The 114,792-nt window shown below is 68.6% G+C and carries 107 protein-coding genes, 2 tRNA genes and 3 pseudogenes (1 of these 112 only partly in view); 72 read left to right on the top strand and 40 right to left on the bottom strand.

The features are described 5' to 3' along the window. The 4 genes from ON30_RS26475 to ON30_RS26460 form a co-directional block, all read left to right on the top strand. Window positions 1-128: the end of a glycoside hydrolase family 3 N-terminal domain-containing protein gene (locus ON30_RS26475; RefSeq protein ID WP_040711181.1), read on the top strand. The gene continues 1,042 nt to the left of window position 1, outside the view; 128 of the gene's 1,170 nt are visible here — the last part of the coding sequence; its start codon lies beyond the left edge, outside the window; its stop codon occupies window positions 126-128. 195 nt (window positions 129-323) lie between these two features. Beyond that, window positions 324-923, top strand: coding sequence for a TetR/AcrR family transcriptional regulator (locus tag ON30_RS26470; protein ID WP_040711179.1), 600 nt, complete (start codon window positions 324-326; stop codon window positions 921-923). Window positions 924-1,037: 114 nt separating this feature from the next. Beyond that, window positions 1,038-2,138 (top strand): DUF5685 family protein, encoded by a 1,101-nt coding sequence (locus ON30_RS26465; RefSeq protein WP_051030011.1) that lies wholly within the window; start codon window positions 1,038-1,040, stop codon window positions 2,136-2,138. Window positions 2,139-2,260: 122 nt separating this feature from the next. Next, a complete protein-coding gene (locus ON30_RS26460) occupies window positions 2,261-3,394 on the top strand; it encodes a DUF5685 family protein (protein ID WP_040711176.1) in 1,134 nt (377 codons plus the stop codon). Window positions 3,395-3,494: 100 nt separating this feature from the next. Here the strand turns inward: ON30_RS26460 and ON30_RS26455 are convergent. Together ON30_RS26455 and ON30_RS26450 are read right to left on the bottom strand one after the other, a co-directional pair. Continuing rightward, a pseudogene (locus ON30_RS26455) lies at window positions 3,495-4,356 on the bottom strand (MaoC family dehydratase). Continuing rightward, on the bottom strand, window positions 4,356-5,714 hold the full coding sequence (locus tag ON30_RS26450) for a 3-oxoacyl-ACP reductase (protein ID WP_040711173.1): 1,359 nt from the start codon (window positions 5,712-5,714) through the stop codon (window positions 4,356-4,358). The pseudogene ON30_RS26455 and the gene ON30_RS26450 overlap by 1 nt, the downstream one beginning before the upstream one ends. Before the next feature lie 178 nt (window positions 5,715-5,892). On the opposite strand from ON30_RS26450, the gene ON30_RS26445 reads away from it, so the two are divergent. Continuing rightward, window positions 5,893-7,194, top strand: a complete 1,302-nt coding sequence (locus ON30_RS26445) for an acetyl-CoA C-acetyltransferase (RefSeq protein ID WP_245554224.1) — start codon at window positions 5,893-5,895, stop codon at window positions 7,192-7,194. 98 nt (window positions 7,195-7,292) lie between these two features. Here the strand turns inward: ON30_RS26445 and ON30_RS26440 are convergent, their stop codons facing one another. Then, entirely contained in the window at window positions 7,293-7,493 is a 201-nt protein-coding gene (locus tag ON30_RS26440; protein WP_040711167.1) for a helix-turn-helix domain-containing protein, read from the bottom strand. A 558-nt stretch (window positions 7,494-8,051) separates the two neighbouring features. Then, window positions 8,052-9,074, bottom strand: coding sequence for a phosphogluconate dehydrogenase (NAD(+)-dependent, decarboxylating) (gnd, locus tag ON30_RS26435; protein WP_040711164.1), 1,023 nt, complete (start codon window positions 9,072-9,074; stop codon window positions 8,052-8,054). Between the two features lie 281 nt (window positions 9,075-9,355). Between gnd and ON30_RS26430 the strand changes: the two genes are divergently transcribed. The 3 genes from ON30_RS26430 (at window position 9,356) to ON30_RS39425 (ending at window position 12,701) form a co-directional block, all read left to right on the top strand. Further along, window positions 9,356-11,356 (top strand): VanW family protein, encoded by a 2,001-nt coding sequence (locus ON30_RS26430; RefSeq protein ID WP_051030020.1) that lies wholly within the window; start codon window positions 9,356-9,358, stop codon window positions 11,354-11,356. Between the two features lie 559 nt (window positions 11,357-11,915). After that, window positions 11,916-12,146: a hypothetical protein gene (locus tag ON30_RS26425; protein WP_157183846.1), complete on the top strand. Its 231-nt coding sequence runs from the start codon at window positions 11,916-11,918 to the stop codon at window positions 12,144-12,146. Window positions 12,147-12,458: 312 nt separating this feature from the next. Next, window positions 12,459-12,701, top strand: a complete 243-nt coding sequence (locus ON30_RS39425; protein ID WP_157183845.1) for a hypothetical protein — start codon at window positions 12,459-12,461, stop codon at window positions 12,699-12,701. A 93-nt stretch (window positions 12,702-12,794) separates the two neighbouring features. On the opposite strand, the gene ON30_RS39420 is transcribed toward ON30_RS39425, so the two are convergent. Further along, the gene (locus ON30_RS39420; RefSeq protein ID WP_040711160.1) at window positions 12,795-13,052 is read right to left on the bottom strand and encodes a helix-turn-helix domain-containing protein; all 258 of its coding nucleotides are present in this window, start codon (window positions 13,050-13,052) and stop codon (window positions 12,795-12,797) included. A gap of 141 nt (window positions 13,053-13,193) precedes the next feature. Here ON30_RS39420 and ON30_RS26415 point away from each other — a divergent pair, with 141 nt between their 5' ends. From ON30_RS26415 to ON30_RS26260, 27 genes are all read left to right on the top strand, one after another. Beyond that, entirely contained in the window at window positions 13,194-13,418 is a 225-nt protein-coding gene (locus ON30_RS26415) for a hypothetical protein (protein ID WP_040711158.1), read from the top strand. Between the two features lie 175 nt (window positions 13,419-13,593). Next, window positions 13,594-13,815 carry a hypothetical protein gene (locus ON30_RS26410; RefSeq protein WP_157183843.1) on the top strand — a complete coding sequence of 74 codons (222 nt, stop codon included), beginning with the start codon at window positions 13,594-13,596 and terminating at the stop codon, window positions 13,813-13,815. 42 nt (window positions 13,816-13,857) lie between these two features. Further along, the gene (locus tag ON30_RS36410; RefSeq protein WP_051030010.1) at window positions 13,858-14,652 is read left to right on the top strand and encodes an alpha/beta fold hydrolase; all 795 of its coding nucleotides are present in this window, start codon (window positions 13,858-13,860) and stop codon (window positions 14,650-14,652) included. Next, window positions 14,649-15,326 carry a hypothetical protein gene (locus tag ON30_RS26395; protein ID WP_051030009.1) on the top strand — a complete coding sequence of 226 codons (678 nt, stop codon included), beginning with the start codon at window positions 14,649-14,651 and terminating at the stop codon, window positions 15,324-15,326. The genes ON30_RS36410 and ON30_RS26395 overlap by 4 nt, the downstream gene beginning before the upstream one ends. A 389-nt stretch (window positions 15,327-15,715) precedes the next feature. Next, entirely contained in the window at window positions 15,716-16,141 is a 426-nt protein-coding gene (locus ON30_RS26390; RefSeq protein WP_040711154.1) for a hypothetical protein, read from the top strand. Between the two features lie 665 nt (window positions 16,142-16,806). After that, a complete protein-coding gene (locus ON30_RS26385) occupies window positions 16,807-17,004 on the top strand; it encodes a hypothetical protein (protein WP_040711151.1) in 198 nt (65 codons plus the stop codon). A 584-nt stretch (window positions 17,005-17,588) separates the two neighbouring features. Then, window positions 17,589-18,080, top strand: coding sequence for a hypothetical protein (locus ON30_RS26375; RefSeq protein ID WP_157183841.1), 492 nt, complete (start codon window positions 17,589-17,591; stop codon window positions 18,078-18,080). Window positions 18,081-18,160: 80 nt separating this feature from the next. Further along, window positions 18,161-20,149 carry a hypothetical protein gene (locus ON30_RS36405; RefSeq protein WP_157183840.1) on the top strand — a complete coding sequence of 663 codons (1,989 nt, stop codon included), beginning with the start codon at window positions 18,161-18,163 and terminating at the stop codon, window positions 20,147-20,149. Next, window positions 20,146-20,646 carry a hypothetical protein gene (locus ON30_RS26360; protein ID WP_051030007.1) on the top strand — a complete coding sequence of 167 codons (501 nt, stop codon included), beginning with the start codon at window positions 20,146-20,148 and terminating at the stop codon, window positions 20,644-20,646. The genes ON30_RS36405 and ON30_RS26360 overlap by 4 nt, the downstream gene beginning before the upstream one ends. 138 nt (window positions 20,647-20,784) lie before the next feature. Continuing rightward, complete coding sequence (locus tag ON30_RS26355) at window positions 20,785-21,369, top strand: hypothetical protein (protein WP_040711137.1); 585 nt, start codon at window positions 20,785-20,787, stop codon at window positions 21,367-21,369. Beyond that, window positions 21,362-21,799 carry a hypothetical protein gene (locus tag ON30_RS26350; RefSeq protein WP_040711135.1) on the top strand — a complete coding sequence of 146 codons (438 nt, stop codon included), beginning with the start codon at window positions 21,362-21,364 and terminating at the stop codon, window positions 21,797-21,799. Before ON30_RS26355 ends, ON30_RS26350 begins: the two co-directional genes overlap by 8 nt. Before the next feature lie 74 nt (window positions 21,800-21,873). Continuing rightward, on the top strand, window positions 21,874-22,461 hold the full coding sequence (locus ON30_RS26345; RefSeq protein WP_051030006.1) for a phage tail tube protein: 588 nt from the start codon (window positions 21,874-21,876) through the stop codon (window positions 22,459-22,461). 136 nt (window positions 22,462-22,597) lie between these two features. Then, window positions 22,598-22,861: a hypothetical protein gene (locus ON30_RS26340; protein ID WP_051030005.1), complete on the top strand. Its 264-nt coding sequence runs from the start codon at window positions 22,598-22,600 to the stop codon at window positions 22,859-22,861. A gap of 92 nt (window positions 22,862-22,953) precedes the next feature. Next, on the top strand, window positions 22,954-23,244 hold the full coding sequence (locus tag ON30_RS39415; protein WP_063719948.1) for a DUF5361 domain-containing protein: 291 nt from the start codon (window positions 22,954-22,956) through the stop codon (window positions 23,242-23,244). Between the two features lie 44 nt (window positions 23,245-23,288). Beyond that, window positions 23,289-24,548 (top strand): hypothetical protein, encoded by a 1,260-nt coding sequence (locus ON30_RS26325; protein ID WP_157183839.1) that lies wholly within the window; start codon window positions 23,289-23,291, stop codon window positions 24,546-24,548. Next, on the top strand, window positions 24,545-25,438 hold the full coding sequence (locus tag ON30_RS26320; RefSeq protein WP_040711129.1) for a hypothetical protein: 894 nt from the start codon (window positions 24,545-24,547) through the stop codon (window positions 25,436-25,438). Before ON30_RS26325 ends, ON30_RS26320 begins: the two co-directional genes overlap by 4 nt. Next, window positions 25,438-27,051 (top strand): Gp37-like protein, encoded by a 1,614-nt coding sequence (locus ON30_RS26315; RefSeq protein ID WP_040711126.1) that lies wholly within the window; start codon window positions 25,438-25,440, stop codon window positions 27,049-27,051. Before ON30_RS26320 ends, ON30_RS26315 begins: the two co-directional genes overlap by 1 nt. A gap of 22 nt (window positions 27,052-27,073) precedes the next feature. Further along, a complete protein-coding gene (locus tag ON30_RS26310; RefSeq protein WP_040711123.1) occupies window positions 27,074-28,117 on the top strand; it encodes a hypothetical protein in 1,044 nt (347 codons plus the stop codon). A 6-nt stretch (window positions 28,118-28,123) separates the two neighbouring features. Continuing rightward, on the top strand, window positions 28,124-29,203 hold the full coding sequence (locus tag ON30_RS26305) for a hypothetical protein (protein WP_040711120.1): 1,080 nt from the start codon (window positions 28,124-28,126) through the stop codon (window positions 29,201-29,203). Beyond that, window positions 29,200-30,246 (top strand): hypothetical protein, encoded by a 1,047-nt coding sequence (locus tag ON30_RS26300; RefSeq protein WP_040711118.1) that lies wholly within the window; start codon window positions 29,200-29,202, stop codon window positions 30,244-30,246. The genes ON30_RS26305 and ON30_RS26300 overlap by 4 nt, the downstream gene beginning before the upstream one ends. 69 nt (window positions 30,247-30,315) lie before the next feature. Beyond that, a complete protein-coding gene (locus ON30_RS36400) occupies window positions 30,316-31,602 on the top strand; it encodes a hypothetical protein (protein ID WP_051030003.1) in 1,287 nt (428 codons plus the stop codon). Beyond that, a complete protein-coding gene (locus ON30_RS26285; protein ID WP_040711116.1) occupies window positions 31,602-31,898 on the top strand; it encodes a hypothetical protein in 297 nt (98 codons plus the stop codon). Before ON30_RS36400 ends, ON30_RS26285 begins: the two co-directional genes overlap by 1 nt. Continuing rightward, on the top strand, window positions 31,898-32,323 hold the full coding sequence (locus ON30_RS26280) for a complement C1q domain-containing protein (RefSeq protein ID WP_040711115.1): 426 nt from the start codon (window positions 31,898-31,900) through the stop codon (window positions 32,321-32,323). The genes ON30_RS26285 and ON30_RS26280 overlap by 1 nt, the downstream gene beginning before the upstream one ends. A 38-nt stretch (window positions 32,324-32,361) precedes the next feature. Beyond that, window positions 32,362-33,135 carry an N-acetylmuramoyl-L-alanine amidase gene (locus ON30_RS26275; protein ID WP_051030002.1) on the top strand — a complete coding sequence of 258 codons (774 nt, stop codon included), beginning with the start codon at window positions 32,362-32,364 and terminating at the stop codon, window positions 33,133-33,135. Further along, the gene (locus tag ON30_RS26270) at window positions 33,135-33,344 is read left to right on the top strand and encodes a hypothetical protein (RefSeq protein ID WP_051030001.1); all 210 of its coding nucleotides are present in this window, start codon (window positions 33,135-33,137) and stop codon (window positions 33,342-33,344) included. The genes ON30_RS26275 and ON30_RS26270 overlap by 1 nt, the downstream gene beginning before the upstream one ends. A gap of 3 nt (window positions 33,345-33,347) precedes the next feature. Beyond that, window positions 33,348-33,644, top strand: coding sequence for a hypothetical protein (locus ON30_RS26265; protein ID WP_040711113.1), 297 nt, complete (start codon window positions 33,348-33,350; stop codon window positions 33,642-33,644). 266 nt (window positions 33,645-33,910) lie between these two features. Then, window positions 33,911-34,345: a hypothetical protein gene (locus ON30_RS26260; protein WP_040711112.1), complete on the top strand. Its 435-nt coding sequence runs from the start codon at window positions 33,911-33,913 to the stop codon at window positions 34,343-34,345. 66 nt (window positions 34,346-34,411) lie between these two features. On the opposite strand, the gene ON30_RS26255 is transcribed toward ON30_RS26260, so the two are convergent. Beyond that, window positions 34,412-35,497 (bottom strand): glycoside hydrolase family 183 protein, encoded by a 1,086-nt coding sequence (locus ON30_RS26255; RefSeq protein ID WP_040711108.1) that lies wholly within the window; start codon window positions 35,495-35,497, stop codon window positions 34,412-34,414. A 313-nt stretch (window positions 35,498-35,810) separates the two neighbouring features. On the opposite strand from ON30_RS26255, the gene ON30_RS26250 reads away from it, so the two are divergent. Beyond that, window positions 35,811-36,914, top strand: coding sequence for a GGDEF domain-containing protein (locus tag ON30_RS26250; protein ID WP_051030000.1), 1,104 nt, complete (start codon window positions 35,811-35,813; stop codon window positions 36,912-36,914). 47 nt (window positions 36,915-36,961) lie between these two features. On the opposite strand, the gene ON30_RS26245 is transcribed toward ON30_RS26250, so the two are convergent. Next, window positions 36,962-38,797 carry an acyl-CoA dehydrogenase gene (locus tag ON30_RS26245; RefSeq protein WP_040711106.1) on the bottom strand — a complete coding sequence of 612 codons (1,836 nt, stop codon included), beginning with the start codon at window positions 38,795-38,797 and terminating at the stop codon, window positions 36,962-36,964. Window positions 38,798-39,067: 270 nt separating this feature from the next. Here ON30_RS26245 and ON30_RS26240 point away from each other — a divergent pair, with 270 nt between their 5' ends. Then, complete coding sequence (locus ON30_RS26240; protein WP_040711103.1) at window positions 39,068-39,661, top strand: alpha/beta hydrolase family protein; 594 nt, start codon at window positions 39,068-39,070, stop codon at window positions 39,659-39,661. 286 nt (window positions 39,662-39,947) lie between these two features. Here the strand turns inward: ON30_RS26240 and ON30_RS26235 are convergent. The 3 genes and pseudogenes from ON30_RS26235 to ON30_RS26225 all read right to left on the bottom strand — a co-directional run. Further along, window positions 39,948-40,601, bottom strand: a pseudogene (locus ON30_RS26235) (class I SAM-dependent methyltransferase); the annotation flags it as partial. Window positions 40,602-40,691: 90 nt separating this feature from the next. Next, window positions 40,692-41,801, bottom strand: coding sequence for a glycoside hydrolase family 183 protein (locus ON30_RS26230; protein WP_040711100.1), 1,110 nt, complete (start codon window positions 41,799-41,801; stop codon window positions 40,692-40,694). A 159-nt stretch (window positions 41,802-41,960) separates the two neighbouring features. Then, window positions 41,961-42,722, bottom strand: coding sequence for a crotonase/enoyl-CoA hydratase family protein (locus ON30_RS26225; protein WP_040711098.1), 762 nt, complete (start codon window positions 42,720-42,722; stop codon window positions 41,961-41,963). A 178-nt stretch (window positions 42,723-42,900) separates the two neighbouring features. Between ON30_RS26225 and ON30_RS26220 the strand changes: the two genes are divergently transcribed. Genes ON30_RS26220 through ON30_RS26210 form a run of 3 tightly spaced genes read left to right on the top strand, consistent with a single transcriptional unit; the run spans window position 42,901 to window position 45,806 of the window. Continuing rightward, window positions 42,901-44,391 carry a TLP1 C-terminal extension domain-containing protein gene (locus ON30_RS26220; protein WP_245554223.1) on the top strand — a complete coding sequence of 497 codons (1,491 nt, stop codon included), beginning with the start codon at window positions 42,901-42,903 and terminating at the stop codon, window positions 44,389-44,391. Between the two features lie 13 nt (window positions 44,392-44,404). Then, window positions 44,405-45,169, top strand: a complete 765-nt coding sequence (locus ON30_RS26215) for a crotonase/enoyl-CoA hydratase family protein (protein WP_040711093.1) — start codon at window positions 44,405-44,407, stop codon at window positions 45,167-45,169. Between the two features lie 4 nt (window positions 45,170-45,173). Next, window positions 45,174-45,806, top strand: a complete 633-nt coding sequence (locus tag ON30_RS26210; RefSeq protein WP_040711092.1) for a TetR/AcrR family transcriptional regulator — start codon at window positions 45,174-45,176, stop codon at window positions 45,804-45,806. A gap of 3 nt (window positions 45,807-45,809) precedes the next feature. Here the strand turns inward: ON30_RS26210 and ON30_RS26205 are convergent, their stop codons facing one another. After that, entirely contained in the window at window positions 45,810-46,598 is a 789-nt protein-coding gene (locus ON30_RS26205) for an alpha/beta fold hydrolase (protein WP_040711091.1), read from the bottom strand. Between the two features lie 115 nt (window positions 46,599-46,713). Here ON30_RS26205 and ON30_RS26200 point away from each other — a divergent pair, with 115 nt between their 5' ends. From ON30_RS26200 to ON30_RS26185, 4 genes are all read left to right on the top strand, one after another. After that, the gene (locus ON30_RS26200; protein WP_051029999.1) at window positions 46,714-47,568 is read left to right on the top strand and encodes an oxygenase MpaB family protein; all 855 of its coding nucleotides are present in this window, start codon (window positions 46,714-46,716) and stop codon (window positions 47,566-47,568) included. Window positions 47,569-47,612: 44 nt separating this feature from the next. Further along, window positions 47,613-48,230 carry a TetR/AcrR family transcriptional regulator gene (locus ON30_RS26195; protein WP_040711089.1) on the top strand — a complete coding sequence of 206 codons (618 nt, stop codon included), beginning with the start codon at window positions 47,613-47,615 and terminating at the stop codon, window positions 48,228-48,230. Window positions 48,231-48,288: 58 nt separating this feature from the next. Beyond that, on the top strand, window positions 48,289-48,636 hold the full coding sequence (locus ON30_RS26190) for a hypothetical protein (protein WP_245554222.1): 348 nt from the start codon (window positions 48,289-48,291) through the stop codon (window positions 48,634-48,636). Between the two features lie 63 nt (window positions 48,637-48,699). Continuing rightward, a complete protein-coding gene (locus ON30_RS26185) occupies window positions 48,700-49,908 on the top strand; it encodes an acyl-CoA dehydrogenase family protein (RefSeq protein WP_040711088.1) in 1,209 nt (402 codons plus the stop codon). 16 nt (window positions 49,909-49,924) lie between these two features. Here ON30_RS26185 and msrC read toward each other — a convergent pair whose 3' ends face one another. Next, window positions 49,925-50,410, bottom strand: a complete 486-nt coding sequence (gene msrC / locus ON30_RS26180; protein WP_040711087.1) for a free L-methionine (R)-S-oxide reductase MsrC — start codon at window positions 50,408-50,410, stop codon at window positions 49,925-49,927. 95 nt (window positions 50,411-50,505) lie between these two features. Between msrC and ON30_RS26175 the strand changes: the two are divergent. The 9 genes and pseudogenes from ON30_RS26175 to ON30_RS26135 form a co-directional block, all read left to right on the top strand. Next, window positions 50,506-51,105, top strand: a pseudogene (locus ON30_RS26175) (styrene monooxygenase/indole monooxygenase family protein); the annotation flags it as partial. Between the two features lie 336 nt (window positions 51,106-51,441). Beyond that, window positions 51,442-52,557, top strand: coding sequence for a dimethylsulfone monooxygenase SfnG (sfnG, locus tag ON30_RS26170; RefSeq protein WP_040711086.1), 1,116 nt, complete (start codon window positions 51,442-51,444; stop codon window positions 52,555-52,557). Then, window positions 52,557-53,837 carry an acyl-CoA dehydrogenase family protein gene (locus tag ON30_RS26165; protein ID WP_040711084.1) on the top strand — a complete coding sequence of 427 codons (1,281 nt, stop codon included), beginning with the start codon at window positions 52,557-52,559 and terminating at the stop codon, window positions 53,835-53,837. Before sfnG ends, ON30_RS26165 begins: the two co-directional genes overlap by 1 nt. Window positions 53,838-53,863: 26 nt before the next feature. Next, window positions 53,864-54,379 (top strand): NADPH-dependent FMN reductase, encoded by a 516-nt coding sequence (locus tag ON30_RS26160; protein WP_040711081.1) that lies wholly within the window; start codon window positions 53,864-53,866, stop codon window positions 54,377-54,379. After that, window positions 54,372-54,869 (top strand): flavin reductase family protein, encoded by a 498-nt coding sequence (locus ON30_RS26155; RefSeq protein WP_051029998.1) that lies wholly within the window; start codon window positions 54,372-54,374, stop codon window positions 54,867-54,869. Before ON30_RS26160 ends, ON30_RS26155 begins: the two co-directional genes overlap by 8 nt. Before the next feature lie 191 nt (window positions 54,870-55,060). Then, window positions 55,061-55,876, top strand: coding sequence for a thioesterase family protein (locus tag ON30_RS26150; RefSeq protein ID WP_245554221.1), 816 nt, complete (start codon window positions 55,061-55,063; stop codon window positions 55,874-55,876). A gap of 322 nt (window positions 55,877-56,198) precedes the next feature. Then, entirely contained in the window at window positions 56,199-56,666 is a 468-nt protein-coding gene (locus tag ON30_RS26145) for a YfbM family protein (RefSeq protein WP_040711079.1), read from the top strand. A gap of 55 nt (window positions 56,667-56,721) precedes the next feature. Continuing rightward, the gene (locus ON30_RS26140) at window positions 56,722-57,732 is read left to right on the top strand and encodes a methyltransferase (RefSeq protein ID WP_040711078.1); all 1,011 of its coding nucleotides are present in this window, start codon (window positions 56,722-56,724) and stop codon (window positions 57,730-57,732) included. 11 nt (window positions 57,733-57,743) lie between these two features. Beyond that, window positions 57,744-57,953 (top strand): DUF6374 family protein, encoded by a 210-nt coding sequence (locus ON30_RS26135; protein ID WP_040711077.1) that lies wholly within the window; start codon window positions 57,744-57,746, stop codon window positions 57,951-57,953. 333 nt (window positions 57,954-58,286) lie between these two features. Here the strand turns inward: ON30_RS26135 and ON30_RS26130 are convergent. Then, window positions 58,287-58,357, bottom strand: a tRNA-Gly gene (locus ON30_RS26130). 486 nt (window positions 58,358-58,843) lie between these two features. On the opposite strand from ON30_RS26130, the gene ON30_RS26125 reads away from it, so the two are divergent. The 3 genes from ON30_RS26125 to ON30_RS42120 are packed head-to-tail and all read left to right on the top strand — an operon-like array spanning window position 58,844 to window position 61,874. Further along, entirely contained in the window at window positions 58,844-59,722 is an 879-nt protein-coding gene (locus ON30_RS26125; RefSeq protein ID WP_051029997.1) for a GIY-YIG nuclease family protein, read from the top strand. 47 nt (window positions 59,723-59,769) lie between these two features. Beyond that, the gene (locus ON30_RS26120; protein WP_306307396.1) at window positions 59,770-61,086 is read left to right on the top strand and encodes a DNA cytosine methyltransferase; all 1,317 of its coding nucleotides are present in this window, start codon (window positions 59,770-59,772) and stop codon (window positions 61,084-61,086) included. Between the two features lie 5 nt (window positions 61,087-61,091). Next, entirely contained in the window at window positions 61,092-61,874 is a 783-nt protein-coding gene (locus ON30_RS42120; protein ID WP_157183837.1) for a very short patch repair endonuclease, read from the top strand. A gap of 54 nt (window positions 61,875-61,928) precedes the next feature. On the opposite strand, the gene ON30_RS26115 is transcribed toward ON30_RS42120, so the two are convergent. Continuing rightward, window positions 61,929-62,005 (bottom strand) — tRNA-Gly (locus tag ON30_RS26115). Window positions 62,006-62,283: 278 nt separating this feature from the next. On the opposite strand from ON30_RS26115, the gene ON30_RS26110 reads away from it, so the two are divergent. From ON30_RS26110 to ON30_RS36395, 3 genes are all read left to right on the top strand, one after another. After that, on the top strand, window positions 62,284-63,627 hold the full coding sequence (locus ON30_RS26110; RefSeq protein WP_040711076.1) for a Mu transposase domain-containing protein: 1,344 nt from the start codon (window positions 62,284-62,286) through the stop codon (window positions 63,625-63,627). Beyond that, the gene (gene istB / locus ON30_RS26105; protein WP_040711075.1) at window positions 63,624-64,475 is read left to right on the top strand and encodes an IS21-like element helper ATPase IstB; all 852 of its coding nucleotides are present in this window, start codon (window positions 63,624-63,626) and stop codon (window positions 64,473-64,475) included. Before ON30_RS26110 ends, istB begins: the two co-directional genes overlap by 4 nt. A 206-nt stretch (window positions 64,476-64,681) precedes the next feature. Further along, window positions 64,682-65,638: an RNase H family protein gene (locus ON30_RS36395; protein ID WP_157183836.1), complete on the top strand. Its 957-nt coding sequence runs from the start codon at window positions 64,682-64,684 to the stop codon at window positions 65,636-65,638. Between the two features lie 158 nt (window positions 65,639-65,796). On the opposite strand, the gene ON30_RS26095 is transcribed toward ON30_RS36395, so the two are convergent. The 8 genes from ON30_RS26095 to ON30_RS36390 form a co-directional block, all read right to left on the bottom strand. Next, window positions 65,797-66,801 carry an RNA polymerase sigma factor gene (locus tag ON30_RS26095; protein WP_245554220.1) on the bottom strand — a complete coding sequence of 335 codons (1,005 nt, stop codon included), beginning with the start codon at window positions 66,799-66,801 and terminating at the stop codon, window positions 65,797-65,799. Window positions 66,802-66,842: 41 nt separating this feature from the next. Then, window positions 66,843-67,715, bottom strand: coding sequence for a haloalkane dehalogenase (locus tag ON30_RS26090; protein WP_051029995.1), 873 nt, complete (start codon window positions 67,713-67,715; stop codon window positions 66,843-66,845). A 253-nt stretch (window positions 67,716-67,968) separates the two neighbouring features. Next, entirely contained in the window at window positions 67,969-68,964 is a 996-nt protein-coding gene (locus ON30_RS26085) for a hypothetical protein (RefSeq protein WP_040711074.1), read from the bottom strand. A 4-nt stretch (window positions 68,965-68,968) separates the two neighbouring features. Further along, entirely contained in the window at window positions 68,969-70,087 is a 1,119-nt protein-coding gene (locus ON30_RS26080; RefSeq protein WP_040711072.1) for an RNA polymerase sigma factor, read from the bottom strand. Window positions 70,088-70,206: 119 nt separating this feature from the next. Next, window positions 70,207-70,989 (bottom strand): hypothetical protein, encoded by a 783-nt coding sequence (locus ON30_RS26075; RefSeq protein WP_040711070.1) that lies wholly within the window; start codon window positions 70,987-70,989, stop codon window positions 70,207-70,209. 28 nt (window positions 70,990-71,017) lie between these two features. Continuing rightward, entirely contained in the window at window positions 71,018-71,431 is a 414-nt protein-coding gene (locus tag ON30_RS26070; protein ID WP_040711068.1) for a hypothetical protein, read from the bottom strand. A 165-nt stretch (window positions 71,432-71,596) separates the two neighbouring features. Further along, window positions 71,597-72,355: a hypothetical protein gene (locus ON30_RS26065; RefSeq protein WP_040711066.1), complete on the bottom strand. Its 759-nt coding sequence runs from the start codon at window positions 72,353-72,355 to the stop codon at window positions 71,597-71,599. A gap of 90 nt (window positions 72,356-72,445) precedes the next feature. Continuing rightward, entirely contained in the window at window positions 72,446-73,645 is a 1,200-nt protein-coding gene (locus tag ON30_RS36390; RefSeq protein WP_051029994.1) for an OmpA family protein, read from the bottom strand. Between the two features lie 414 nt (window positions 73,646-74,059). Between ON30_RS36390 and ON30_RS26055 the strand changes: the two genes are divergently transcribed. Then, window positions 74,060-80,497 (top strand): PA14 domain-containing protein, encoded by a 6,438-nt coding sequence (locus ON30_RS26055; RefSeq protein WP_083911674.1) that lies wholly within the window; start codon window positions 74,060-74,062, stop codon window positions 80,495-80,497. Window positions 80,498-80,509: 12 nt separating this feature from the next. Here ON30_RS26055 and ON30_RS26050 read toward each other — a convergent pair whose 3' ends face one another. Next, on the bottom strand, window positions 80,510-80,893 hold the full coding sequence (locus ON30_RS26050; RefSeq protein ID WP_218006304.1) for a hypothetical protein: 384 nt from the start codon (window positions 80,891-80,893) through the stop codon (window positions 80,510-80,512). A gap of 59 nt (window positions 80,894-80,952) precedes the next feature. Then, complete coding sequence (locus ON30_RS26045; RefSeq protein ID WP_040711064.1) at window positions 80,953-81,234, bottom strand: hypothetical protein; 282 nt, start codon at window positions 81,232-81,234, stop codon at window positions 80,953-80,955. Between the two features lie 230 nt (window positions 81,235-81,464). Between ON30_RS26045 and ON30_RS26040 the strand changes: the two genes are divergently transcribed. Continuing rightward, complete coding sequence (locus ON30_RS26040; RefSeq protein ID WP_245554219.1) at window positions 81,465-81,692, top strand: hypothetical protein; 228 nt, start codon at window positions 81,465-81,467, stop codon at window positions 81,690-81,692. Between the two features lie 13 nt (window positions 81,693-81,705). On the opposite strand, the gene ON30_RS26035 is transcribed toward ON30_RS26040, so the two are convergent. Beyond that, the gene (locus ON30_RS26035) at window positions 81,706-82,269 is read right to left on the bottom strand and encodes a DUF305 domain-containing protein (RefSeq protein WP_051029992.1); all 564 of its coding nucleotides are present in this window, start codon (window positions 82,267-82,269) and stop codon (window positions 81,706-81,708) included. 217 nt (window positions 82,270-82,486) lie between these two features. On the opposite strand from ON30_RS26035, the gene ON30_RS39405 reads away from it, so the two are divergent. Then, window positions 82,487-82,627, top strand: a complete 141-nt coding sequence (locus ON30_RS39405) for a hypothetical protein (RefSeq protein WP_157183835.1) — start codon at window positions 82,487-82,489, stop codon at window positions 82,625-82,627. 251 nt (window positions 82,628-82,878) lie between these two features. Beyond that, window positions 82,879-83,037, top strand: coding sequence for a hypothetical protein (locus ON30_RS39400; protein WP_157183834.1), 159 nt, complete (start codon window positions 82,879-82,881; stop codon window positions 83,035-83,037). 39 nt (window positions 83,038-83,076) lie between these two features. On the opposite strand, the gene ON30_RS26030 is transcribed toward ON30_RS39400, so the two are convergent. Next, window positions 83,077-83,781 (bottom strand): phosphatase PAP2 family protein, encoded by a 705-nt coding sequence (locus tag ON30_RS26030; protein WP_051029991.1) that lies wholly within the window; start codon window positions 83,779-83,781, stop codon window positions 83,077-83,079. 71 nt (window positions 83,782-83,852) lie between these two features. After that, window positions 83,853-84,653 carry an SDR family NAD(P)-dependent oxidoreductase gene (locus tag ON30_RS26025; protein WP_051029990.1) on the bottom strand — a complete coding sequence of 267 codons (801 nt, stop codon included), beginning with the start codon at window positions 84,651-84,653 and terminating at the stop codon, window positions 83,853-83,855. Between the two features lie 108 nt (window positions 84,654-84,761). Between ON30_RS26025 and dcd the strand changes: the two genes are divergently transcribed. Beyond that, window positions 84,762-85,361 carry a dCTP deaminase gene (gene dcd / locus ON30_RS26020; RefSeq protein WP_040711062.1) on the top strand — a complete coding sequence of 200 codons (600 nt, stop codon included), beginning with the start codon at window positions 84,762-84,764 and terminating at the stop codon, window positions 85,359-85,361. A gap of 80 nt (window positions 85,362-85,441) precedes the next feature. Here the strand turns inward: dcd and ON30_RS26015 are convergent, their stop codons facing one another. After that, complete coding sequence (locus ON30_RS26015) at window positions 85,442-85,891, bottom strand: hypothetical protein (RefSeq protein ID WP_040711060.1); 450 nt, start codon at window positions 85,889-85,891, stop codon at window positions 85,442-85,444. 226 nt (window positions 85,892-86,117) lie between these two features. Between ON30_RS26015 and ON30_RS26010 the strand changes: the two genes are divergently transcribed. The 3 genes from ON30_RS26010 to ON30_RS26000 all read left to right on the top strand — a co-directional run bounded on the left by ON30_RS26010 (window position 86,118) and on the right by ON30_RS26000 (window position 90,589). After that, window positions 86,118-87,512 carry an NsdA family TPR-like regulatory protein gene (locus ON30_RS26010; RefSeq protein ID WP_040711058.1) on the top strand — a complete coding sequence of 465 codons (1,395 nt, stop codon included), beginning with the start codon at window positions 86,118-86,120 and terminating at the stop codon, window positions 87,510-87,512. Window positions 87,513-87,674: 162 nt separating this feature from the next. Continuing rightward, window positions 87,675-88,922 carry a pyridoxal phosphate-dependent aminotransferase gene (locus ON30_RS26005; protein ID WP_040711056.1) on the top strand — a complete coding sequence of 416 codons (1,248 nt, stop codon included), beginning with the start codon at window positions 87,675-87,677 and terminating at the stop codon, window positions 88,920-88,922. Between the two features lie 386 nt (window positions 88,923-89,308). After that, window positions 89,309-90,589, top strand: coding sequence for a YibE/F family protein (locus ON30_RS26000; protein WP_085999411.1), 1,281 nt, complete (start codon window positions 89,309-89,311; stop codon window positions 90,587-90,589). 22 nt (window positions 90,590-90,611) lie between these two features. Here ON30_RS26000 and ON30_RS25995 read toward each other — a convergent pair whose 3' ends face one another. Beyond that, complete coding sequence (locus ON30_RS25995) at window positions 90,612-92,069, bottom strand: DUF7159 family protein (protein ID WP_245554218.1); 1,458 nt, start codon at window positions 92,067-92,069, stop codon at window positions 90,612-90,614. Window positions 92,070-92,258: 189 nt separating this feature from the next. After that, window positions 92,259-93,581 (bottom strand): UDP-glucose dehydrogenase family protein, encoded by a 1,323-nt coding sequence (locus ON30_RS25990; RefSeq protein ID WP_040711048.1) that lies wholly within the window; start codon window positions 93,579-93,581, stop codon window positions 92,259-92,261. A 74-nt stretch (window positions 93,582-93,655) separates the two neighbouring features. On the opposite strand from ON30_RS25990, the gene ON30_RS25985 reads away from it, so the two are divergent. From ON30_RS25985 to ON30_RS25975, 3 genes are all read left to right on the top strand, one after another. After that, window positions 93,656-94,273: a YdcF family protein gene (locus tag ON30_RS25985; RefSeq protein ID WP_245554217.1), complete on the top strand. Its 618-nt coding sequence runs from the start codon at window positions 93,656-93,658 to the stop codon at window positions 94,271-94,273. Window positions 94,274-94,385: 112 nt separating this feature from the next. Next, window positions 94,386-95,615: an acyl-CoA dehydrogenase family protein gene (locus tag ON30_RS25980; protein ID WP_040711046.1), complete on the top strand. Its 1,230-nt coding sequence runs from the start codon at window positions 94,386-94,388 to the stop codon at window positions 95,613-95,615. Further along, on the top strand, window positions 95,615-96,763 hold the full coding sequence (locus ON30_RS25975) for an acyl-CoA dehydrogenase family protein (protein WP_040711043.1): 1,149 nt from the start codon (window positions 95,615-95,617) through the stop codon (window positions 96,761-96,763). The genes ON30_RS25980 and ON30_RS25975 overlap by 1 nt, the downstream gene beginning before the upstream one ends. Before the next feature lie 160 nt (window positions 96,764-96,923). Here ON30_RS25975 and ON30_RS25970 read toward each other — a convergent pair whose 3' ends face one another. The 4 genes from ON30_RS25970 to ON30_RS25955 form a co-directional block, all read right to left on the bottom strand. Then, the gene (locus tag ON30_RS25970) at window positions 96,924-97,214 is read right to left on the bottom strand and encodes a hypothetical protein (RefSeq protein ID WP_040711042.1); all 291 of its coding nucleotides are present in this window, start codon (window positions 97,212-97,214) and stop codon (window positions 96,924-96,926) included. A gap of 247 nt (window positions 97,215-97,461) precedes the next feature. Then, a complete protein-coding gene (locus tag ON30_RS25965; RefSeq protein ID WP_051029989.1) occupies window positions 97,462-97,767 on the bottom strand; it encodes a helix-turn-helix domain-containing protein in 306 nt (101 codons plus the stop codon). 304 nt (window positions 97,768-98,071) lie between these two features. Beyond that, window positions 98,072-98,431: a type II toxin-antitoxin system RelE/ParE family toxin gene (locus tag ON30_RS25960; protein ID WP_040711041.1), complete on the bottom strand. Its 360-nt coding sequence runs from the start codon at window positions 98,429-98,431 to the stop codon at window positions 98,072-98,074. Window positions 98,432-98,700: 269 nt separating this feature from the next. Then, the gene (locus ON30_RS25955) at window positions 98,701-102,057 is read right to left on the bottom strand and encodes a (Fe-S)-binding protein (protein ID WP_040711039.1); all 3,357 of its coding nucleotides are present in this window, start codon (window positions 102,055-102,057) and stop codon (window positions 98,701-98,703) included. A 465-nt stretch (window positions 102,058-102,522) separates the two neighbouring features. Here ON30_RS25955 and ON30_RS25950 point away from each other — a divergent pair, with 465 nt between their 5' ends. Beyond that, window positions 102,523-103,242, top strand: a complete 720-nt coding sequence (locus tag ON30_RS25950) for a DUF8020 domain-containing protein (protein ID WP_040711038.1) — start codon at window positions 102,523-102,525, stop codon at window positions 103,240-103,242. 63 nt (window positions 103,243-103,305) lie between these two features. Here ON30_RS25950 and ON30_RS25945 read toward each other — a convergent pair whose 3' ends face one another. From ON30_RS25945 to ON30_RS25920, 6 genes are all read right to left on the bottom strand, one after another. Beyond that, a complete protein-coding gene (locus ON30_RS25945; protein ID WP_040711037.1) occupies window positions 103,306-104,178 on the bottom strand; it encodes an NRDE family protein in 873 nt (290 codons plus the stop codon). Window positions 104,179-104,325: 147 nt separating this feature from the next. After that, window positions 104,326-105,654 (bottom strand): S1 family peptidase, encoded by a 1,329-nt coding sequence (locus ON30_RS25940; protein WP_051029988.1) that lies wholly within the window; start codon window positions 105,652-105,654, stop codon window positions 104,326-104,328. A 112-nt stretch (window positions 105,655-105,766) separates the two neighbouring features. Next, window positions 105,767-107,125 carry a S1 family peptidase gene (locus ON30_RS25935; RefSeq protein WP_040711036.1) on the bottom strand — a complete coding sequence of 453 codons (1,359 nt, stop codon included), beginning with the start codon at window positions 107,123-107,125 and terminating at the stop codon, window positions 105,767-105,769. A gap of 187 nt (window positions 107,126-107,312) precedes the next feature. Further along, window positions 107,313-108,476, bottom strand: coding sequence for a hypothetical protein (locus ON30_RS25930; RefSeq protein WP_174387575.1), 1,164 nt, complete (start codon window positions 108,474-108,476; stop codon window positions 107,313-107,315). A gap of 44 nt (window positions 108,477-108,520) precedes the next feature. Beyond that, the gene (locus ON30_RS25925) at window positions 108,521-111,052 is read right to left on the bottom strand and encodes a LuxR C-terminal-related transcriptional regulator (protein WP_040711035.1); all 2,532 of its coding nucleotides are present in this window, start codon (window positions 111,050-111,052) and stop codon (window positions 108,521-108,523) included. Beyond that, window positions 111,045-112,823, bottom strand: coding sequence for an Hsp70 family protein (locus ON30_RS25920; protein WP_040711034.1), 1,779 nt, complete (start codon window positions 112,821-112,823; stop codon window positions 111,045-111,047). Before ON30_RS25920 ends, ON30_RS25925 begins: the two co-directional genes overlap by 8 nt. A gap of 295 nt (window positions 112,824-113,118) precedes the next feature. Here ON30_RS25920 and ON30_RS40210 point away from each other — a divergent pair. Further along, the coding region (locus ON30_RS40210) for an IniB N-terminal domain-containing protein (protein ID WP_218006303.1) at window positions 113,119-114,792 on the top strand (1,674 nt) is incomplete at its 3' end.

Genomic DNA, 114,792 nt, shown 5'->3' with positions numbered 1-114,792 from the left:
GCACCTCGGCCGTGTCGAGCGTGCTCGACCGCCTCGAGCAGGCCGTGGCGAACGGCACGCTGCCGCCCGCGCGGGTGGACGCCTCGGTGCTGCGCAACGGCGAATACAAGGGCGCGTTGCGCTGCTGAGCGGGGTGCGCGGTCGTTGGCGGTGGCCACCCGACTGCCCGTAGTGTGTGCGAATTCGATCCACCCGCGTGCGGACGCCGTGCGCGGGTGGTTCGGTTCGTGGCCGGTGCGGGTCGCGGCGACGGGGCAGCAAATCCGACCCCGCCGAACTTACCTTGGAGTAATATAGGACTTCACTGTGCGGTAGGAGAGTGGATGGCGGGCGGTACGAAACGGCTTCCCCGAGCGGTTCGTGAGCAGCAGATGCTCGATGCCGCCGTGGAGGTCTTCTCGCGCAAGGGGTTCCACGATACCTCCATGGACGCGATCGCCGCCGAGGCGAAGATCTCCAAACCCATGCTGTATCTCTACTACGGCTCCAAGGACGAATTGTTCCGCGCCTGCATCCAGCGCGAGGGCCTGCGCTTCATCGAATCGGTCGCACCCGCGGGCAACCCCCTGCTCTCCCCGCACGAACAACTCCGCACCGCCCTCGAGGGCTTCCTCGGCTTCGTCGACCACAACCGCAACTCCTGGCAGGTGCTCTACCGGCAGGCCATCGGCCAGCAGGCGTTCGCCTCCGAGATCGAGAACGCGCGGGAACGGGTCATCGAACTGACCGCCAAACTGCTGGAATCCAGCGCGCGGCACCCCGAACCCGGCACCAATTTCGACATCGTCGCCGTCGCGGTGATCGGCGCGGGCGAGGCCATCGCCGACCGGGTCGCCAGCGGACGCATCGAGGTCTCCGAAGCGGTGGACCTGCTCGACGATCTGGCCTGGCGCGGCCTGGCGGGCCGCAAGAAGGCCGACTAGCGCGCGACTCGCCGTGGACGCGGCACGCTCGGCTTGCCGGAGCGCGCGCGGACTGTCAGAGTTCCCTATCCGCGGTATCCGGCCGCGACCTGGCATCGAAGGAAACGGGGCCGCATGTTCGGTCTGCTCACCCCGTGCGCCCACGGCGCGCGCAAGTACGGCATCGACGAATCCGAGTGGCACGCCCAACTGTGCGGGCTGTGCGTGGGCCTGCGCGACGGACACGGGCACCTCGCGCGCACCGCTACCAACACCGACGCCCTGGTGCTCAACGTCCTGGTCGACGCCCAGCGCGGCGGCGTCGCCACCCGCACGGCCGCGGGCCCGTGCGCGTTGCGCGGGATGCGGCGCGCCGAGATCGCCGCGGGCGACTCCGACGGCGTGGTCCTCGCCGCCACGGCCTCGCTGCTGCTGGGCGCGGCCAAGATCCGCGATCACGTCCAGGACGCCGACGCGCCCGGAGTGCTGCGTCATCCGATGGCGCGGGTGTCCGACAGTTGGGCGCGGCGGGCGGGCGCGCAGGCCGCGCTGATCGATCTCGACCTCGCGCCGCTCGTTTCGGTGCTGGAGGCCCAGTACGCCGTGGAAACCCGTGCCGCGGCGGCGGATTCGACCGTCACCCTGGACGATCTGACCGAGTCGACCGGGCGGTGCGCGTCCGAGTTCTTCGCGCACACGGCGGTATTGGCGGGCGCCACCGAGAATGTCGGGCCGCTGCGCGAAGCGGGGCGACAGTTCGGGCGGATCGCGCACCTCGCCGACGCCGTCGAGGACATCGAGGACGATCTCGCGCACGGCCGGTTCAACCCGCTCACGGCCACCGGCACCTCCCCGGAGGCCGCCTACGGACTGCTGCGCGAATCGGAAACCGCACTGCGCGAGGCGATCTCCCGCACCGGCTTGGACAGCGAGTCGACCGTGCGCTGGATGCTGCTCGACCCGCTGTCCAGCGTGCTGACCGGAATGGGGCGCGACCTCGGCCTGCACCCGGACGGCCACCACCCGCAGCAGTATCCGTACCAACCGCCGCACGATCCACGTCAGCGGCAGCGCAAACCGACGCTGCGCGAAGGTATCGGCCTGCTGTTCCAGTACCCCACCGGCTACGCCTGCTTCGCCGACCACACCCGCCCGTGCAGCGGCAAACGCAAACGCGCCTGGCGCAAGCGGATGGACTGCTGCTGCGACTGCGGCGACTGCTGCTGCGACTGCTGAGGACGCACGCTGACCGGGTGAAATGTCCGGCTCGCGCCGCGGCGCGCGGCCTGTCAGGATGCCCATGATCGACATGAGGAACCGGGCGGCGCGCGAGGGTCGCCCTACGAAACGGGGCGGATATGTTCGGAATGCTGCGTCCGTGCGCGCACGGCGCGGACCGGTACGGCATCGACACGACGCAGTGGCGCGCCCACCTGTGCGGGCTGTGCCTCGGTCTGCGTGACGGTCAGGGGCAGGCCGCGCGCGCCGCCACCAACACCGACGCGCTCGTGCTCAGCGTGCTCACCGAAGCGCAGTCGGGCGCCGAGTCCCGCCGCACCGCAGGACCGTGCCCGCTGCGCGGGATGCGTCGCGCGGAGGTCGCCGCCCCGGACTCGCCTGGAATCCGGTTGGCGGCCACCGCCTCCCTGCTGCTGGGCGCGGCGAAACTGCGCGACCACGTCGAGGACCGCGACGGCCGTGCCCTGACGCGCGCGCCGATGACCAAGGTCTCCGACCGCTGGGCCGACGGGGCGCGCGCCCAGGCCGCCTTGATCGGCCTCGACCTCGAACCGCTGGTCACCGCCATCGCCGCGCAGGGCGCGCTGGAACGCGGCGCGGGTCTGTCGCTGGAAGAACTGACCGCGCCCACCCAACTCTGCGCGGCCGAACTCTTCGCCCACACCGCCGTGCTCGCCGACCGCCCCGACAACGTCGGACCGCTGCGCGAGGCGGGCAGGCACTTCGGGCGCATCGCGCACCTGGCCGACGCGGTCGAGGACATCGAGGCCGACCGCGCCCGCGGTCGCTACAACCCGCTCGACGCGACCGGCACCGACCTGCCCGCCGCCTACGCCCTGCTGCGCGAATCGAGTGCGGCGCTGCGTCGTTCGGTCGCGGCGGCCGAACTGGCCGACGTGCCCACCGTGCGCTGGATGCTGCTCGACCCCCTGCACGCCGTGCTGGCCCGCCTGCGCCGCGGCATCGGCGAACCGCTCGCCCACGCCTGCGCCACCCACCGCGACGCCCCGACCGCGTCCCGCCGCACCGGCCACCGTCCGCCCACACAGCGTCCGGGGCTCGGCGCCGGTCTGGCCATCGTGCTCGGCGTCTACTGCACCGGCGCGGCCTGCTGCGTCGACCACACCAGTCCGTGCACCGGCGAACAGAAGGACGCCTGGATCAAGAACTGCGACTGCGGCAGTTGCTGCGACTGCGGTGACTGCTGCGAATGCGACGGATGCTGCTGCGACGGGTGCGGGTGCGACTGCTGATCCCGCCGGTCTGGCGGTGATCGGCGACCCGTGCGGCACGGCTGCCCCCGGAGACGCGAAAACCCCCGAACCGGTGCAGGTTCGGGGCTCGCGGAAGAACTCAGCGCAGGGTCGCCGTCAGGTGCGGATACCCCTTCTCGGGATGCCGCATGGCGAGATCCCAACCGCCGTCGACCTTGTCCGCGTACACGTTCACCGTGGACGGCAGCAGGATCGGCTTGCCGAATTTCACGTTGTAGGTGGTGCTTTCGGGAATCCGGCCCTCGACACTGCCGAGGATCGTCGCCGCCGACCACATCCCGTGCGCGATCGAACGCGGGAACCCGAACGCCTTCGCGCCCAACGCCGAGGTGTGGATCGGGTTGCGGTCGCCGGAGGCCGCGGCGTAGCGGGTGATCGTCTTCTGGTCCACGCGCAGCGATTTCAGCGGCGGGGGCGGCACCTCGTCGGGCTTGGGCTCCGGCTTGGGACCGCCCGAGAGCGAGGTCTTCTGCTGGTGCAGCAGCGTGGCGACCTGCCGCCACACCAGTTCCCGGCCCACCTTGGCCTCGGTGACCGCGTCGATGAGCAGGCCGCGCGGATGTTCGCGCAGATTCTCGGATCCGGGTGTGGAAATCGAGCGGTTCGGCCATCGAGATCTCGCGGGTGCGCTCGATGCGGTTCTCCGCGTGCACCGCGCCCACCGCGACGAACGGGAAGTCGCGGGCGACGATCAACTGCATCGTCAGCGGGAAGGTCAGCACGAACGGATAGGTCAGCGGGAGCGCGTCGCCGAAGCGCAGCCCGGTGGCCCGGCAGTAGGCGGCCAGGTGTTCCGGGTCGACGCGGAAACCGTCCAGGCGCAGGTCCCGGTCCGGCAGGACGGATTTGCGCCGCGACAGCAGCGGCACCGCGCCCAGCGCGGCCTTGACGTAGAGGCGACCGTTGTCGGGCGGCGTCGCCAGCGCGATGGTCTGCGTCATCACGCCCCGATCAGGCTCTGGCCGCAGACGCGGACGACGTTGCCGCTGACCGCGTTCGAGGCCGGACTGGCGAAGTAGGCGATGGTCTCGGCGACGTCGACGGTCTGACCGCCCTGCAACAGCGAGCTCATCAGCCTGCCCGCCTCGCGGGTGCCGACCGGGATCGCGGCCGTCATCGCCGTCTCGATGAAGCCCGGCGCGACGGCGTTGATGGTGATGTTCTTCTCGGCGAGCTTCGGCGCTTCGGCGGCGACCATGCCGATGACGCCCGCCTTGGACGCGCCGTAGTTGGTCTGGCCGCGGTTGCCCGCGATGCCCGCGATCGAGGACACGTCGATGACGCGGCCACCCTCGCGCAGCGCGCCACTGGCGACCAGGCCCTCGGTGATGCGATGCGGCGCCGCGAGATTGACGTTGATGACCGCGTTCCAGCGGCCTTCGTCCATGTTCGCGAGCAGCTTGTCGCGGGTGATGCCCGCGTTGTGCACGATGATGTCGATGCCGCCGAAGCGTTCGGTGGCGAAGTCGGCCAGCTTCTGCGCGGCGTCGGCGGCGGTGACGTCCAGGGCCAGCGCGGTGCCGCCGACCTTGTTCGCGGTCTGCGACAGCGCTTCTCCGGCGGCCGGGATGTCGGCGACGATGACCGTCGCGCCGTCACGGGCGAAGACCTCCGCGATGGTCGCGCCGATGCCGCGCGCCGCGCCGGTGACCACGGCGACCTTGCCCGCCAGCGGCTTGTCCCAGTCGGCGGGTGCGGTGGAATCGGCCGAGCCGACCCGGATGACCTGGCCGTCGACGAAGGCGGACTTGGCCGAGAGCAGGAAGCGCAGCGTGGATTCCAGGCCGGTGGCGGTGGGCGCGGCGTCCGGGGAGAGGTAGACCAACTGGGCGGTCGAGCCGCGCAGCAGTTCCTTGCCGACCGAGCGGGTGAAGCCCTCGAGGGCGCGCTGGGCGATCTGCTCGTCGACGCTCGCGGTCAGTTCGGGGGTGGTGCCGATGACCAGGACACGGCCGGAGGCCGTGAGGCCGCGCAGTGCGGGCTGGAAGAACTCGAACAGTTGCGAGAGGTCCTCGATCGAGCCGATGCCGGTGGCGTCGAAGACCAGCGCGCCGTACTTGGTTCCCTGGGCGACGGTGTCGTGGAAGGTGTAGTCCGACAGCAGCGCGCGCACCGGTTCGGCCACGCGGCCCTTGCCGCCGAGCAGGACCGGACCGGTCAGCGGCGGTTCGCCCGCGACATAGCGGCGCAGTTTCTCCGGCTTGGGCAGGCCGAGCTTGCCCGCGAGGAACTGGCCGGGGGCGGAGTTGACGAACGATCCGTAGAGGTTGGGAGCACCCTTGCTCTTGCTGGCTGCCACTGTTCCTACCTTTGCTGTGTCTGGGGTGGTCTCGTCCCTTGCATGCCCCGAGGCGAACGTGTGAACACGTGCCGGGTACGGTGTCGACAATTAACTTACTCCAGAGTAAGTTCAAAGTAAACCGACACCGCGCCCCCGCCGGTCGGTTCCCCAGCCCCCACGAGATCTGGAGACCCGAGTGACAAGCACAGCCAAGACCCCGCGGCAGCCGCGTCCGATCGCGATCGTGGGCGGCAACCGGATTCCGTTCGCCCGCTCCGACAAGGCCTACGCCCACGCCTCCAACCAGGACATGTTCACCGCGGCGCTGAACGGGCTGGTCAGCCGCTTCGGCCTGAAGGGTGAACGGCTCGGGATGGTCGTCGGCGGCGCGGTCCTCAAGCGGGTCGGCGAACACGGCCTGATCCGCGAATCGGTCCTCGGCTCCGAGCTCAGCCCCTACACCCCCGCCCACGACCTGCAACTCGCGTGCGGCACCGGCCTGCAGTCGGTCGTCACCGTCGGCGACGCCATCGCCGCGGGCCGCATCGACGCCGGCATCGGCGGCGGCTCCGACACCACCTCCGACGCCCCCATCGGCGTCAGCGAGAACATGCGCGAATGGATGCTCGACGCCAACCGCGCCAAGACCAACAAGGACCGCCTCAAGCTGGTCGGCCAGTTGCGTCCCGGCATGCTCGGCATCGAGATCCCGCGCAACGCCGAACCGCGCACCGGACTGTCCATGGGCGAGCACGCCGCGATCACCGCCAAGGAATTCGGCGTCAGCCGCGAGGCCCAGGACGAACTGGCCTACCTGTCGCACAAGAACATGGCCGCCGCCTACGACCGCGGCTTCTTCGACGACCTGATCACCCCGTTCCTCGGGCTCACCCGCGACGACAACCTCCGTCCCGGCTCCACCGTCGAGAAACTGTCCACCCTCAAGCCCGTCTTCGGCGTGGCCGCGGGCGAGGCCACCATGACGGCGGGCAACTCCACTCCGCTCACCGACGGCGCGTCCGCGGTGCTGCTGTCCAGCGAGCAGTGGGCCGCCGAACGCAACCTGCCCACCCTGGCCTACCTGGTCGACTCCGAGGTCGCCGCCGTCGATTACATCCACGGCCCCGACGGTCTGCTGATGGCCCCCACCTACGCGGTGCCGCGCATGCTCGCCCGCAACGGTCTCACCCTCCAGGACTTCGACTACTACGAGATCCACGAGGCGTTCGCCTCCGTCGTCCTGGCCACCCTCCAGGCGTGGGAGTCGGACAACTACTGCAAGGAACGCCTGGGCCTGGACGGCGCGCTCGGCGCCATCGACCGCACCAAACTCAACGTCAACGGCTCCTCCCTGGCCGCGGGCCACCCCTTCGCCGCCACCGGCGGCCGCATCGTCGCCTCCACCGCGAAGATGCTCGCCGAAAAAGGCTCCGGCCGCGCCCTCATCTCCATCTGCGCCGCAGGCGGCCAAGGCGTGGTAGCCATCCTCGAACGCTGACCCGACCGGGCGGCACCCCCGCGTGCCGCCCGACCCGGTTCACCCTTCGGCCGCGGGTTCCTGGACTCGCGAGCGGCGGAAGGGTGTTGTGGGGTCGGTCATCGGAGGATGCCCAGTTTCAGGCCGACCACGTCGGCGGTGGCGGCTACGGTGCCGATGCCGGTGGAGCCGGTGCCGTGTTCGATGTCGCGAATGGTGCGGGTGGAGGTGCCCGCCAGTTCGGCCAGTTGTTCCTGGGTGAGGCGGTGGCGGCGGCGTTCGGCGCGGATGGCCTGGCCGATGTCTGTCAGTGCTGCCAAGGGGTTCTCCCGTGAGCGGCAGGATTCTGCCGGATCAGTGTTGTCGGCAGCAGACTATCGGGTTTTCGGGGTGATTGCGGCAGGATATTGCCGATCTGTCGTGAATCGCGCCCAGGGGGCTCTGGACTCGGCGTGTTCGGCAGAATTCTGCCGAATCGGCGATGTGGATGCTTTGGCACGGCTCTTACAGGTCTATTCGGCAAAATGTTGCCGATCGGGCGGCCGTGATGGAGCGCCGCGAACGCTCCTGGCGTGGGCGTAGGCGGTGGAGATGATGTCGACCACCTGGCGATTCGAGTGGTGGCAAGCGACGGCGCGCCGAGGAGTCGCGAACCCGAGAGCGGCATCCGGTCCTTCCCCGGGACCGGATGCCACCTCGGTTTGCCGACACCCGGTTCCCGGTCGGGATGATCGACGTCTCGGGCGCGGGAGCGGCCGCGAAACGGATCCGGTCGGGGGTCGGCAGGTCTGAAACGTACTGTAAACGGCCGCTTCGGGTGACCGGAACGGCCGGTTTATCCGGCTGACCGGGTGATACCTGCTGGTTTGCCGGGCGCGTCATGGGAGTTCGTGGTGGCCGCCGAAGGCGCTGCGCATCGCGGAGAGCATCTTGTCGGCGTAGACCGCTTCGCCGCGCGAGGAGAACCGGCCGAACAGGGCGGCGGCCAGCACGGGGGCGGGCACGGCGATATCGATCGCGGCGTCCAGGGTCCAGCGCCCTTCGCCGGAGTCGGAGACGCGGCCGTCGAAGGAGTCCAGGTTCGGATCGGCGTACAACTCGGCGGCGGTGAGGTCGAGCAGCCACGACGCGACCACCGAACCGCGCCGCCACACCTCGGTGATCTCGGGGATGTCGAGGTCGTAGCGGTAGAACTCAGGATGGTCGAGCGGCGTCTCCTCGGCGGAGAACTCCCCGGGACCCTGGTTCCCCAGATTCGCCTTGTGCAGGATGTTGAGCCCTTCGGCGTAGGCGGCCATCGCCCCGTATTCGATCCCGTTGTGCACCATCTTCACGAAATGTCCCGATCCGACCGGCCCGCAGTGCAGATACCCCTGCTCGGCGGTCGAGGGCTCGCCGGTGCGTCCCGGCGTGCGTTCGGCGGCTTCGACCCCGGGCGCGATGGATTTCAACAGCGGGTCGAGATGCCGCACCGGGTCGGTCTCCCCGCCGATCATCAGACAGAACCCGCGCTCGAGCCCGAAGACGCCGCCCGAGGTGCCGATGTCGACGTAGTGGATGCCGCGCCGACCCAGGACCGCCGCGCGTTTCAGGTCCTCGTGGTAGCGGCTGTTGCCGCCGTCGATGACGATGTCGCCCGGTTCCAGCAACGCCGCGACGTCGTCGATGACCGCCCCGGTCGCGCCCGCGGGAATCATCACCCACACCACCCGGGGCGTCTCGAGCAGTCCGACGAATTCGGCCAGATCGGTGGAGCCCGCGAAACTGTCGCCCAATTCCGCGCGCAGTCGGTCGATCTTCGCGGCGGCGGGTTCGTATCCGACGCAGGTGTGGCCTGCCCGCACCACCCGCCGGACGATATTGGCTCCCATCCGGCCCAACCCGATCATTCCCAGCTGCATCGCGTCGCTCTCCCTCGTCGGTGTGAGTTACCTGCCTCCCCGACAAGTTTCCCGCTCGGGGGTGTGTAACGCATCGGACGCACCGGCGATAGACAGATCGGCTCCGCGTAGTTGCCAGACCCCCGACCCGGCAACTGCGCGGAGCCTCTTCGTGTGCCCGGTTCGGTGGCTTTGCGTGGTGTTTGCTGTAGCTCCGCGCTCTGCGGACCTCCGCGATAGGGGCCACTATCGTTGAGGAGACCCGCACAGTGCGGGTCGCGATGTCAGCCGGGAGGACGGTCGTGACGAGCGAGTCGAGCGCCGGAGGCCGCGACCGAGGTAGAGCCCAGCAGGGCGGCGAGGTCGGGCTACGTCAGCTGCTCGAATCGAACAGGAACACCGGTCAGCAGCCTGTTTCCGATCCGGCCTCCGCCCCGACCCAGCCGTTGCGCACCCAACCCCCGCAGCCCCGCCGCGCCGGTGGGGAGCCGCCGAATCGTCCGCCGGTCCCGCCGCGTCCCGGCGGTCCGCAACCGCCCGCTCCGCGCCCGCCCGCGCAGCCGCGCCGCCCGATTTCCTCGCGTCCGGCCACACCGTGGTGGAAATCACCCGCCACCAGACGGGTGGGTATCGCGGTGGGCGCGGCCGTCGCCGTCGCCGGTCTGGCCTACGCCACCGACCTGCTGCGCACCTCCGGCGAGGTGCCGCGCGGCGTCGTGGTCGCCGGGATCGACGTCAGCGGTATGGACCCGGCCGCCGCGGACGCGAAGCTGCGCGACGCGCTCGGCGACCGCGCGAACGAGGAACTGCCCCTGACCCTCGGCGACGTGCGGACCAGCATCGTGCCCGCGCAGGCCGGTCTCGCCATCGACTGGGACGCCACCTGGGACAGCATCGGCGGCCAGCCCTACAACCCGTTCACCCGCTTCGCCTCGCTGTTCGGCACCCGCGACGTGTCCGTGGTCAGCAAGGTCGACCAGGGCGCGTTCGACCGGACGCTCACCGACCTGCACGGTCACGACATCGCCACCGTCGACGGCACGATCCGCTTCGACAACGGCCGTCCGGTCGCGGTGCCGCCGGTGCCGGGCCGTCAGCTCGACACCGAGCCCGCCCGCGAGATGATTCTGGACCGCTGGGTGCTCGGCGCCGCGCTCGACCTGCCCGAGGTCCCCGCGCCGCTGCTGGTGCGCCCGGAAGCGGTCGACAAGGCGCTGCGCGAGGTCGCCGAACCGGCGGTGCGCTCGGCGGTGATCTTCGCCGGCAAGGGCGGTGAGGCGAAACTCGATCCCGCCCAGATCGCGACGTTGATCTCCTTCGCTCCCGACGGTCAGGGCGGTCTGGGACTTGCGGTCGACCAGAACGCCGCCACCGCCGTGCTCGCCCCCCAGCTCGCGGGCTCCGAGGTGGAGCCCAAGGACGCGAGTTTCAGCCTGTCGGGCGGCAAGCCCACGGTGGTCCCGGCGATCGTGGGCGACAAGGTCAACTGGGCCAAGACGCTGGAACAACTGCCGACGTTGCTGGTCGCCTCGACCGGGCGCACCGGTCAGGCCGTCTACGAGAAGGTCGATCCGGCGCTGACCACCGAGGCCGCCACCGCGCTCGGTATCACCGAACCGATGGGATCGTTCACCACCGGCGGCTTCAGCGGCCCGTCCGGCGTGAACATCCGGGTGGTGGCGCAGAAGGTCAACGGCGCGGTCGTCAAACCCGGGGACACTTTCTCGCTCAACGATTTCACCGGTCCGCGCGGTATCGAACAGGGCTATGTGGAGTCCGGCATCATCGATCACGGCCGCCCCAGCACGGCCGTCGGCGGCGGTATCAGCCAATTCGCGACGACCCTCTACAACGCGGCCTATTTCGCGGGTCTCGAGGACGCGGGCCACACCGAGCACAGCTATTACATCTCGCGATATCCGGCCGCCCGTGAGGCCACGGTGTTCGACGGCGCGATCGATCTGAAGTTCCGCAACAACACCCAGAGCGGCGTCTACATCGAAGCCGTCGCCACCGGTTCGGATATCACGGTGCGCCTGTGGGGCACCAAAACCGTGAACGTGGAGTCGGTTACGGGCGACAAGTCCAAGCCGACCGAGCCGAATACCGTCACCCTGCCCGCGGGCAAGGATTGCATCGCGGCCGAGGGCGCCCCCGGTTTCACCATCTCCGACACCCGGATCATCACCGACCGCAAGACCGGTCGCGAGGTCTCCCGGCACACCCGCACGGTGAAGTATGACCCGATTCCGGTCGTGAAGTGCGAGAGCCCGGGGGACAAGGAAAAGGACCCGGAGCGCTGACCGTCGCCCCTTGGCTTCGCAGGGGCCTCGAGCACGTTCCGACAAGAGTCTTTCGTCCCTGTATTCCACTGGATCGCCCGTTTTCATCGGGATAACCGGTCGGTCGTTACAGCCCTTTTCGGTGAGCTTTCTCTCATGCTTGCTGGAGATTAACTGCGTAATTGATCGAACCCCTGGAATTCGGGTCTTCCCGACTGGTTCGGTCTTTTCGTAAGGAATGCGGCACCGCTCAGCTAATAGTTGATCCGTCAGTGACGATTCGTGTGCCGCTCTCGACCCTCGAGCGCGGATGGTGCATCCGACACCGGCAAAGGCGCTGGTAGTGCCGCTGCTGTGGACTCAAGATGCTGTCTCGCGCAGTATTTCCCCGCTGTCCGCGTTCTGCGTCGTGGACGTTACGAGATGAAATCCTCGTTAACGGCAGGCAAAGTTGACTGGCCAGTATTGGCGAGAACGCATTTCCGGCGCGGCCGGGCATTCGTGATAGGACTGTTCGCAGCCGGTAGCCAGAGCGCAACCGGTAATGGGACAACAATTTTCGAGGGGAATGATTCCGACCATGAAGAAGATTTCGATGCTCGTCCTGACCGGTGCCGCCGCGGCGGGTCTGCTGCTTTCCGGCGCGGGAATGGCCGCCGCCGACGAGGGCGCCGGCACGGGAACGGGCACCGGCACGGGGACCGGTACCGGCACGGGCACCGGTTCCGCCGACGCACTGGCGCAGATCCTCCAGCAGTTGGTGACGGGTTCGGCGCAGACCCCGGATCCGACCGACCCGACCGAGTCCTGATCCGGTTCGGTAATTCCGGACGGAACCGTCTCGGCCCCATCGCGACATCGGTCGCGGTGGGGCCGCGGTGCTGTCGAGGGTGTTTCGCGCGGCAGCGATGTCGATCCGGTAACAGCGAATGACAGGCAAACGGGCGTGCGAGCCTCGTTACTTTCGGGTAGTACCCAAACGCCGTGGAAGAGCGCGTCTTTGATGCGCCGCCGGGGTTTGTATGCGATATAACTAGCCCTGATTCTGGGACGCGGGTTCGAAACTGCAACCCAGGTTCACTTTGCCCGATCTCGGGCGAATGAGTTGAAGGGGAACTAGATCGTGGAGAGTATCGGCACCGTTGCGGAGCTTGCGGCGATTCGGGGTACGGGAATCGCGTCGGCGCTGGGTGTGAACGTGGGAGAGGATGTGGCCCGCCGAATTCTTCGGGGCGGCGCCACCGTGTGCGACGTCGTACTGGCGTCGTTCGTACTCGGAGTCGACTCGGTGCAGGCCGTGGTCGACTACGCGGAAGTCGTCACCAAGACCGCCTCGGCGGAGGAAGCGGACTTTCGCTGCGCGTGAACCAGACGCGACATCGGGCTCGATTCGAGAGCGGCCGTCGGGGTCGCCGTGGCGACGGCTGAACCGTCGCCACGGCGCACAGGCCGTCTCCGATCATTCCTCCGGCAGTTCGATGTCCTTGAGTGCGAGTGTCACGAACTCGCGCATCGGCACCTCGAGCGCCCCGCACAGCGCGTGGAGTTGCTGCATATCCGGTGAGCGTTCGCCGTTCTCGAACCGCTGGATAGTGCTCACGGCCAGGCCGGTCAGCTCGGCGAGCTGCTGTCGCGTCAAGTCGCGACGAGCCCGGGCGGCACGGAGTTCGTTCCCGACCGCGCGGTTGATTGCCGTAGCCGTCTCTTTCGCACCCATACGGACCATTCTGAGGTCCGAACGGCTATGTGGCAAACGGCATGGCGAGTTTCCTGGTCTTTTGGCACAGATTTGCCATCGATGGAAAAAATGCGCCATTGGGAGTTGCAACTAGTCCGTTCGGACCATAATCTTCTCCGTATGGAACATCTGGACGAGATGGTGGCGGCGAGTGTGCGTCGAGCGCTCGCCGAAACCGGGATCGGTGTAGGAGACCTGGTCAAGGGCACCTCGATACCCCCGTCGGTGCTGCGTCAGCAGTTGGCCGCGGAGGCGTCGTTCACCCTGTCCGACCTGGTCGGTATCGCGGCGGCCCTGGGGCGGCGCACCATCGATCTGCTGCCCGACGCGGTGCGCCCGCGATGATCGAACTCGAGGGCGGCTGTCCGCAGTTCGAAGTCCCGCGCCCGCGGCCGGTCGACCAACAATCTGTGATTGATGTCACAAATTCAAAAAGAGGGGAACCGGTCCGATGAGCGATCGGTCAGCAATCGATCCGGAGGTCGGATCGGGACGGTTCCGGCGCCACATCGGCCGCCGTGTGGTGTTCACACCGCCGGGCGCGGGGCGCGTGGAGACCGGAGTCGTCACCCGCGTCGACGCCCGGATGGTCTACGTCGACTACGGCTACCCGAACCCGGTCTGGCCGCACCTCGGCAACGCCATCGCGACCCACCCGAGCAACCTGCGACTCGATTCCGCGGCAGCGGAGCCGAACCCACCCGTCGCGGCGCCGATCTTCTCCCACGCCTCCGCGCGCTGAAGCTCCGAAAAATACTCCCGCACCGAGAAAGCGATTATCGTCGTGGCCGGATTCTTCCCCGAAAGCCTTCGCGTATTCCGCAGTTCGCCGTCCGCCGGTCCGATCGACGTCCTGATCGTCGGCGGCACCTGGAATCCGAACGGCGAAGGCGTGACCCGAACCTTCTCCGCCGCACTGGAACCCGCCCGCTACCGGACGAGCATGGTGCCCTACCCCGCGGACTACGGCGGGACGGTCCCCTACGCCGACAGCGTCCACGTCGGCCGCGACGCCCTCATCGCGGCGGTGAAAAGCGCTCCGGGACAGGTCATCCTGGCCGGGTACTCGCAGGGCGCGGCCGTCGCGGGCGACATCGCCGCCGCCGTCGGCCGCGGCGAACTGGACCTGCCCGCCGTGATCGCGTGCGCACTCATCGCGGATCCGCTGCGCCCGCAGGGGCATTGCGTCGGCGCGGACCCCGGCGGCTACGGCATCGCGGGCCAACGCGACATCCCCGGAATCCGCACCTTCTGGGCCGCCGCCCCCGGCGATCCGATCACCGCGCTGCCCGCGGGCAACCCGCTGCGCACCGTCGCCGACCTCAGCGCCTACTTCGGCCTGTCCAGTCCCGAAGCCGCCGCGCGGTGGGGAGCGAGCCTGGTCGACGTCGCCGTCCGCGGTCAACTGCAACGCTGGTGGTCACCGGCGAACTGGCGCAATTGGGGCGGCGCGCTCGCCTACGCGCGCGGCTACCTCGTCGACGGCCGACACACCGAGGACTACATCCGCCACGGCCACCTCACCCGCTTGGCGCAGGCCCTCGACAGGTGGGTCGTCGAGCAGGCGACCGCCCGGTGAACCACCTGTATCTCGACCGCCCCCAACTGCGCGCCGTCGCCGAACTCCTCCGCGAAATCCCCGAACTCGCCGAAGATCTCACCATCGCCCGCACCAGACAGGCCCGCACCGGTTCCCGTGACGGCCACCGCGCCCACCGCCGCCCCGGCGAACAACCCCTGCCCTACGACCCCGCCGCCGCCCGCGCCGCCGACGACCTGCACGCCGTCCTGGTGTCCTGGGTCCGTCTGGTCTGCGAACAGCGCGCCGTCGACTACACCGGGTCGCCGACCACCGCCGGCCTCGCCCGCTGGCTCGACCGCAACCTCATCGCCCTCGCCATGACCGAAGGCGCCCACGACGCCCCCGACGACCTCCGCCGCGTCGTCCACGCCGCCAACCTCGTCGTCTGCCCGCCCGCCGCACCCACCGTCGACCTGGACGAGACCGCGCTCACCCGCGCCCGCGCCCAACGCCTCAACGCCTCCGGCATCGCCGCCCTCGCCAAAGCCCTCGGCGACGAATACCGCACTCTCACCGTCCGCCGAGTCCAAACCCTCCGCGACGCGGGCCGCATCAGCCCCGTACCCGGACCGTGGTCGCTTGACTGGCCCGAACTCTTCCTCGTCGGCCAAGTGCTGGACGAACACCTCACCTACCCGACCCGCAAGCGCCGCCCCGCGTTGGCATCCTGAGGGTCCTTCCTCTGCCGCGAAGATTTGTGCGCGCCGAATGGCATCGCGCCGCAGTCCTTCCCGCACCTGTGCCGTTCGGCGTAGCCGTGGTCGCGTTCTCTCTGGTGAGTGGACGCATCGAGTGTCTCCACCTGACAGGCGGTTGGTCGTGGCAGCGGACTCGTCCGCACTCACGGGTGTGCTCGGCTTCGGCGCGGATGTCGTGGGTGTGCCCGGCTTCGGCGCGGATTCGCGCGTGTGCCGGTACCGGTGTGGATTCGCGTGTGCCCGGTACCGGTGTCGACTGGCACTCGGTCGACAATGGCCCGACCTCGAGCTGAATTGGCATGTACTGGTGTAGCTTTGCAACCTCGCGGTGGTCCAGTGCTGAACCAATGGACGGTGGGAGTGTGGTGAAGTTCTTCGAGACGAACCCCGAATGTCCAGCGGGGTTCGGCGGTGTCGAATGGGACGACAGCTTCGACCCGCCGCACCAGATCTCGGCGCGGCTGATCTTCGCCGTCCCGGTCCGCGCGGAATTGATCACCTCGTACGGTGCTGCGTTCGCCGTCACCGAACCCCTCGCCGCCGCGTTGTCGCGGACCGATCTGACCGGGTTCGCGTTCGGTCCTGCGTCAGGGTCGCCGCGTTCCGACCTCGAAGAGGACGCGTGGTTCGAGATTCCGCCATTGCGCGGCCTGGTGATCACCGGCCGTGCATTCCTGGACGACTTCGGTAGCCGGCAGCAAGGCTTGTTGATCCTTTCCGAGCGAGCTGTGGACTTTTTGGAGTCGAGGGATCCGAAGTTCCGCGACTACGTCATGGAACCGCTGTAGCGCCGAAGCGGCGGTGTGCCGGCGGTGTTCGCGTCTCGAACTCGACCGCAGTTCGACCGCGCCACCATGGCCGGCCGGTGGCGTCGAGGCGCTCGATTGGAACCCGTCTTCAGTGTTCGGAGTGTAGCGAACCCGGACCGTTGGCCGAATCCGGTGCGGCATCGGTCGGTCTGACACCGGCGTCTTCGGCGAGGCATCCACCCGCGACGGCTCGCGGATCGCCGGTCGCAGACCATCGAAATCCGTTGTCTACCAGCAAGAACAATCCCCTCCGAAAACCGAGGGTTGACATTTGATCTTCGCTACGTGAAGCTTGGTGCAGCGCCAGAGCTGTGCCCGAAACTCCAAAAGTTCTTCGGCCGAACGGTTCTGGTCTCAGGCTCTCCGAGCCATCCCCAATCCCGATCTGTGGCTCCGTAACCCGCGTGGTTCCGGAGCCACGGTCGTTTCCACGCCGGTGCATCCCCGAACCGCCCGGCGTGCGTGCGCGGCACGCCCCCGAATCCCTTCCGATGTCTGTTGACAAGCGGGTGGAGCCCGCCGCGCACCGCCCGATTCCCGTCGTCCCGCCACAGCCGGCGCACCCCTCGACGGCGGGAATCCTCGGGCGACCCCGTTCCCGGCCCGCCCCTGGCCGGGAACGGGGTTCTCGAACTGGAGGCCCCATGCTCGACCCCCTGAGCGACCTGCTCGTCATGGCCGCCCACACCACCCCACCGACACCGCTCACGGTCGACCACGCGCACACCGCGATGCGCGTCCATCGTGCCTGCACCGTCGACACCTGCCCCCACAAAGCCGCCGCCTTCCACACCTTGGTCGCCGCGGGCAGGCTCACCCCCGACTCCGCACGAACCCGCTGACCACTGCCGGGCCTGCTGACCGGGACTGGCCCGCTGACCAGTACCCGGAGTCGCAAACCTTCGGTGTTCGCCGGTCCGCCTCCGACCTCCGACCCGCCCCGACCCGCTCCCGCCTCCCGCGCGCCCGACCGCCGCGGTCGCAGCCGAGGTGAGCATCGGGGCGCACCGCCCCACCCCCGGTCCCCTCGACCGGGGGTGGGGCCACCCATTCGACCGCCGACCAGGGGGTGACCAGCCATGCCTCCCGACGCCGACCTCACTCCGCGCGTCCTCTTCGACACCGACGACCTCGACCACATCCGTGAGCGCCTGGGCCCGACAGTCGCTTCCCGCATCCGCCGCGACCGTCCCACTCTGTGCGACCTCATCGCCGCGTCCCACCTTCTCGGACGTGACCCGCTGACCTGTCTTCCGTAGACCGGCCGCCTGCGCCTTGATGCCCCAGCGCATCTCGATAACACGAACCGTGAGCCTGGCCCGTCGGGCGGGGCCGCGGCTGGATCATTTTGGAGAATTCAATGGAGAAAGCCACCATTCTCATCGGAGATTCGATGGGGTACACCGTCTTCTACATCCCCGGTTTCGTGCGAATCGCCGCGGCTCGTACCGCAGGCGACGACGGCCGCACTGAGTTCTACGTCGTCTATGACGACCAAACGCTCGACACCACCTCACAGGTCGTTGTGCGCCCGGCGTTTCCGCCCGGCCCGGCGCCCGCCGTCTCGCTCGGCCTGGTGGGCCGGCACCGCGAGTCGTCGTTCTTCCTGTCCTACGAGGCGACCACGGTCACCACGCCGAACACGCAGCACTCCATCACCTTTCACAGCCGCGGCTTCCAGTCGGAGTTCGTCGTCAAAGGCTTCCTCGGCATCGATCGTGTCGAACCGGTCGACGGATTCGACAACTACGACCTGGTGGTCCGATACGACCCCTCGGAGCCGGAGGTGAGCAAACTGACGGTGTTCGTGAGCGGCCCGCATCCCGAACTGTTCAGCGGTGATGTCGATCTCGGCGTTGTCTACCTCCAGGGCCTGCCGAAATACGCGCGCTACAACCAGCAGATCGTCACCCCCTGAGCGCATCCGCACCCCGTCCCCGGACTGCTGAGACCGCGCGGTCCGGCGCGATTCTTTAGACATAGCGAAGAGGTTCAGTTGTGGATTCGACATGGGTTGGTGAACGGGAGAAGTGGTTTACCTCGATCGTTCCGGACCTGGCGACGGTAGGCGCGTCAGCAACCGCATCGACTGGCACGGTCACCAGCTTCCACGGAATGACGCCTACCTCCGCGGCGCGCATGATCGAGCGAATCGACGCCCGCCGGGCGATGGAACAGGCACTCACGGTCCAGCCTGTGTCGCAGCAGTATCCGACCGCGTCGCCGATCGCCGGTCGGGACTACTCCGACCCGGGCATCGTCACTCCCGGCGGCGACTTCCCCGGCGACAACATGCCGGACATCCCGCCCGCCGTCCCGCCCGGATACCACCCCGTACCCGTCGAGCCGGACGAGAAGGGCAACATGACCCTTCCGTTCAACTACGAGAAGGGACCCCCGCCGCCGCCAGAAGGCAACACAGGCGGCGGTGCCGGTGCGGGCGGTGCCGGTGCGGGTGGAGCAGGGGCCGGTGGCAATAAGGGACCCGGCTCTAAGAAGGAGCCGAAAAAGGACAGTCCTTCATACCCGAACAACGGCGCCGATGTCGGCCCGCCCGGAACGCAGCCCGGTACCCCACACGGTGACCCGCGTACCCATACCGGCCCTGACGGGCAATGGGACGAGACAAAGCCGCACGGCGACCCCTCGCAGGTTCCCTCCGAACACACTTTGCCGGATCCGTGGCTGACCGACGAAACGGAGCACAAGCAGGCACAACAGAACAACCCACCTTCCGGGACGGGTGCGGGGGCGGCGCAACAGCCACCCACTACCGCGCAGAGCCCATCTACCGATGGCACGCCGGACGAACAGACTGTTCCGATTCTCGGCGAACCCACGCCCGAGCCGTCACCAGAGGGACAAGAATCCGCGCCTGAAGCGAACCCCGGCACGGACCCGAACTCGCCGACCCCCGAAGCGCAGGCCGAAACCCCGCCCCAGCCCGCGGAACCGGAACCCGAGAAGCCGGATTCGATCCGTCCGCCGAACTTCCTCGAGAGTCTGATCCCGGTCTACGGATCCGCCCGCCAGGCGATCTACGACTTCCAGAACGGCAACTGGGTCATGGGCTCGCTCAACGTGATCCTGGCCATCAGCGATCTATTCCTGGTGAAGAGTCTCTTCACTGTCGGCGGCAAGCTCCTGTGGAAGCTGGGAGAGACCCTACTCCGCGACCCCGCTGCCCTCGCCAAGGCTTTCGCCGGAATGATCGACGGCGTCGGAGCAGGCATCGCCAAAGCCGCCGACGTGGTCAAGGAAGGCGTCGAGAAGGCCGTCGACAAGGTAGTAGACAAGGTCGGGGACATCTTCGGCGGGATCTTCAGAGGCGGCGGAAAGAAATCTGCCGATGATGCGGCGCGTGAGGCGCAACAACAGGCGGCTCAGAAACAGTGGGAAGAAGCGAACGCCAATCCGCGACTGACAGATGACACCAAGTCGAAATCACGGCCCCGTCAACCCGCGCAGTGGAAGCCGAGCAATGATGGGTTCGATGATCTTCGTCGGGAGTTGGATGATATCCAGCGCAATCTCCCGAATACCAAGCGATCGCACAGCAAGGTGCATGCCGCTGCTGAATTCGAGCCGGACGCGGGCCCAGCGATTCGAGCCCGAGCATCCAGCGGGCAGGACGAGGTTCTCGAGCGCCGTAATATCCAGCCGGAAAATGCGGCGCGGGAGCCTGCCGATCCGCAGAAGCGGTATCCACGTCCGAAACGCGAGACGGCCGACCCGAACAATGATGCCGAAGCGAAGATCGTCGAGGAACTCAGCAGTAGGCTGAAGCCGAATGCCTCGGGTAAGCTCAAGATCGTTGTCGACCGAGAACTGGCCGATGATATGAGTAACCCCAAAAAGGTCATTTGCGATGACTGCCAGGCTACCTTGAAGAAGTTCTCGGAAGACTTTCCAGGCATCAAGGTCGAGGTCCGCGATATGTACGGCCGAATTCTGGGCGAATGGAAGGAAGGGAAGGTTGTTCGGTGACTTCGACCGATGACGAATTGGCCGCGATATCCGAGATCAGAGAAGTGCTCGATGATCTGATTCGGTACGGGTTCGATCCAGGCAGTATCACGGGTGCCAGCGACGCGGAGATAGATGAAATGGCGGCGTCGCAGAAGGTGCCGGTCGTGCCGGCCGCGGTCCGTGAAATCCTCAGGTTGATAGGGCTGCGCCAAGGGTTGTTCCACAAAGTTGGCAGCTTCAACATCGGGTACCTGGATGCCGACTGGAAGTCGGATGTCGTCGAATTCTTGGAGGAGTACCCTCCGGGACGCAACCCGATAGCTGATACGGAACACATGCTGGTCTTCCTCTTCAATCAAAGTGAATCCGCTGCTGTGGTGGACGGGACTCGAATCCATGAGCCTGATCCGCCCATGTGGGGCGTCTTCGAGGGTGGGCGAGTGGTTGGTGTGGAATCGGTCACTGCCTTCTTCCGGTCTTGTGCGGAAAGCGTGAAAGGCATGATCGATCTCTGATCGTCCAGCGACGCCCACACGCCTCGATTCTGTCTGTGTGTCATGGACATACGCAATGTGGTCAGCACGAACTCAGAAATGGCGATATCAATGACCGATAGTGAAATTGTGGAGTCTCGGCGGTTTGCGGGCGATCGGATGCCGCCGCCGACTTATGCGCGGACCGAGGAGGGGCAACTCGTCACGCCGGAGTTCTTGGCGCTGATCCAGCAGATGCTCACCGGAAAGCCGGCCGAGCGGGAGTCGAACGCGGAGTTGGATCCGCAGGTGAAGGCGTTGGCCGAGGAGTTGTCGGTCATCCATTTGCCGGAGTGGCACGACGAGATCGGCCGTAAGCGGGCCGAGCCCACGGTGACCGGGATCAAACAGGCGACGCGGGTCGCCGAATACCTTGTCCGACGGGGTGTTCGGGTGCTTCCGGAACTGGAGGAGATCCGGTGGATGCCGACCCCTGACGGGCCGCCCGCCGCCTTCGATCTGGGGATACACATCGGCAAGGACGCGGAGGGGCGGTGGCCCGCGCCGGATCCAGAGGAGTTCTACGACTTGGAGGCGATCGAGGTCAAGCAGACCGATGACGGTCTGTGGTGCGCGGTGCACCCGCGCGGACTGGTCGCCGAAGGGGCCACCAAGACGGCGGCGTACGCGGATCTCGTGGGGAAACTGCGGGAACGCATCGAGCACGCGCGTGGCGCGAAGGAAAGGTCTGCACACGATGAGTGAACGAATCGTGTATCCCGACATCGAATCGACGCTGGTCGACTATCTGAGCGCGGAACTCGCGGGAATCCCCGACAGCGCCGAAATCGCGACGGTCGTCGCCGATCCGCGCCCGCCGCGATTGGTGCGGGTGCGGCGCGATGACCGGCGCAGGCGGATGGACCGTGAGGACGAGCAGGGCAGTCGCGGACCGCAGTTGATCCTGGATCGGCCGCGTGTGGTGTTCGAGTGCTACGACACCGGCGGTGGCGCGGCGGAATTGGCGGCGCTCGTGCGCGCCGTTCTCGCCGGCGCGGCTCCCGGTTATCTCGGCCCCGTGTGGTGCGATTCGATCGCCGACGCCGGTGTCGTGAACGAGATCGATCCGGCGTCGTCGGAACCTCGGCAGGTGATCACCGCCGACCTGATCGTGCGGGGCACAGTCCTCGCCTGACTCCCTGAATCACCGGAGTCACAACTGAATATCCATTCCCCAGGGCCTGCGCAAAGATCCTAGGGAGTAACACAATGGCTCTGCCCTCCAGCAAGTTCATCGGGGCCGGTACGCCGAATATCGCCGTGACCGGCGGTGTTCTGGTCGCGCCCCTCGGTACCGCGTTGCCCACCTCGGCCGCGGGAAGCATCAACGTCGCGTTCAAGCCGCTCGGCTATGTCTCCGAGGACGGCATCGAGTCCAAAGGCGAGCGCAAGGTCGAGTCGGTCCGCGACTGGAACGCCGACATCATCGCCCAGCTCCAGGTCGAGCATTCGGTGCGATTCGGTCTGACGCTGTTCGCCGTGTGGGACCGTGATGTCCTGGGCGAGGTGTTCGGTGCGGACAACGTGGCCGTGACCGCCGCGACCCCCAGCACCGGCACCCTGATCAAGGTCGAGGAGACCGGTTCGGTGCTTCCGCACCGCGCGTGGGTGTTCGACATGCTGCACGACACCAAGAAGCTGCGGATCGTGCTGCCGAACGCGAAAATCTCCGACATCACCGAGAACCGTTTCGTCTCCGACGAATTGGCCGGTTTCCGCATCACCGTCGAGGCGTTCAAGGACGACGCGGGCGTCAAGGCGTACCGCTACCTCGACGACGGCGTCCTGAGCGCCTGACAGACCCCCAGTGGCGGCGGCTCACACACCTATGCGCAGGCCCGGCCGCCGCCGCTGGGCCCTCTCTCATCCGCCTGCGCCTCACCAGACTTCTCCACGAAAGGGCCTGCGACCCATGACCTCCACAATTCGTGCCGTGACCGATTCCGGTCCGGTGAAAGACAAGTTCGTTCGCGTCATCGACGGTGTCGAGGTGAGCCTGCCCTCCCTGTCGTATCTGCGGCCCGGTCTGATCCGGCGCATCCGCAAGCTAGGGGATGTAGACGCGCTGTACACGCTGCTCGAACTGGAATTGTCTCCGCAGGCGTTGGCCGTGGTGGACGAGATGGATCCCGAGGACTACCGGGAGTTCCTGGACGCCTGGCGCGAGCATTCCGGAGTCAACCTGGGGGAATCCTGAGCCTCGATGCGCTCGTCGAAGAGCACAGCGAGGCTGTCGAATTCGATCTGATCGCGCTCGGTCTGCGGTTGCGCAGGCTGGGAACCGAGGATTTGACCTGGCGCGATCTCAAGGTCGTCGTCGCCTGCGCGCCGCCGGATTCGGCGCTGTCGCGCGCCCGGCGGCCGGACGACCATCAATGGCAGTTGGGCCAGCACCTGTTGGCCGATATCGCGGATTCGTTGCGGTGGCTCGTGTGGGCGAAGACGAAGGACGCCCAGCGGGGACGCAACCGACCCGACCGCATTCCGCGGCCCGGTCTGAAGTCGACCGCGGAACGTTACGGCTCGGCGGCTCCGCTGACGGATATGAACGACTTCCTCGGCTGGGAACAACGGCCGTAGGGGGACACGTCGCGCCGCGGGCGCCGTTGCTCATTTCCCGGCCAATGAAGGGTTCATTTGAAATGGTAGATACACGTTCTGCCGGAACGACTCTCGTGGAGAATCTCTCCGCGGGCCTTGGTCCGGGACTGGCCGCGCGGTTGGCCCGCGGCTCGTTGGCGGGTGATTCCAGCGGCTCACTCGAGGACTTGCGGGGCTCGCTCGATGGTTCGATGGCGGGTTTCGGGGAATCGCTGGGTGCGATGTTCGGCTCGTTCGACGGGTCGAGCGGTCTCGCGAACTCCAACTCGTTCACCGACCAGGCGACCAGTGCGATCCAGAGTCTCGGTTCCGGGTTGCTCGACTTCTCCGCCCAGGTGCTCTCGGTCGGCGGTTTCCTGGGCGACGCCAGCGCTCGCCTCGGGCAGATGACCGGAAGTAGTTGGTTCGACGGTTCCCCCTCGGGGGGCTCGCCGGTGACACAATCTTCATCCCGGTCGACCGGATACACCTCGGGCGGTACAGGCTCGGGGACAGGTCGATCGGTCACGAGCACAGCGCCGTCCGGCTCCGCGTCGGTCGGATCACTGCTGAGCGCGTTGTTCGGCGGTAGCGCCGCGACCGGTGGCGGCCAGAGCGGCGCGGCACCGTCCGGAACCAACGGAGTCCCGCAGGTCGTACCCGGCGGGATGTTCTCCTTCGGTCCTTCGACACCGGCGTTCCAGACACCGGTCGGGACTCTGTCCGACCTGCCGGGTGCACCGTCCGGACTGCTGGATGTCGCATTGGGAACGGTGGATGACGTCACGTACACGCCTCAGGTCTTGTCGACGCAGAGCTTCGGGCCCGCGCAGACAGGTGGCGCCGCGATTCCCGGCATCGACTTCGCGAGCATCGCGCAGAGCGCGCTGCAAGGCGCTTCCACCGGGGCCGGGCAAGGCGGCCTGCTGGGAGCCGTGACCGGTGGCATCAGCGGACTCGCCTCCTCTGCGGGAAGCCAGATCGGCTTGGCCATCGGCACCGCGGTCGCGCCCGCACTGGGACCGGTCGCGCCGGTGGTCGGCCAGATGATCGGCTCGATGGTCGGCAGCGGTGCCGCCGCGGCGCTCGAGGCACCCATCGAATATCTCGGCCAGACGGCGAAAGAGGTGATCGGAACCGGTTTCGGTCTGGTCGATCTGGCCAACGGTCCGGGCGGGCACACCGCGCGCCAGGACATCTACAACTTCAACGGCATGGACCCCAAGAGCGCCGCGATCGCGGTGGAACGGGTCCGCAGGCGTCGCACGCTGGCCCAGCAACGCGGAGGAGGTCTCGGTCGATGACCCATCAGCTCTTGGATTCCCACGACACGAAGGTGGTCGTGTGGGACGTCAACGGACGGGTCTGGCATCTGGCCGGACCGAATGCCGGACGCGAGGGCGTCCGGCTGTCGCGGCAGGCCGGCTTCATGTTCGCCCCGGTGCAGTTGCTCGTGTCGGAGGGCGCGCGGCAGGACGGAGCGACGTTTCTGCGTTCGGTCCGCTCGAAGAAGGAATGGGATTTCCTGGTCTTGATCTCGCCCGCGGCGAAAGCGGGTACGCAGAATCAGGTCCGGGATTTCCACGCCGTGCACGACGCGTGGTTCCGCGGTTGGTCCACCGACAAGCCGGTGACGGTGGGGTATTTCACCCGGCACCAGGGCTGGCGGTTCCAGCGGGCGCAGCTCGACGCCGCGCCGGAGGCGGTCGGCGACGTGGACCCGGCGCGCAACGCGCTCGCGATCTACAAGATGTCGGCGACCGCGATGGACCCCCTGGAACGTCATTTCGAGGAGACCGCGGTGTGGACGAACACCCTCGGCCTCAACGAGGGCGTCGTGCGGGCCCGCAACGCCGCCGATCAGCCCGCGTGGCCGCGCTACACGATGAACGGTCCAGGCCGGTGGTCGATTCTGGACCCGGTGGGCGGTGAGACGCCGCGTCTGGTGCAGACGCCGACGTTGCTGGCGAACCAGACGTTGCGGATCGACACCCATCCCCGGCATCGCACCGCGCGTCTGCACACCGACGGCAATACGGCGGGGGTGAACGTGTGGGCGCAGTTGGCGGGTCGCCGCTGGTTGGCCGCGCTGCCCGCGTGGAGTTCCACCGATATCACGGTGCAGGTGGAGGGCGGTAACACCGCGTCGAGTCTGATCGTCGCGGTGACGCCCCGATCCTCGAGGCCGTTCTGATGAGCGCCTGGGATCCGCACGCCGAGTCGCGGCGGATGGACGAGGTCCGCCTCGAGGAGCAGGAGCAGTTCCGCGATCCGCCCGTGCTGGTGCGGTATTGGGACAAGTTCATGCGCGAGGTCGGCGAGGAGCACAGCTACCTGTCGCTGGAGTTCACCTATCCGCGCAACGCGGCGGGCGGTCTGAAGATGATCTGCCCGCGCGACATGGTGCATTTCGACCACCTGTTCAACAACGAGTTCGGTGAGGACGCCACGATCCCGATCACCGTGGACACCAAGGGTTTCCGCTGGGACGGGTACATCACCAAGGCGTCGATCGTGCGGGACGAGCAGGGCGTGGAGACGGTCGACATCGAGGCCATCCACTGCTGGAACCACATCGCGACGATCTGCTGTTGGGCGAATCCGTTCGCCCCGATCCTCGCGCAGTTCCCGCGCCATCACATCCTTTTCGGTCCGGCGCGCAGCATCATCACCACCTATCTGACGACGAACCTGATGCGGTTGCAGGCGCCCGGCTGGGTGCCGACCCAGGACGCGGGTTCGCCGGAGTGGGGCGGGATCGGCAATTCGCTGTTCCCGATCGCGGTGGTCCCGGTCGACCCGCTGACCGACACGAGCCGCTGGAACGCGGCCTCGGCGCGATTCGACATGGCGGACAAGCTGTTCGGGCCGATGCTGGAGGATTCCGGGGTCAACCTGACCGCGCGGTTCTTCCTACCCGGCGAGGACGAGCAGCCCGCGCCGGAGTACTTCTACCTCGACCGCCCCACGGTGGTGCTGGAGACGGTGGACAAGTCCGGCGTGACCGGCCCCACCGGCACACTGCTCGACGGAATCACCTCGTGGATCGAGGAATTCACCGACGACGGCACCACGCCGGTCCGGTACCCGAACTTCGAGTCGACCACCGAATACGAAGCCGTCTACGGCCAGTACGGCAGGCTCGGCACGTTCCGGAACTTCCCGTGGGTCTGGTATTTCGAGGGCGAGTATTCCGGGATCGGGCCGTCGGAGGTCGCGCTGCACAAGCCGACCGCCACCGACGTCATCATCGGCGGCCGCTCACCCGGCTGGGTCAACGCGGGCATCGAACTGGCGATCAAAGGTCTGCTGTCGCTGATCGGCCTGGACTGGCTGTATCGCGGGCAGTTGAACGACGTCTTCCTGGCGTGGATGGTCTACCGCGACACGGGCCGCGTGCACCGCGCGGGACCGTACGCGTTCCGTGAGCTCTACATCACCGGCAGCGACAAGGCGTTCACGCTCGACGGCCTGGTCGCGGGCTTGCAGGGCCTGCACCTGACCCGCGGCTACACCAGCAAGCGGGTCACCGTGGAGGACAACGCGCCCTACATACTCGGCAAGGATTTCGAGCTCGGCGACCAGATCGGCTTCGCCATCGGCGACCAGGTCTTCACCGACTTCGTCACCGAACTGACCTTCGTCGACAGCCGGGAGACCGCCGCGACCTGGCAGATCGTCGTCGGCGACGGCTCCGACGAAGAGGACTCCACCGTCAAGGCGTGGCAGCGCCTCGGGCGCGTCGCCGCCGCCATCAAGGACCTGGCCACCGACGTGGGCGCGGACCTGGACCTGCTCATCTTCTGACTTCCCCCACGAGGAGGAACCCATGGCGGACATCTCATTCCCCGCCCACATCACCGTGGTCCGGCAGGCCGACGTGGACGGCCTGCCGATCCTGACCGCCGAAGCGCAGGTCGTCCCCGAGGTCGCCGCGCTGCCGCTGCCCGCCGGACCCGCCGGTCCGCGCGGCCGTCGCGGCCGCCCCCGCACCACCTTCCACAAAATGGGGGCCATCGCGAACGCCGCCGCCCGCCCCACCGGACTCGGCGCCGAGGACCGCGGCAAATGGTGGCATCGGCTCGACACCGACGGCATGGACCTGTGGACCGGCAGCGCCTGGTCGCACTCGCCCGGCGCGGTCGGCCCGCAAGGCCCGGCGGCGTTCGCGAACACGCTCGAAGTCATCGGCACCGAGCACAACGAGAACCTCACCGAACCGGCCATCGAATTCACCGGCGCGGACGGAAACCAGCAGGTCAAGGTGACTGTTCCGGCGGGTCTGCGCGGTCCGAAGGGGCCCGCGGGCGCGTCCGGACAGATCACCGCGTCACCGGATTTCGACACCGCCACCACCCCGAACGCGGGCGACGTATTCGCCTGGGACCCGGCGCTGCGCAAATTCCGGTCCTCGCCCGCGCCACTCGGCGCCGGGCCTTGGTCCTGGTATCAGGAGGATTTCCCCACCGCCGAGACCGTCACGGCCGTCAGTCGGATCGAGGGCGGGGTGTTCACCATCCCGGCGCAGCCGTTCACGTGGCGGCCGGTGGTCTACGGCCATCTCTACGCGTATTCGGCGAACAACGGCGCGCAGAGCGTGGAACCGACCGTGCGATTGGGTCATTCGCAGGGCGCGCTGGTCGCGGCGGGCGTCGCGTCGGCGGGCGGGTGGATCTACGGCCCGGTCTTCCCGACCTACCGGGACGGCACGACGACACAGGTGCTGTCGCCCAGTTCCACCTTCGCCACGGTGCCCGCCGGACAACCGGCGACTCTCGTCGTCGCCAGCGAACGGGTCGGCACCGGTACGGGCAACATCGGATTCAGCCCCGCGCGAGCGTCGCTGGTCGTCTTCGCCGAACCTATCGAATGAGGTGAAATGTCAACCGTAGGCGAATACTTCGCATCGACACTGATCCGCGGAATCGACGAGGGCATCGACGATCCCGCGATCGTGCAGGCCATGCACGGAACTCCACGTGACGGCTCACTGGAACTGATGACGGGCACCCAGGGGCCGGCAGGCCCCGCGGGCGATTCCGCCGCGCCGTTCCGGTGGGAGGGCGATATCGCGGACCAAGCGGCACTGACCGCGTTGTCGGCGAAACTGACCACGGCGCACGCGGGCAAAGCCTGGCGTGTGCTCACCACGGGCGCGTTGGTGTACTGGAACGGAACGGGCTTCGACTCGTTCACCGACGCGTTCGGCGCGGCCGGACCCGACGGACAGGTGTGCACCGTGACCCTGGGCACCGTCGACACCGGCGCGGTCGGGTCGGCGTTCCAGGCCACGCTGGTCGGCGCCGCCCCGAATCTGACGCTGAATCTGACGGTGCCGCGCGGCATCAAGGGGCGCAAGGGCGAACCCGGTGGACCGGGACCGATCCGGCAAGCGCCCGACTACACCGACGGCACGCACCTCGACCGCGCCGTGCCGGTATGGAATTCCGGTACCCAGAAATGGGTCCCGCGCGCGTATCCCGGACTGCGCGGGCCGTGGAGCATCGTGGAGAACCAGGCGTGGGACGGCGGGGCGGGATTCGTCGCCTCGCAATCCGGGATCACCACGGCGACCAAAACCGTCGCCCAATTGAATGTCCCGGCGCAGGACACCGCCTGGCGACCGATGATCGCGGGCGGTGTGGTGGTGCGGTCGGTGGAGAACTCCGATCAGTTCACGACCCGGATCGACGCCGAGGTCCGCATCGGTTCGGCCACCGGCCAACTGGTCGCGCTCGGTGCGGGCGCGGTCACCGGCGCGACCACGCGCGCTCGCTTCCAGCCCTACTACGGCGTGCGCGGACTCACCCCCGACAGCACCACCGGGGTGATCAGCGCGGGCCAGCCCGTGACGTTGTTCGTTGTGCTGCAACGCAACTCGGGCGGAAGCGCCAACTACGACTACACCATGGCCGGCTCGCAGATCGTGTGTTCGGCCCGACCCGTGGGGGCAGCGTGAGCACCGACGATCCGGAACAGACCGTCGTCTACGACGACGACGTCATGGTCACCATGCGCGGCGTAGCCGATTCGGTGGGGCTGCCCTACACGATCAATCCGTTCGAGCTGATCGACCAGGAGGCGCTGGCCGAACTCCGTGAAGGGGCCCCCGGTCCGACCGGGGCCGAGGGCGCGCCCGCCTGGCCGTGGTCGTGGCAGGGCGACATCGCCGACCAGGCCGCGCTGTTCGCGCTACCGCTGACCACCGCCGACGCCCGGAAGGCGTGGCGGGTGGTCGCGGCCGACGCGGTGTACTTCTGGACGGGACTGGAATTCATCGCCTTCGAGGACGCCTTCGGCGCGCCGGGACGCCGCGGTGCGCCGAATCCCCTGTCAGGAACGGTCCAGGCCGGCGCGGCGGGCTCCTCGGCCGCCGCGTCCGTCACCGGCACCGCGCCGGGGCAGGTCGTCGAGGTCACGATTCCCCGCGGCGCGACCGGTGACGTGGGGGATCCCGGTGCGGCGGGCCGTATCCAGGACGCCGCCGACGTGCGGATCGACGCGACCTATCCGCTCGGCCAGAATTTCGTCCTGGCCTGGGACGCGGCGTCGGCGACGTTCCGCCCGGTTCCCAGCCCGCGCCCGCGCGGCCCCTGGGTGATCGGCGAGAAGCAGTTCACCGGCGGCAAGAACCTGCTGGACGCCTCCAAAGCCGTCGCCACGGTGACGATTCCGGCGCAACCGAATTCGTGGCGTCCGCTCGTCGAAGGCGCCCTCGGCCTGCAATCCGAACAACCCACCCGATGCGATATCGAAGTCCGCATCGGCGGCCCCGACGGCGATCTGGTCGGTTACGGCTGGGGTCATCTGGTCTCCCGGTTCGGCCACGTGCTGATCTCCGGCAGCCATCAGTACCCGATGCAGCCGGGCTCGACCATCGGCGTGGTTCCCGCGAACCAGACGATCACCCTCTACGTCGTGGTCAAGCGGGTCGCGGGCGCGGGCAGCTACAACATCTACACCAACTACTCGCAGCTGACGGTGCGCGCCCAGCCGGTGTGACCCGGCCGGCGATTCTCTCCTTCCCGGCATGCCGTTCCCGGCTGCCTCCTGTCCGAAAGGCATCGATCCATGGCCGATCTGCCCCCGCTGAAATACGGCAAAGTCGTCGGGCGATTCCTCGCCAACGTCATCGACGGACCCGATATCGGCGATCATCCCGAATTCCCGCCGCTCACCGGCACCGTCACCTTCCTCGCGGACGCGCCGAAGGTCCTGGTCGCCGCCGCCGAACCCAGTCCGGCGACCTACGTCCAGTTGCCCAGGCACTACGAATGCTCGCTCGACGAATTCGGCTACCTGACCTGGCGCGGCAAGCGCGGCGTGAGCCTCGTCGCACCCGGCGCGGCCACCAATCCGTCGGAATGGACCTGGCGGGTGTCGTTCGACCTGTCCTACGACGGTGAGCGCGTCGCGCTGGATTCCTTCAGTTTCGCCGTGCCCGAATATGTTCCGGGCCCCGACGCGGAGAATCCCGACACGGCTTCGACCGGACTGGTGGATCTGACCCTGGTCTCGCCGGTGCCCGCCTCCGCCGGCAACGCCGTGGTCCGAGGGCCCGCAGGCGCCGGCATCACGATCGACGGCCAGGTCGCGACCTATTCGGCCTTGCCCGCCGCGCCTGCCGACGGCAAGCAGTACGTGGTCCAGGCCGACGGCCTGCTCTACGTCTACCACGCCGCCACGGGCGGCTGGACCCCCAACGGCCAGGGCATCGCGATCCGCGGCCCGGCGGGTACCACCACCTGGGCCGGAATCACCGGCAAGCCGACCACTTTCGCGCCGACCATCGGGTCCACCTCGACCACCGCCGTCGCCGGCGACGACGCGCGGCTCACCAACGCCAGAACCCCGGTCGCGCACACCCATCCGGCCAACCAGATCTCGGACTCGACCACCATCGGCCGCTCGCTGCTCACGGCTGCCGACGCCGCCGCGGTCCGTACCGCCCTGGCCGTCGTCGCCAACACCGACACCCGCCTCACCGACGCGCGCACGCCCACCGCCGCGGGCCAGGCCTACGATGTGGCCTTCAAATCGCACAGCGGCAATCGCGCCGCAGGCGCGGGCAACACCATCCCGGAAGGTCTCCGTCTCGAACGCGCGGTCAAGTTCACCTCGGTGACCTACCGTGGCGAGACGGCGGGCACCGGCAACCTGGTGGTCGAACTGCGTCGCAACGGCACCGCCGTGACCGGCACCTCGGCGACCATCGCGGCCGCCAACCACGCCGCCGACACCACCGTCACCGGTGAGTGGAACTTCTCGGCGGGCGACCGGCTCACCGTGTACGTCACCACAGTCGACAGCCCGGTCGGCCGCGGCCTCCAGGCGAGCCTGAAGGGGGCCACCCTCTGATGGCCGGGATGCATGTCGGTGGACCGGTGCTCGTCGGTGACCCGGTGCTCGATCCCACGCCGGTCGAATCGGGCGGCATCCCGGAATGGGCCACCGTCGAGTCCGGCTACCCCGGCACCTACCAACCGCCGGTCGCCCCGCAAGTCGAACTGCTCGTCGGGGGAAGCGTGGTCGCCGTCGGGTCGCTGGCCGACGGCGATGTCACCACCTTGACCGTGGCGTCCGACGTCGCGATCACCGCGGGCGAGGTGCTGACCGTACGGGTCGCCGAACCCGAGACGGAGGGGGAAGCCTGATGCCGCTGATCGTCGCCACCGGCATCGTCGGCCTCGATCCGATGGGCATGAACAAGAGCGGTGACCAGGCCGTGCCTGCGAGTTCGACCGACCTCAAAGTGATCAACTGGACGGCGCGCAGCGGATATCCGAACACCGTGATCACGAACAACGAACTGATCGCCAACGGCGGTGGGGCGGTGGTCGTGCGCTGCGGGGTGAGCGTCACCGGCACGTTGTTCATGACCACCCGCCGGTTCCAGCTCATGCACAATGACACCGCGGTCAAGACCGTCGACACCGACCAGGCGACCGTGGCCCTCTCCGACACGTCACTCACCCTCGCGTTCGGAGATCGGCTGTGGCTGAGCATGACTCAGCCCGCCACCTATTCCGCCACGATCGTCGGCGGTGTCAACACCTACGTCTACTACGACCTCGCCTGAGCGGCGGGTCCGAAGCGGACGAAGAAAGGCAGAAGCCCATGTCGTGGACCGGTGATCCGCTCTGGCTGGCCGACGTGCTGCGTCAGGAAGGACTGCGCGTCGTCGAATTCCCCGGTTGGCGCGACCGCGGGCACGGCGATTTCCGGGAGATCTGGGGAATCGTCGCGCACCACACCGGCAGTTCCGGTGCGCCCGCCGCCGAGATCGCCTACGGGTTCCCGACATTGGCGGGTCCGCTGTCGCAACTGCACCTGGCCCAGGACGGCACCGTGACGGTAGTCGCGGCCGGCGTGGCCTGGCACGCGGGCCGCGGAGCGTGGCCCGGCCTGCCCGAGGACGACGCCAACTACTACACGATCGGCATCGAGGCCGCCAACAACGGCACCGAGGGCTGGTCGCGGGCGCAATACGACGCCTTCGTGGGATGTTGCGCGGCGATTCTGCGCAGGCTGGGCCACGGGGCCGATCGCGTGATCGGCCACAAGGAATGGGCCGGACCCAAACAGGGCAAGTGGGATCCCGGCGCCATGGATATGGACAGATTCCGCGCCGACGTCGCGGAACGTTTGAAAGGCGGTGCGCTGATGGCGCTTTCCGATCCCGAGCAGCGCGAGCTCTTGGACAAGTTGCGCAGAGTGCATTTCGAGTTGACCTACGGATTCCAGTCGCGTGTCGCCGATTCCGAGTACCGCGACACCGTGGCCGGCTACGTGCTCAACGCCGACGCCGCCGACTACCGCACCGAACAGCGCCTCAAGGCGCTGGAACTGAAAATCGATCGACTGTTGGCCACCACCGAGGAGAAACACTGATGCGCGTCAACGGCTTACCCGAACCGGCGCTGATCCGCTCGCTGCTGGTCGCGATCACCGGCGTGCTCGCCTATCTGCTCGGGCACACGATCGACACCGCCTGGATCGAAAGCGTCCTCACCCTGTACGGCCTGCTCACCCCGCTGATCGCCGGCATCCTCATCCGCCCCGCGGTCACCCCCGTCGCCCGCGCCGACAGCGGGAGTTAGCCGGTGCCGTCATGGTTCAATCCCGAATTCGTGCAGGCCTCCGGCATGGCGATGGCCTCGGTCATCGGCGCGGTCACCGCGTGGCAGGCCCGTGAGGTCAACAAACTGCGCTCCCGCGTCGAGTCCCTGGAAGCCCAAGCGGTCGACGACAAGAAACGCTTCCGCGACGCCATCCGCCTCATCCGCGCCCTCCTGGACCACATAGACGAATTGCGCCTGTTCCTGCGCGTCCACGTCCCCGGCCAAGAACCCCCCGAGGCCCGCTACAAAATCCCCGCCTCCCTCGAAGAAGAACTCTGACCCGAGTCCGGCGACCAGACGCGGGATTCCGCCGTTGCTGGGGGCCGAATTCGTGAACGCGCCTATCAGACAACATATCCCGCCCGAACCGTTCGACTCGCGTTGATTGATTTCATTGTCGGTACCCGCCTACGCGGAGCAATCTTTACCCGGTATTCGCGGGGCGTTCATCAACGCTTCGTGGGTGGAAAAGTCGGGGTGGTAGACATATCCCCGTCGGACGCCTGCCGCGTCCTCCTGAACTTTCCGAAGGAAGAGATTTCTCCATGCGCGTGATTCGCCTGTTCGGTGCCGCTGCCGCCGCGGCCGGAATCGTCCTCTCCGGTGTCGCCGTCGCTTCCGCCGACGTGCCCGCCGCCAAGCCCGCCGCTGCGGACTACGAGGATTACACCGGTTCGGCGTCGGGTTCGGCGAACCTGGGACTGGGCCTGGCGAACCTGTTCGCGACCGGTTCGGGCGAGACCAAGCCCGCTGCCGCCGATTACGAGGATTACACCGGTTCGGCGTCGGGTTCCTCGAACCTGGGCCTGGGTATCGCCACCCTGCTGGCGACCGGTTCGGGCGATGTGAAGCCGCTGCCCACCAAGTCCGATATCGCCGTCGAGGGCTACCAGAACCCGTGGCTGGACGGCTGGGGCAACGGCTCGGCCAACCTGCTCGTCGGTCTGGGCGGCCTGCTGACCAGCGGTTCCGCGGAGTAATTTCCGCCGACTACGCGCCTACGAGAAACGGCCCGGAGGATTCCGGGCCGTTTCGTCGTTTCGAAGTCAGTCCAGCGCGGTCCGCATCAGGATGACGTTGTACTGGGTGTGCACGGTCAGCAGGAAGTACAGGTCGTCGCCGGTCTGGTACGGGAAGATCATCGGCGCGTAGGCGGTGGGCAGCGCGGCGGCTTCGATGAGTACGCGCGGCGGACCCCACGGGCCCTCGGGGTTGGGGGAGGTGCGCATGACGACCGAATTCGCCGGATCGGTGGTGAGCATGACGAATTGGCCGAGGTGGTCGTTCCACATCACCGACAGTTCGGCGACGTCACCGACGACGGGGGCCGCGACCTTGATGTCGGGCTTCCATTCCTTGCCGTCCCAGTACTCGTAGCTGTCGAGGTTGGCGATATCGGCTTCCCGGGTGCGGGAGACGAATCCGGGATTGGCGCGACCGGCGGGCGTGCCGTACCGGTAGATGTAGCCGTCGTCTTTCAGGAACGCGTTCTGCTGGAAGTTCTGCCAGCCGTCGACATTGGCCCGGCGCGTGTTGGGCAATTGCACCCAGCCGTTGCCGCCGTCGCCGGAGACGGCGAGGGTGGAGAAATTGGTGGTCCATTTGCCGTGGTCGCCCCAGCCTTGCACGGACATCATGCTCATGTACTGGACGCCGCCGACGGAGATGCCCGCGGTGGGGATGAAGCTGATCTCGATGCCGGGGATCTTGGGGCTGGGCAGCGGGTTCGGGATGACCTGGTCGAAGCGGATGCCGTCGGACGGGTCGGTGGTGTGGCTGCGGAACAGCACGTTCGACGACCACGCCCACACGCTGCCCGCGAGCAGGTTGGGGAAGCCGAGGCCGGCGCTGTCACCGAAGGCGGTGAGCATGCCGCCGCGGCCGTCGTCCCACATGATGCCGAGGTCGGTGCCGAGAACGTTCTGCCGTTCGGTCCGGTTGGGGCTGTCCATCCCGGTCATCTGGAAGACGGCTTCGGTGGGGCCCGGGAGGCTGGGCAGTCCGCGCCAGCCGTTGAGCCCGGGAATGGGGTTGACGTTGTTCGGGTCGGCGATGGCCGGTCCGGCTACCGTGACGGCGAGTACGGCGCCGAGCGCGCAGGCCTTCACCAGAGCCGACAGCGATCGTTTCATCCGGACGCATCCCTTCTGTCGCGCGCGAGTCTGCCGAACATTGTGCCGGTAGTCGGGGCGCGCGTGTGGTCGCGGGCACTGTGGGTCGGAACACGTCGCGCGGAACGTTGTTCGGGTGCGAGGCCGGGGCGGGTGGAATCCCGCCGGTCGGCGCGACGAACCGACCGGTTGTGTGCTGTCACACAGCCTCGCCCGTCGGGCATGAATCGGGCGCGCCTAGACTACTCGGACGACCTGGTGGGAATCTCTGGGATTTCCGCACTCGGCACTGCGAACGTTGGGCGAACGCGGTCGGGACCAAGGGTGAAGTTGAATGAATGACGGCAAGACACTGCGGACCTGGTGGAACGATCCTGTCGACTACCACTGGCTGGTCCGCACCCTCTCCGCGCGCGCGGCGTTGCGTCCGCTGAAGTGGTTGGTCGGGTGGGGCGGCGCGGCCATCGCGCTGATGGGTCTGGTCGTCATCGGCATCCCGGCGGGGCCGCCGCTGATCGCCTCGATCATCGGGGTCACCACCGGGATCCTGTGGTCGCTGCGCTGGTGGCTGCTGCCGTGGCCGAGCAAGGTCGAATCGCTGGTGCTGATCGGCACCGCGGATTTCTTGTTCGTCGCGCTGTTCATGACCTGCGCGGACCGCCTGTACGGGGCGATGGGCGCGATCCTGCTGGTGGTCACCGGCAGTTACCTGGGGTTCTTCCACACCGCGCGGGTGCTCGCCGTGCACGCGGCGTGGTCGGCGGTCTCGGTGATCGTGCTCTCGGTCAGGATCGCCACCGGCGGCGGCGATGTGCGGTTGGCGGTGGCGGTGTGTCTGCTGCTGTTGGCGGGCGTGGTCGGCTGTCTGCCCGCCCTGCAATTCCTGTCCTGGCTGCTGCGCACCGAATCCATGTCGGACCCGCTGACCGAGGTGTTGAACCGCCGCGGTCTGGAGACCCGCCTCGGGCGACTGGTGACCGAGGGGTTCCCGGCGATCTGCGTGATGACCTTCGACCTCGACCGGTTCAAGAGCGTCAACGACACGTGGGGGCATCGCGTCGGCGACACCGTGCTGATCCGCACCGCGCGGGGCCTGCGTGAGGCGGCGGGCGCGTCCGCGCTGGTGGCGCGAACCGGCGGTGAGGAGTTCGTCGTGGCGGCGCCGATCCAGGCCGTGGCCGCGCAGGCCGAGGCCGAACGGTTGCGGCGCGCGGTGGCCACGACGACCTCGGAATCCGATGTCGAGGTCACCGCGAGCGTGGGGGTGGCGGTATTCGACGCCTCGCGCTGTCCGGAATGCCCGCGGCCCACCCCGGATCTGCTGCTGCAATCGGCCGACGCGGCCATGTATCGGGCCAAAGAGGCGGGCGGGAACCTCGTCGTGGTCGATGAGCTCACGCCGCCGCGCGACCACACCCACCGTCGGGTCCCCCGTTAGACGCGAAACGGCCCGGAGGAAGACCTCCGGGCCGTTCGGTCAGCGGATCAGAACGCCGCTTCGTCCAGTTCCATGATGTCGTTGTCCAGGGTGGCCAGGATCGCGCGGGTCGCGGTCAGCTCCGGCAGGATGTTGCGGGCGAAGAACTGCGCGACGGCGACCTTGCCGGTGTAGAAGTTCGCGTCCGCGCCGGTCGCGCCGTTGTCCAGGGCCGCGATGGCGACCTCGGCCTGACGCAGCAACTGCCAACCGATGAGCAGGTCGCCGACCGAGAGCAGGAAGCGCACCGAACCCAGGCCGACCTTGTACAGCTCGCCGGAGTCCTCCTGCGCCGCCATCAGGTGACCGGTGAGGGTCGCCGCCATGGCCTGCACGTCCTCGAGCGCGGTGGCCAGCAGCTTGCGCTCGCCCTTGAGGCGACCGTTGCCCGCCTCGGACTCGATGAACTTCTGCACCTGACCGGCCACGTGACCCAGGGCCACGCCGCGGTCGCGGGCGATCTTGCGGAAGAAGAAGTCCTGCGCCTGGATCGCGGTGGTGCCCTCGTAGAGGGAGTCGATCTTGGCGTCGCGGATGTACTGCTCGATCGGGTAGTCCTGGAGGAAGCCCGAACCGCCGAAGGTCTGCAAGGACTCGGTCAGGTACTGGTAGGCCCGCTCGGAGCCCACGCCCTTGACGATCGGGAGCAGCAGGTCGTTGACGCGGAAGGCGGTGTCCTCGTCGGCGCCGGAGACCAGTTGCGCCACATCGGCGTTCTGGTGGGCGGCGGTGTAGAGGTAGATGGCGCGCAGGCCCTCGGCGTAGGCCTTCTGGGTGGCCAGCGAGCGACGCACGTCGGGGTGGTGGGTGATGGTGACGCGCGGCGCGGTCTTGTCGGTCATCTGGGTGAGGTCGGCGCCCTGCACGCGGGTCTTGGCGTAGTCGAGCGCGTTGAGGTACCCGGTGGACAGGGTGGCGATGGCCTTGGTGCCGACCATCATGCGCGCGTTCTCGATGACGTCGAACATCTGCGCGATGCCGTTGTGCACCTCGCCGACCAGCCAGCCCTTGGCGGGCACGCCGTGGCCGCCGAAGGTGACCTCACAGGTGGCCGAGACCTTGATGCCCATCTTGTGCTCGACATTGGTGACGAACACGCCGTTGCGCTCGCCGAGGGTTTCGGTGTCGAAGTCGAAGTGCCACTTCGGCACGTAGAACAGCGACAGGCCCTTGGTGCCCGGTCCGGCGCCCTCGGGGCGGGCCAGCACCAGGTGCATGATGTTCTCGAACAGGTCGTCGGAGTCGCCCGAGGTGATGAAGCGCTTGACGCCTTCGATGTGCCAGGAGCCGTCTTCCTGCTTGACGGCCTTGGTGCGGCCCGCGCCGACGTCGGAGCCCGCGTCGGGCTCGGTGAGCACCATGGTCGCGCCCCAGTTGCGCTCGGCGATGGCGGCGGCCCACTTCTTCTGCTCGTCGGTGCCGTTGTTGTAGAACACCTGCGCGAAGCCCGCGCCCGCGGCGTACATCTGGGCGGGCGGGTTGGCGCCGAGGATCATCTCGCCCAGCGCCCAGCCGACGACGCTGGGGGCGCCGAGGCCGCCCAGTTCCTCGCGCACGGGTACCTTCGACCAGCCGCCGTCCTCGAGCGCGCGGTAGGACTTCTTGAACGACTCCGGCAGCGTGACGGTGTGGGTGTTGGGGTCGAAGACCGGCGGGTTGCGGTCGCCGTCGACGAAGGAGTCGGCCAGCGGGCCCTCCGCCAGGCGACGCACCTCGCTGAGCATCTCCTTGACGGTCTCGGTGTCCAGGTCGCCGTACGCGCCCGCGTCCAGCAGCGATCCCAGGCCGAGAACCTCGAAGAGGTTGAACTCGAGGTCGCGGACATTGCTCTTGTAGTGACCCATTGTCGGTACTCACTCTCCGTTGAGTTGGTGCGGTCGGTCGTGTGCCGTTCCCGCCCGTTCTTCGCTCCACCGGGTAGCCGGTTTTCCGCATACTACTCGCGGGTAACTTAGGAGCCATATTACCGACCGGTAATGCGACCGCAAAGGCGGAATCGGACATTGTGACGCGAAGTACATTCCGGGCCGCGACCTGGTGATCGCGCACAGGTCGCCACTCCCGACGGTGAGGTGGTGCGCGACCCCCGCCGGGTTCGCGGGCTACCGTGAACTGTGCTCATCGAGACCAGCGCGGGTCCGGCCGAAGTCGACCTCGACAAGCCGCGCGGCGCGCGGTTCCTGCTGCTGCTCACCCACGGCTCCGGCGGCGGCGTCGACGCGAAAGACCTGCTCGCGGTCCGCGACGCGGCCCTCGGACTCGGCGGCGCGGTCGCCCGGGTGGTCCAGCCGTACCGGGTCGCCGGTCGACGCGCACCCGGATCGGCGGCCGTCCAGGACGCGGCGTGGCTGGAGATCGTGGCCGCGCTGCACCGAAAAGTGCGCAAACCGCTCATCCAAGGTGGTCGCAGCAACGGTGCGCGGGTGGCCTGCCGCACCGCGAAGGCCGCGCGCGCCCGCGGGGTCCTGGCCCTGTCCTTCCCGCTGCATCCGCCGGGGAAGCCGGAGAAGTCCCGGCGCGAGGAACTGCTCGCCGCCGGGGGCATCGAGGTCGTGGTCATCAACGGCGCCACCGACCCGTTCGGCATTCCCGACCCCGCCGACGCCGCCCAGGTCACCGTCATCCCCGGTCAGCCGCATTCGTTCCGCTCCGGCTTCGACACCATCGCCGCGACCGTGGAACCTTGGTTGACGCGCTGGTCGAGTTAGATCGCGGCCCCGACGACGCGCTGACCGGCCGCTGGTGCCCGATCATCTGACAGCGGTCGATGCTGCCCGCTGCCCGCTGCCCGCTACCCGGGGTGCCGGTGTTCGGGTGCCCGCTTGCCCGTGCTGCTGGGGGCTCGGATGCCTGTCACCCGCGCTGCCGGCGGCCCCCGGTGCCCGGTGGGCGGACTGTCCGAGTGCCCGCTGTACGGGCCGTCGGTCGGGCCGGAATTTCGTCGTCCCCTGGCGCATCGATGACGGGGGTGAGATCCGCCGCCGGGTCGTCGCGCTTGGTGGCGATGACGAGCGCGTCGATGGCGTCGCGCCCCTCGGTCGGCCGGAGGATCGGTTCGGCCTTGCGGATGTCGACCCCGCTGTCGCGCCCGAGGTCGGCGACCACGTCCTCCGGGGTGAACAGGATCGCGGGGTCCTGCGGCCCGCCGTAGCCCTCGGTGAGGTTGCGGGTGTCGTGTCCGAGGACCAGTAGCGTCCCGCCCGGCGACAACAGGTCGGCCGCGCGGCGCAGCAGGGCGCGCCGTCGGTCGGCGGGCAGGTGCAGGAAGACCATCAGGATCAGCTCGAACGGGCCGGTGACGCCGGCCGCGTCGAGATCGGTGACGTCGGCGCATTCCCAGGTGACGCGGTTGCGTACCGACCGCGACAGTCGGGTCGCGACCGTGCGCCCCTTGTCGACGCCGACCTGGGAGAAGTCCACGGCGTGCACCTGCCAGCCGTGGGTGGCCAACCACAGCGCATTGCGTCCCTCCCCGCACGCCAGGTCGAGTGCGCGCGGCAGCGGCGGTATCTGCCCGTCGGGACCCTCCGGACGTAACGTGACGATGCGGTCCAGTCCGATGACGTTCGCCACGACCGTGGCATTCGGCGGTGCGCCCCACACCAATTCACCCTGCGAGTACCGCGCGTCCCATTCCGCCGCATCCATGCCCGCGAGTCTATTGACCGTCGGCGGTCCGCCGGAAAAGACAGGACCGGCGTCGCGCGGTGGCGACGCCGGTCCCGGTGGTCGTGCGAGTCAGAGCGTGGTGCGCATCAGCACGACGTTGTACTGGCTGTGCACGGTCGTGAGGAAGTAGAGGTCGCGTCCGGTCTGGTACGGGTAGATCGACGGCGCGTAGGCGGTCGGGAGTTCGCGGGTGTCGATGATGACCTCGGGCGGACTCCACGGCCCCTCGGGGGACGGGGAGCGGCGCAGGACCACCGAGTTGAACGGATCGGTGGTGAGCGAGACGTACTGGCCGAGATAGTCGTTCCACATCACCGACAGTTCGCCGACGCCGCCCATGATGGGCGCGGCCGCGTTCACGTCGCCCTTGTGCGACCAGTGCTCGCCGTCCCAGTACTCGTATTCGGCGAGGTTCTGGATGTCGCGTTCGGCGACCCTGGCCACGAACGCGTCGTTGTTGCGTCCGGAACCGGTGCCGTACTGGTAGACGTAGCCGCCCGATTTCAGGAACGCGCCCATCTGGAACTTGCTGTTGGGGCCTTCGTTCGGCCGCCGGGTGTTGCCGAGGTCGGCCCAGGTCTCGCCGTTGTCGGCGGAGGCGGCCAGACCGGAGTAGTTGGTGGTCCACTCGCCGACGTTGTCCCAGGTCTTGACCGACATCATGCTCATGTACTGCACGCCGTCCACGGAGATGCCCGCGGTGGGGATGCGGCTGATCTCGATGAAGGGGATCTTCGGGCTGGGGATCAGGTCGCGCGCCTGCCCGAAGACGTCGCGCACCACGCTGTCGAAGTAGATCCCGCCGCCCGGGTCCTTGGTGTGGCTGCGGACCAGGATGTTGCTGCGCCAGGCCCAGGTGCTGCCCGCCAGCAGGTTCGGGAAGCCGATGCCCGCGGTGTCGCCGAACGCGGTGAGCATCTCACCGTTGCCGTTGTCCCACATGATGCCCAGGTCGGTGCCGAGGACGTTGTAGGTGTGGGTGTTGTTCGGGCTGGCCATACCCGTCACCTGGAAGACCGCGGCGGTCCTGCCGTGCAGGCGAGGCAGCCCGTTGGTGCCGTTGAGCACCGGGATCGGGTTGATCGCGTTTGGATTGGCTAGGGCAGGGGTAGTCGCCGTCAGGAGCAAAACCGTGGCACCCGCCAACGTGGATAGCAGGAGTGAGGCGGTCTTGTTCAAGGTCTCTCGGCCCTCCGGTTCTCGCCGAAGGCGGCACGCATCACCTCCCCCCGATTTGTGCGTCGCGCCACATTCCGACTGGTTGGCAAATCTCGCTGATGCTAGCAGTCGGGTCGGCGAAAATGGGGGCCCACAAGGGGAATGCTGAAAATGTGACAGTCAATCCGTGGATTTCTTGTCGCGGGTCCGGGCCATCTGCAGGATCAACGGGAGTTGGGTCGCCCGTTCGGTGGCCAGCGTGCGCCGCGGGGAGGAATGCCAGGACTTGTCGAACAGTCGCTTCGCGGCGGCCACGGCCTGCGCCGGACGGGTCGCGATCCGGTCGGCCAGTTCTTCGGCGGCGGCCACCGGGTCGTCGCTGACCTCGGTGATCAGTCCGATGCGCGCGGCGTGCTCGGCGTCGACGATGTCGGCGGTCATGGTCAGCAGCAGCGCACGGTCGACGCCGAGGAGTTGGGACAGGGTGACCGCGCCGGACATGTCGGGCACCAGTCCGTAGCGGGTCTCCATGACCGAGAACTTGCTGTCGGGGTGGGCGATCCGGATGTCGGCGGCGAGCGCGATCTGCAGACCGCCGCCGAAGCAGTTGCCGTGCACGGCGGCGATCACCGGGACGCGCAACCGCCGCCAGGCCCAGCACGCTTCCTGGAAGGTGTTGGTGCCCCGCCACGGCAGCGGCACGAAATTGCGGACGATCGCGAGCGGGTCGCGGGTGGCCTTCGCGATGTCGAGGCCGCTGCTGAAGCTGGGGCCGTTGCCGGCGAGGATGACCGCGCGCACGTCGTCGCGGCGGCCGATGGCGCGCGCCGCGGCGACGAGTTCGCCCAGCATCTCGAAGGTGAGGCCGTTGTGTTTGTCGGGCCGGTCGAGGGTGACGTAGGCGCGGTCGGCGTCGAATCGCAACGCGATGGTGGAACCCATGCCCGGATGTTACCCAGCGGTCAGTTTTTCCGCCGGAGTCGTTGCCCGCGCGCGTGGGCTCTGCTGTAATCGAGAACAAGTTACCGTCACGATTGACGGTAACCGCGATGAGAACCGGGTCGACGTGACCGCGCGACAGCGATCGAGAGTGAGTGCGAAACCTATGCTGCCAGCCGGAATGGATCCCCGGACACCCGTGATCGTGGGAGCGGGACAGATCACCCACCGCGGCGACGAACCGGGCCTGCCCGGGCCCATCGCCCTGTCCGCCGAGGCGCTGCGGCGCGCGGGCCAGGACAGCGGCGTCGGCGACCGACTGCTGCGCGCGGCCGACCTGGTCGCCGCCGTCGCCCCCGTCAGCAAGCCCTACACCGATCTGGGCGCGCTGGTCGCGGCCGACCTCGGCGCGAGCCCCAAGCGCACCATCCAGTCGGTGCGCTTCGGCGGTGACGCGCCGCAGCGACTGCTCAACGTCGTCGCCCAGGCCATCGCCGACGGACAGTCGGACGTGGCGCTGCTGACCGGCGCGGAAGCCGTCTACTCCGGCAATGTCGCGGGGCGGCGCGGGCTCACCGTCGACTGGCCCGACCAGTCCGAGCACGACCTGCCGACCCAGGTCATCGGCTCCGACCGCGGCCCCAACTCCGAGATGGAGAGCGCCGCCGGACTGTGGGGTCCGGTCTACTTCTACGCGCTGATGGAGACGGCGTTGCGGGCGCGTCTGGGTCTGAGCGAGGACGAGCACCGCGCGCGGATCGGCGGACTGTGGTCGCGGCTGTCGGAGATCGCGGCGCGCAATCCGCACGCCTGGATGCCCGTCGCGCACACGGCCGAGGATCTGGTGTTGCCGTCGGCGGGCAACCGGTTGGTCTCCACCCCGTATCCGAAACTGCTGATCGCGAACCTGTCGGTGGACCAAGGCGCGGGCCTGATCCTGTGCAGCGCGGCCGCCGCCGACGCCGCCGGGGTGCCGCGCGAGCGCTGGGTGTTCCCGCACGGCGGGGCCACCGCCACCGATGAATGGCATGTCACCGAACGCGCCGACATGGCCGCCTCGCCCGCGATCGCCGCGGCGGGCGCGTCCGCGCTGGCCGACGCGGGCATCGGCATCGACGACGTCGCCCACATCGATCTCTATTCCTGCTTCCCGATCGCGGTGCAGGTCGCGGCCGAGGCGCTGGGCCTGCCGATCGACGACCCGGCCCGCCCGATCTCGCTGACCGGCGGACTCACCTTCGGCGGCGGCCCCGGCAACAACTACGCGCTGCACTCCGTGGCGACCGCCGTCGGACTGTTGCGTGCACACCCCGACAGCTACGGCCTGACCACCGCGCTGGGCTGGTACATCACCAAACACGGTGTGGGCGTGTACTCCGCGCGTCCGCCGCGGCGGTTGTTCCGCGCCGTGGAAGCCGAACCGAGGCCCGCGCGCCGCGAACCCGCCCCCGACTACACCGGACCGGCCACCGTCGAGTCCTACACCGTCGCCTACCGCAAGGGCCGCGACGGCGACGAACCGGAGGCCGTCGTGATCAGCCTCCTGAATCCGCGAGGGGCGCGCACACTGGTGCGTGCCGGCGATGCCGACACCATCGCCGCCTTCGTCGACGGCGACCCGCTCGGCGCGCCCGCCGAGATCACCGCCGTCGACTCGCTCACCCTGCTCTGAGGAGAGGACTGTCATGACCGAACCTGTTCTGGTGGAACAGCGCGGGGCGATCACCGTGCTGACGGTGAACCGCCCCGAAGCCCGCAACGCCGTCGACCTGGCCACGGCCAAGGCCATCGAGGCCGCGGTCGACGCCTTCGAGGCCGACGACGCGGCGCGCGTGCTCGTCCTCACGGGCGCGGGCGGAACGTTCAGCGCCGGAATGGATCTCGTCGCCGCCTCGCGGGGTGAGATGCCGATGACCGAACGTCGCGGCCCGCTGGGACTGACCGCGAAGCCGCCGCTGAAGCCGACCATCGCCGCCGTGGAGGGTTTCGCGCTGGCGGGCGGTTTCGAGCTGGCCCTGGCCGGTGATCTCATCGTCGCGGCGAACAACGCGCAGTTCGGCATTCCCGAGGTCAAGCGCGGACTGGTCGCGGTCGGCGGCGGTGTGCTGCGGCTGACCCAGCGCCTGCCGCGCTCGATCGCCGCCGAACTCGCGCTCACCGGCGGACGGATCAGCGCGGACCGGTTGTATCAGCTCGGCTTGGTCAACCGGGTCACCGAACCCGGTGGGGCACTGGAGGTCGCGTTGGAGTTGGCCGCCGAGATCGTCGCCGCCGCGCCGCTGGCGGTGGCCGCGAGCAAGCGCATCATCGACGAGTCCCCGGACTGGACGACGGCCGAGGCGTTCGCGAAGCAGGGCGAGATCGCGCTGCCCGCGCTGGTGTCCAAGGATGCCGCCGAGGGCGCGTTGGCCTTCGCGCAGAAACGCGAACCCCAGTGGCAGGGGCGCTGATTCGATGACCGAGCGCGTCCGGGAGACGCAGGAGCAACGGCGGACGCGGATGCGCGCGCGGATCCTGGACGCGACGGTCGCGAGTCTGGTCGAGGTCGGGTATTCGGGGACGACCACCCTGGCGGTGCAGCACCGCGCCGGGGTGCCCCGCGGCACCTTGCAACATCACTTCCCGACCAGGCCCGCGCTGCTCGCCGGCGCGGTCGAGTATGTCGCCCAGCAGCGATTCGACCAGCTGACAAGGGAATTCGCCGCCATTCCCGAGGACGTCGACCGGCTGGAGAGCGCGGTCGAGCTGACCATGCGGATGCTAGCGGGCCCGACCTTCCTCGCCGCGCTGGAGATGTGGGTCGGCGCGCGCACCGACCCGGAACTGCTGGCGGCGTTCCTGCCGCTGGAACGTCGCCTGTTCGACCTCATGCACACCGGCATCCGCGCGGCCTTCCGCACCGAATTCCCGGATGACCCTCGGGTTCCCACGATCACCGAGTTCACCATCGAGGTGATGACCGGTCAGGCGATGCGGGTGCTGCTCACCGGCGACCTCGACCGCAACCGGCTGATGACCCGCCGGTGGACCAACGCGGTGCGCATCCTGCTGGGCACCGCCGACCCGTCGACGTTGACCGACGGCTGAGGTTCAGTCGCGCGCCGTCTCCAGCAGGACCTGCGCGCAGGCTTCGGGGTCGTCGTAGAACGGGGTGTGCCCGCTGCCGCGCAGGGTGACGTGCCGCGCCTCGGGCAGTGCCGTGCGGGCGCGGCGACTCTGCGTGGAGTAGGTGAGCAGGACGTCGCGGTCACCCCAGGCGATGGTGACGGGGATGTCGGTGAGCGCCGCGCGGGATTCGTCCAGGCGCGCGGTGTCGAAAGAGGCCAGCGCGTCGGTGAAGGCGGGGGCCTGGGCCGCGCCGTTGGCGGTGTCGAGGGCGACCTGCGGGTCGACGGCCCACGGCTTGGCGAACACCAGATACAGGAAAGCCGTTCGGCCCGCGGCGGTTTCGAGCACCTTCGGGATGAGCGGGCGCAGCGGGCCGACCAGGCTGCGCGCGCCGCCGAGCGAGCGCTGGCACCAGATGCGGCCGGGGGTGTCCCAGAAGCCGATGGGGGAGTACGCGGTGACCGAGCGGGCCAGTCCGCGCGCGCCGAGGTTGAGCGTGATGAGTCCGCCCATCGAATTGCCCGCCAGGTGCGGACGTTCGATGCCCTGCTCGGCGAGGAAGTCCGCGAGCGCTTCGGTGAGCGTGCCGACGGTGGTGGGCGGGGTGTGCGCCGGGGAGGCGCCGAAGCCTGGGAGGTCGACGGCGATGACCTCGAATTCGCGCGCGAGGGTGTCGATGATCGGTTCCCAGACCTGCCAGCGGCTGCCGATCCCGTGCACCAGGACCAGCGGTTCTCCTCGGCCGACCCGGTGGTGGTTCAACGTCGTCATTGGCATCCTGACTCTCGGGGCGTGCCTACCGTAGCAGCGCGTTCCGGCCACTCCCATTGCAGAGCGACAAAGAGTAACTTATTGTCGCTCTATCTCTATCGAGAGTGAGGGTGCGATGACGACGACCTTGGCCGACACGGAAACCGAACCGGTGACGCTCGGCCCGGACAGCCTGCTGTGGAAGTACTTCGGCGACTGGCGGACCATGCTCATGGCGCCCGCCGCGGGCATCATGCAACTCATGCTGCCCGGACTCGGCGCGGGCGTCACCCAGCACTCGGACTTCTTCAACGAGCCCTGGGAACGGATCTTCCGGTCCATCCCGCAGATCGCGGGCACCGTCTACGACGGCCCCGAAGCCGTCGCCACCGCCGCGGCCGTGCGCGACTACCACCGCGACATCAAAGGCATCGACGCCGACGGCAACCGATACCACGCCCTGGACCCCGAGGTCTACTACTGGGCGCACGCCACCTTCATCTGGGCCGCGATGATGATGGCCGACATCTTCGACCACCGCCTCAGCGACGCCGAGAAACAGCGCATGTACGACGAGAGCAAGCAGTGGTATCGGCTCTACGGCGTCAGCGAACGGCCGATGCCCGAGGACTGGTACGCCTTCCGCGCCTACTTCGACCGCATGTGCGCCCAGCGCCTCGTCGTCACCGAATCCGCGGAATGGGTGGTGCGCCAACTGGATCGGCCCGCCGAGATGCGACTGCCCTACGTTCCCGAGGTGGTGTGGAAACTGTTCGGCACCGCGTTCATGCACCAGTACCGCCTCATCGCGGCGGGCACCATGCCGCCGGTGATCCGCGAACGCCTCGGCCTGCCGTGGGGTCCGTGGGAACGCAGGCAGTTCAAACTGCGCGTCGCGGTGGTCCGCCGCGTGTGGCCGCTGCTGCCCGAGCGGGTGCGCTACCAGCCGCGCGCGCTGGCCGGGATCGCGCGCGAACGGGCCGCGGGCTGATGCGAGCCGGACCCGGCGCGGGTCCGGCATGGCAGCATGGACAGATGGCCGGATTGCCCTCGCTCACCGCCCTTCTCGAACGACCCAGTGCCGCCGCCGATCCGATCACCGAACGGATCCTCGACGCCGCGCTCGCCGAGTTCACCGACTTCGGGCTGCGGCGGGCCTCCGTCGACGACATCCGGCGGCGGGCCGGGGTCAACCGCGCCACCGTCTACCGGCGCTTCGGCTCCAAGAACGAACTGGTCGAAGCCACCTTCCAGCGGTGGCTGCTCGGCCTGCTCGCCGAAACCGCCGCCGCCGTCGCCGACCGGCCCACCGTGCGGGAACGGCTGGTCGAGGGCTTCGTGCGCGCGGTGCTCATCGTGCGCACCGACGCGCTCGTCGCCCGCCTGCTGACCAGCGAACCGGAGACCTTCGTCCCCTACCTGACCACCGCGGGCTCCCCCATCCTGCGCGCCTCCCGCGAATTCCTCGCCGACAAGTGCCGGGAACTGCAAGCCCGCGGCCAGGCCGCCGACGTCGACGCCGACGCGGCCGCCGAGATCGCGTTGCGCCTGGCGCAATCGGTGGTCCTCACCCCCGACAGCTACTTCGGCCTCGACGACGAGACCGCGCTGCGCGCTTTCGCCGAACGCTACGTCGGACCGCTCGCGGGCTGACCCCTGTCCCGCGCGGCCCGCATACGGCATCATCGTTGCCGCGCCCCTTCGGTGGCGTGTGTCACGAGAGAAAGAGGACGAACAGGTGCGGATCCTGCTGATCACCGCGGCGGTCGCGGCCCTGCCTTTGCTGGCGGGCTGCGGAAGCGACGACCCCGAACCGGTGACCGCCGCCGACATCTCACAGTCGTTGCAGGACAGGGGATTGCGCGACAAAGAACTCGCCGACTGCGCGGCGAAGGTGTACTACGACGAGGGGATCTCCCAGGACGGGTTGCGCACGCTGATCGCCAGCGACAGCGGCCAATTGCAATCCGACCCGCAGAACCTCGGCATGAGCGCGCAGGACGCCGACCGCGCGCGCACCGCGACCAGCAAGATCGTCACCGCCTGCGTCGGAAAATAGAGCATTGCGATCCCGCTGCGCGCAAACCGTGAAGCGAGCGGGCTCGGCGGTCATCGTGGGGTCATGACTTCCCTCGCGGCGACAACCACACCGGATGCGGAACTGGACGACACCTTCGGGCCGATCTTCGAACGGATCGCGTCCGGGGCGGTCGAGCGCGAGATCGACAGAAGACTCGCGCACGAGGAGATCGGATGGCTGCGCGCGGCCCGCTTCGGCGCGCTGCGCGTCCCCGTCGAATTCGGCGGTCACGGCGCGAGCGTGCGCCAACTGTTCCGGCTGCTCATCGACCTCGCCGCCGCCGAGTCCAACCTCCCGCAGGCGCTGCGCGTGCACTTCTCCTTCGTCGAGGACCAACTCCTCGCCGAACCCGGCCCCACTCGCGAACGGTGGCTGCGCCGACTCGCCGAAGGCGTCCTGATCGGCAACGCCATCACCGAACCCGGCGTCGGCGCGGTCGACCGGTACCGCACGGCCCTCACCCGCGACGGCGACCGGCAGGTCCTCAACGGCGTCAAGTTCTACAGCACCGGTTCGCTCTACGCCGACCACATCCTCGTCGCGGCCGACCGTGACGGCGAACGTGTCGGCATCCTGGTCGACGCGAACGCCGAAGGTGTTCGGCAACACGACGACTGGACCGGATTCGGCCAGCGCCTCACCGCCAGCGGCACCACCGAATTCACCGACGTCACCGTCACCGAGGAACAGATCCTCGGGCCCGGCTACGGCGTCGCGGGCCCCACCTACGCCACCGCCTACCTGCAACTGGTGCAACTCGCGGTACTCGCCGGCATCGCCCGACGCGCCGAATCCGACGTCCGCGACTGGGTCGCCGTCCGCACCCGCGGCTACACCCACTCCGCCGCCGACCTCCCGCGCCGAGACCCGTTGGTGCAGCAGGTGATCGGCCGCCTCTCCGCCGCCGCCTACTCCGCCCGCGCCACCGTCCTCGCGGTCGCCGAGGAGCTGGACGACGTCCTCGCCGCAGGCGCGAAAGACGAAAAAGCGCTCGTGGCGGTCGAACTCAGTTCCGCGCGCGCCCAACTCGCCGTCATCGAAACGGTCCTGCCCGCCACCACCCACCTGTTCGAGGTCGGCGGAGCCTCCATCGTCGCCGAAGAACTGCGCCTTGACCGCCACTGGCGCAACGCCCGCACCATCTCCGTCCACAACCCCGCCATCCAGAAAGCCCGCGCCATCGGCGACCACCTGCTCAACGGCGCCGATCTCCCGTTCGGCTGGAGCGCGGGCGAACGCACCCCCGAGTAACCGCCTTCGGACGGGGTCAGGGCAGGGACTCCAGGTAGATCTCGGCGAGAGATTCGAGGCCCGTGCGGTCGGTGTCGTCGAAGCGGTGGGGGAGGGGGCTGTCGAGGTCGAGGACGCCGACGAGGTGGTCGTCGTGGATCAGCGGGACGACGATCTCGGAGCGGGAGTCGGCGTCGCAGGCGATGTGGTCGGGGAAGGCGTGGACGTCGGGGACGACCTGGGTGACGCGGGTGCGGGCGGCCGCGCCGCAGACGCCGCGGTCCAGGGCGATGCGCACGCACGCCGGTTTGCCTTGGAACGGGCCGACGACGAGTTCCGTGCCGTCGTAGAAGTAGAAGCCCGCCCAATTCAGGTCGGGGAGGGTGTGGAAGAGCAGGGACGCGAGGTTGGCGGCGTTCGCGACGCGGTCGGTTTCGCCGGCGAGCAGGGCGCGCGCCTGGGCGCCCAGTTCGCGGTACTGCCGCACCCGGTCGCCGGACAATTCGGTGACGGTGAAGGACATGCGTGCATCGTAGGGGTGACCCCCGTCGCGGGACCATCGGTTCCCGCTGATCGCAATACTGCACAGCCCCCGGGTCGCACCCGCACCATGCGACTATGACATCGCAGAATTCCGTTTCACGTTCCACGCGTTCGGCCGCGATCGTCGGCGCAGGCCAGACCGGCGTCACCGCGGCCATCGGACTACTGGCGGCGGGTTTCACCGTCACCATCTACAGCGACCGCGACCAGAGATCTCTCAGAGACGATGTGCCCGCGACCGGGACGGCACTCGAATTCGGCGTCACCCAGCAGGCCGAAATCGCCCTCGGACTCGACCCTTTCACCGCTCGCGCCCCGCGGCACACCGGATTGAGCGTGCGGATCGCCGGACCGGACAATGCCGAATTGATCGGTTTCGACGGCACTTTCGACGGTTACGTGGGTGTCGCCGTCGACACCAGGCTCAAGGCCGATGAACGGCTCACCGCTTTCCGCGAGCGCGGCGGCGAATTCGTCGTCGGCCCGGTGACTCTCGAACTCCTCGACACGATCGCCGCCGAGCACGACCTGACGCTCGTGGCGACCGGTCGCGGCGGACTGTCGGACCTGTTCCCCGTCGACGACGCCCGCACCGTGTACGACGCGCCGCAGCGGTCGCTGCTGACCGTCACCGTCAAGGGGCTCGGTTTCGGTCCGGAGGTCTTCGCGCACCGCAGCGCGCCGACCACAACATCGCCGGGGTCCTGGGCGAACCGGCCGCCGACGTGCTCGCGCGGTTCCAGCCGGCGGGCCGGTTCGCCCGGTCCGAGTACGCCGGCGAGCTGACCCGCACCTCGGCGGGATAGCGCGCAGGCCCTCGGTCGATGAGCCGACCGGTTCGTGGCAACCGGCCGATCCGGCCGTCACGACAGGTGGGCCTGCCGCCGTCCCGTTCACAGACGCACAGAACACGCCGGGATCGGATCGCGCGGATTCAAAACCTCCTGCCGATCCGGTCCCGGTGCTGAAGTGGAGTGCAGCCCCGGCAGCATTCCGGACCCTGGAGTTGATATGACAACCGAGCAGATCGCCGAGCAGATCCGTTTCGCCTACTGGGTGCCCAATGTCAGCGGCGGGCTGGTCACCAGCGAGATCGAACAGCGCACGAGCTGGGATTTCGAGTACAACAAGAAACTGGCGCAGACCGCCGAACGCAACGGTTTCGACTACGCGCTGTCCCAGGTCCGCTACACCGCCTCCTACGGCGCGGAGTTCCAGCACGAATCGACCTCGTTCAGTCTCGCGCTGCTCGGCGCGACCGAACGGTTGAAGGTCATCGCCGCGATCCATCCCGGTCTGTGGCATCCCGCGGTGCTGGCCAAATTCGGCGCGACCGCCGACCACCTGTCCAACGGGCGATTCGCCATCAACGTGGTCTCCGGGTGGTTCGCCGGCGAATTCCAGGCGCTGGGGGAACCGTGGCTCGAACACGACGAGCGCTACCGCCGCAGCGCCGAATTCCTCGAGGTCATCCGCAAGATCTGGACCGAGGACAACGTCGACTACGGCGGCGATTTCTACCGCATCCGCGATTTCACGTTGAAGCCGAAACCGTTGAACACCCCCGAACGGCCCAATCCCGAGCTGTTCCAGGGCGGCAACTCCTCGGCCGCGCGCCGCAACGGCGGCCGCCACGCCGACTGGTACTTCTCCAACGGCAAGGATTTCGACGGCGTCACCGAACAGCTCGACGACCTGCGCGAAGTCGCCCGCGCCCACGACCGCGAGGTCAAATTCGGGCTCAACGGCTTCATCATCGCCCGCGACACCGAACGCGAAGCGCGCGACACCTTGCGCGAGATCATCGAGAAGGCCAACAAGCCCGCGGTGGAAGGCTTCCGCGACGCCGTGCAGCAGGCGGGCGCCTCGACCGGGGATCGCAAAGGCATGTGGGCCGATTCCACCTTCGAGGATCTCGTCCAATACAACGACGGATTCCGCACCCAGTTGATCGGCACTCCGGAGCAGATCGCCGAACGCATCGTCGCCTACAAACAGCTCGGCGTCGATCTGATCCTCGGCGGATTCCTGCACTTCCAGGAGGAGATCGAATACTTCGGGGCGAAGGTGCTTCCCCTGGTCCGGGAACTCGAGGCCGCCAGAGCGCCCGCCGCGGCGGTGTCGTGATGACCGCGGTCGCCGCCGACCGCGTCGAGTCGGCCGCCCACGCCTTGGGCCTCGCGCACGAACTCGCGGCCGAGTTCGCGGAGGGCGCGGCCGACCGCGACCGCGACCGGATCCTGCCGCACCACGAGGTGGACCGCTTGGCGGCCAGCGGCCTGCTCGCGATCACCGTCCCCGCCGCGCACGGCGGGGCGGACCTGCCGCCGTCGCTGGTCGCCGAAGTGGCTTGGGTCCTCGCCGCCGCCGATCCGAACATCGCCCAGATCCCGCACAGCCATTTCGTCTACCTGAACCTGCTGCGGCTCGCGGGGACCGAGGAACAGCGCGCCCGCTGGTTCGGGCAGGTTCTCGACGGCGCGCGGATCGCCAACGCGCAGTCCGAGCGCGGCGGCGCGACCGTCACCGACATCGCCACCACCGTGCGGCCCGACGGCTCCGGCTTCCTTCTGCAAGGAGCCAAGTACTACTGCACGGGCTCGCTGTTCGCGCAGATCCTGGCCGTCCTGACCCGCCTCGACGACCCGGACGGCACGTCCGGACTGGACGCGGGCGAATACGTCCTGTTCCTGCCGGCCGATGCGCCCGGTGTGCGGATCGTGGATGATTGGGACGGTATGGGACAGCGCACCACCGGCAGCGGAACGGTCACCTTCGACAGCGTCTCGGTCGACCGGGATCAGCTGATCCCGCGTGCCGCCGCCGTGAACGCCCCCACCGGTTACGGCGCCTACGCCCAACTCCTGCACGCCGCGATCGACACCGGCATCGCCCGCGGCGCGCTCACCGCCGCCGTGGATTTCGTCCGGCACTCCAGTCGGCCGTGGTTCGAGGCGGGCGTGGACCGCGCGATCGACGACCCCCTGGTGATCCAGCGCTTCGGCGAACTGTCGGTGCAGGTCACGGCGGCCGACGCGGCGCTGGTCGTGGCGGGGGCCGCCGTCGACGCGGCGGTGCAGGCCACGAACCCGCCGCCAGATCCGCGCGACATCGACTCGACGGGAGTCGCGTCCGCGGCTCTCGCGGACACCGGCGAGGACCCGGGTGCGGCGGCCTCGGTCGCGGTCGCGGCCGCGAAAGTACTGGCGGATCGGGCCGCCAACGAGGTGTCGTCCGCGCTGTTCGAGGTCGGCGGGACGCGCAGCGCCGCGAACGCGACCAACCTGCACCACTTCTGGCGCAACGCGCGCACCCACACGTTGCACGATCCGGTCCGCTGGAAGTACCAGCACATCGGCCGGGCACTGCTGCACGGCGAAGCACCGCCGCGCCACGGAGTGTTCTGAGCCGTCTGCAGAGTTAGGAGACGAACATGACGGTGACGGTCGTCGTCGGAAACCCGAAACCCGCATCCCGCACCCTCACCGCGGCCACGCTGGTCGCGCAGGGGTTGCGGCCCGACGCCACCCCCGAAGTGGTCGACTTGGTCACGCTGGGTCCGGGACTGCTCGGCTGGGGTGACCCGGCCGTCGGCGAGGCGGCGCGCAAGGTCGCCGAATCCGAACTCGTCGTCTTCGCCAGCCCCACCTTCAAAGCCACCTACACCGGACTGCTCAAACTGTTCCTCGAACAGTTCGACGGCGGCACCGGACTCGCGGGCGTGCTCGCCGTTCCGCTCATGCTCGGCGCGGGCCCCGCCCACGCGCTCGCCCCGGACCTGCTGCTCAAGCCGGTCCTGGTGGAGATCGGCGCGACCGCCGCCCTGCCCGGGCTCTACCTGTCCGACCGCACCTTCCTCGAAGACGGCGCGATCGACAACTACACCGAACGCTGGCGACCCGTCGTCGCCGCGTTGACCACCACCGAGAAGGCGGCGAATCATGCATGACCTGTTCGAGTTCCCCGCCGACGGCGACGGCCTACGCCGCGCCTTCGCCAACTTCCCCAGCGGCGTCGTCGCCGTCTGCGCCGAAGTCGAAGGCACCCCGCACGGACTCGCGGTCAGCACCTTCGTCCCGGTCTCCCTCGACCCGCCGCTGGTGTCGTTCTGCGTGCAGAACTCCTCGTCCACCTGGCCGCGCCTCGAGGCCGCCGACAAACTCGGCCTGAGCTTGCTCGGCACCGACCAGCAGGCCGCCGCCCGCGCCCTCGGCGCCCGCAACGGCGACCGCTTCCGCGACTCCGAACTGCACCGCGGCACCGGCGACGCCGTCTTCATCGACGGCGCCTCCGCCTGGATCGAAGGCGTGGTCGAAGCGCAGGTGCCCGCGGGCGACCACACCGTCGTCATCCTGCGCATCGAACGGTTGGCGACCCGCGCCGACATCGAACCGCTGGTGTTCCACGGCAGCCGATTCCGTCGCCTGCACGCGAGTTGATCGGGGCGTTCCGTGTGGATGCGGGTCGCTCCGCATGGTCGCCGAACGGCCTGCGTCTCCGGGCGTGGCACAGGCTGGTCGTCGTCGCGGTGAAGGCCAACCCGCCTCGTTAGCGGAACGGGCTTTCGCGGGTCCGGTGCGACGCCATCGAACTCCGGGCGCGGCGGCGTCTGTGTGTTCCAATCGTTCGCGTGAGCGAACAACCGATGGTGGTGAGCGGATTCTTCGCCCGGCGCGCGGACGGATTCCACGCGCAGGGCTATGGCATCAGCCAGTGGAGCGCCGAGCAGGTCAACGGGCCCGCCGTGTGCGGGCTGCTGGCACGCGAACTGGAAACCCACTGCCCGGCCGAGGGTTTCACGCCCGCGCGGCTCACCGTCGACCTGTTCCGGCCGGTGCTGACCGAACCGATCACCGTCCGAAGCGAACTCGTCCGCGTCGGCCGCCGCGTACTGGTCGCCGACGCGGCGATCGTCCAACGCGACGAGGTCAGGGCGCGCGCGTCCGCCTCCTTCCTCGCCGTCGCGGACCCGCCGTCCGGCGAACTGTGGCAGCCCACCGAATCCCTACCCGTCCCCGCCGAACGATACGACGCCCCGGAAGGCTCGTACCCGCTGCTGAAAGTCGGCGACGGCGACTGGACCCACGACTTGTCCGCCGCGCGCAGTCCCGAGCGCAAAACCCTGTGGCAGAACCTCATTCCCGTGGTCGAAGGCGAACCCATCACCCCGTTCCAGCGCGCCGCCGCCGTGGGCGACTCCACCAACTTCATCTGCCACTGGACCGCCGAAGGCAACTCCTACATCAACACCGACCTCACCCTGACCCTCGCCCGCCTCCCCCTCGGCCCCGAACTCGGCCTGCGCGCCCGCGACCAGGTCACCGCGCACGGCGTCGCCGTCGGCACCGCCACCCTCTACGACCGCACCGGGCCGCTCGGAACCTGCGTGGTCACCTCGGTCGCCAACGCGCACAACGTCGTCCACACGCCCGGTACCGCTCGCTGACAGTCACCGCAGCGGGACCTGTTCGGCGGCTGCCACCTGTCCCGCGCGGGCTCTGTCGGGTGAGCGTCTGCCGGTCACCGTCCTGTGCGGGCTCCGCTGGGGTGAGCGCCCGCCGGTCTTTCGTCCCGCGCGTTGTTCGCTCGGTCAGCGCCTGTCGGCCCCCTTCTGTGCAAGCTCTGCGCGGTGAGTGCCTGTCGTCGTCGCCGGAAAGATCGGTGGGCGGGGTCGATGTGCACCGTCCAGATCCGCCGCGAGAACTTGTCGGTGGGCTCGGTTAGTGTCGTCGCGTTCGGATGGCGAATGTGGAAGGTGCGGAACGGGTATGGGGATCGTCGCAACGTTCACCCGGGTGACCGAAGCGGAACTCGAGAAGATCGCCGCCGACCCGGGCGCGATGGCGGATCTGCTCGGCGACCGAGGATACGACGAGAAACCCAACGGCTACCTCGACAAAGCGTGGGCTGGCCTTGCCTACCTGTTCGAGCGGGCCTGCCTCGGCGTCGAACTCTGCTACGACGGCGACCTGCTCTGCGAAGAACCCGCCCTCTTCGGTTGGTCCCCCGACACCGTCCGCTACACCGCCGACCGACTATCCCACACCCCCTTCACCGCCCTGGCCTGCTACTTCGACGCCGAAGACATGGATGCCACCGAGGTCTACCCACCCGTCTGGGTCCGCGACGGCGAAGAACTCGGCCTCGAATACCTCGGCGGCCACTACACCGCCCTCGTCCACTTCTTCACCCACGCCGCGAAATCCAACTCCGCCGCCATCTTCTCCCTCGGATGAGGGCGTTCGTCTCGATTCGGACAGGGGAATTCGCGCTTCGCGAGCGGTCGACCCCGTGAACGACGTCGACTCGCTCCGCCGGATGGCGGGATTGGCCACCCCGATGGCACTGCGGGTGGCCGTGACGCTAAGCCTGCCCGACCGGCTCTGCGACACAGGCGCTTCCGCCGCCGATCTGGCCGCCGAATCGTCGGTAAATCCGATCGCGCTCGAACTGCTGCTGGACCATCTCGTGACGCTCGGCGTCCTCGAATGCATCGCCGCCGCGTACCGCACCACGCCGTTCGGTGCGCACCTGTGCGCCGACGCGGGCAACGGGCTGGCGGATCTGCTGCATATGGGCGCCGCCGGCGGCCGCGCCGAACTGGCTTTCGCCGAACTGGCCCACAGCGTCACCACCGGCCGCGCCGCTTACCCGCAACGCTACGGCCAGGACTTCTGGGCGGACCTCGCCGCGAATCCACACCTGCGCGACACCTTCGACCGCCAGATGGCCCACCGCCTCCGCGACCAAATCCCCGTGATGGTGTCCGCCGTCGACTGGTCCCGCTTCACGACAATCGTCGACGTCGGCGGCGGCCGGGGTGACCTCCTAGCCGCGATCCTCCAGGCCCACCCCCGCATCCACGGTCACCTGCTCGACCTCGACCCCACGGCCACCGAAGCCCGACACACTTTCGAATCCCACGGTCTCACCCATCGCACCCAGGTCACCGCGGCCAGCTTCTTCGACCCCCTCCCACCGGCCGCCGACGCCTACCTCTTGGTCGACATCCTCCACGACTGGGACGACGCCCACGCGCACCGAATCCTGACCCGCTGCGCCGAAGCCGCCGCCCCGCACACCCGCATCCTGATCATCGAACCGATCGGCGACCTCCGCGCTTCCACTGAATTCAACCTCGCCATGCTCGCGATCTTCGGCGGCCGCGAACGCCGCGTGGACGAGTTCCGCGCCCTCGCGGCTCGCCACGGCCTGACCCTGGACACGGTCACCGACCTCACCGACCAGCGCGCCCTCCTCGAATTCCGCGTCCGAATAGAACGCTTGTTCGATTCGGAGTAGGGTCTGCGTCCATGCCGACCCCCGACCACCCGGACACCCCCGAAGCCCAGCTCGCCGCCGTCCGCCGCACCCTCCTCGACGCCGCCGCCTTCGGCAAAACCCTCCCACCCACCACCCTCGAACACCTCGCCGCGCGCCTGGCCGACGCCCAACGCCGCTACGCAACCCGAACTCCACCCCGCCCGCACTGCGCCACCCCGTCCCGTCTACACCGCACGTAGCCGCGTCGTGGTCCGCAGGTTCTGGCCTGACTCCGCCGCCTTGTTCGAGCGGTAACCCACTGACCTCGGCGTGCGGGCGGTCCGCGAACAAAGACAGGCGCGCGGCGAAGCCGCGGTGCGATCGGGTCGCGAGCCCTGGCTGTCCGGGCCGGCTGTGCCTCGCCCATCCGCGAGCTGGGTACCTGGGGGGAGACTTCCGGTCCGTAGGCAGTCCGTCGCGCGATTCGCCCTGCATCTTCAGGTGGTATCCGAGGTCGGGGCTCGGAGTGAACTCGAACCGGTAGTCCAGACCAAACGACGAAAGCCCCTGCATCGCAGAGGCTTTCGATGGGGAGCCGATGACGGGAATCGAACCCGCGCTGTCTGCTTGGGAAGCAGAAGTTCTACCATTGAACTACATCGGCCTGCGCGTGAGCGCGACCGCCAGCCTAGCAGACCAGGCACTAGACGGGGCAAGTCCGCTGGCTCGGAGCGAGCCGAGTCGTGAAATCGGCTCAGCACTACTCTTGCTCGAAATATCTCAGACGTTGGCTATGCCCTCCGTGTGCTGGTGAGTATGAGGGCTTTGGTACGCCAGCTCGACGTAGTGCCCCAAATCGGTCCGACGCGACTTGGTACTCGGGCACCCATATTGTTCGGGCGGGGTTCGCGCGGGACGTGAACGGGCGGCAACCGCTCCGGCACCGAACCTTCGGAGTCCCGGGGTGAGTCGCTGGGGAGCAGCCTGTTGACAGCCAGGTCCTCTCCAGGTGCTGGACCCGAACGGACGAGGTCTGCGCGGATCGAGCTGCGCCGCTCTTCGGGCTCCGCGCCACGGTTGTGTTGATCTACGAGGGGGCGCTCGGCGGAGTGGACGGTCTAATGTTCGACGCGTGCGATACGTTGGCGGAGTGGAGGATCGACTGAGTCTTGGGCCGAATGATAGCGAGGGCCGGGCGAGCGCGGAGTTCAAGCTGAGCATCACGCGAGCGCTGGGAGACCAGCTGGGCGAGGGATTGCGACGACTCGCGCCCGCGCCGCTCACGGCCGAGTATCTCAAGAACGAGATCCAGCCGCGCCCTGGTGTCTATCAGTTGTACGTCGACGGCGAGTTTGTGTACGTCGGAAAGGCGTCGAAGAACTTGCGAAATCGCCTGGAGGGGCACCGCAGGAAGCTCTCGGGAAGACTGAAGATCAGCCTCAGGCAAGTGGGCTTCGTCTGTTTGTACGTGGATGAGGACATGGATGCTGCGGCACCGGAGAAACTCCTCATCAAGCGCTACCGGGCGAACGGTGAGGCACCCTGGAACACGATGGGTTTCGGGAATAAGGATCCGGGACGAAACCGGGATAAAACGCTGGTGAAGGCGAAGCACTTCGACGCTCGATATCCGATCAACACCGAACTGGTTGTTAGTGGCCTGGCTCCAGGCGAGCAGAATTTGGGGCCGGTGCTCGTGGCGGCGAAGGGGGCGCTTCCATATACCTTTCGTTTCATGACAACGCCGGGGACCAAGGCGCCACACGAGCTGCTGCGAGGTGTTCCGGTCACTGTTCCAGACATCAACATGAGTACTGCCGAGTTTCTGCGATTCGTGCTCGAGTCCCTTTCTGGCGACTGGCAAGCCACGGCGCTCCCGGGGTACGTGATCCTATACCCGGGATTTGAGGACCTCGCCAGCGCGACTCGGTACTGGCGGACGGAGAACGGCACGGTGAGGTCCTACGAGGGGCAGGGGCGCCTGGACGAGAAGGGGGAGGTGACCGAGCGGGACGAGGAGGACGACTGATCGGTCACGGCGGGTTGACCGGGACTCGCAGTTCGTACGTGCGTTCGATGGCTCTCCGCGGTATGGTTCCGGCCATGCCTAAGGACCGAGTCACCAAGAAGTCCCAGCGTACGAGTGTCGAGCTCTTCGCCGGTGGCGGAGGTCTCGCGATGGCGGTCGAACGCGCGGGCTTCCGCCCCCTCCTGTTCAACGAGTTCGCGAAGCGGGCCTGTGAGACCCTCGCGACTAACGTGGCGACTCCTGTTGAGGAGGGGGCCTTGCCCGCTATCCCGGTGGTTGGCGAGCGGCCCCCGCTGGTGGTGGGCGACGTTCGAAAGGTCGATTTCGAGTACCTCCGCGACATGGTCGACGTTCTGGCCGGCGGTCCGCCATGCCAGCCGTTCTCGCTCGGTGGCGTTGCCAAGGGCGACGAGGACGACCGCAACGGCTTTCCGCATATGTTCCGAGCCATTCGGGAGATGCGTCCGAAGGCGGTCATCTGCGAGAACGTACGAGGGCTGCTTCGCCCATCGTTCATGCCATATTTCGATTACATCAAGCGCGAGCTGTCGTTGCCGTTCGAGGAGCGGGCTGAGGGCTCGCGATGGCAGGATCACGACGAGATACTGCGACACATGAACGAGTCAGCTTATATCGCCGCCGATGAGCGGTATGAAGTGGCGCACTTTCCGGTCAACGCGGCCGACTATGGCGTTCCACAGATTCGTAACCGCGTGATCCTGATCGCGTTTCGTCGCGACGTCGGCGTCGACATGCGGCGGTTCGAAGAGCTTGTGCAACCGACCCATTCGGCCGAAAGCTTGTATCAGGATATGACAAGTGGCGTTTATTGGGAGCGACACCCGAAGGTATCCAAGGCGGTGCGAAATCGAGTGATGGCCCGGATTCCGACTTCGCCGGACATGATGTTGACTGACAGCGGCGAACGGCTCGCGCCGTGGCGAACGCTACGAGACGCGTTGCGAGGGGTGGACGGTCAGAAGCCGCTTCCCGATATCCCGCCGGACAAGCTCGATCGCAAGGAACATCTACTCGGTGGGTTCACCGACCACATCGGGTGGCCGGACGCTCGTGTGTACGCCGGCCACACCCCGAACGAACTCGATAGACCAGCTAAGACCGTGAAGGCTGGCGTGCATGGCGTTCCTGGTGGCGAGTCGGTGATGTTGCTTGACGATGGCACTCACCGGTACATGTCTGTGCGGGAGACCGCTCGGGTGATGACCTTCCCTGACGATTGGCGACTCGCGGGGCCTCGGGGCGAGAAGATGCGACAACTCGGAAACGCCGTTCCCGTCCTACTGGGCAAGGTCTTCGCGGAGGGGGTTGCCACGGTGTTGGCAGAGGCGGAGACGGCGAGTTAGTTGCTGTGACCAGCGTCAACCCTGGAAAGTGGAATGACAAGCCCCCGGCTGATAGGGCCTGGAGATGTCCACCTGATCTTGGTCGGGCCGCGCGTTCGGCGGAACAAGACCGCGCAGCTGGCGGTCGCGCCAATCGTCTGGTTGGCCTAGAAGGTGGCAACGTTTCCTTGGCGTCTGTCGAATTGAAGGTGTACGCCAAGACTCGTCGGATCCGCGCCTACGTTCGGTGGTCTGATGGTGGGAGATATCCGACGAGATATGTCGGAGAGGTCAACGGTCGAACACGTCGTCAGAATTTGGCCCGAGGGTGGCGAGAGGTGATCGATCGGGAGTTGCTGCCCCCACCTGCTACGCCGGTGCGGTCATGGGCGAGTTCGCCTGCGGTCCGGTCGGTGATGCGGGGGAACCGGAGCCGTGACACTCGACCGGAGCTCGCGCTGCGCGCGGCTATCCGCGCGCATGGGCTGGGGTACCGGGTGGACGCGCGGCCGCTGCCCGAGTCGCGAAGACGGGCGGATATTGTCTTCGTCGGACCGAAAGTCGCGGTCTTCTGTGACGGCTGCTACTGGCACGGGTGCCCCGAGCATTTTCGTCCTGCGCGTCGCAACAGCGAGTTCTGGGAAGAGAAGATCGCGGGGAACAGGGCCAGGGACCTTGAAACCGACCGCCTACTCACCGACGCGGGATGGGATGTTATCCGGATCTGGGAGCACGAGGATCCCGAGCTGGCGGCGCGTCGAATTGCCGAAGTGGTTTCGACTCGGCGTCCGAAGCGCCCACGGTCGTAGAACCTTTATGGTTCGGTCGAGTCCACAGGGATACCGTGTGGATAGGTTGATTGTGGCCCACGGCGGTATGGGGAATCGCACCCGCGCTGTCTGCTTGGGAAGCAGAAGTTCTGCCATTGAACTACATAGGCACGCGCTGACGCACCACTGCCACCATAGCGGGGCTTGGTCAGTTTCAGCGGCGGAAACTTTGGTTCACCGCAATCGTCTCCCTCGGGAGATGCGGGTTCTTGGTGGATGTCGGCGTTCGACTGGCCGTACTGACGGCGCTCACTGATTTTCCTCACTGACGCTCACCGAAATTCCCCATTTGTCCCGTGTGGCTCCGCCGTGAAGGGCGGGCCTCTTCCGATGCTGGTGGTTACCACACCTGACCAGCGCTTTCAGTTCGGAGGAGGCCCGCTTTTCCATGTTGACACGTGAGGAAGATGTGGAAATCAGTGCCCTACGCGCTCGAGGCTGGACGATCTCGCAGATCGCCCGTCACACCGGTCGTGACCGTAAGACGATTCGAGCTTATCTGGCCGGGGAACGCACCCCCGGCGTCCGCAAACGGCACCTGCCGGACCCGTTCGACCCGTTCGTCGAGTACGTGACCGCTCGCCTGGCCGAGGACCCGCACCTGTGGGCACAGACGCTGATGGACGAGCTGGAACCCCTCGGGTTCCCGCTGTCGTATCAGTCGCTGACCCGCAACATCCGCGCCCGCGGACTACGGCCGGTCTGTCAAGCCTGCCGGACCGCGACCGAACGCCCCAACGCCGTCATCCCGCACGAACCCGGTGGTGAAACCCAGTGGGACTGGGTCGAACTGCCGAACCCGCCCGCGGATTGGGGGTGGGGGTCGAAGGCGTATCTGCTCGTCGGATCGCTCGCGCATTCCGGGCGTTGGCGCGGCTATCTCGCCCCGTCGACCGATCAACCACACGTGATCGAAGGGCTCGATCGTGTCGCCCGCGCGCTGGGCGGAGTGACCGGGGCGTGGCGGTTCGACCGCATGTCCACGGTCTGCTATCCCTCCAGCGGGCAGATCACCGCGTCGTTCGCCGCGGTCGCCATGTACTACGGCGTGGCGGCGGCGATCTGCCCACCCCGGCGCGGGAACCGCAAGGGCGTGGTCGAGAAAGCCAATCACACCGCCGCGCAACGCTGGTGGCGCACACTGGCTGACGACCTGACAGTCGAGCAAGCCCAAGCCTCGCTCGACAAGTTCTGCACGCTGCGCGGGGATACCCGGCTCCGTCCGACCGCCGACGGCCGCGCGACGGTCGCGACCGTGGCGGCGCGGGAATCGTTGCGGCCCATGCCCGCCGAGCCCTATCCGGCGATCCTCGCCGAACCGCGGGTCGCTTCTCGGCAGGCGATGATCTCCTGGCGCGGCAACCGCTACTCAGTGCCACCGGAGCTGGCGTCGGCGAGGGTGGTCGTCACGCAACCGTTGCGCGGCAACCACATCGACATCGCCACCACCGCCGGGATCGTGATAGCCCGCCACGAACGCGCCGCCGACGGGCTCGGCGCGACCGTCCGCGACCACGGTCACGTCGTCGCGTTGGACACCGCCGCGATGGCCGCGGCCAACACCGGCCGCCCGCACCGCCGCAAGGAACGCATCCCACCCGGCGAGGCCGCCCGAGCCGCCGCGGCCGCGCTCCGCGCCGCAGACCCCACCACCACCGACGCCGCCTCCGGCGCGACGGTCACCGATCTGGCCGCCTACGAGCGCGCCGCCACCGCGAGGAGCCGCAGATGAGCACCCCTACCCCGAAGAAGACCGCCCGCCGCGTCACCAAGGCCGTCGGCGCCGACGAGACCGCGACCCGCTACCAGCAACTCCGCTCGCATCTGGCGACACTGAAACTCCACGCCGCCGCCGAAGCGCTGCCCTCGGTGCTCGAAGACGCCACCGCGCAGAACCTCTCGGCAACCGCGACATTGGAGAAACTACTGCGGATCGAGGTCGCCGACACCGAAACCCGCCGTCTCACCGGCCGACTGCGGTTCGCGAACCTACCGACACCGGCGTCGTTGGAGAACTTCGACGTCGACGCCGCCTCCGGCATCGACCGGCCCCTGCTCGACGAACTCGACACCTGCCGCTACCTCGAAACCGCCACCAACGTCCTGCTCATCGGCACGCCCGGCACAGGCAAGACACACCTGGCGACCGGACTCGCACGCGCCGCCGCGCACGCCGGCTACCGCACCTACTTCACCACCGCCGCCGACCTCGCCGCCCGCTGCCACCGAGCCGCGATCGAGGGACGCTGGGCCACTACCATGCGCTTCTACGCCGGCCCCGCGCTACTGGTGATCGACGAACTGGGCTACCTCCCCCTACCGGCCGAGGCCGCTTCAGCGCTGTTCCAGGTTGTGTCGCAACGTTATCTGAAAACCTCGACCGTGATCACCACCAACCGCGGCGTCGGCTCCTGGGGCGAGATCCTCGGCGACAACACCGTCGCCGCCGCACTACTCGACAGACTCCTACACCGATCCATGGTCATCAACCTCGACGGCGACTCCTACCGACTACGCGACCACCACGCCACCGCCGACAACCTCCGCCGAGCCACGACCGGCAACCGCGAACCCCTATAATCAACACGCTCACGGGTGGGGAATTTCGATGAGCCCGGCCGAGGAACTTCGGCGAGCGCAGTCAGTACCGAAGGGATGGGGCGGTAGGTAGATGCGTTCGCAGTAGGGGCTCGGACTTGTCTCGGATAGGCGCAACGTTGGGGGCGGGGGGACGTCTTCCTTGTGAACGATGAGCGGTGGGCTCGTCCTTGTTCGGGGAGATCGCGATGACCAGGTTGCGGCGGATCGTCGGTGTTCTGTGCGGTGTGTTCGGGGCTTTTCGGCGGTCGGGTGGGGTGGGGCCTGTCGAGGCGGTGGCGGACGTTCCGGCGGTGGACGGGGTGGTGGGGGCACCGTTGTATGCGGCGGTGATCGTTGCCGGGAATGGGGCTGATGGGGTTGCGCGGGCGGTGTTGGTCGTGGCGGAAAGTGCTGCGGCGGAGGTGATTGTGGAGGTGGCGGAGTTCGGTGGGGCGGATCGGGGGTGTGGGGCGGTGGTGGTGGACGCGTTCGAGTATTTGCAGAAGTTCGTGGTCGCGCGGGATGTGCGGGCCGAGGTGTATATCGGGAATCGGGAGGTGCGGGACTGGTTCGCCGGGCTGACGCACAGTCATCTGACCGGTTGTGCGTTCGAGGGGCGACGGGCCGGGGTCCGGGTTGCCGCGGAGAAGGCGCTCGCGGCGCGGTTGGTTCGCGCGGATCTGCTCGGGAGTCGGCGGGTGGTGATCGCGACGGACGCTTCGGCGCGGGCCGGGCGGCGTGGGATGGGGCTGGCCTATGTGACGGATGACGGGGATTGGCGGCAGGAGTTCCTGCCGTCGACGTCGGTGGTCGCGGTCGGGGAGTTGGAGGCGATCCTGCTGGCGGTGACCGCGCGGAGTGACCGGCGGATCTCGGTGTTGACCGACAGTCGCAGCGCGGTGTGCTGGATCGACGGCAGCGCCACTCCGCCCACCCAGGTGATCGCACGGCGGGTCGCCGCGATCCGGCGCGCGATCGGGGACCGGGATGTCACGGTCGGGTGGGTGAAGGCGCATTCCGGGCATCCGCTCAACGAGATCGCCGATCGCCTCGCGGTGGCCGCGCGCCGGAATGCGGCGGCGGGGGTGTCGACCGCGGTGCGGGAGCAGATCGCGCGCAACATCGTTGACGATCTGCGGCCGAGCACCGGCAGCGTCGCGTGACGGCACTTATTGATTGTTCGCGCTGCTCGACCTGGGACGTCGCGAAGATGCGGTGGCTGCGAAGGGGAGGGTGGGCGGTCGATCCGATCGTTCCAGGTCCCGGTGCGGAGCGGACTGTCGGCGGTCGAGTCGGATGCGGAAGGACGTCGGAGGCTCGGTTATTCGGAGGCATCGGACAGCAGGGAGAACCGTCCGGACCGCAAGAGACCGGCGACGGCGTCCGCTTTCGCCCGGGGGAAGGCGTAGTCCGGATGGATTCGGAGCACCGCCGCGGCGTCGTGCAGCGCGATCATCTGCTGTTCGGCTTCCGCGGCGCTACGGCCCGCGCCGGGGACGGGGTGGGTGGACAGTTCCGGTCGGCGCGGATCTATCCGCCCGGCCGACACGGCCTGGGCGATGCGTCGCGAACATCGGCACCGGGCCTGTGCGCTCGCGTAGCCACAGGTCGAGGTCAGGAAGGTGCGGAGGCGTTTTCTGGTTCGCTCCAAACGTTTTCGGTAGGCGGCGGGGGTGAGGTCCAGGATCCAGGCGGCGTCGGCTGATCTGACGTCGAACACGTCGTCGAGGACGAACGCGATCCGTTCCTCGCGGGTCAGGCATTGCAGCATCGCCTGGCTGCACTGGAGGCGGACTTCGGTGGCGAGTAGTTCCGCTTCGGGACCGCGATGGTCGGCTGTCAGGCCCTCGACCAGCAGGTCGCCGAAGGCGTCGAGGCTGAGCTGCGCCGCCTCCTGTGGTGACCGTCTTCGCGTGTTGAGCAGATGGTTGACGGCGATGCGATACGCCCAGGTGAGCAGTTTTGCCTCACCGCGCCAGGTCGCGAGCCGGGTGAACACCCGCAGCAGGATCTCCTGGGTGGCGTCCTCGGCGTCGGCGGGCCGGCCGGTCATGCGGAGCGCCAATCGATAGATCGGGTCCTGTAGTCCGCGCATGATCTCGGTCGCCGCGACGGCGTCGCCGTCGATGGCCGCGGTCACGAGCGCGACCTCCCTCGGGTCGACTGCACCGACGTCGACGGAACCGGGGGCGACCGAACCAACGTCGGAACCGGGGTCGACGGAACCGACCTCGACGGAACCGGGGTCGACCGATCCGACCTCGACCGATCCGACGCCGACCGAACCGCGGCCGGTCGCGCGATCGGTCGGCATGTCGTCGGTCATCGACCCATCGTCCGTCCGCGCCCACCTGTCCGCAACGCCGGTCATCGGTACTCCGGTGCGGTGAGGGTGTGCCGTCGCAACCAGTCGGCGATTGCCGCGCCGATCTCGTCGGGGCGGTCTTCGGCGGCGTGGTGTCCGGCTTGTCCGCACGGGACGACGTCCAGTGCCGCGATGTGGTGTCGGCACCAGGCGGTCATCGTTTCGTCGATGAGCAGTGTGGGGGAACCTTCGAATGTCATCAGCAGTTTCGGGGTGTCGGTGCTGATGGCCAGCCAGCGGTCGAAGGTTTCGATGCGAGTGACGAGTTCGGCGGGATCACCGTCCAGTGGCATCTGGCGTGCCCAGGCGAGCAGGGGCCTGCGGCTGTCCGGTGTCGGATAGGGCGCGAGGTAGGTCCTGAGATCGGTGTCGGCGACCGGATCGAGGACGCCGCCGGTGAAGGCTTGGCGAATGAACAGGTCTTGTTCGAGCACCATCTGCTCGCCGACGCCCGGGGTTCGGAGGGATTCGGATCGGGTGCGCGCTTGCGGGGACAGGTCCGCCCACGCCATCGGTTTGACGATCGTTTCGAAGAAGGCGAGGCCGCGCACCTTGTCGGGGTGGCGGGCGGCCCAGTCGCAGGCGAGCGCACCACCCCAGTCGTGGCCGACGAGGACGACGTGGTCGAGGTCGAGGGCGTCGAACCAGGCGTCGAGGTAGCGGGCGTGGTCGGCGAAGGTGTAGTCGATATCGGGTTTGGCGGATCGGCCCATGCCGATGAGGTCCGGCGCGAGCAGTCGCCCGTCGGTGAGGTGGGGCAGGATCTCGCGCCACATGTGCGAGGAGCTCGGGTTGCCGTGCAGGAACACCAGCGGGGTGCCCGCGCCGGTTTCGGTGTGGGAGAGGTGTGCGCCGAGAATGTCCGTGGTTTTCACTTGTCGGCCTTTCTTGTCGGGCGATCCGCAGGAGGCGAGGGTGAGCCCGGCCGCCGCCCCCAGGAGCAGCGTCCGTCGTGATACCGGCTCGGATCGGGGTGTGGCCGAGCGAAATCGCCTGCGCATACGGATTCCTTCGCGCCCAGGGGGCGGGTGTCGTGGACTGATACATCTCTTTCGACACTGGGAACCGACAGCCGTGACACGGCGGCCAAGTGATCTACCTCACTCAGCGCCTAGGGGCGGAGCCATGTCATGGCAATGCCGCCGCGATGGCGCGGGATACCGCGGCGGCCGGGCCGAGGGTGCGCTGAATTCGTCGCCACAGACCGCGATCCGCTGTCGACGCGCGGGCGACAGCGGAGGTGATCCAAGTCGCCCAGGTGTCGGGGATATCGGTGGGGGGGAACGGTTTATAGAGTGTGACGGCGTCGCGACCCCAGGCCGATAGGCCGGTGATGGTGAGGTGTCCGGCCAGGCGCCCGCGGATCGCGCGCAGGACGATCAGGTGGGTGGAATCGGCGAGGTCGACGCGGACGACGGCCAAGGCTTCGCCGATGCCGGGGTCGACGCGGACCTCCAGGAGTGCGGTGCCGTCTTCGGCGACGGATTGGTGATATTCCAGATGCCAGTCCTCGTGGCGCGCGTGGAATGCCGGTGTGCGCTGTTCGGGATCGGCGGCGGCGCGCGGGGGCGGAAGGACCGGTGACACCTGCCATGATCCGGTGGCGTCGATCGTTCCGCCGGGTGATCCGCGGTAAGCGTCGGCTTCGCGTGCGGGCGGGCGAGACCCGGCGATTTCCTCCGGCGACTCGCAATGATCGATGGGTTCGCAAGAGGTGTCGACGATTTCCTCGGGCGATGCGCGGAGTACGTCGTCCTCCCGCGCGTAGGGGTCGTCGCCGAGCGGACCGCACGAATCGATGAGCAACGTAATCAGTTCGCCCAAGTCGGAGTCCTCGGCGGCGGCGACGGTGATCCGGTCGGGAATTCCGTGATCGGCCCAGTAGCGGCGCAGTTCGTCGCGGTATCGCTCGTGCGCGAGGACGAGTTCGGCGAGGTCGGCGTCGAAGCCGAGTACGGCGGCCCTGGCGATGTCGAGGCGTATGTGCCGGGTTCCGGTCAGCGCGGCGGCGGCGGTCGCGGCGGCGGGCAGCCAGGGGGGCGCGGGATCGTCGGCGGGGGGTTCGTCGGAGAGCGGGTGGTCGAGTGCGCTCGCGGCGATCGGATCGTGGGGAGTGCCGGCCATGTCGTCAGAACTCCAGGGGTCGGTGGGTCTCGGGATTGTGCTCGGAGCACACCGTGACGCAGGCTGGATGGGGGTTGCGCACGTAGGTCGCGTAGCGGGATTCGGCGGCGTGCAGGGCCTCGGTCAGGGAGTCGACGTCGACGGGTGCGTCGAGCGCGGGCGTTCCCCGTCGCGCGGCTCGCTTCTGTTGGGCGAGTTGCTCTTTGGCGACTTCCGCGGCGAAGAGCGGGAGGTCGACGCGCACGCCCTTGCCCGGGTGGTCCCGCAGGGCGCGGCCCGCGAGCCTGAGTCGGAGGACGTCCGCGTCGCGCTCGGGATCGCCGCTCATCGCGTCGAAGGCGTCGAAGTGGGTCTCCACGGTCTCGGGGGTGGGCCGGTGTCCGGCGTGGCCGAGCACGCACGTCAGGTAGAGGGCGAGGCCGGCGGTGTTGGTGATCCTGGCCGTGCGCCGCGACGCGGTCGCCTTGTCGACGCCGTAGCGTTCGGCCAGTCGCTCGTTCATGCCCCGGTCCGGATCGTGGGTGCTGTCGCGGGGTTCCAGCGTCGGCAGGAACCGGTAGAACAGTGCCATATGTTCCATGTCGGCGTCGGAGAGGGTGAGCACCGTGCGCCCGTGGCGTGGCGTGCGGTTCCACAGGGCCAGCAGGATCGCGCCGAGCCCGGTGCGCGCGAGTTCGTCGAGTTGCCGACGCGCGACTTCCGCGCCCGGATCCTGGTGCACCACTTCGAGATCACCCGCTTCCGGTTCGCTCTCGGGCGCGACCCGCGCCGCCTCGAGGGCGGTGAAGTCGTCCGTGCCGGTCTCCCGACCGAGTTTACGGACGCGGTCGATGGCCTTCCTGCCGACGACCTTGGCGAGGTAGGCGCGCGAGGCGTAGTCGACGGCGGCCGCCGCGACCTTGTCGGCGTCGCCGCCGGTGTGGAAAGCGTCGACGCGGGCGAGGAGTTCGACGTAGGAGTCGAGCACGACGTCCTCGACGAAGCGCTCGTCACCGAGACGGCGGCGCGCCACCGCGAGCAGATAGCCGATGTTGTCGGGGCGGAAGTGCTCCTCGAGGGCGGTGACCGCGAGCGTGAACGATTCCTCGGTCCCGCGTTCGGGAGCGGGCGCTTGTTCCAGCATGTACTTGCCCTTCCTGGGCCGAACGACTCCTATTGCCGCCGCGAAGACCCCCATCGCCGCAGTGAGGTCCGGCGATGGACACTCGAGAACATCGTTCCGCGCCTCGGCAATTCGGTAAATCATTCGTTCGTACGACTCCGTGCGCGCTCGCGGACGGGGAAGTCGTCGATGGCGACCGGTTGCGCGGTCAGTCCGCCGTTGCGAGAGTTGCGCAGCGCTTCCACGACCTGGTCGCGCGCGTAGGCGTGCAGTTCCCGTTCCATGCTGTCGATGCGCTGCTGGGCCATCTCGTGCTGGCGGCGCGCGCGGTCGCGGATATCGGGGAATCGGCTCAGCGCCAGCGCGATTCGGCCGTATTCAGCGGCCACGCGGTTGCGCTTGCGGTCGATCTTCGCGACGGCGCGGCGGGCCGAGCGCACGGCGAAGTAGGAGTCGTTGTCCAGCAGCGCGGAACCGTGGGTCGCGATCTCGATGCCCGCGGCGAGGAAGACGGCGAGCATCAGCATCGCGATCCAGCGGTCGGCGGGGTCGTTCGCGAAGCCCTCGAGCGACCCGCGCTGCCAGCGCAGGGCGGCGAGGGTGATGCCGATGAGCAGCCACCCGGCGAGCAGCGCGGCGCCGCCGAGTCGATGCCCGTGTCGCCACGCCAGACCGCCGCCGAGGGCGGTGACCGCGGCGATGCCCGCCACGCCGGTCGCCACCAGCGCGGAGACGAACTCGGATTCGTTGACGATGACGTCGAAGGCGGCCTTGGCGAGGATGACGTCGATGATCATGCCCGCGATCGCGGCGGCGAGCAGGACGGCGCTGACGAAGGGGAAGTACGGCGTCGGCGGTTCGGTCCGGCGCGACCGATCCGTGCCGAGATCGGTGACGGTGCGGGTGGTTGGTGTTGCGGACATCGGGGCCCCTCGGGAGTCGGCGGGTGGATCAGACACTGTGGATGCGCGGCGGCGGTTCGTCGCTCTTGCCGTCGGTCAGGGCGGGCACCACGGCGAGTGCCGGAACGGTGCCCGCCAGCGGAATCACCGGTGCGGGCAGTGGATCGGCGTGTTCGTCGGTCCGCTCGTCGCCGAAGCGCGCCCAGACCCGCCGCTCCGCGTCCTGATAGCGGCCGAGTCGAATGTTCAAGCGCGCCAGACGTTGTCCTTTCTCGATGCTGTGGGCGGTGCCCTGTTCCTCGAGGTAGGACCACAGTCGCAACTGCTCTTCGTAGGCGTGCCGGGCGTCCTCGGCCCACTGGCGGCAGATCGAGTGGATGAGACGGTCGAGGACGTCGCCGTGCGCCTCGTCGAGGCTGCCCGCCGCCGCGTGCGCGACGACCCGCTCCCGGATCATCGCCATGACGGGGGCGATGTCGGGTCGCGGTAGGTCCAGCGGACTGTTGCTGTCCCAGTTCGGGATCGGCGTGGTCGCCGATCGTTGCAGGTAGGCGCGGGCGCGGCGACCGATCGTCGTCGAGATCAGGTCGTGGATGGTGATGATCGTCTTCTCCGTTCGGGCGGGCTGTCAGGACACGGGCGGCAGCGCGTCGGGGCTGCACCACTCCGGCGCCGTGATGAGATCCGATCGCGCGCTGAGCTGGATGTGCTTCGCCCGCCGGGTGGCGGCGCGGGCGTAGGTGCGGGCGCGTCGGTTGTAGTGCTCGGTCAGCACGCTCGACCGCACCAGCAACTGCTCCCAGTGCGACCTGCGGGCCGGCACGCAGATCACGATCTGCCGTTCGGCCTGGTCGCGCGCCTCGGCGAGCGCGCGCCGACGCTCACGCAACCCGGCCACCCGACTGTCGCGTTCGCGGTGCCGCCTGCCCTGCCGCTGCTGCGGTGTCTCGAACTGTTCGCCGGTGCTCATCGGCGTCGCGTCGATCGGGGTCTCGGCGGCCGCGACGATCTGCCGGTCGAGGTCGGGCAGGCTCTCCCGGGCCCGTTCGACCGTGCCGCGGTGCGTGGCGATCATGTCGTCGAGCACCGCGATCGCCGCCCTGGTCGCGCGGCGTTCGATCTCCTGGTTGGTGCGGCACGCGTGTTCCATGCCGACGATCCAGTCGGTGCGGAACTCGGGCACGCGCTGATCGGCCTGCCCGGGCTCGGCGGCGTTCCGGCGGACGACGCGACGCCGGTCCCGGAACCCCGCCCAACTGTCGGCCACCCGCTCGAGGAATCGATAGCGGATGGTGGGGGCCGGATCTCGTTGCAGCAGCGGCGCGGCGGGCGCGATCGGCGTGGTCTCGGCCGTGAATTCGGCACGATCGACGGTCTTGTTCGCCATATCTCCTCCTGGGCGGGGTGGGCTCGGCATCGCCCGGACGCCGCCCCTCGACGGGTAGACGTCTCCCCGCCGCGAACGTTGCGGCCGGGTTCAGCAGGGATCGACGAGGGTGATGCGGACCGACCGGTTCAGCGAGGCGGGGCCGGGCAGCAGGAGACCGGTCACCGGATCGCTGTCGGGGCGCACGTATTCGGGGAAATCCGCGCCGACGCCGACCGCGGTGATCTGCGTCGCGCGCGCTCCGTCACCCGACAGACGCTGGGCCACGGCGTCGGCGCGACGCTGACCGAGCCCCACGAGACGGGCGCGGTCGCCGCGGTCGTCGGCGGTGGTGCCGCGCACGCGCGCGGTGCGGTCGGCGTCCTCGGCCAGCCACCGGGCGATCGGCGTGAGCGCCGTCGCGGCCGATTCCGAGTCGACGAATGTCGTCGTCTCCGGCAGGAAGGACACCTGCGACTGGTCGGTGAACACGATCTCGCGCGTCGTGCACATCGCGGGCGTCGCGATCACCGGCACGTCGACCGGCCGGACTGTCCGCTGGGTCGGCACCGCGCCGTCGGTCCGCGGATCCGGGACGACCACGACGGACGCGCCCGCCGCTTCCAGAACGCCGCGCCAGATCGCCACCACATTCGCGCGCTGGGTCGCGTCCAGCAGTTGCTGCGGCCCCGCGACGTAACCGAGGCCGACGAGGCGAACGGTGATGCCTTTCAGATCCGGCAACGCGCCGGTGCTCGCCAGGTATTCGGTCACCTCCCGAGGTGAGGCGGTCAGCATGCCGGGCGAGGTGAACGACAACCTGCCGGAGTCGCTGAGCCCGGAACCGGTGACCACGATCGTGGGATGCCGCGCCGTCCTGGTGCGGATCGAATCGGCGGCGATCGAGATGGCCTCGAGGTCGTCGGCGCCGTCGTGGGCCGAGCCGACGTCGAGCGCGCGATCGATCACCTCCAGATTGCGCCGGACGATCATCTTCTTGCCGGCGTCGGTGCCGGTCACCTCCCGGAATCCCTCGAGTTCGACGAGTTCGGGCCGCGCCGAGACCCGGACCAGTTCGACCAGTCCCCCGTTGCGCATCACCGAACCCAGCAGGTCCCGGGTCGACTTGTCGAGGTCGGGCGCGGGAGCGTTGGCGTGGGTGTCCGCGACGATGACGACCGCGTCGGCGTCGCGCGTGGCCGGGTCGCCGCCCTCCGAATCCGAACCGCACGCGCTCACCACCCCCAGCGTGACCGCCACCGCGACCACCGCCCGCACGGTGCGCGAACTGCGTTCGAGGAACTGGGACACGGTGACCTCCTGGATGCCGGACCGGTCGCCGACCGTGCGGCCGCGACCCGAGAACCGAACGGTTCTCCCACCGCAGACGTACGAACCCCCCGAACGTTGCGCGCGGGGCGCGGAGTCAGTTTCCGGCCGGACTATTGACAACGCTCGGTCTCTTACGTGACTCTTGTGACAGGGCCTGTTCTGTGCCCTGATTCCGGAAATCTCCGGAAAACGCCCACACGCACCGCCTTCGGCGCACACTGCCGCCGCTCAGCACCCTGTCGAGCCCTCGATTCCACGTGGATCGGGGGCTTTTTCGTGCCGCCGTCGAGCCGCGGCGGGTGCGCGGCGCAACTGTCTTCGCGTAGCGGTCGCGATCCACCGACCCCGAGTCCCTATACAGCTCAGGGGTTTCCTGTTCGGAAAGGACAGTCGATGTCCCATGACGAAGTCGTCGAACCCCCCTCGGGTGGGAACGACGGACAGTACGAGAAGCGAGGTGGGGGGTGGCTGTTCGTCGGGTCACCTCGACCTCCGGGCCGCAGACTGCTACGAGCGCTGTTCGGTTCTCGGTTGCGCGTCGGCGCGGTCGCCCTGAGTGTCCTGATGGTCGCGACGGTGGTCCATGTGCTGGTCTTCCCGCGTGCCGCCGAGCCGATGACGGCGCGCGATCTGCCCTTGTTGACCACGCAGGATGTCGAGCACGGCGCGGACACGACGAAGATCGCACCCGAACCAGCCGCTCCTCCAGTGGATTTCGGGCCGCTACGGGCCGACAGTTCGGGTTTCGATCAGGCGTCCGCGGCGGAGACGAAGCGGTCGGAGCGGTCGGTGGAGTACACCGACGGCGACGGCACGAAGTCGGTGGTGTTGTCCCCGACGCCGATCAGCGCGCCCGACGGTGTCGGCGGCTGGATTCCGGTCGACACCCGCGTCGTCCCGGAGCCCGACTCGCGGCGGGCGTCGGCGCGGTCCGGCGCGGAGGTGTCGTTCGCGGAGTCGGCCGACGCGCCCGCGCCCGTGCGGATCGAACGCGACGGCGCCGGTGTGACGCTGGCGCTGGAAGGCGCCGACAACTCCCGCCGGGAAGTCACCGAGTCCACCGTGACCTACCGCGACGTCCTGCCCGGCGTCGACCTCGCCTACGAGGTGACGCCGGGATCGGTGAAGGAGTCGCTGGTGCTCGGCTCGGCGTCCGCGATCGCGGACGGGCGCTGGGTCTTCCGTCTCGACGCCGACGGCCTGACCCCGCGGCCGAGTGGCGATTCGATCGAATTCACCGACGGCACAGGGGCGGTCGTGGCCGTCCTTCCGCCCATCGAGGCGTTCGACAAGGCCGGCGCACGCACCGGTGGAACCTATTCTCTCGATCGAGTACAGGATTCGTGGCGTTTGACGGTGACGGTGGATCGGGCGTGGCTGAGCGCCGCGGACCGGCGATTCCCCGTTGTCGTCGACCCGACCTACACCTACGGGTTCGGTGGGCAGGTGCAGGCGATCGCGTACAAGCAGGGCGCCGCGGCGTGCACCGACACCTGCGGTGTGCGGACCGGCGTGAAGAGACCGCTGTTCCAGACGCCCGAGTACTGGCGCTCGGCGCTGCAGTTCGATCTGTCCTCGTTGTTCGGGCGGTCGATCACCGGTGCCCGGCTCGAGGTCAAGGACAACAGCAGCACGCCGTGGATGATCACGACCTCGCAGGTCAAAGTGCAGAAAGCCACTGTGCCGCTGGGGTACGGCGCACTCGGTGACCTGCTGGCCTCGGCATCGGTCGGGGCAACCGGAACACTGCAATCCTCGGCGCTGACGACGTTCTTCGCCGACCGGGTCGCCGCGAGCGACGCCCAGGCGTGGTTCATGCTCGCCGGTGAGGAAACCGGTACGACCGACACCTACAAGGACCTGTCGGTCAGCCTGGTCGTCGATTATGTCGACACACCGCAGACCCTGCCCGACGCGACACTGGTCACCCCGGCCGACGACGCCGTCGTGGCGACCGTGATGCCGACGTTGCAGGTCGCCACGACCGGCGTCGTCCCGGACGGCACGAAGTACTGCTTCAAGGTGTCGACCGGTTTCGACGGCCGTTCCGGCAGCGTCGCTCAGTCCGGCTGCCTGACCGAACCGAAATGGATCGTGCCCCGGCATGTCCTGCAAGACGGCTCTCGCTACACCTGGACCGTCGACCTGTCGATTCCCGGTGTGCCCGCGTTGCGTCCGGCTCCGTGGCTCGGCCATTTCACGGTCGACGAACGCAACGGCGATCCGGGGCCGACACCCACCGACACGCTCGGCCCGGTGACGGTGAACATGTTCAACGGCAACCTGCGCTACAACGCCGCAGGTCCGGCTTTCGACGCGCTGGGCGGCTCCGCGGCGATCGACTTCGCCTACAACTCGCGGACCGCGGGTGTGGCCCAGGGTGTCCGGGCGACCTATTTCAACGACACCGATCACAACGGCGCGCCCGACGGCCCCGCGGTGCTGGTGCGCTCCGAACCGCAGGTCGCGCTGAACCATTGGACGCAGAACATTCCGGGCGCGCAGCAGTATCCGCTTCCCGCGGGCCTGAAGGACAACTGGTATGTCGTGCGGTGGGAGGGGCAACTCCAGGCCCCGACGACCGGAACCTACAAGTTCGGCGGCACGCACACCGACGGCGCGAAGATCTGGATCAACGACCAACTGGTCTACGACAATCCGGTATCGAACACGGGCGCACTGGATTTTGAGAACGCCGCCTCGACGCCCATCGCTCTGACGGCCGGACAGCGGCTGCCGTTGAAGGTCGAGCTGTACCACCACACCGATACGCAGGGCTCGATGGTCATGTGGGCGCAGCCGGGCAACCCGGTGTCCACGATCGTGCCCACGAGCTGGTTGTATCCGGCCGATCCGCCGTCGCTGCCGTCCGGGTGGTCGATGTCGATGCCCGCCTCGGACTACACCAGCGCCGAACTGCGTGACGGTTCCATCGTGCTCACCGACGGCGCCGCGGGTAAGCACACCTGGGCGCAGACCACCGGCGGCGGCTACATCCCGCCACCCGGTCGCGACGGTGTCGTCGCCTTGGACGCTGACGGGCGGATCTCGGTGACCGAGGACGGCGTGGTGTCGGTGTTCAACGCCGACGGCACCCTGGCTGAGGTCTCGACCGTGGTCGACACCAAGAAGCCCGCGTCGCTGCGCTACCTCTACAGCGGCAGTCCGTCGCGGCTGACCGAGATCCGGGACCCGGTTTCGGGGCGTTCGCACATCCTGCACTACAACACCGACGGTACCAACGGCTGCTACGGCGGGGCCACGATCCCGCAGGGCGCGGAAACACCTCCGAAGCACCAGTTGTGCCGCATCACCTATTGGGACGGCACCCAGACGCTGCTGTGGTACTCGCTGACCATCCTGGCCCGGATCGAGAACCCGGGCGGGGCGATCCAGGACTTCAACTACCGCGACTACGCCGAGGTCAAGGAAGCGCTGAAGGACGCGACCACCGAAGCCGCGCGGCGCAGTCTCAAGGAGAGCATCGGTCCGCTCTCGACTATCCGCAGCCCCTTCGCCAACGACTGGGCCGCCTACCAGAATTTCCAGGGCACGCAGATCACCACGATCTCCACGGCGATCAGCTACACCCCGTTCACCGAGGAGGTCGGCCAGCCGCAGCGCCTGCGGGTCACCGGCGTCGCCGGACCGGCTGAGGACGGCCGCTACACCGGCGAACAGATCTGGCACCGCTACGGCTACGACCTCGCGAACAAGAGGTCGACGGTCGACGTGAACGCGATCGGCGCGCTCAACTCCGCCGAACGCACCGTCACCTGGGATGCTTCCGGTCGCCTTCTCACCTCCACCGACGCGGTCGGGGATGTCACTCGCACGGAATGGAACGCCAAGGACAATCGGACGGCCTCGGTCGACACCACCGGTCGCCGCTCGACGGTGATCTACGACCACGCCGACCGGGTGACCGACAGCTACGGTCCCGCACCGTCGGCCTGTTTCGACGGACAGCTCCCGAAACCCGAATGCGCCGCGACGACGCCGCATTCGCGCACCGACTACGACGAGAACATGGTCGGGTTGGAAGCGGCCTTCTACGGCAACCCGTACCTCTCGGGCGTGCCGAAGGAGTGGCGCACCGGTGTCGGTTCCGTCGACGGCAGCCTCAACCGCACCTGGGGCGCGACGCCGCCGGTGCCCGGTACCGGTTGGTCCGGCCGGTTCACCGGGGAGATCGAATTCCCCGCCGTCGGACAGTACGGTCTCGGATTCACCGTGGTCGACGGTGTCCGGCTGTGGATCGATGAGCGGTTGATCGTGGATAGCTGGACCGACAAGGCGGCCACCGCCGTGACCGGTACCTACACCAACGCCGTCGCGGGCAGCAAGCATCGCATCCGGGTCGACTACTACAACCGCGGCGGTAGCACCGGTGCGTTGAATTTCACCTGGACGCCGCCCGGCACAGCCACGGCCACCGTGCCGGGACAGTATCTTCGGCCCCGCTACGGGCTCGTGACCAGCCAGATCACCGAGAACACGGTTACGGCGCGCGCGCCCGAGAAGAAGACCGCGACGGGCTACTCGGATCCGACGAACGGGATCGATCCCGCGCTCGGGGTCACCGTCTCCAGGACCGGCGATCCCGGCGGACTCGGACTGACGAGCCGAATGCAGGTCGAGTCGCCCGGCCAGGGGTACCTGCGGCAAGTCGCCGCGGCCCTGCCCGCGGGTGACCTGACCGATGTCGACAAGCGCGCCACCTCGACGTTCTACGGGGACAGCGAAACCCGTGCGAACCCGTGCAACACGAACGCGCCCCCCGCCAACCAGGCGGGTCGGATCAAAACCGCTCGCGGACCGAAGAACTCGGACAACGTCGCCACCGCAGTCGAGTCCGTCTACGACGCCGCGGGACGTATCGTGGCCGTGCGCACCGATAGCGAACCGTGGTCGTGCACGACCTATGACGCGCGCGGCCGTGTCACCCAGAGGTCGCACCCGGCGATGGGCGCCAAACCGGCCCGGGTCATCGGTTACGTCTACGCCGTCAACGGCGATCCACGCCAGCACCGGACCACCGACGCGAGCGGATCGACCACGACCGTCGTGGATCTGGCCGGTCAGATCGTCTCCTACACCGACGCCAACGGAAACGTCACCACCTCCGACTACGACGCCGCGGGCCGCAAGACCAGGGAAGCCACCACGGTCAAGACGAAGATCTCGATCTCGACCTATCAGTGGGACAACGCCTCTCGACTCACCCGTGTCGACCTGGACGGCGTCACCGTCGCCACGCCGACCTACAACGCGGGCGTGCTCCAGAGCGTCGCCTACGGCAACACCTCGAATCTCACCATCGGTCGCAACGACGCCGCCTCGGTGAACGCCCTCACCTGGCAGGTATCCGGTTCGACGGTCGTCAGTGGGGTGACCCGCTCCCGTGACCAGCGGATCATCGACGCAAGGATCACCGACTCCGCCACGCCCGGCACGACCTTCGATTCCTCCTACACCTACGACGGTGTCGGACGACTGGTCGCGGCCACCGTCCCGTTCCATCAGCTCACCTACGCCTTCGCCCCGAGCAATGGGTGCGGGCCGAACACGAAAGCGGGACTGAACACCAACCGCACGTCCTCCACCGACAGTTTCAACGGAGCGCCCGCGGTCACCACCAACTACTGCTACGACCACGCCGACCGACTGCTGTCCACCAACGGCGGCACCGCCCTGTCGTTCACCTACGACGCCTACGGCAACGCGATCACGGTCGGAACCGATACTCTCGGTTACGATTCCACGCTCCGGCACATGTCGACGACCACCGCCGCGGGCACGTCGATCAACTACGTCCGCGACGTGAACGACCGCATCATCGGTCGCACGGCCAACGCCAACCCGGCTCAGGCCACCCGCTACGGGTTCGTCTCCGATGGTGCCGGACCGGAATTCGTCCTCGACGGTTCCGGGAACCTGCGCCAGCGTCTGCTGAAACTGCCCGGCGGCGTCCTGCTCACCAAAACCTACGATCAGACACCCGTCACGAATTGGTCGTACCCGAATATCCACGGCGACATCCTGTTCACCGCGAACGGGAACGCGACCCGCACCGGGACCCTGCACCTCTACGACCCCTACGGCCAGAACATCGACCCGGCCACGGGCGTCATCGGTGACATCCCCATCCCCGCCACCGCCGAAGGCGGCCTCGACTTCGGCTGGCTCGGGCAGAACACCGTCCCGGTCGAACATCTCGCGGGTCGACAAGCCCTGGAAATGGGAGCCCGCACCTATCTGCCCGTCCTGGGCCGGTTCCTGCAAGGCGACCCCATTCCGGGCGCGTCGGCCAACGCCTACGACTACGTCAACGGCGACCCGGTCAACACGTTCGACCTGACCGGCAAAGCGCCTGGCGGAGGCAAACCCGGCGGCGGTAAACCGGGAGGCGGCAAACCGGGCGGTGACGGCGTCGTCTCCGAGGACATCTGGGATCTCTACGACCCGCAACCGACCGGCGAATGGAACAAACCGCAAACCGCCAAGCCGCTCCTGACGGACGAAGCCTGGGGCAAACTCTGGGACCACATCAAAGAACGGCACAAGCCCGGTGTGAAAGACCCCAGGGCCGGAGTCTTCAGCGGAAAGGAGAAGGAGGTCCGCAAATTGGTGGCGGATACGATCAGGCTCGCCACCGGACGGCCGAATACGCCGGACGAGAACGGGAATCCGCGGCCCGGCAAGGTCTACGACTGGGACTTCGGCCGAGTAGTCGGACACGCGGGCCCGGCAGAAGGCGGCGGAGAACTGACTGCGGTTCGCGTTGTCGTGGACGAGGAAGGAAAGTTCAAGACCGCCCACCCGATATAGCGCGCCCGCGGCTCAGTGATCGGCCACCGCGGCCGGTGGGATGAAGCGATTCATCGTCTTGTCCGGGCCGATGTACCCCTCGCCGTCCATCGTGATGGGGACGACCGCGCCGCTGGACAGCACGAGCCACGCCAGAACCGGTTCGGCCGGCGAGTCGGGGCGCCCTTGCTCGGCGGCGCGCCAGCCCTCCCCCGGCAGCGCGGCGACGACACGGTCCGCTCGTTCGAGACGGGAGAAGTCCGGGTAGTCGGTGACGAGTCGGCGCGCACCCAGTTCGGCGTCGACCACCACGGCGGTCCCGGTCGCCGGATCCCACCCGTCGACCTCGCGAAACCGGCCCATGAGGGTGTCGGTACCACTGAACACGGCGTACCAACCACTGTGCGTGAACTCCATGCGCGTCATCATCGCGTACTTCGTGCGCCGGAGTTCCGCCGAGTCAGGGTCCGGCGGCTTCACGCTCCGGGTTCGTCGACCCGCATCACGTGCGTGGTCGGGTCGAGAACTTGACCGAGGCCCGCCGCGCTGCCGAATTGTTCGCCGAGGGCGGCGGCGAATCCGCCGACCGCGCTGAGCAGGATGACGACGCCGAGCACTACCCACACCCAGGTCGGGATCTTCGACCGGACGGGCGCGGGGACCGGGTCGGCGGCGAAGGCCGACGGGGGGAGTTGCGCGGGGAGGGGGCGGGTGAAGGGGGCGGTGGGTGGTCCTTGCGGAGGTGGCGGGTTGATCACGTGCTTCCCCTGGTCGTTCTGCTTTCACGGTTCATCGGCGTACTGGTGTGCACGTTACGCGCGGCGAGTCGGTCTGTTGCGCCGGGGAATCGAGGAGACCGGCACGCACCCCGGACTGGACTTCGCGCTCGGATGCCCGAATGCTGTACGGGTGGCCGCGCTCGGCCGCGCGGCACGGGTGACCGCCCACGGGGGGCGTCTTCCGACACGAAGGATCGAAGGAGTCGACGATGATGGTGCGACGGCACAGACTGCTCACCACGACAACCGTTCTCGGCGTGGCCGCGACGGTGACGCTCGGCCTGTCCGGCTGCGGCAAGTCCGAACGGTGGTGCGAGCGCGACCAAGGCGACGTCCTCGTGGCGAACTCCTACTGCGAGGCGAATACGCCGGGCTACGAATGGGAGCCCGACCACGACAAGCCGAAGAAAAAGAAGAAGCCGATCAAGAAGCACTAGCCCCGGTCGGCGGTCAGGGCGTCCCGAATTCGCTGCTGAGCAGCAGTGTCATGGTGGCCGCCTCGCGGGTCTGATCGGTGAACATGGCGCGCGCGAGGCGGGTCACCGGAGGCTCGGCCGTGGCGGCGGCCAATTCGTCCAGTTCGGCCGTGGTGGCCATGCCGGGCATCGCCGCGTCCGGCACGGTCGTGCCGTGGTGGTGCGGCATCGACATCCACGCCATCGGACGGGGATTGACGGGCAGCGCCGCGGCGAGCGTCAGCCAGCCCGTCATCGTGCCGATCTCCAGGCGCTGCGCGTCGGCGATCTGGGTCGCCAATGCGCGCACCGGGGGTGCGGCCTCGGCGGACAATCGCGCCACCATCAGCAGGGCCTGCTGATGGTGGGCGGTCATGTCCTGGAGGAAGCCGATCTCGGCGTCGGTGAAAGTCGGCGCGGGCGGCGGGTCGGCCACCAGCAGCGGACGCGCCGCCGCGCCGAGGGTGAGCAGCAGGATCGCCGCCCACGCCGCGCCGTCCACCGCGTCCGCACCCTGCTCGACAACCGCCTCACCGCCGACCCCACCCACACCCTCCACCCCGACACCACGGCCGAAAACCTCCTGCTCGCCCTCGGCCTCGTCGCCGCCCTCCTCACCAAAACCGCCGAACTGCTACGCCGTTCGGTAGCCGACGAAGCCTGGCGCCTACTGCGCCACGGCCTGGACGGTCCGTCGAGATGATCGTCGGTCGGGTGCTGCAGAAGTGTCGAAGTCTGCTTGATTCGTCTTCGACGTCGAGAGCGCGCGGGCCGGCATGGTCGGCACCGGTCCGGCGTTCACCCTCTACGAGGTGGTGAACGCGCTGTTCGCGACCGTGCAAACCGAGGATCGGCTTTTCACCGACGAGGAGACGGCACGGATCGAGTCGATCTATCGGGAGACGTACGCGCTGTGACAGGCCGGTCGCGCTCGTAGCGACTGAGGACGGTGCCGGACGGGTACGGTTTGGGTGGGGGAAACGGGGGCATTGATGGGGCGGAAGGGTGTGGGTCGACAGTGGCATCGGGCGGGAAATCGGCGCGGTGTCGGTCCGGCGTCGTACCATGCGAAGGAAGCATCGGCGTGGGGGTTGTTGTTCCCGGTCGGTGATCAAGGTGCGGACGCCGTTCATCGGCTATCAGCCGCAGATCAGAGGAGGCTCGACAAATGAGTCACGAAGATGGGCATGTGCCCGGACTGTTCAGTCACGAAAACGTCGCCCCCGAGGCGTACACGGCGGCGGATGCCAACGCCGCGCACTACCTTCCCGTGTTCAGCGGGATGGAGGACGGGTCTTTCCAGGGGCAGGTCGACGGCGACGGGTAGGGGGTTGATCGGCCGCCGGGGTTTGCGCGCGGCCGGGTTTCACGGGGCCTGGTCGGCCCCGGACGGGGGATCGGTTCCGTTCGGTTCGGCGCGGTTTCGCGCGTAGCCGTACGCGGTGACGCACATCAGGACCCACAGGGCTCCGATGGACCAGCCCGCGAGGACGTCGGTGGGCCAGTGCACGCCGAGGTAGACGCGGGACAGTCCGACCGCGGCGACGAAACAGATCGCGGCCGCGACGATGGTGACGCGTCGCGCGGTGCGGTGCAGTCGCGGTAGGAGCGCCACGGTGACGATGCCGAGGACGGCCATCGAGCCGAGGCTGTGCCCGGACGGGTAGGACAGGCTCGGCTCGAAGGCGAGACGGTCCACGGCGGGTGGGCGGGCGCGTCCGATCAGGCGTTTCCCGACGAAGGTCAGGAGGGCGGCGCCCGCGCCGGTGACACCGACCAGGACGGCGTCGCCGCGATGTCCGCGTCGTAGCAGCCACGTGCAGGTCAGCACCGTGATGACGGTGAGGGTGAGCGTGTCGCCGAGGACGGTGACGGCGCGGGCGAGTGCGTTGAGCGGTTCGGTGCGGTGGGCGACGATCCAGTCGTCGATCCGCGGGTCCAGGCGCGCGAGTCCGGTGTTGTTGCGGACCTGGTGGGTCAGCGTCGTGACGACGATCGTGAGCAGTGCGGCGATCGCGGCGAGGCCGTAGGTTCTGGTTCGGCTCCCGGCGGTCTTCGGGGTCGACGGCATCTCTCCAACCTGCCACGGCCGCGCTGAAAGTTTGCTGTGGATCGGTGGGAGAGTCGCGGGAGCCGACCGGGTCAGAACAGGCTGTAGCCGCCGTCGATGAGCAAGGTGTCGCCGGTGTGGTAGGCGCTGGCCGGGCTCGCCAGGTAGACGGCGACGGACTCGAAGTCCTCCGGTTGTCCCCAGCGGCGCACGGGGATGCGCGGTTGCACGCGTTCGCGGAAGCGGTCCCAGCCGAAGACGGGGTCGGTCATCGGGGTCTCGACCCAGCCGGGGAGTACGGAGTTGGCGCGGATGCCGTGTTTGGCGAGTTCGACGGCGATGGAGTTCATGATCGCGATCAGGCCCGCCTTGCTGGCGGCGTAGTTCTGTCCGCGCGGGACGCCTTGGCGCGCGGCCAGACTCGCGGTGGCGACGAGGCTGCCGCCCGTGCCTTGGGCGACCATCACTTTGGCGGCTTCGCGCAGCGTGACGAAGGCCGCCTCGAGGTTGACGGAGGTGACGCGCCGGAATTCGGCGAGGGAGGTCTCCAGGAACGGTTCGAAGCCCTGCGGGACGCCCGCGTTGACGAAGCAGGAGTCGAGGCGGCCGAGTTCGTCGGCGGCGCGCGCGATGGCGTCGGTGATCTGGTCTTCGTCGCCGACGTCGCAGGACAGCGGCAGGACGCGTCCGCCGAAGGCGGCGAGTTCCTCGGCGGCGGCCGCGTTGCGTTCGGTGTTGCGTCCGATGACGCACACGTCGGCGCCCGCGCGGGCCAGTCCGCGGGCGAAGCCGAGTCCGATGCCGGAGTTGCCGCCGGTGATGACGGAGACGTGTCCGTGCAGGTCGAACGGGGACGACGCGGGGGATGGTGTCGCGGGAGTTGTCTCGGTCACGCTGTGCCCTTTCGTGAGGCCGCACTGGTTGAGCTCTCGAGAGGATAACGCTGTCAATATTTCAAACCGTGCCGAACAGCCGCGACGGGCGACCGCTAGGCTCGTCGCGTGCTGCTATCCGATCGTGACATCCGCGCGGAGATCGCCGCAGGTCGTCTCGGCGTCGCGCCGCTGCTGGAGAACCTGATCCAGCCGTCGAGCATCGATGTGCGCCTGGACCGGTTGTTCCGGGTCTTCGACAACTCCCGCTACACCCACATCGATCCGGCCCAGCGGCAGGACGAGCTGACCAGTCTGGTCGAGCCCGCCGACGGCGAACCGTTCGTGCTGCATCCCGGCGAGTTCGTGCTCGGGTCGACGCTGGAGGTGTGCACGCTGCCCGACGATCTGGCGGGCAGGCTGGAGGGCAAGTCGAGTCTGGGCAGGCTCGGCCTGCTGACCCATTCGACCGCGGGGTTCATCGATCCCGGCTTCAGCGGACACATCACGCTGGAGTTGTCGAATGTGGCGAATCTGCCGATCACGTTGTGGCCGGGGATGAAGATCGGCCAGTTGTGCCTGTTCCGGCTGACCAGTCCCGCCGAGCACCCGTACGGCAGCGCGGCCGCGGGCTCGAAATATCAGGGGCAGCGCGGGCCGACGCCCTCGCGCTCCTACCTCAATTTCCCGCTCTCGACCGAAGTCGTGGAGTCGCTGGAACCGCGGTGAGCCGCCGCGCCGAACCCGCCCCCGTCGACTGGGGGGCGGACCCGGCGCGACGAGCCGAGGCGGCGGGGACCGCGACGCATTCAGTCCCCGCCGCCCGCTCCCACCGCGAGCGCCGTCGTGACGACGGCGCTCAGCGGCGGGAGTGTGCCGTTCCGGCCCGGCGGACTGACCCAGAAGCACCCTTCCCGGGTCCACCGCCCCAGACCGGTCGGCAACATCACGGCGCTGCCGACGGTGGGTATGCCGATATCCAGTCGGTCCAGCACCTCCAATACCTGTGCGCCGGGCCGGGAATCCGGTTCGGCCAGGAAGCTCCAGCGGATCCGCCGGGCCAGCACGGGACCCCTCGTCCCCTGCTGTTCCAGTGCCGCCCTGACCTTTTCGGCCCGGGCGCTCGGCAGATGCAGCACACACGCGCGTCCGCTGACGGGTAACATGACGAAACCGCCACGTTCGGTCACCGGCAGTCCGTACTCGTGCCGGTAGAAGGCCACCCAATCGTCGATCGTCCTGAGTTCGTCAACGTTCACGGCCAACTCCTTGCCTCCGACTCCAGGGTCGCCCGCGGAAGGGGGACACGGTATCGCCCGCGTGCTCGCGTTTTGCTGCCATTCCACTGCCCCTCGCCGACAGGTCGTCCTCCGCGCGGGCCGCGCACGCGCATCATCGTTCGATAGCGAGTCCGAATTGATTGTGGCAGTGGACACAAAGCCCTCGTACCCTGGATGAGGAGTCTCGTTCGGAAGGGATGACATCGTGGTCCGGCAATGGTCAGGAAGAGAGACCCGTGCCCTTCGCGATGCCAAGCGCATGAGTATCAGGGAGTTCGCCGCTCACCTGGGAGTGCACGAACGCCTGGTGTCGAAGTGGGAGGCGGGCGGGGTGCGCGTGCATCCGCGTCCGATCAATCAGGCCGCCCTCGACACCTCCCTGGCACGGTCCGACGATGTTGTGCGGGCACGTTTTGCGGCGCTGATCGATCAACCGCTGATCGATCGACCGGTCGCGCCGGATGCCGATCCGGGTCCCCTCACCGGGGCGCGGACATCGTATGCGAGCGACGCGGATCTTCTCGCCCTCATCGACACCGGTGCGATGAGAGGCGATGCGTTGGCGGCGATTTCGGAGAGGGATCTGATCATGGCGGCTGCCCACGAGGCGAGCGAGCACGCCGGACACGCCGAGAGCTCCAATGTGGGCGCGTCCACATTGGACCAGCTCGACGCCGATGTCATGCGCATCGCGAACGATTACGTCCACAGCCCGCCGGTGCCGATGACGGTGGAGATGCTGCGGGTGCGCAGGCGGGTCTACCGATTACTGGAGGGCCACCAGCGCCCCGCCCACACCAGTCATCTGTATCTGCTGGCGGGCACGTTGTCCGGGTTGCTCGCGAACGCGAGCACCGATCTCGGCTACTACGACGCGGCGGGCGAACAGGTGCGGGCGGCGTGGGCCTACGCGGAGTTGTGTGGGCACAACGGCTTGCGCGCGTGGACGCGCGGGATGCACGCGCTCATCGAATATTCCGCCGAGCGGCCGCGGCGCGCGGTGGTGCTCGCACAGAGCGCGCACGAGTTCGCCGAGTCGGCCACGGCGAAAGTGCGCCTGTTCAACATCGAGGCCAGGATCTGGTCGAAGTTGGGCAGCGCCGAGGACACCGAACGCTGTGTGCGGGCGGCCGACGCGGCCCGCGCGGTCACCGAGACCGACGACCTGCACGACGAGATCGGCGGGGTCTTCGGTTTCAACGACGCCAAAGCCCAGTACTACGCGGGGGCGACCTACATCCATCTCGGCCTGGCCGAGCCCGCGCTGGCGGCCACGCGGCGCGCGATCGAGCTGTATTCCACCGGTCCGTCCCGGCAGCGCTCCTACGGCGCGGAGTCGCTGGCCCGGGTCGACAACGCGGCCGCGCACCTGATCAACGGCAGTCTGGACGGTGCCACCGAGGCGCTGGGGCCGGTGCTGGCGTTGGACGAGGACAAGCGCATCGTGCAGTTGGAGGAGCGCCTGACCAAGGTTCGCCGGCGGATCGCCGCGGCGGAGTTCCGTGACGCGCGCGCGGCCAGGGCGCTCGACGAACGGATCGAGGAGTTCTGCGGCTGTAGCGCCGCCAAGACCATCCCGCCGGGCAACACCGCGTCCTGACCGGCGCGGCTCGCTGTGTACACCGGGCGGCCCGCCCGTGAACACCGGGGCGGCCCGCCCGTGAACACCGGGGCGGCCCGCCCGTGAACACCGGGGCGGCCCGCCCGTGAACACCGGGGCGGCCCGCCCGTGAGCCGGAACACACTTGCGTGGGATGGCACGATGGGACGGGTGAGCCCGAGTCATCTACCGCCCCGTGTGCTGGAACAGTCCACGAAGTTGCAGAACGTCGTCTACGAGATCCGTGGACCGGTACACGCGCAGGCGGCACGGCTCGAGGCCGAGGGGCACCGGATCCTCAAACTGAACATCGGCAATCCCGCGCCGTTCGGGTTCGAGGCCCCCGACGTGATCATGCGCGACATCATCGCGGCCCTGCCCTACGCCCAGGGCTACTCCGAGTCCAAGGGCATCCTGCCCGCGCGGCGCGCGATCGTGACCCGCTACGAGTTGGTGCCGGGCTTCCCCGACCTGGACGTGGACAGCGTCTACCTGGGCAACGGCGTCTCCGAGCTGATCACGATCACCATGCAGGCGCTGTTGGACAACGGCGACGAGGTATTGATCCCCGCGCCGGACTATCCGCTGTGGACGGCGATGACCAGTCTGGCCGGCGGCACCCCCGTGCACTACCTGTGCGACGAGTCCAACGGGTGGCAGCCCGATATCGCCGACATCGAATCGAAGATCACCGAGCGCACCAAGGCGCTGCTGGTGATCAATCCGAACAATCCGACGGGCGCGGTGTACTCGGCGGAGGTGCTCCAGCAGGTCGCGGATCTGGCGCGCAAGCATCAACTGCTGCTGTTGGCCGACGAGATCTACGACAAGATCCTCTACGACGACGCCAAGCACATCTCGCTGGCGACGATGGCCCCCGACCTGCTGTGTCTGACCTTCAACGGCCTGTCCAAGGCGTACCGGGTGGCGGGGTACCGGTCGGGCTGGTTGGCGATCACCGGGCCCAAGGAGCACGCGGCCGGTTTCCTGGAGGGCATCGATCTGCTGGCCTCCTCGCGGTTGTGTCCGAATGTGCCCGCGCAGCACGCGATCCAGGTCGCGCTGGGCGGTCATCAGAGCATCGAGGATCTGATCCTGCCGGGCGGTCGACTGCTCGAGCAGCGCGATGTCGCCTACGAGCGGTTGAACATGATCCCGGGCGTCTCCTGCGTGAAACCCAAGGGCGCGCTGTACGCGTTCCCCCGGTTGGATCCGAATGTGTACGAGATCCACGACGATTCGAAGTTGATCCTGGATCTGCTGTTGCAGGAGAAGATCCTGATGGTGCAGGGCACCGGCTTCAACTGGCCGCATCACGATCACCTGCGGATCGTGACCTTGCCCTGGGCACGGGATCTGGCGGTCGCGATCGAGCGGTTCGGCAATTTCCTGGCGAGTTACCGGCAGTAGGGACAGCGGCCGGGGGCCCTCGGAGCGCCCTGCTTAGGGGGTAGAAACAGACTCGATGTTGAGATTGGCGCGAGTTTTGCTGGTGGGCTAGCGAAAAACTTCAACTTTTGTGTACAGTAGCTCTCGGCACCTCGAGTGCCCGGTCACGTTGTCCTACCCCCCCTGGACAAGGTGACCTCGGGCCCGGCCGCCTACCCCCCCTGGGCCGCCGGCCTGTGGGCGGCGGAGACATCCCCCTGCTCTCCGCCGCCCCCTCCCGATTCTTTTTCTCGAACGAATCCGCGGCCCCGCCGAGCACTCGTTGTTCGCGATCTTGAAAATGAAATCCTTTAAGCTCTCCTGCGGTAGATGCTCCCCGGGGCATGCGACGGACAGGTAGGAGCCCGGTGACCGATCACCATCACCACCACCATCACGACCACTCCGAACCGCTGGCGATCGGCGCGACCGCCGCGCGCGTGGTCGTCGGGTTGCTCACCGTGATCGGCGTGGTCGTCGTCATCGCGGCCATCGCCCTGTGGCCCAGCGCCCAGCACGTCGACATCCCCCTGCCCATGCAGAACGCGGGCGGCGGCGCGGTGCAGACCGAAGCGGGCACGGTCGTCGCCCAGGACGTCGGTCCGTGCGGAAGTCCTTCGATCGGCAAGGTTTTCGCCGACAAACCCGAAGCGCCCCGCAACAACGCCTACACCTGCCAGCGGAGTCTGATCACCATCGACTCCGGTCCGCACACCGGCAACAAGACGCTGTTCGAGATCGCGCCCGGCCCGGGACAACCGGACCTGCGCGCGGGCGACGAGATCCGCCTGGTCCGCCAAGCCGATCCCAACGGCACCCCCATGTACTCCTTCGAGGACTACTCGCGCGGACTCCCGCTGACACTGATCGTCGTCGCCTTCATCGTCGTCATCATCGCCGTCGCGCGCTGGCGCGGCCTGCGCGCGCTGATCGGTCTGATCTTCGCCTTCGCCGTGCTGGTGACCTTCCTGCTGCCCGCTCTGCTCGACGGCAAACCCGCCGTCCCGGTCGCGCTGGTCGCGGGCGCGTTGATCCTCTACGTGGTGCTGTATCTCGCGCACGGGGTGAACCTGCGGACCAGTTCGGCCCTGCTGGGCACGCTGACCTCGATGCTGCTGGCGGCGGTGCTGTCCTGGGTGGCCATCGAGATCACCCATCTCACCGGCCTGTCCGAGGAACAGAACACCAACGTCGCCACCTACATCGAACACGTCAGCATCACCGGACTGCTGTTGGCGGGCTTCATCATCGGCACCCTCGGCGTGCTCAACGACGTCACCATCACGCAGGCGTCGGCGGCCTTCGAGTTGGCGGCCATCGACGAGGACGCCTCGCGGCGCGAGATCTTCACCGCCGCGATGCGCGTCGGCCGCGACCACATCGCCAGCACCGTCTACACCCTGGTCCTGGCCTACGCGGGCGGCGCGCTGCCGCTGCTGCTGCTGTTCAGCGTGGCGGGCCGCTCCATCCGCGACGTGCTCACCGGTGACGCCGTCGCCATCGAGATCACCCGGTCCGCGGTCGGCGGTATCGCGCTCGCCCTGTCGGTGCCGCTGACCACGGGGATCGCGGTGCTGCTGGCCCGGCCGTGGGGTTCGACCCAGCAGGTGCAGGCGCCGCCCGCGCGGCGTGCCCGGCACGCGAGGTAGTACGTCAGGATCGACCCGGGGCTCAGCGCGGGGCTTGGGGGAAGAACTCCGGCGGGATCGTCGGGACGACGATCGGCGGAAGTCCGGGCACCACGAAGGTGTTCGGGCCCTGGGTGGGTGGCGCGGGTTCCTCGGCGGTGGTGCGCCGCGGCGGTGGGGCCACCACGGCCTCCTCGGTCTCCGTGGTGGTGGCGGGGGCCACCGCGATCTGCGGGTCCAGCGTAGTGGTGCGCGGCACGCTGGAGGTGGTGGCGGGTGTGGACCCGTCGCTGTTGCTCTGCGAATCGCGTTCGAGCACCTGCGGGCCGTAGCCGAGTCCGAGGCCGATCGCGGCCACCACGGTCAGCGCGCTCACCGTCAGCACCGCGCCGTTGAATTCGCGCTTGCCGCGTAAACGCTCACCGGCCAACCACTCCGGTGACACCTCCTCGCGGCCCCGCCCGCGCTGGGGACGCTCCGGCCAGTCGTCCGTCTCGTGGTAGCCCGGCCAGTCGTCGGTGCGCCCGTCCGCGGCGAGACCGTGCTTGCGCCTGCCCTTCTTGGGCGGCGCGGACAGCCACGCGGGGGACAGCGTGTCCTGATCCATGGCCATCGCGGCGGGAGCCGGACCGGGGGCGACCGGACGCACCGGACGCGCCAGCAGCGCCGCGCCGCGCGCCGTGACCGTCTCCGGGCTCTGCGGCACGATCACCGGCACGCCCATCCAGCGGTCGAGAACCTTGGCGACCAGCGGGATCCGCGCGCAGCCGCCGATGGCGAGCACGCCGTGCACGGGCCGATCCGACCGCACGATGACGTCGCGGGCCATCCGCGCGGAGGATTCGATCGCGAGCATGATCAGCGACTCGAAATTCTCCTGCGCCAACAGCACCAAGCCCTGTTCGCTGGGCAGCGCGACCGCGGTGTTGCTCGACAGTTGTTCCTTCGCCTCGCGGCACAGCGCGTCCAGCGCGGCCAGACCGGCCGGGTCGGCGGGATGGGCGATGCGTCCCGAGGCGATCTGCTGTTCGCGGATCAGCGAATCCAGGTAGTCGCCGCCGATGTCGCTGGTGCGCTCGGTGTGCACGACCTCGCGGGTCTGGGTGTCGACCACGCTGACCGACAGACCCGAACTGCCCAGGTCGTAGACCACCAGTGAGGAGATGCCGCGGATATCGCCGGTGGACTGGGCGAATTCGAGCGCGGCGAAGATCTCGGGGACGAGTTCGTAGTTGGTGATCTGCTGACGCGCCATGGCCGCGCGCACCGAGCGCGCCTGCTGCTCACTGCGGTAGGCGATCGCGGTGGCCGCGATGTCGGGGACGGCCTCGAGGGTCATCCCGACCGCTTCGGCGGCCAGATCCTCCGCGGCCATGTCGAGGACGGGCAGTGACTGGAGATCGAACACATGGGGGTCGACGTGGCCGTGCGGGGTCCCGGCGTGCGGCCGCGCCATACGGACAGCGCCGGCCCCCACCGAAATTCCCAGTACCGAACTCATCAGCTGCCCATCTCGTTTCACGCTTACGACAAGCGAGCCCGCGCCGCCGAGGACGGGGTGGCCCACCTCGGACGATACCCGGTCCGATGCGGTCCTCCGGCCTCGCTGTGTCCGATCACAACGGCCTCCCGGCACGTCGTAGGCGAATCGCCGTAATACGTGGGAAACCTGTTCTCGTCGCGAGCAACTCTACGGTGTGCCGAGTCCGGCGTACACCCATCCGGCCTCTCGCCACGTGGCACGATCGAGACAGTTGCGGCCGTCGATGATCGAGCGGGTACGGACCACCCGGTCCAGGTCGCGGGGTCGCAGCGCGGTGAACTCGTCCCATTCGGTGAGCACGAGGACGACGTCCGCGCGGTCGCACGCCTCGGCCACCGAGGTCGCGTAGTTCAGGGTCGGGAAGACCCGGCGCGAATTCTCCAGGGCCTTCGGGTCGTACACCGTCACCACCGCGCCGTGCAGTTGGATCATGCCCGCCACGTTCAGCGCCGGGGAGTCGCGCACGTCGTCGGATTCGGGTTTGAACGCCGCGCCGAGCACCGCCACGTTCGCGCCGAGCAGCGAACCGCCGCAGGCCCGCGCGGCCATGTCGACGACCTTGGTGCGGCGGCGCATGTTGATGTTGTCGACCTCGCGCAGGAAGGCGACGGCGTGGTTCGCGCCGAGTTCACCCGAGCGGGCCATGAACGCGCGGATGTCCTTGGGCAGACATCCGCCGCCGAAGCCGAGTCCGGCGTTGAGGAAGCGGCGGCCGATGCGGGCGTCGTAGCCGAGCGCGTCGGCGAGCATGGTGACGTCGGCGCCCGTGGCCTCGCAGACCTCCGAGACGGCGTTGATGAAGGAGATCTTCGTCGCGAGGAAGGCGTTGGCCGAGACCTTGACCAGTTCGGCGGTGGCCAGATCGGTCAGCAGGAACGGGACTTCGGCGGCGATCAACTCCGCGTAGACCTCGCGGATCAACTCCTCGACCTGTCCGGCGCCCGGTCGGGCGGCGTCCACGCCGAGCACCAGGCGATCGGGGCGCAGGGTGTCCTTCACCGCGAAGCCCTCGCGCAGGAATTCCGGATTCCAGGCCACCTCGACCGGCGCGGGGGCCAGCGCCCTGGCGCGTTCGCCGAGCGCGGCGGCCGTGCCGACCGGGACGGTCGACTTGCCGATGACGACCGACGGGCGCTCCAGCATCGGCGCGAGCGTATCGATCACGGCGTGCACGTATTTCAGGTCCGCCGCGTACTCGCCCTTCTTCTGCGGCGTCCCCACGCCCAGGAAGTGCAGTTCGGCGTGGTCGGCGGCTTCGGCGTAGGAGGTGGTGAAGCGCAGACGGCCCGCGTCGAGGTTGCGTCTGAGCACACCCTCGAGTCCGGGTTCGTAGAAGGGGACGACCCCGTCGGACAGCTTCGCCACCTTGCCGGGGTCGACATCCACCCCGATGACGTCGTGTCCGAGTTCGGCCATGCACGCCGCGTGCGTGGCCCCCAGGTACCCGGTTCCGAAGACTGTGCATCGCATGATCGATTGGTAAGCCCCGCCGATGGCCGCGCCGCGTCAGTGAGGCAAGGGTCAACGCAACAGCAGGTGTACAGGTGGCGACACCGGGTATGCGCACCGTCCCGACCTGCGCGAACACCTTCGGCGATAGCATCACCGGCGTGCGTGGACGTCGAGTTGTCTTGGCCTGCGCGGCGGGTGTGCTCGCCGTCGCGGTGGCCGTCGTCGCGCTGTGGCCGGTCTATGTCCGCCCCCGGGTCGACCCGCCCGCGCCCGCCGACGCGATCCTGGTGTTGGGCGGCGCGCACGACGGTCGCGAGGAACTCGGGTTGCGACTGGCTCGCGAGGGCTACGCGCCGCTGGTGCTGTTCTCCGACCCCTACGACGGCAGCGCACGGATGAACCGGATCTGCCACGGCGGCTACTCCTTCGAGGTGCGCTGCTTCGACCCGGACCCGCGCACCACCAGGGGGGAGGGCCGGGAACTGGCGCGGTGGGCGCGCGCGGAGAATTGGCGGCGGGTCATCGTGGTCACCTTCACCCCGCACGTCTCGCGCGCCCGCTACGTCCTCGGGAAGTGCTGGGACGGTGACCTGCTGTTCGTGGACCCCCGGCCGTCGCTGTCGGCGCCGCGCTGGGGCTACGACTACCTGTATCAATCGGTGGGTTACGTCAAAGCGTTCTTCGAGGATTGCCGACCCGGGGAGACCTAACTGCTGGCATATGGCCTCAGTTTGATTTCGCGCGAAGCCGGTCTTACATTGGGAAGGCATGTTGACCGTCGGTCAACAGCTGTGCATTGCGGCATACCCTCCGGAGGGGCAGATGGATTACGACTGGTCAGCGGCCGACCTGGCCTTTCGAGACGAGGTCAGGGCGTTCTTCGACGAGAAACTCACCCCCGACCTGCGGCGTGCCGGACGACTGGCCACCAGCGTCTACCCCGACCACGAAGCCAGCATGGAATGGCAGCACATCCTGCACGAGCGCGGCTGGGCCGCGCCCGCCTGGCCGGTCGAACACGGCGGCTGCGACTGGAGCCTGACCCAGCACTACATCTTCGGTCGCGAAGCCATGCTCGCCGGCGCGCCCACACTGTCCCCGATGGGCATCAGGATGGTCGCCCCCGCGATCATCGCCTTCGGCACGCCGGAACAGAAGGACTACTACCTCCCGCGCATCCTCACCGGCGAGATCTTCTTCTGCCAGGGCTACTCCGAACCCGAAGCCGGCTCCGACCTGGCCTCGCTGGCGATGTCGGCCGTCGACGACGGCGACCACTTCATCTGCAACGGCAGCAAGATCTGGACCACGCACGCCACCGAGGCCAACTGGATCTTCTGCCTGGTCCGCACCTCCCGCGACGGACGCAAACAACAGGGCATCACCTTCCTGCTCATCGACATGAACGACCCGGGCATCTCGGTGCGCCCGCTGGTCATGACCTCCGGTGAGGAAGTCCAGAACCAGGTCTTCTTCGACAACGTCCGCGTCCCCAAGGCCAACGTGCTCGGCCAGATCGACGACGGCTGGACCGTCGCGAAATACCTGCTCGTGCACGAACGCGGCGGTGCCCTCTCGCCCTACCTCCAGGTCCAGGTCGAAGACCTCGCCGTCGCCGCGGCCGACCAGACCGGCCCCGACGGCACACCGCTCATCGATGACCCGGCCTTCGCCCGCCGCCTCGCCGACGCCCGGATCCGCACCGAAGTGCTCGAGATCCTCGAATACCGCACCCTCGCCCAGATGGCCCAGGGCAAGAACCCCGGCCCCGCCTCCTCGATGCTGAAGATCCTCGGCACCGAACTGAGCCAGCAGATCACCGAACTCGCGCTCATCGCCGCCGGGCCGCGCGGCCGGGTCTACCAGCCGCACATCACCAAACCCGGCGGACCCGTCACCCAGTACACCGCCCCCGAGGACGGCTACCGCAGCGGCGAGGAATGGCAAGCGGTCGCCCCGCTGCGCTACTTCAACGACCGCGCGGGCTCGATCTACGCGGGCAGCAACGAAATTCAGCGCAACATCCTCGCCAAGGCAGCATTGGGACTCTGATGGACTTCACACTCACCGAGGAGCAGCAGCTCCTGCGCGACTCGATCGCCGGTTACCTCGCCGCCCGCTACGACCTCGAGAAGAGCCGCACCGCGGCCAAGACCGCACCCGGCTGGCAGCCCGCCGTGTGGCGCGGATTCGCCGAAGAACTCGGCATCCTCGGCGCGACCCTGCCCGAACGGGTCGACGGCATGGGCGGCGGCGCGGTCGAACTGATGGTCGTCGCCGAAGAACTCGGCCGCGCGCTCGTCGTCGAACCGTTCGTCGACACCGTCGTCGTCGGCGGCGGACTGCTCGACCGCTCCGGCGGCGACCGCGCCGACGACGTCCTCGGCAAGATCGTCGCGGGCGACGCCCGCACCGCCTTCGCCGTACTCGAACCCGCCTCCGGGCAGACCCAGCACGACATCGGCGTCACCGCGCGCCGCGACGGCGACGAATGGGTCATCGACGGCGAGAAGATCGTCGTCACCAGCGCCCCCATCGCCACCCACCTGATCATCGCCGCCCGCACCGCCGGGGAACGCCGCGACAAGGTCGGGATCTCGCTGTTCCTGCTCGACTTCGACGCCGCCGCACCCCCCGCGGGCGTCACCGTCGCGCCCTACCGGACCATCGACGACCGCGTCGGCGCCGACCTCACCTTCACGGGCCTGCGCCTGCCCGCCGCCGCGCTGCTCGGCATCGAAGGCGCGGCCTGGGACACCATCGAGGCCACCACCGACGACGCCATCGCCGCCATCGCCGCCGAAGCCGTCGGCGGCATGCGCAAAGTCCTCGCCGACACCCTCGAATACGCCAAACAGCGCCAGCAGTTCGGCGTCACCATCGGCAGCTTCCAGGCATTGCAGCACCGCATGGTCGACATGTACATGGAGCTCGAACAGGCCATCGCCGCCACCTACCTCGCGATCCACGCCCTCGACGCCGAACCCGCCGCCAGGGCGCGCTCCATCTCCGCCGCCAAGGTCACCGTGGCCCGCGCGGCCCGCTTCATCGGCCAGAACGCCGTCCAGTTGCACGGCGCGATGGGCATGACCGAAGAACTCGCCATCGGCCACTACTTCAAACGCCTCACCGCCATCGAGAACGAATTCGGCTCCACCGACTTGCACCTCGCGCGATACGCCGCACTCACCCGGCCCTGAGCCAGCCGGGCGGTGCCCGATCCGGTCCCACCGGCGAGCGGGGGTGGTCCCACAAGGCCCACCCCCGCTTTCGCGCGCCCGGGGGTTTCGCTCCCGCACTCGGGGTCCGTCGCGCTCTGCCGAAACGCGTCGGCCTGAAACGTTCGTTGCGGCGGCCCGCTCAGGCGGCGGTGAACCAGGCGACGAAAGTCAGCACGGTCACGACCAGGAACACGGTCCACGCCACTTGTGCCACTTGCGCACGGACGCGCCCGACGAAAGCCAGCGGCACCAGCGCAACCGCCACCGCCCCAACCGGCACCGCCGCCACCGTTCCGAAGATCAACCCGTACCCGTGCGGATCATGACCCGGATCATCCGATAATCGCGACCCGAACACCACACTCACGCACAACACCCAGAATCCCGCCGCGACGATCCCCACCCCGCCGGCCGACACCCGCTCCACCACATCCCACCGAACCCCCACCCCGACCTCCCCGCGTCCGCAATCCCTCCCAGAATGGCACGCCCCGGAGAAACGACCCGCTCATCGCGGCTCCTGTCGAACGCTCTCCGATCCAGAGCGGAGAGGACTGGCAGCGCCGTAGTCCTCGAAGTCCGGTCACCAGGCGCTCATCGAGGAGCGCGGGGTCAGTTCGGCCCGAGACCGCGATACGGGTACTAGTTGTCTTGGGTCGGGCGGCTTCGAATTCGGTTCACGCCGACATCAGTTCGATGTGCAACTGCACATTCAGCGCGCCGGCGATCCGGTCGAGAGTCTGGATCGTGGGCACGCCGTCACCAGCCTCGAACCGACTGATGGCGTTCTGCTTCATTCCGGCTCGCTTCGCCAACTCGCTCTGAGTCCACCCCCGTGCCTCCCGCACTCGCCGAACCTGCTCGCCGAGCCGATAGGCGATCTCGGCCGCTCGGTAGGCAACCTGGTACTCCGAGGTAGCGCGGGTCTCCGCGCTGCGGCGGTCGAATTCCTCCTGGCCGATGTTTCGTCCTGCGGTGGTCATATCTCATCTACCTCTAGGTTTTCGTGCCTTTCCACCTCGGCCTTCGAGGCGGAAGAATCGAAGATCCGTCACGCACGGTATTCAGCGCGTCAACGACTTCTTCCGGGGTTGCTCGCTGTGCCCTACCCATTCACCGAGAACCGGTCACGGTCATGAGTCCCATCTTTCAGCAGGGAGGTGGCATACATCGGAACTCCTGTTCTCAAGGGGGTGTGTTGTCCAGGGCGGGTGGGGTCGTGCTGCTGGTTCGAATCCGCAGTGGCAGCCGACTCGCGCCGATCGGCGCAGTCGCAACGGTCACCGGTCAGGTTTCGAATACGTTGTGATACGTCGGGTCGTGGTCGTTCTCGCACAGCTTCTTTGCCAGTATGGCTCGATTCACCTCGATGGTCTCGTGCTGTGTCGACTTGGTGAACACGGTCAGAAGAATGATCTTTCGGTCCCCGGGGAACCAATAGGTGATCCGGACATTGCGGTTTCCGGAGATCTCGAAACGAAGCTCACGAACGCCATCCCTGAGGTAGCGGGAGTGAGGCATGGTCAGTTCCGGGCCCTTCTCGGCCAGAAGGCTTGCCCTGAAGTCCGCGCGGGCGCGATCTTCAGGAGTCAAGTCCAGCAGGAAGCCTACGACTTCCTGTTCGGCGATGATCTCGAACAAGTGCACGAATCGACAGTATCACGCAGATGTGATACTACCTGATCAGGCCGCCTGCTGCTACCTTCGTCTGCAGTTCGCCCCGTTGAAGGTCGGTTCCGACGTGGTCGAGGTTGCACTCGGGCATTCTGCTGCAGGTCATGGATCTATCGGCTCGACAGTTGGCCTGCCAGGAGGGCCTCTGCGTCGTTGGCCTGCTCTGACATTCGGTGCTCGGGCGGTCGTGGACATGAGTAGAGCCCGGTCCGTGGGGACCGGGCTCTACTCAGTTCCTGGTGTCAGTTGTTGCGGCCGGGGGCCTTGGCTCCGGATTTGAAGCCGAGGCCGCCGGGCTTGGCGGTCGGCGGGGCGACGCGGGGTTTGCCGTTGCCGGAGGTGCCGTTTCCGTTGCCGTTGGTCGGGGTGGAGTCCGAGGCTTCGGTGGATTCCGGTTCGGTGGGGGCCGGGGCCTCGGTGGATTCCGGGGCTTCGGCGGCGGTCGACTCGGCGGCCGGGGCTTCGGCGGTGACCGATTCCGCGGGCGGGTCCGGAGTCTCGGCGGTGACCGGATCGGTGGAGGCCGTGGAAGTTCCGGTGTCGGCCGATTCCTCGGCGGTCGAAGGCTGCTCGGCGGCCGGGGCGGTCTTGCCGGGGGCCTTCGGGCCGGGGCGCTTGAAGCCGGACTTCATCGCCAGGCCCTTGGCGGCGATGGTCGGTTTGACCTCTTCCCCGCCGGCCGATTCCGTGGTCGCGGCACCGGCGGTTCCGGCCGCCGACGCATCCGCCGACTCCGCGGACGACTCGGTCGCGGCGGCGGGCTTGCCCGGAGCCTTCGCGCCGGGAGCCTTCGCTCCACCCTTCATGCCCAGGCCCTTGACCGGCGGCGCGGCGGGAGCCTCGGCGGCGGTTTCGGCGGGAGCGGTCTCGGCGGCGGGCGCTTTCGCGCCGGGAGCCTTGGCCCCGCCCTTCATGCCGAGTCCGCCGCCGGGGGCTTTCGCCCCGCCCTTCATGCCGAGTCCCTTGGTGGGCGCGGGTTCCGCGGCGGGTGCGGATTCAGCCGATTCCGCGGCGGGCGCTTTGGCTCCGGGGGCTTTGGCGGCACCCTTCATGCCGAGTCCGCCACCGGGAGCCTTGGCGGCGCCCTTCATGCCGAGTCCCTTGGCGGGCGCGGCTTCCGCGGCGGGCGCGTCGTCGGCCTTGGCGCCGGGAGCCTTCGCGGCCCCCTTCATGCCCAGACCGCCGCCGCCGGGCGCTTTCGCACCCTTCATGGCGAGTCCGCCGCCGGGTGCCTTGCCGCCCTTCATCGCCAGACCGCCGCCGGTGGGCGCGGCCTTCGCGGGGGTTTCCGCCGCTTCGACGGCCGGTTCGGGTTCGGGTTCCGGCTCGGGCTCGGCCTTGGGCTGCTGGATGACGGCCAGGTTCTCGGTGAGGGTCGCGGCTTCCACGCGGTCGATGGCGTCGAGCATGAGTTGGGCGACGTCGACGACCTCGACGCCTTCGCCCTCGCCCTTCTCCTGACGCGCGGTGACGCCGTCGGTGAGCATGACGCGGCAGAACGGGCAGCCGGTGGCGATCTTGCCGGGGCCTTCGGACCCGTTGGTGCCGGACAGGGTGCTCAGGCCCTCGTCGACGCGGTCGACGTTGACGCGCTTGCCGAGTTGTTCCTCCATCCACATGCGCGCGCCGCCCGCGCCACAGCACATGGACCGTTCGCCGTGGCGGGGCATCTCCACGAGCGTGGAGCCGGAGGCGGCCATCAGTTCGCGGGGGGCGTTGTAGACCTTGTTGTGGCGGCCGAGGTAGCAGGGGTCGTGGTAGGTGACGTTCTGGGTGACCGACGCGACCGGGATCAACTTCTTCTGCCGCACCAACCGGTTGAGCAACTGGGTGTGGTGCACGACTTCGTAGTTGCCGCCGACCTGCGGGTATTCGTTGTTGAGCGCGTTGAAGCAGTGCGCGCAGGTGACGACGATCTTCTTCTTGCTCTGTTCGACGCCGTCGAACACCGAGTTCAGCACTTCGATGTTCTGGGCGGCCAACTGCTGGAACAGGAATTCGTTGCCCGCGCGGCGCGCGGAGTCGCCGGTGCAGGTTTCCTCGGCGCCGAGGACCATGAATTTGGTGCCCGCGGTGGCGAGGAGTTCGGCGACGGCTTTCGTGGTCTTCTTCGCGCGGTCCTCGTAGGCGCCTGCGCACCCGACCCAGAACAGGTATTCGTAGCCGTCGAAGGAATCGGCGTCACGGCCGAAAACCGGGATGTCGAATTCCATCTCGTTGACCCAGTTGATGCGGTCCTTGGCGTTCTGACCCCAGGGGTTGCCCTTGTTCTCCAGGTTCTTGAACAGACCCGCGAGCTCGGAGGGGAATTCCGATTCGATGAGCACCTGGTAGCGGCGCATATCGATGATGTGGTCGACGTGTTCGATGTCGACGGGGCACTGTTCCACGCACGCGCCGCAGGTGGTGCAGCTCCACAGCACTTCGGGGTCGATGATGCCGGAGACGTCCTCGCCGCCGACCAGCGGTCGTTCGGCTTCGGCGCGGGCGGCCTCGGGGATGCGGGCCAGCTTCTTCTCGTCGGGGTTGCCTTCGCCGTCGACCAGGCCGATCTCGTCGCCGCCCATGTCCTTGCGGCCGCCGGCCAGCAGGTAGGGGGCTTTGGCGTAGCCGTGGTCGCGCAGCGACATGATCAGCAGCTTGGGCGAGAGCGGCTTGCCGGTGTTCCAGGCGGGGCACTGCGACTGGCAGCGTCCGCATTCGGTACAGGTGGTGACGTCGAGGATGTCCTTCCAGGAGAAGTCCTCGAATTTGCCGACGCCGAGGGTGTCGGTGTCGGGGTCGACGTTCTCCATGTCGAGGGCTTTGCCGTTCGACATCATCGGCTTCAGGGTGCCCAGGGCGACGCCGCCGTCGTCCTCGCGCTTGAAGTAGATGTTCGGGAACGCGGAGAACCGGTGCCAGGCCACGCCCCAGGTGATGTTGCGGCCGACCAGGTACAGGAACGCCATGCCGGACATCAGCTTGATGAAGGCGAAGATCGACACCATCGTGGGGCTGGCGGGCAGCAGTTTGGCGACCTGCATGGTGAAGAAGTCGGTCGCGGCGTTGGAGTGGTGGTAGGTCGCGATCTTGCCCGCTTTGACGAAGACCATGCCGAGTCCCTCGAGCAGGACGATGGTCTCGATGACGTAGGCGGGGGCGAATTTCGAGCCGCTGAACCGGGAGAGGCGTTCGGGGACGCGCGGGTGGTTGAGCTGGCGGATGACGATCAGCGTGCCGATGCCGACGATGGTGCCGATGCCGAGGATCTCGTCCCACAGGTGGTAGATCGCGGTGTCGCCGATGAGCGGCCAGTGGAATTCGGGGTCGAAGGTCTGTCCGTAGGCCTCGAACCACAGGATCGCGCCGCCCATGAAGCCGATCATGACCAGCCAGTGCGCCCAGCCCACGGTGCGGAATTTGTTCATCCGCGTGTGGGCGAGGAATTCGACGACCATCTGCTTGAAGCGGGGGAAGAACGGCCGCCACCGGTCCGGGGCGCTCTGCCCGACCATGATCGTGCGCACGATGTTCCTGACCCCGCCGACGAACGAGGCCCAGCACACGATGCTGAGCAGCGCACCTATCGTGCCCAGCGTCACTGTCAGGGCATTCATGTCGCGACCTTTCTTTCGAGGCAACACGAGCGTTCCAGGTCGACGGAGCCGTCGACACGGTTGGCTCGTATCGTAACCGCCAGTAAGTTACCCGCCGGTAACATACTGCCTCTATCGTACGATCCCGGTTTGGTTGCTATCCCCATACGCTGGGAGTTGACCCTGATCCTGTATGTGATGAATGTCACATTACAGCGTCCGAACCGGTGCCTGCCCGGCCTGCTGGCCCGGCGGGAAACCGCATGGTACGAGCGGTTCCGTTAGGGGAGGCTTACACTGCCCCCGATGTTGGGGATCTCGCTTCTGGGAGCGCATTCCATTAGGCTCACGTCGATCTGTTAGCTGTGCTCGTTTTCACACTGCTCGGGGAGAATCCGAAAAGGGCCGACCACCTCTCGGATTGACAAAGAGCTCTCGCGTGGGAAAGCGGGTTGCGACAACTCTGATGATGGATTGGAAAACCGAATGAACCTCCGCAGGACCACCGCGGCGGCCGCTCTGGTCATCGGCGCGATGACTGTTGCCATGGGGACCTCACACGCCGACCCGGCACCGGCCCCCGCCGCCGATCAGCCCATCAACTACTCGGTGAAACTGGTCGACAAGACCGTTGTCACCACGCTCCGTGGGGGGACCTTCGCGCTCACGCAGAAGGACGGAGCCACGCCGGAAGATCCGAAGATCGACGTCGTCGACATCCTGGACGGCAAGGGCAACAAGCTCGTCACGCTGCCCATGGAATTCGACGCCGCCGGTACCGGCATCCCGGTCAAGTCCGAGCTGAAGAAGGACGGCACCGTCCTCGAGATCACCCCGGACAAGCCCGAGGGCTTCCGCCTCGACAAGCCGGTGGCGGTCAAGCCGGTCGCCTCGGCGCAGGAGAACCAGCGGGCGCAGAACGACTTCTCCAGCAAGTTCGGCATCGGCACCGCCATCGGCGGCTTCGTCGGCACCGCGGTCGGCGCGATCATCGGTTGCGTCGTCACCATCCCCGCGGGCTGCCTTCCCGGTCTGGTGACCGGCGCGGGCGTCGGCGGCATCCTGGGCACCATCGCCATCGGCGGACCGACCCTGGTCGCCGCCGGCATCGAACTCATCTCGGTGATGCAGGCCCCGGAGAACACCACCGCGTGGTCGGACAAGAAGCCGGAAGAGGTCAAGAAGACCGAGGAAGCGCCGAAGTAGCGCGACCCGCACACTCGATCGGCCCGTTCCCCGCGTGGGGGACGGGCCGATCGCGTTTTCGCCCTACGGCCTTGCGATCACCCCGGACAGTCGCACCTCGCCCAGCGGCGCTCCCTGCGGACCGAAGGACCGCTCGGCGATCTCGAAGCCGCCGTCCTCGCGTACCAGCAGCACGGTGCTCGCCCGGGTGCCGTGGATCGTGTGCGCGATGAAACCCGCCGACAGCGCGCGCTCCATCTCGTGCGGCACACCGGTGTCGGGCAGCAGTTCCTCGGGAGCCTCCGTCGGATCCGACAGCACCTCGAAATAGCGCTCCACCGAATCCGGCTCCGAGCCCACCACTTTGCGCAGCGCGCCGAGCCCCTCGCGTACTTTCGGCCAGATCCGGGCGGCGGCGGTCAGTTCGGCGTCCGGGCCGACCGGAGCCGAGGTGACGAACCCCGCGTTGGACAGGCCGTGGAAGCCGGGCGCGAGTTGCCGCGGCACGCCCGCGAGCGCCCGGTTGGAATGCCACCACAGCGACCGGAGATCGGAGACCACCACGTTGTACCCGTTGTAGTCGTCCGGCGCCTCAGCGACCTGCTGGACGTAGTTCTCGGGGGCCGGGAAGTCGGCGACGCCGTCGCGACTGACACCGCGCAGGAAATCCATGAGCAGCGCGCCCCGCGACCGGGCATCGGGTCGGTCATCGAGCGGATTGCGCACATTCGTCACCGCCGCGAACCGGCCCGCGTTCTCCCACAGCCCCAGCCACGTCCCGGGCGGCTCGCCCTCGGTGCGGCCGCGCGCCCCCACGTCGCGGCCCGCGATCATGCCGGGCACCTCGGTCCAGCGCCGCATCGACTCCGTCGGCCGGGTGTAGAACTCGTCCCGGTTCGCCGCGACGATCAGTCGGTACTCCGGGTGCGCACGCCAGCCGATCAACACCAAACACATGCGCTCCAGGATGCCCGAGGGTCGCGGAGGCCGGTAGCCGATCGCGCACCGTTCAGGCCGTGGAAGGGCGGCGGCAACCCGCCCCGGAACGGGAAAGGGCCGACAGCGACCCCTCGGGTCACGCTGTCGGCCCTTCCGTAGCCGGTATCAGCTGGTCTGGACGCGCAGCCCCGGGTTGTCGGAGAGCACGACGCTGACCGGTTGCGCGAACAACTGCGGGACGTCACCGGTCAGCGCGCCGATCAGGTTCGGGATCGCGCAGACCGGATAGTCGGCCACCGAGGACGCGCTCGAGATGCCGAGGGCGAGACGGCCGGTGACGATCGGGCCGCCGCTGTCGCCGGGCAGCGCGCAGATGTTGGCGGAGAAACTCTGGGTCAGCACCCGGTCCTCGACCTGCACGCTCTGGTCGACCGCGTTGACGATGCCGCAGCTGAAGCCGGTGCGGGCGCCCGACTTGCAGACCGGCGCGCCGACGACCGGGGTGGCGACGCCCTCGAGCAGGATCGGGGCCGCGTTCGGCACCCGCACGGCGTTGTTGTCGAACCGGTCCCTGGCCTGGTCGGCGATGCGCACGATCGCGTAGTCCTGCGCGCCGAGCACCGACTTCTGGAACCGGCCGAGCTCGGGGCCCAACCGCTGGCCACCGACCAACTCGTGCACGGTGGCGGCGTTCTCGGTGCCCGAGGCGGCCAGTTCGGGATCGCAGTGGCCCGCCGTGATGTTCACGGTGTTGCCCGAGCGGTCGACGCCGTTGAACCCGAACGAGCAGCGCAGCGAACCGCGCGCGTTCGACGAGACGAAGCCGTCACCCGCCGCCAGCGAACCCTGGAAGACCTCGCCCGCGATCTCGCCCGCCTGCGGCAGCGCCTCACCGGCGACCGGCGGCGGGGTGACGATCACGCGCGCGGGATCGATGAAGCTCGGCAGCGGCAGACCGGCCTGGTCGACGCGCACCGCGATGCTGTTGGTGACGGTGTCGATCACGACGCCGCGCACCAGGTTCGCGATCGCCTCGGGCTGCGCGTCCACCCAGCGCTCGAAGGCCGTCTTCTCACCGCGCAGCGTGGCCTCGCTCTTGGCCACGTTGCGGACCTCGAAGCCGGCATCCTGCGCGGCGGCGCGCGCCTCGTCGGCCCCCGGCCCCTGCGCGAGCGCGATGACGCCCTTGCCGGAATCGTCGAGCCAGGAACCGGCGAAGACCTGCGGGAACTGCCGCTGCGCCGTGGTGGCGAAGGCGGCGATGTCCTGGGCCAGGTCGGCGCGGCGCAGGTACTCCTCGGGCGAGATCTTCAGATCCCGCGACAGCGCCGTCACGAGTTCGGCGGGCAGATCCGGGCCCTGCGCAGGTTCGGCGTTCACGACCGCCGCCGTGGGACCGAGGAGCAGCAGCGCCGCGGAGGCGGCGATCACCGACTTCTTGATTCCGGTCTGTCGCGCGGCGGATCGGAACTGACCAATACGTGGCAGGAACATGCGCTGAACTATATGGGGTCGCGACCCGTATCACTACTCGTCCGGTGCGTCGGTATCCGCCGACGCGTGTTCCGGCGTGTCGAGAGCTGGGCCTATCCTCGTGTGGTTTCCGTCACCCGTTGTTCGGCTTGGTGCGCACCGTGATTCCGCTGCCGACGCCGCCGCCGGAATTGGCGTCGATATCGGCCAGGATCGGCCGGATCGGGATGCCAAGGGTCGCGGTGCCGCCGTAGGGCGCCAGGCCCAGGTTGGCCTCGTTGCAATTGGGGGCGTCGGCGGCGTTGGAGCCGCTGGTGATGCCCAGCGCCAGGGTGCCGGTGACGATCGCGCCGCCGCTGTCACCGCCGAGCGTGCACGCCGAACTGGCGAACCCGCGCACGGTCTTGCTCTCGCCCTCCGCGGTGAACAGCTGGGTCTCCACCCGGTCCGCCACCACGAAACCGCAGGTGAAGGTGGAGGATTGACCCGACTTGCAGACCGGGGCTCCGGTCACCGGGTCGGCGGTGCCGGTGATGTGGATCGTGGTGCCGTTGGCCCCGCGCACCGACGGCTGATCCATGCCCGCGCGGACCGCGCGCTCGTTGAGCTGGATCACCGAGTAGTCCAGACCCGACGCGCCGCCGAGTTGCGCGCTGACGAAATTGCCCAGCTGCGGGCTGTTCGGGATGTTCTTGACATCGGGGTAGTAGACCCCGGCCTGCTGGTCGGCCTTGGCCAGGTTCGGATCGCAGTGACCCGCACTGATGTTGAGCGCGTTGCCTGCCGCGTCGATGCTGTTGAACCCGAACGAGCACACGTCGACGCCGCGCAGCGAGGAGTCGTGCAACGAGGTGGGCGCGCTGATGTAGGTGTCGCCGCCCATCGGCCTGCGCTCGACCGGACCGCCGCCGCCCGGCGACAGGATGACCTTCACGTTGGCGATCAGCGTCGGCAGGTTCAGCACGTGGCCCGCCGGGGTGTTGGCGATGCTCAGCACGATCTGGCTGTTGAGGATGTCGATGGCGACCGAGTTGATCGCCTCGGACAGGTCGCGCGGTAGGTCGGCCACCCACTGGTTGACCTGCGTGAGCGAGGTTTCCAGGGTGTTCGCCGAAACCGGCGCGAGATGCGTGCGGTACCCGTCGGCACCCGCGATGGCCGCGGCGTCGGCGGAGGTGACCGCGACGGTCGCCGTGCCGTCGGCGGCGATCCACGCGCCGGCGAAGGAATCGGGTCGCTGGGAACGGAAGTCGCGCGCGTAGGCACCGAGTTCTTGGGCGCGCGCGGCACGGTCCAGGTATTCGGCGGGCGACATCTTCAGGTCGCGGGCGATGGCTTCGACGAGTTCGGCGGGCAACGCGTCGGCGGGGAGCTGTTCGGGCCCTTCCGCCGCGGCGACGCCGCTTCCGAGCAAGGGGGCGAGGAGAACGGTCGCGGCGAATCCCAGTGAGGCTGCCTTGACCGCGGCGCGGCGCGCCACCAACTTGCGCATGAAGTCCCTTCGTCGGCACTGACGTGCCAGTTGCGTCCATGGGCCACGGCGGGATTCCGTGTGGCACACGGCGTTCGTCCAGCAACGAACCGGCGGCACTGCCATCTGTTCGACAGCCACGGAAACCTCCGACAACACCGGTCAGCGCATCACTTTAGGGCACGAACCCCATTCGGTGGCGACCGAATCAGCGGATAGGGATCTGCACGGTGAAGGTCGGCGGTGTCCAGTCGTTGGTCGGCGGCTTCCACGGCGCGTCGCTGGGCCAGGTCGGCGTGGCGTAGCCGGGCCTCCTGGTGGTGGTCGGCGCGACCGTCGTGGTGGGCGCGACCGTCGTCGGAGACTCCGTCGTCGGGGGCGGCGGCGGAGGTTCGCTGGTGGTCTCCGTCGTCGGCTCCGGTTCCGGCGCGAGGCTGCGCGGCGCTTCGACGACCGGTGGCAACGCGGGCGCGGGCTCGAAGGTCGTGGGCGGCAGCATCGGGGTCGAATGATCGGAGCGCGCGTCGCGAACCGGTGGCGGCTCGGGCGTGTCGGCGCCGCGGACCAGCAGCGCCACGCCGAATCCGCCGAGCGCCAAGCCGAACAGGACCGCGGCCGCGATCAACAGCGGCACGCGGCGAGGGCCGGTGGCGGGCGCCGTGGCAGGCGGCGCGATGACCGTGGGAGCCGGGGTGGCCTCGGTGGGGGGCTGCTCGGGCGCGGGTTCGGCGGCGGGAACGGGCGTCGCCGCCGCGGGCATGGCCTGCGAATACGCCTGCGGCCGATCGTCGGCGGTCAACGCCGGGATCACATCGGTTCGCACCGTGGAGTTCTCGGCCTTCCCCGGGTCCGGCGGCGTCGCGCCCGCCGGGGTGGCCAGCACCGCGGCCAGCGCCGCCCGCGCGGCGTCGTAGGCGAAGGACCGCCCCGGCTGCGCGGTGTCGATCGCGGGCAGATCCGCCTCGCTGACCAGCACCACCGACCGCAGGCCCAGGTAGTCCAGCGCCTCGCGCAGCGACTGCACCTGCGCCGTCGGCCACTCCCCGGGATGGGTCGCGTAGAACTCCGCCGGACCCGCCAGGAACTCGGTGGTCAGGTTGATCAGGCAGAACACCGCCGTCGCGTACAGGTCCTCCGCGCGATACGCCTCACCGTCGTCGATCGACAGACCGGTGGGATCGCCCACCGCCGCGACGAACCCGGCGATCGAATGGGAGTTGCCCGCGGGCGCGTCGCCACCGAGCACGGTGTCGCCGTCCTCGGTCATGTGCAGAATCGACGCCCGCTCGACATAGTGCAGTTCGCCGCCGTCGGTGACGATCGCCGCGGTGCACTCGTCCTCGGCGATCCGCAGGCCCACCCCAGTGGCCATTCCTGTTTCCTCTATTCGACAGCTTCGGCAACGCGCCACATTGCTCAGACGAGCAGCGAGCCGTGGCCCATGGCGCGAAGCATCGACAATAACTCCGATCGCGATCCGGCACCGATTCGGCGGCGGATCCGGGCGACGTGATGCTCCACGGTCTTCGCCGAAATGTACAGGCGAGCTCCGATCTCGCGATAGGTCAGGCCCAGCAGGACCAGTTCGGCGACCTCGCGTTCGCGTTCGCTGAGCATCGCGCCGACCGCCGCCGGTTCGACCACGGCCGCCGCCCGCCCTCGGGTCGCCTGCGGGGCCGCGGCCTGGGCGATCCTCGGTTCGTTCGGCCGGGACTCGGCGCGCACCGTCCTGGCCAGTTTGAGCAGCGTGGTCGCGGTCGCGGAATCGTCGGCGGCCAGCGCGGCCTCACTCGCCAAGCGGGCCGCGTCCCAGGTCAGCCCGATCCCGCGCAACCCCGACACCGCCGAGGCCACGTGGGTCGCCGACACTTCGCCGCGCAGCACGAAGACCCAGGTGCGGCCGGCGTCGGCCAGCACCGCCGCGTGCCGGTCACCCGCCTGCGCCGCCTCCTTCAGACTCCGCGCGTGCGGGAGCAGATCGTCGGGGCTCTCGTGCGCGATCGCGGCCTGCACCCCGTACCAGTGGAAGGCGTTGGCCCAGACCGGCGGCTGTTCCAGACCGCGCAGCAGCGCCGCGCACGACTCCACCAGCGGCGTCACCCGCCGTTCCTGCCCGACCCGGATCCCCGCCAACCACAACTCGCCCACCGGCAGCATCGTCAGCAGATCCGCGTCGATGTCGTCGAAAAGCGGGTGCGCGGCCTCCCACGCGGCGCTCAACGCCGCCGGATCGCCGCCGCGCCGCGCCAGGCCCACCGCCACGCCGTGCGCCAGCAGACGGTCGCGCGGATCGAGGTGGGCGTGCTCGACCGCGGCCAACGTCGTCGCGGCGCGCTGCTCGTCACCGGCCAGCATCGCCACCCACGCGCCGAGCACCCGCAACTGGTGACCGCGCTGCCCGGCGTCGGTCGCGCGCAACAGCACCTCGCCCGCCCGCCGCGGTTCACCGGTGCTCAAGCACAACAGCGTCGCGATCGACACCGCCGAGACCGGGGGCAGCCGATCGGTGTCGGCGTCCAGATGCGCGGCCTGCACCAGCGCCGACACCGCCGCCCCCGCGTCGCCGCGGCGGGACATGGTGTCGGTCAGCGCCGTCGCCACCAAGCGGGCCTGCGCGTCGGCCTCCATCGGCGGCCAGTGCGCGGCCGTGGCCGACAGTTCCGCGGCGTTGCGCAGATCACCCGCCAGACAGTGCACCGCCGCCGCGACCGCCCAGTCCGCGCGGACCCGATGCGCGCCCAGCCACGCATACAACTGCGCGGCGCGGCCGATCAGACCACGCCGCGCCAACACTCCCGCGCAGATCCGCACCGCGTCGGCCAACTCCTCGGCCGACGCGTCCGATCTGGCCAGCACCGGTTCGGCCAACCGCAGCGCCGTCTCCCCGTCACCCGCGCGGGCCGCGGCCTCGGCCCAGCGCAACGCGATCCGACCCGGGTCCGCGCCCGCCGCCGTGGCCGCCGCGTAGAAGCGGACCGCCTCGCGTCCCGCGTGCGCGGCGGCCACGCACAGGAATTCGGCCAAGCGCCCGTCACGGACGCCCGCCTCGGCGAAAGCCAGCGCGGTGTGATCGCGCAACAGACCGGCGTCCAGGCGGGCCGCGAGCAGACGGCGTTGCACCGCCAGGAAACGACGGTCACCCAGCACGGTGCGCAACGCGGGCACCGCCGGGGCGATCAGCAGATCGGCGTCGGTGACCAGCGCGCTGGCCCGCGCCCGATCGATCAGCCGGCGCGCCGCGCCCGCGTCGATCCCCAGGACCTCGGTCAGTTCACTGGAATCCAAACCCGTGCCCGTGGTCGCGACCGCCAACGCCTCCAGCAGATCCGGGTCCATATCGTCCAACTGGATGCGCGCCCACTGCGCCACCGCCTCGTCGACCGCCCGCATCCCCGCCTCGAACCGGGTCGAACAGGCCGCCGACAGCGCCGCGACCACCCCCGCCCGGATCCCGCCGGTCTGCTGGTGGATGTGCTGGGCCACCGCGCGCGGCACCGCCATCCCCAACTCCCGGGCGAACGGCGTGATGTCCGAGACGCCCAACGGACGCAGATCCAGCACCCGCCCGCGCCGCGCCACCGCGTCGGCCAAGGCGCGCAACCGTTCGTCGTGCGGGCGCGGTTGGGTGGCGATCACCATCGTTCGCGACCCGAATTCGACCTCGGCGCACAAGGATTCGAAATCGTCGTCGCCCAGCGTGTGGGCGTTGTCGATGATCAGCGCGGGAGCGCGGCCCTCGGCCGTCAGGTCGGCCGCGACGCCGACCTTGTCCCACACCGGCACCTCCCGCATCCGCAAGCGGCCGCGCACCGCCGCCAACAACGTCGACTTACCGGTGCCCGAACGTCCGCGGATCAACAGGGCGAACGCCGACTCGGGGTCCGCGGAATCCAGTTCACGGAAGATGTCGCGCGCGTACGGCATGGTGTCGAGAGCGATCTCAGCCACCGTTGCCTCCGAGGATCTCGCCGGGCGCGCGCAACACCGTGCCGACCGCGCCGCCGACACCATCGATGGTGTCCTCCAACGCACCGGTCGGCAGACTCGGTGCTTGCGGCTTCGGGACCGGGAAGAGTGTGGTCGGGGACTGCGCGGGCGACTGCTGGGTCGGCTGCGGCTGCTGGGGGACGGTCGGCGCGGGCGTGTTCGCCGGCGGGGCGGGCTGCGCGGGTTGGCCGGGCTGCGGCTGGGCCGGTTGACCTTCCGGTTGCCCCTGGGCGGGTTGGCCTTGGTTCTGGGCGGGCTGTCCTTGCTGTTCCGGAGTGTTCGCGCCCGGTGTCGCCGCGGCGGTCGTGCCCGCCACCGCCACGACCGGACTCCCCGGCGAACCGGCCGCGGTCGGGCCGACCGGCGTGCCGTCCGGGTTCGTGGCCGCAACCGGCTGCGCAGGCGTCGACACCTCCCCGGACGGATCGGGAAACGCCGTCGTCGCCGACTCCTGCGACGGCGGATGCGTGGTCGGCACCACACCGGTGCCGATCGCGACGCTGCCGCAGGTCAACAGGATGATCGCCAGCGCGGCCCCCGCGATCACGATCGTCCGCTGCTTACTCGTGCGGCGCGGCGGCGGCTCCGACGGTAGATCCAGTGCGGTGAACTCCGGTGCGGGCCGCGCCGGATCCGGAGGCGAGACCCGGGCGGGCGCGAGTTTCGTCAACGCGGCGGGCGGCGCGCTCGCCACCGTCGCCGACGACAGGTCACCCGCCAGCAGCGCCGCACCGTGCGCGGCCGTCCGCTCCGGATGCACCGAGGCCACCACCGGCAGACCGAACTCCGTCGACAGCAACTCCGTCACCAGCGGGATCGCCGCGCCACCGCCCGTCACCAGGATCCGGCTCACATCCGGGATCGCCAAGCCCGCGCGGTGCACGGCGTCGCGGATCAGGTCCAACGAGGTCAGCAGCGAACCACGCAGCAGATCCTCGAGTTCGTCGCGCACCAGGCGGATCCGCTGCTGCGGACCCGCCGGATCCAAGCGGACCGGAACAACGGTCGCGGTGACGTCGGAAAGTTCTTCCTTCGCCATTCGGCAGCGCTCCCGCAAATCCGACAATTCCCTTTCGATCACCGGATCGAAAGGATCGAAATCATTTCCGTTCAGCGCATTTGCCAAGACATAGCGCATGGTCAGCAGATCGAATTCCGCCCCCGCGATGTCGGTCGTGCGCGACGGGACGCCCAGCGGGCCCGCCTGCGCCCCGGTCCGCACCACCGAGACCGTCAGACCCGTCGCGCCGAGGTCGTAGACAACCACCGCGCCGGTGTCCAGTCGGCCGTGCGCGTGCTCGAGCCAACGCACCGCGGCGCTCTGCTCCGGGACCGTCGTCACCTCCGACAGACCCGCCGCCGCCAACGCCGCCCGCTGCGCGCGCACCATGTGCTCCGACCAACGCGCCGGATGGCACACCACGACCGCGTCCGGCGTCCGATCCGTCGCGGCACTCGCGTCGGCGATCAGGGAATCGATCGCCGTCGTGACCAAATCGGCTGCGGCACAAGAATTTCCGTACTCGTCCAGCATATCCACCGGATCGCCGACCCGATCCAGGAAACCCGCCGTCACCGAGGGGGAATCGGGGACGCCCGCCGCGCGCGCCGTCGGTAGAACGCGCACCGCGCCGCCCGCGCGCGGATCCACGTCACCGGACTCGCCGGCTGCCGCGATCGCGACCGAATGCAACGCTCCTACGGTGATGCCGAGCGCCAGACGCTCTGTCATTCGTAACCTCGTTCGCAGACTCAGTGGGGCCCGATGGTCGCTGTCGCGCGTGCGGTGACGTGCCAGGGAGCTCGGTCCGGCCGACGCACCACATCTGTCGGTAGCTGGCGGGGAACCGTTACGCGCAGTCGGGAAGTCCGGGGGAATTCCCCTAACGCGACGCCTCCCCCTAATGGTCGGCCGCGGTGCGATCTAGGGATCTTCCCCGTTTTCCGTAACGACTCCCGCCCCTACCGTGAAATGCAATTCAACGGCCCGCGGATGAAAGAGGTCCGCCGATCTCAGGAGACGAGCCATGACAGTCAACGCCATTCTCGAATTCATCCTCGGCCTGCTGCGCGACCGCGAAGCCGCCGTCAACTACTGCGCCGCCCCCCAGCAGGCGCTGTGCGACGCCGGACTCCCCGACGTCACCCCCGAAGACATCGCCGCCGTCGCCCCGATGGTCGCCGAATCCGCCGTCATCACCGGCGGATCCGACCTGTCGGCCATCCTCGCCGCGGGCGGTAACGCGGGCGGCAACCTCGCCGCCCTCGGCAACGCCGCCGCGGCCGCCACCGTCGCCGCCGGAGCCGTCGCCGCCGCCAACGCGGGCCTCGACCTCGGCGCGGGCGCCGCCGGCGGAGCCGACATCGGCCTCGACGCCGACGCCGACACCGGCCTCGACCTCGACCTCACCGGCAACGGCGCCCTCGACACCGGCCTCGACCTCGGAGCCGCCCTCGACACGAGCCTCGACGCCCTCACCGACATCTCCCTCGCCCTCACCCCCACCCTCGACGCCGACCTCGGCGCGGGCCTGGGCGGCGCACTCGGCGCGACCGCCGGTCTGGGCGGCGCACTCAACGGCGCCGTCGACGCGGCCGCCGGTTTGGGCGCGGGTTTGGGTGGTGCTCTGAACGGTGCCGTCGACGCGGCCGCCGGTTTGGGCGCGGGTTTGGGTGGTGCGGTGGATGCGGCCGCTGGTCTCGGCGCTGGCTTGGGTGGCGCGCTCGGCGGCGCTGTGGATGCCGCCGCCGGACTGGGTGGTGCGCTGAACGGTGCCGTGGACGCCGCCGCCGGTCTCGGCGCGGGTGTCGGTGGTGCATTGGATAGTGCTGTCGATGCGACGGCTGGTCTGGGTGCGGGTGTGGGTGGTGCTGTGGACGCCGCGGCTGGTCTGGGTGCGGGTCTCGGGGGTGCTGTGGACGCCGCGGCAGGTGTCGGTGCGGGCCCGGGTGGTGCCCTGGGTGGCGCTGTCGATGCCGCCGCCGGACTCGGCGCGGGTCTGGAAGGTGCGCTGGACGGCGCGGTGGACGTGGCGGCCGGTCTCGGTACCAACTTGGGCGGTGCCGTGGACGCGACCGCCGGCCTGGACGGTGCCGTGGGCGCGGCAGCCGGTCTCGGCACCGACCTGAGTGGTGCTGTGGATGCCGCCGTCGGGCTCGGCGCAGATCTCGAGGGAGCCGTGGATGCCGCTGCCGGCCTCGGAGCGGACCTGGGTGGCGCACTGGACGGAGCGGCCGATGTCGGCGCGACCTTGGGCGGTGCGGTCGACGGCGTCGCCGGCCTCGGTGCCGGAGTCGGTGGCGCGCTCGACGGTGCGGTCGATGCCGCGGGCGGTCTGGGCGCGGGCGTCGGTGGGGCACTGGAGGGCGCGGTCGGCGCGACCAGCGGCCTCGGTGCCGGTGTGGGCACAGGCGTCGGCGGTGCGCTGGACGGTGCTGTGGATGCGACGGCCGGTCTGGGTGCGAGTATCGGTGGCGCGCTCGACGGTGCCGTTGACGCCGACGCCGGTCTCGGTGGCGGGGCTGGGCGGTGCGGTGGACGGAGTGGCAGGCGTGGGCGCGAACGTCGGCGGCGCGGTCGACGGTGCCGTCGATGGCGTGGCCGGCCTGGGCGCGGGCCTGAGCGGTGCCGTCGGTCTCGGTGGTTCGTTGGGTGCTGCGGTGGACGCCGCCGGCGGTCTCGGCGCGGGTGTTGGTGGAGC

It is taken from the genome of Nocardia takedensis NBRC 100417, from assembly GCF_000308695.1.
Lineage (GTDB): Bacteria > Actinomycetota > Actinomycetes > Mycobacteriales > Mycobacteriaceae > Nocardia > Nocardia takedensis.
Note: the sequence above shows the minus strand (reverse complement) of the source record. Positions and strands in the feature narration are given on the sequence as shown.

Bases quoted from the DNA above. Each gene is read 5' to 3' on its own strand.
- ON30_RS26470 (WP_040711179.1), top strand. From the start codon at position 324: ATGGCGGGCGGTACGAAACGGCTTCCCCGAGCGGTTCGTGAGCAGCAG.
- ON30_RS26465 (WP_051030011.1), top strand. From the start codon at position 1,038: ATGTTCGGTCTGCTCACCCCGTGCGCCCACGGCGCGCGCAAGTACGGC.
- ON30_RS26460 (WP_040711176.1), top strand. From the start codon at position 2,261: ATGTTCGGAATGCTGCGTCCGTGCGCGCACGGCGCGGACCGGTACGGC.
- gnd (WP_040711164.1), bottom strand. From the start codon at position 9,074: ATGCAGCTGGGAATGATCGGGTTGGGCCGGATGGGAGCCAATATCGTC.
- ON30_RS26425 (WP_157183846.1), top strand. From the start codon at position 11,916: ATGAAGAAGATTTCGATGCTCGTCCTGACCGGTGCCGCCGCGGCGGGT.
- ON30_RS39420 (WP_040711160.1), bottom strand. From the start codon at position 13,052: ATGGGTGCGAAAGAGACGGCTACGGCAATCAACCGCGCGGTCGGGAAC.
- ON30_RS26415 (WP_040711158.1), top strand. From the start codon at position 13,194: ATGGAACATCTGGACGAGATGGTGGCGGCGAGTGTGCGTCGAGCGCTC.
- ON30_RS26385 (WP_040711151.1), top strand. From the start codon at position 16,807: ATGCTCGACCCCCTGAGCGACCTGCTCGTCATGGCCGCCCACACCACC.
- ON30_RS26355 (WP_040711137.1), top strand. From the start codon at position 20,785: ATGCCGCCGCCGACTTATGCGCGGACCGAGGAGGGGCAACTCGTCACG.
- ON30_RS26350 (WP_040711135.1), top strand. From the start codon at position 21,362: ATGAGTGAACGAATCGTGTATCCCGACATCGAATCGACGCTGGTCGAC.
- ON30_RS26345 (WP_051030006.1), top strand. From the start codon at position 21,874: ATGGCTCTGCCCTCCAGCAAGTTCATCGGGGCCGGTACGCCGAATATC.
- ON30_RS26325 (WP_157183839.1), top strand. From the start codon at position 23,289: ATGAAGGGTTCATTTGAAATGGTAGATACACGTTCTGCCGGAACGACT.
- ON30_RS26320 (WP_040711129.1), top strand. From the start codon at position 24,545: ATGACCCATCAGCTCTTGGATTCCCACGACACGAAGGTGGTCGTGTGG.
- ON30_RS26315 (WP_040711126.1), top strand. From the start codon at position 25,438: ATGAGCGCCTGGGATCCGCACGCCGAGTCGCGGCGGATGGACGAGGTC.
- ON30_RS26310 (WP_040711123.1), top strand. From the start codon at position 27,074: ATGGCGGACATCTCATTCCCCGCCCACATCACCGTGGTCCGGCAGGCC.
- ON30_RS26305 (WP_040711120.1), top strand. From the start codon at position 28,124: ATGTCAACCGTAGGCGAATACTTCGCATCGACACTGATCCGCGGAATC.
- ON30_RS36400 (WP_051030003.1), top strand. From the start codon at position 30,316: ATGGCCGATCTGCCCCCGCTGAAATACGGCAAAGTCGTCGGGCGATTC.
- ON30_RS26285 (WP_040711116.1), top strand. From the start codon at position 31,602: ATGGCCGGGATGCATGTCGGTGGACCGGTGCTCGTCGGTGACCCGGTG.
- ON30_RS26280 (WP_040711115.1), top strand. From the start codon at position 31,898: ATGCCGCTGATCGTCGCCACCGGCATCGTCGGCCTCGATCCGATGGGC.
- ON30_RS26275 (WP_051030002.1), top strand. From the start codon at position 32,362: ATGTCGTGGACCGGTGATCCGCTCTGGCTGGCCGACGTGCTGCGTCAG.
- ON30_RS26270 (WP_051030001.1), top strand. From the start codon at position 33,135: ATGCGCGTCAACGGCTTACCCGAACCGGCGCTGATCCGCTCGCTGCTG.
- ON30_RS26260 (WP_040711112.1), top strand. From the start codon at position 33,911: ATGCGCGTGATTCGCCTGTTCGGTGCCGCTGCCGCCGCGGCCGGAATC.
- ON30_RS26255 (WP_040711108.1), bottom strand. From the start codon at position 35,497: ATGAAACGATCGCTGTCGGCTCTGGTGAAGGCCTGCGCGCTCGGCGCC.
- ON30_RS26250 (WP_051030000.1), top strand. From the start codon at position 35,811: ATGAATGACGGCAAGACACTGCGGACCTGGTGGAACGATCCTGTCGAC.
- ON30_RS26245 (WP_040711106.1), bottom strand. From the start codon at position 38,797: ATGGGTCACTACAAGAGCAATGTCCGCGACCTCGAGTTCAACCTCTTC.
- ON30_RS26225 (WP_040711098.1), bottom strand. From the start codon at position 42,722: ATGGGTTCCACCATCGCGTTGCGATTCGACGCCGACCGCGCCTACGTC.
- ON30_RS26220 (WP_245554223.1), top strand. From the start codon at position 42,901: ATGGATCCCCGGACACCCGTGATCGTGGGAGCGGGACAGATCACCCAC.
- ON30_RS26215 (WP_040711093.1), top strand. From the start codon at position 44,405: ATGACCGAACCTGTTCTGGTGGAACAGCGCGGGGCGATCACCGTGCTG.
- ON30_RS26210 (WP_040711092.1), top strand. From the start codon at position 45,174: ATGACCGAGCGCGTCCGGGAGACGCAGGAGCAACGGCGGACGCGGATG.
- ON30_RS26205 (WP_040711091.1), bottom strand. From the start codon at position 46,598: ATGACGACGTTGAACCACCACCGGGTCGGCCGAGGAGAACCGCTGGTC.
- ON30_RS26200 (WP_051029999.1), top strand. From the start codon at position 46,714: ATGACGACGACCTTGGCCGACACGGAAACCGAACCGGTGACGCTCGGC.
- ON30_RS26195 (WP_040711089.1), top strand. From the start codon at position 47,613: ATGGCCGGATTGCCCTCGCTCACCGCCCTTCTCGAACGACCCAGTGCC.
- ON30_RS26185 (WP_040711088.1), top strand. From the start codon at position 48,700: ATGACTTCCCTCGCGGCGACAACCACACCGGATGCGGAACTGGACGAC.
- msrC (WP_040711087.1), bottom strand. From the start codon at position 50,410: ATGTCCTTCACCGTCACCGAATTGTCCGGCGACCGGGTGCGGCAGTAC.
- sfnG (WP_040711086.1), top strand. From the start codon at position 51,442: ATGACAACCGAGCAGATCGCCGAGCAGATCCGTTTCGCCTACTGGGTG.
- ON30_RS26165 (WP_040711084.1), top strand. From the start codon at position 52,557: ATGACCGCGGTCGCCGCCGACCGCGTCGAGTCGGCCGCCCACGCCTTG.
- ON30_RS26160 (WP_040711081.1), top strand. From the start codon at position 53,864: ATGACGGTGACGGTCGTCGTCGGAAACCCGAAACCCGCATCCCGCACC.
- ON30_RS26155 (WP_051029998.1), top strand. From the start codon at position 54,372: ATGCATGACCTGTTCGAGTTCCCCGCCGACGGCGACGGCCTACGCCGC.
- ON30_RS26145 (WP_040711079.1), top strand. From the start codon at position 56,199: ATGGGGATCGTCGCAACGTTCACCCGGGTGACCGAAGCGGAACTCGAG.
- ON30_RS26135 (WP_040711077.1), top strand. From the start codon at position 57,744: ATGCCGACCCCCGACCACCCGGACACCCCCGAAGCCCAGCTCGCCGCC.
- ON30_RS26120 (WP_306307396.1), top strand. From the start codon at position 59,770: ATGGCTCTCCGCGGTATGGTTCCGGCCATGCCTAAGGACCGAGTCACC.
- ON30_RS26110 (WP_040711076.1), top strand. From the start codon at position 62,284: ATGTTGACACGTGAGGAAGATGTGGAAATCAGTGCCCTACGCGCTCGA.
- istB (WP_040711075.1), top strand. From the start codon at position 63,624: ATGAGCACCCCTACCCCGAAGAAGACCGCCCGCCGCGTCACCAAGGCC.
- ON30_RS36395 (WP_157183836.1), top strand. From the start codon at position 64,682: ATGACCAGGTTGCGGCGGATCGTCGGTGTTCTGTGCGGTGTGTTCGGG.
- ON30_RS26095 (WP_245554220.1), bottom strand. From the start codon at position 66,801: ATGACCGACGACATGCCGACCGATCGCGCGACCGGCCGCGGTTCGGTC.
- ON30_RS26085 (WP_040711074.1), bottom strand. From the start codon at position 68,964: ATGGCCGGCACTCCCCACGATCCGATCGCCGCGAGCGCACTCGACCAC.
- ON30_RS26080 (WP_040711072.1), bottom strand. From the start codon at position 70,087: ATGCTGGAACAAGCGCCCGCTCCCGAACGCGGGACCGAGGAATCGTTC.
- ON30_RS26075 (WP_040711070.1), bottom strand. From the start codon at position 70,989: ATGTCCGCAACACCAACCACCCGCACCGTCACCGATCTCGGCACGGAT.
- ON30_RS26070 (WP_040711068.1), bottom strand. From the start codon at position 71,431: ATGGCGATGATCCGGGAGCGGGTCGTCGCGCACGCGGCGGCGGGCAGC.
- ON30_RS26065 (WP_040711066.1), bottom strand. From the start codon at position 72,355: ATGGCGAACAAGACCGTCGATCGTGCCGAATTCACGGCCGAGACCACG.
- ON30_RS26055 (WP_083911674.1), top strand. From the start codon at position 74,060: ATGTCCCATGACGAAGTCGTCGAACCCCCCTCGGGTGGGAACGACGGA.
- ON30_RS26050 (WP_218006304.1), bottom strand. From the start codon at position 80,893: ATGGAGTTCACGCACAGTGGTTGGTACGCCGTGTTCAGTGGTACCGAC.
- ON30_RS26040 (WP_245554219.1), top strand. From the start codon at position 81,465: ATGATGGTGCGACGGCACAGACTGCTCACCACGACAACCGTTCTCGGC.
- ON30_RS39405 (WP_157183835.1), top strand. From the start codon at position 82,487: ATGGTCGGCACCGGTCCGGCGTTCACCCTCTACGAGGTGGTGAACGCG.
- ON30_RS39400 (WP_157183834.1), top strand. From the start codon at position 82,879: ATGAGTCACGAAGATGGGCATGTGCCCGGACTGTTCAGTCACGAAAAC.
- ON30_RS26030 (WP_051029991.1), bottom strand. From the start codon at position 83,781: ATGCCGTCGACCCCGAAGACCGCCGGGAGCCGAACCAGAACCTACGGC.
- ON30_RS26005 (WP_040711056.1), top strand. From the start codon at position 87,675: ATGGGACGGGTGAGCCCGAGTCATCTACCGCCCCGTGTGCTGGAACAG.
- ON30_RS25995 (WP_245554218.1), bottom strand. From the start codon at position 92,069: ATGAGTTCGGTACTGGGAATTTCGGTGGGGGCCGGCGCTGTCCGTATG.
- ON30_RS25990 (WP_040711048.1), bottom strand. From the start codon at position 93,581: ATGCGATGCACAGTCTTCGGAACCGGGTACCTGGGGGCCACGCACGCG.
- ON30_RS25980 (WP_040711046.1), top strand. From the start codon at position 94,386: ATGGATTACGACTGGTCAGCGGCCGACCTGGCCTTTCGAGACGAGGTC.
- ON30_RS25975 (WP_040711043.1), top strand. From the start codon at position 95,615: ATGGACTTCACACTCACCGAGGAGCAGCAGCTCCTGCGCGACTCGATC.
- ON30_RS25965 (WP_051029989.1), bottom strand. From the start codon at position 97,767: ATGACCACCGCAGGACGAAACATCGGCCAGGAGGAATTCGACCGCCGC.
- ON30_RS25955 (WP_040711039.1), bottom strand. From the start codon at position 102,057: ATGAATGCCCTGACAGTGACGCTGGGCACGATAGGTGCGCTGCTCAGC.
- ON30_RS25950 (WP_040711038.1), top strand. From the start codon at position 102,523: ATGAACCTCCGCAGGACCACCGCGGCGGCCGCTCTGGTCATCGGCGCG.
- ON30_RS25945 (WP_040711037.1), bottom strand. From the start codon at position 104,178: ATGTGTTTGGTGTTGATCGGCTGGCGTGCGCACCCGGAGTACCGACTG.
- ON30_RS25940 (WP_051029988.1), bottom strand. From the start codon at position 105,654: ATGTTCCTGCCACGTATTGGTCAGTTCCGATCCGCCGCGCGACAGACC.
- ON30_RS25935 (WP_040711036.1), bottom strand. From the start codon at position 107,125: ATGCGCAAGTTGGTGGCGCGCCGCGCCGCGGTCAAGGCAGCCTCACTG.
- ON30_RS25930 (WP_174387575.1), bottom strand. From the start codon at position 108,476: ATGGCCACTGGGGTGGGCCTGCGGATCGCCGAGGACGAGTGCACCGCG.
- ON30_RS25920 (WP_040711034.1), bottom strand. From the start codon at position 112,823: ATGACAGAGCGTCTGGCGCTCGGCATCACCGTAGGAGCGTTGCATTCG.